Annotated in this window: 97 protein-coding genes, 3 tRNA genes and 2 pseudogenes (2 of these 102 only partly in view); 47 read left to right on the forward strand and 55 right to left on the reverse strand. The window is 65.0% G+C overall.

Going from position 1 to position 114,658, the window contains the following annotated elements; genetic code table 11:
- The 3 genes in view from PXJ20_RS06610 to PXJ20_RS06620 are tightly spaced (at most 25 nt apart) and all read right to left on the reverse strand, a layout consistent with a single transcriptional unit that may run on beyond the window.
- A protein-coding gene (locus PXJ20_RS06610; protein WP_421029602.1) for a hypothetical protein crosses the window boundary here: on the reverse strand, positions 1-438 show its 5' portion. 117 nt of this gene lie to the left of the window's left edge; only the first 438 of its 555 coding nucleotides appear in the window; it begins with the start codon at positions 436-438; its stop codon lies beyond the left edge, outside the window.
- An 11-nt stretch (positions 439-449) separates the two neighbouring features.
- Positions 450-1,343, reverse strand: coding sequence for a 4-hydroxy-tetrahydrodipicolinate synthase (gene dapA / locus PXJ20_RS06615; RefSeq protein WP_421029603.1), 894 nt, complete (start codon positions 1,341-1,343; stop codon positions 450-452).
- 25 nt (positions 1,344-1,368) lie between these two features.
- Positions 1,369-2,493 carry a cupin domain-containing protein gene (locus PXJ20_RS06620; RefSeq protein WP_421029604.1) on the reverse strand — a complete coding sequence of 375 codons (1,125 nt, stop codon included), beginning with the start codon at positions 2,491-2,493 and terminating at the stop codon, positions 1,369-1,371.
- A gap of 268 nt (positions 2,494-2,761) precedes the next feature.
- Here PXJ20_RS06620 and PXJ20_RS06625 point away from each other — a divergent pair, with 268 nt between their 5' ends.
- From PXJ20_RS06625 to PXJ20_RS06635, 3 genes and pseudogenes are all read left to right on the forward strand, one after another.
- Entirely contained in the window at positions 2,762-3,997 is a 1,236-nt protein-coding gene (locus PXJ20_RS06625; RefSeq protein ID WP_421029605.1) for a citrate/2-methylcitrate synthase, read from the forward strand.
- A gap of 42 nt (positions 3,998-4,039) precedes the next feature.
- Entirely contained in the window at positions 4,040-4,552 is a 513-nt protein-coding gene (locus PXJ20_RS06630; RefSeq protein ID WP_421030935.1) for a ketopantoate reductase family protein, read from the forward strand.
- Positions 4,482-4,793 (forward strand): annotated as a pseudogene (locus PXJ20_RS06635) (immunity 52 family protein); the annotation flags it as partial. The gene PXJ20_RS06630 and the pseudogene PXJ20_RS06635, both read left to right, overlap by 71 nt.
- A 193-nt stretch (positions 4,794-4,986) precedes the next feature.
- Here the strand turns inward: PXJ20_RS06635 and PXJ20_RS06640 are convergent.
- The 4 genes from PXJ20_RS06640 to acs all read right to left on the reverse strand — a co-directional run bounded on the left by PXJ20_RS06640 (position 4,987) and on the right by acs (position 9,617).
- Positions 4,987-5,077 (reverse strand) — tRNA-Ser (locus tag PXJ20_RS06640).
- 59 nt (positions 5,078-5,136) lie between these two features.
- Positions 5,137-7,155 carry a sodium:solute symporter family protein gene (locus PXJ20_RS06645; RefSeq protein ID WP_017776239.1) on the reverse strand — a complete coding sequence of 673 codons (2,019 nt, stop codon included), beginning with the start codon at positions 7,153-7,155 and terminating at the stop codon, positions 5,137-5,139.
- Positions 7,152-7,517: a DUF4212 domain-containing protein gene (locus PXJ20_RS06650; RefSeq protein WP_033351366.1), complete on the reverse strand. Its 366-nt coding sequence runs from the start codon at positions 7,515-7,517 to the stop codon at positions 7,152-7,154. The genes PXJ20_RS06645 and PXJ20_RS06650 overlap by 4 nt, the downstream gene beginning before the upstream one ends.
- A 117-nt stretch (positions 7,518-7,634) precedes the next feature.
- A complete protein-coding gene (gene acs, locus PXJ20_RS06655; protein WP_199540421.1) occupies positions 7,635-9,617 on the reverse strand; it encodes an acetate--CoA ligase in 1,983 nt (660 codons plus the stop codon).
- Between the two features lie 384 nt (positions 9,618-10,001).
- Here acs and PXJ20_RS06660 point away from each other — a divergent pair, with 384 nt between their 5' ends.
- The 9 genes from PXJ20_RS06660 (at position 10,002) to PXJ20_RS06700 (ending at position 17,877) form a co-directional block, all read left to right on the forward strand.
- Positions 10,002-10,901, forward strand: coding sequence for a DMT family transporter (locus PXJ20_RS06660; protein ID WP_421029606.1), 900 nt, complete (start codon positions 10,002-10,004; stop codon positions 10,899-10,901).
- 290 nt (positions 10,902-11,191) lie between these two features.
- On the forward strand, positions 11,192-11,800 hold the full coding sequence (locus PXJ20_RS06665; protein ID WP_081601877.1) for a TIGR00645 family protein: 609 nt from the start codon (positions 11,192-11,194) through the stop codon (positions 11,798-11,800).
- Positions 11,801-11,876: 76 nt separating this feature from the next.
- On the forward strand, positions 11,877-13,400 hold the full coding sequence (locus PXJ20_RS06670) for a fumarate hydratase (protein WP_042299783.1): 1,524 nt from the start codon (positions 11,877-11,879) through the stop codon (positions 13,398-13,400).
- Between the two features lie 223 nt (positions 13,401-13,623).
- Positions 13,624-14,103: a bacterioferritin gene (gene bfr, locus PXJ20_RS06675; RefSeq protein ID WP_017776233.1), complete on the forward strand. Its 480-nt coding sequence runs from the start codon at positions 13,624-13,626 to the stop codon at positions 14,101-14,103.
- Between the two features lie 15 nt (positions 14,104-14,118).
- Positions 14,119-15,003, forward strand: coding sequence for a glutamate racemase (murI, locus tag PXJ20_RS06680; protein WP_277596621.1), 885 nt, complete (start codon positions 14,119-14,121; stop codon positions 15,001-15,003).
- Positions 15,004-15,310: 307 nt separating this feature from the next.
- Positions 15,311-15,562 (forward strand): (2Fe-2S)-binding protein, encoded by a 252-nt coding sequence (locus PXJ20_RS06685; protein WP_017776231.1) that lies wholly within the window; start codon positions 15,311-15,313, stop codon positions 15,560-15,562.
- A 358-nt stretch (positions 15,563-15,920) separates the two neighbouring features.
- On the forward strand, positions 15,921-16,676 hold the full coding sequence (locus PXJ20_RS06690; RefSeq protein WP_421029607.1) for a TonB family protein: 756 nt from the start codon (positions 15,921-15,923) through the stop codon (positions 16,674-16,676).
- Between the two features lie 43 nt (positions 16,677-16,719).
- Entirely contained in the window at positions 16,720-17,439 is a 720-nt protein-coding gene (locus PXJ20_RS06695; RefSeq protein ID WP_277596624.1) for a MotA/TolQ/ExbB proton channel family protein, read from the forward strand.
- 18 nt (positions 17,440-17,457) lie between these two features.
- Positions 17,458-17,877 (forward strand): ExbD/TolR family protein, encoded by a 420-nt coding sequence (locus tag PXJ20_RS06700; RefSeq protein ID WP_017776227.1) that lies wholly within the window; start codon positions 17,458-17,460, stop codon positions 17,875-17,877.
- A gap of 419 nt (positions 17,878-18,296) precedes the next feature.
- Here the strand turns inward: PXJ20_RS06700 and PXJ20_RS06705 are convergent, their stop codons facing one another.
- Entirely contained in the window at positions 18,297-19,337 is a 1,041-nt protein-coding gene (locus PXJ20_RS06705) for a LysR family transcriptional regulator (protein WP_421029608.1), read from the reverse strand.
- A gap of 125 nt (positions 19,338-19,462) precedes the next feature.
- On the opposite strand from PXJ20_RS06705, the gene PXJ20_RS06710 reads away from it, so the two are divergent.
- The 4 genes from PXJ20_RS06710 to hemP all read left to right on the forward strand — a co-directional run bounded on the left by PXJ20_RS06710 (position 19,463) and on the right by hemP (position 21,819).
- Complete coding sequence (locus tag PXJ20_RS06710) at positions 19,463-20,335, forward strand: pirin family protein (RefSeq protein ID WP_421029609.1); 873 nt, start codon at positions 19,463-19,465, stop codon at positions 20,333-20,335.
- A 98-nt stretch (positions 20,336-20,433) separates the two neighbouring features.
- Positions 20,434-20,832 carry an OsmC family protein gene (locus PXJ20_RS06715; RefSeq protein ID WP_017776224.1) on the forward strand — a complete coding sequence of 133 codons (399 nt, stop codon included), beginning with the start codon at positions 20,434-20,436 and terminating at the stop codon, positions 20,830-20,832.
- Between the two features lie 94 nt (positions 20,833-20,926).
- Positions 20,927-21,409 carry an SRPBCC family protein gene (locus PXJ20_RS06720; protein WP_017776223.1) on the forward strand — a complete coding sequence of 161 codons (483 nt, stop codon included), beginning with the start codon at positions 20,927-20,929 and terminating at the stop codon, positions 21,407-21,409.
- A 146-nt stretch (positions 21,410-21,555) separates the two neighbouring features.
- Positions 21,556-21,819, forward strand: coding sequence for a hemin uptake protein HemP (gene hemP, locus PXJ20_RS06725; protein ID WP_421029610.1), 264 nt, complete (start codon positions 21,556-21,558; stop codon positions 21,817-21,819).
- Positions 21,820-22,222: 403 nt separating this feature from the next.
- Here the strand turns inward: hemP and PXJ20_RS06730 are convergent, their stop codons facing one another.
- The 5 genes from PXJ20_RS06730 to uvrB all read right to left on the reverse strand — a co-directional run bounded on the left by PXJ20_RS06730 (position 22,223) and on the right by uvrB (position 27,971).
- Entirely contained in the window at positions 22,223-23,644 is a 1,422-nt protein-coding gene (locus PXJ20_RS06730) for a 4Fe-4S binding protein (RefSeq protein WP_421029611.1), read from the reverse strand.
- Complete coding sequence (locus tag PXJ20_RS06735; protein WP_017776220.1) at positions 23,641-24,483, reverse strand: FTR1 family iron permease; 843 nt, start codon at positions 24,481-24,483, stop codon at positions 23,641-23,643. The genes PXJ20_RS06730 and PXJ20_RS06735 overlap by 4 nt, the downstream gene beginning before the upstream one ends.
- Before the next feature lie 41 nt (positions 24,484-24,524).
- On the reverse strand, positions 24,525-24,857 hold the full coding sequence (locus tag PXJ20_RS06740) for a cupredoxin domain-containing protein (protein WP_042299795.1): 333 nt from the start codon (positions 24,855-24,857) through the stop codon (positions 24,525-24,527).
- Between the two features lie 89 nt (positions 24,858-24,946).
- On the reverse strand, positions 24,947-25,504 hold the full coding sequence (locus PXJ20_RS06745; RefSeq protein ID WP_017776218.1) for an iron transporter: 558 nt from the start codon (positions 25,502-25,504) through the stop codon (positions 24,947-24,949).
- Between the two features lie 373 nt (positions 25,505-25,877).
- Complete coding sequence (gene uvrB, locus PXJ20_RS06750; RefSeq protein WP_126878332.1) at positions 25,878-27,971, reverse strand: excinuclease ABC subunit UvrB; 2,094 nt, start codon at positions 27,969-27,971, stop codon at positions 25,878-25,880.
- A 492-nt stretch (positions 27,972-28,463) separates the two neighbouring features.
- Between uvrB and PXJ20_RS06755 the strand changes: the two genes are divergently transcribed.
- Positions 28,464-29,663 (forward strand): amino acid aminotransferase, encoded by a 1,200-nt coding sequence (locus PXJ20_RS06755; protein WP_421029612.1) that lies wholly within the window; start codon positions 28,464-28,466, stop codon positions 29,661-29,663.
- 113 nt (positions 29,664-29,776) lie between these two features.
- Here the strand turns inward: PXJ20_RS06755 and PXJ20_RS06760 are convergent, their stop codons facing one another.
- Positions 29,777-31,015: a DUF3734 domain-containing protein gene (locus tag PXJ20_RS06760; protein ID WP_421029613.1), complete on the reverse strand. Its 1,239-nt coding sequence runs from the start codon at positions 31,013-31,015 to the stop codon at positions 29,777-29,779.
- A gap of 17 nt (positions 31,016-31,032) precedes the next feature.
- Positions 31,033-31,830 carry a 3-hydroxybutyrate dehydrogenase gene (locus PXJ20_RS06765; RefSeq protein ID WP_017776214.1) on the reverse strand — a complete coding sequence of 266 codons (798 nt, stop codon included), beginning with the start codon at positions 31,828-31,830 and terminating at the stop codon, positions 31,033-31,035.
- Between the two features lie 195 nt (positions 31,831-32,025).
- Between PXJ20_RS06765 and PXJ20_RS06770 the strand changes: the two genes are divergently transcribed.
- Together PXJ20_RS06770 and PXJ20_RS06775 are read left to right on the forward strand one after the other, a co-directional pair.
- Positions 32,026-32,997 carry a potassium channel beta subunit family protein gene (locus PXJ20_RS06770; protein WP_421029614.1) on the forward strand — a complete coding sequence of 324 codons (972 nt, stop codon included), beginning with the start codon at positions 32,026-32,028 and terminating at the stop codon, positions 32,995-32,997.
- Between the two features lie 212 nt (positions 32,998-33,209).
- Positions 33,210-34,055: a 23S rRNA (adenine(2030)-N(6))-methyltransferase RlmJ gene (locus PXJ20_RS06775; RefSeq protein ID WP_421029615.1), complete on the forward strand. Its 846-nt coding sequence runs from the start codon at positions 33,210-33,212 to the stop codon at positions 34,053-34,055.
- Positions 34,056-34,068: 13 nt separating this feature from the next.
- On the opposite strand, the gene PXJ20_RS06780 is transcribed toward PXJ20_RS06775, so the two are convergent.
- From PXJ20_RS06780 to cueR, 3 genes are all read right to left on the reverse strand, one after another.
- Positions 34,069-34,467: a hypothetical protein gene (locus PXJ20_RS06780; RefSeq protein ID WP_017776211.1), complete on the reverse strand. Its 399-nt coding sequence runs from the start codon at positions 34,465-34,467 to the stop codon at positions 34,069-34,071.
- 284 nt (positions 34,468-34,751) lie between these two features.
- A complete protein-coding gene (locus PXJ20_RS06785) occupies positions 34,752-34,898 on the reverse strand; it encodes a DUF3563 family protein (protein ID WP_017776210.1) in 147 nt (48 codons plus the stop codon).
- Between the two features lie 290 nt (positions 34,899-35,188).
- Positions 35,189-35,617 carry a Cu(I)-responsive transcriptional regulator gene (gene cueR, locus PXJ20_RS06790; RefSeq protein WP_126878425.1) on the reverse strand — a complete coding sequence of 143 codons (429 nt, stop codon included), beginning with the start codon at positions 35,615-35,617 and terminating at the stop codon, positions 35,189-35,191.
- A 285-nt stretch (positions 35,618-35,902) separates the two neighbouring features.
- Here cueR and PXJ20_RS06795 point away from each other — a divergent pair, with 285 nt between their 5' ends.
- Positions 35,903-36,115, forward strand: coding sequence for a heavy-metal-associated domain-containing protein (locus PXJ20_RS06795; protein WP_017776208.1), 213 nt, complete (start codon positions 35,903-35,905; stop codon positions 36,113-36,115).
- 27 nt (positions 36,116-36,142) lie between these two features.
- Positions 36,143-37,144: a dTDP-4-dehydrorhamnose reductase family protein gene (locus PXJ20_RS06800; protein WP_421029616.1), complete on the forward strand. Its 1,002-nt coding sequence runs from the start codon at positions 36,143-36,145 to the stop codon at positions 37,142-37,144.
- Positions 37,145-37,165: 21 nt separating this feature from the next.
- Here the strand turns inward: PXJ20_RS06800 and PXJ20_RS06805 are convergent, their stop codons facing one another.
- From PXJ20_RS06805 to PXJ20_RS06830, 6 genes are all read right to left on the reverse strand, one after another.
- A complete protein-coding gene (locus PXJ20_RS06805) occupies positions 37,166-40,543 on the reverse strand; it encodes an error-prone DNA polymerase (protein WP_421030936.1) in 3,378 nt (1,125 codons plus the stop codon).
- Positions 40,544-40,599: 56 nt separating this feature from the next.
- The gene (locus PXJ20_RS06810; protein ID WP_421029617.1) at positions 40,600-42,243 is read right to left on the reverse strand and encodes a Y-family DNA polymerase; all 1,644 of its coding nucleotides are present in this window, start codon (positions 42,241-42,243) and stop codon (positions 40,600-40,602) included.
- On the reverse strand, positions 42,134-42,988 hold the full coding sequence (imuA, locus tag PXJ20_RS06815) for a translesion DNA synthesis-associated protein ImuA (protein WP_017776204.1): 855 nt from the start codon (positions 42,986-42,988) through the stop codon (positions 42,134-42,136). The genes PXJ20_RS06810 and imuA overlap by 110 nt, the downstream gene beginning before the upstream one ends.
- Positions 42,989-43,229: 241 nt before the next feature.
- On the reverse strand, positions 43,230-44,960 hold the full coding sequence (locus PXJ20_RS06820; protein ID WP_421029618.1) for an ATP-dependent DNA ligase: 1,731 nt from the start codon (positions 44,958-44,960) through the stop codon (positions 43,230-43,232).
- Positions 44,957-46,165, reverse strand: a complete 1,209-nt coding sequence (locus PXJ20_RS06825; protein ID WP_421029619.1) for a ligase-associated DNA damage response exonuclease — start codon at positions 46,163-46,165, stop codon at positions 44,957-44,959. Before PXJ20_RS06825 ends, PXJ20_RS06820 begins: the two co-directional genes overlap by 4 nt.
- 103 nt (positions 46,166-46,268) lie before the next feature.
- On the reverse strand, positions 46,269-48,917 hold the full coding sequence (locus PXJ20_RS06830) for a PAS domain-containing sensor histidine kinase (RefSeq protein WP_017776201.1): 2,649 nt from the start codon (positions 48,915-48,917) through the stop codon (positions 46,269-46,271).
- A 336-nt stretch (positions 48,918-49,253) separates the two neighbouring features.
- Between PXJ20_RS06830 and PXJ20_RS06835 the strand changes: the two genes are divergently transcribed.
- Positions 49,254-49,841 carry a Spy/CpxP family protein refolding chaperone gene (locus PXJ20_RS06835; RefSeq protein ID WP_411828934.1) on the forward strand — a complete coding sequence of 196 codons (588 nt, stop codon included), beginning with the start codon at positions 49,254-49,256 and terminating at the stop codon, positions 49,839-49,841.
- Between the two features lie 154 nt (positions 49,842-49,995).
- On the opposite strand, the gene PXJ20_RS06840 is transcribed toward PXJ20_RS06835, so the two are convergent.
- A complete protein-coding gene (locus PXJ20_RS06840) occupies positions 49,996-50,355 on the reverse strand; it encodes a helix-turn-helix domain-containing protein (protein WP_017776199.1) in 360 nt (119 codons plus the stop codon).
- A 510-nt stretch (positions 50,356-50,865) separates the two neighbouring features.
- Between PXJ20_RS06840 and PXJ20_RS06845 the strand changes: the two genes are divergently transcribed.
- The 5 genes and pseudogenes from PXJ20_RS06845 (at position 50,866) to PXJ20_RS06865 (ending at position 58,184) form a co-directional block, all read left to right on the forward strand.
- The gene (locus PXJ20_RS06845) at positions 50,866-51,888 is read left to right on the forward strand and encodes an efflux RND transporter periplasmic adaptor subunit (protein ID WP_233425756.1); all 1,023 of its coding nucleotides are present in this window, start codon (positions 50,866-50,868) and stop codon (positions 51,886-51,888) included.
- 22 nt (positions 51,889-51,910) lie between these two features.
- Positions 51,911-55,162 carry an efflux RND transporter permease subunit gene (locus tag PXJ20_RS06850; RefSeq protein ID WP_421030937.1) on the forward strand — a complete coding sequence of 1,084 codons (3,252 nt, stop codon included), beginning with the start codon at positions 51,911-51,913 and terminating at the stop codon, positions 55,160-55,162.
- A gap of 10 nt (positions 55,163-55,172) precedes the next feature.
- Positions 55,173-55,382: a YgaP family membrane protein gene (locus tag PXJ20_RS06855; RefSeq protein ID WP_017776196.1), complete on the forward strand. Its 210-nt coding sequence runs from the start codon at positions 55,173-55,175 to the stop codon at positions 55,380-55,382.
- Positions 55,383-55,424: 42 nt separating this feature from the next.
- Entirely contained in the window at positions 55,425-56,807 is a 1,383-nt protein-coding gene (locus PXJ20_RS06860) for a TolC family protein (RefSeq protein WP_421029620.1), read from the forward strand.
- 107 nt (positions 56,808-56,914) lie between these two features.
- Positions 56,915-58,184: pseudogene (locus tag PXJ20_RS06865) on the forward strand (NAD(P)/FAD-dependent oxidoreductase).
- Positions 58,185-58,267: 83 nt separating this feature from the next.
- Here the strand turns inward: PXJ20_RS06865 and PXJ20_RS06870 are convergent.
- Positions 58,268-58,344: transfer RNA gene (locus tag PXJ20_RS06870), tRNA-Pro, on the reverse strand.
- Between the two features lie 135 nt (positions 58,345-58,479).
- On the opposite strand from PXJ20_RS06870, the gene PXJ20_RS06875 reads away from it, so the two are divergent.
- Positions 58,480-58,941: a SixA phosphatase family protein gene (locus PXJ20_RS06875; protein WP_421029621.1), complete on the forward strand. Its 462-nt coding sequence runs from the start codon at positions 58,480-58,482 to the stop codon at positions 58,939-58,941.
- Positions 58,942-59,121: 180 nt separating this feature from the next.
- Complete coding sequence (locus PXJ20_RS06880; protein WP_421029622.1) at positions 59,122-59,940, forward strand: GNAT family N-acetyltransferase; 819 nt, start codon at positions 59,122-59,124, stop codon at positions 59,938-59,940.
- Between the two features lie 123 nt (positions 59,941-60,063).
- On the opposite strand, the gene ppx is transcribed toward PXJ20_RS06880, so the two are convergent.
- Positions 60,064-61,644: an exopolyphosphatase gene (gene ppx, locus PXJ20_RS06885; protein WP_277596631.1), complete on the reverse strand. Its 1,581-nt coding sequence runs from the start codon at positions 61,642-61,644 to the stop codon at positions 60,064-60,066.
- 188 nt (positions 61,645-61,832) lie between these two features.
- Here ppx and ppk1 point away from each other — a divergent pair, with 188 nt between their 5' ends.
- Complete coding sequence (gene ppk1, locus PXJ20_RS06890; protein WP_421029623.1) at positions 61,833-63,896, forward strand: polyphosphate kinase 1; 2,064 nt, start codon at positions 61,833-61,835, stop codon at positions 63,894-63,896.
- An 88-nt stretch (positions 63,897-63,984) separates the two neighbouring features.
- Here the strand turns inward: ppk1 and phoR are convergent, their stop codons facing one another.
- The 11 genes from phoR to PXJ20_RS06945 form a co-directional block, all read right to left on the reverse strand.
- Positions 63,985-65,298 carry a phosphate regulon sensor histidine kinase PhoR gene (phoR, locus tag PXJ20_RS06895; RefSeq protein ID WP_017776189.1) on the reverse strand — a complete coding sequence of 438 codons (1,314 nt, stop codon included), beginning with the start codon at positions 65,296-65,298 and terminating at the stop codon, positions 63,985-63,987.
- Between the two features lie 154 nt (positions 65,299-65,452).
- Positions 65,453-66,154: a phosphate regulon transcriptional regulator PhoB gene (gene phoB, locus PXJ20_RS06900; protein ID WP_017776188.1), complete on the reverse strand. Its 702-nt coding sequence runs from the start codon at positions 66,152-66,154 to the stop codon at positions 65,453-65,455.
- 28 nt (positions 66,155-66,182) lie between these two features.
- Complete coding sequence (phoU, locus tag PXJ20_RS06905) at positions 66,183-66,887, reverse strand: phosphate signaling complex protein PhoU (RefSeq protein ID WP_017776187.1); 705 nt, start codon at positions 66,885-66,887, stop codon at positions 66,183-66,185.
- 25 nt (positions 66,888-66,912) lie between these two features.
- Positions 66,913-67,761: a phosphate ABC transporter ATP-binding protein PstB gene (pstB, locus tag PXJ20_RS06910; RefSeq protein ID WP_042299817.1), complete on the reverse strand. Its 849-nt coding sequence runs from the start codon at positions 67,759-67,761 to the stop codon at positions 66,913-66,915.
- 15 nt (positions 67,762-67,776) lie between these two features.
- Positions 67,777-68,673, reverse strand: coding sequence for a phosphate ABC transporter permease PstA (gene pstA / locus PXJ20_RS06915; protein ID WP_017776185.1), 897 nt, complete (start codon positions 68,671-68,673; stop codon positions 67,777-67,779).
- On the reverse strand, positions 68,670-69,674 hold the full coding sequence (gene pstC, locus PXJ20_RS06920; protein WP_017776184.1) for a phosphate ABC transporter permease PstC: 1,005 nt from the start codon (positions 69,672-69,674) through the stop codon (positions 68,670-68,672). The genes pstA and pstC overlap by 4 nt, the downstream gene beginning before the upstream one ends.
- 172 nt (positions 69,675-69,846) lie before the next feature.
- Positions 69,847-70,878, reverse strand: a complete 1,032-nt coding sequence (pstS, locus tag PXJ20_RS06925; protein WP_017776183.1) for a phosphate ABC transporter substrate-binding protein PstS — start codon at positions 70,876-70,878, stop codon at positions 69,847-69,849.
- Between the two features lie 339 nt (positions 70,879-71,217).
- Complete coding sequence (gene glmM, locus PXJ20_RS06930) at positions 71,218-72,576, reverse strand: phosphoglucosamine mutase (RefSeq protein WP_421029624.1); 1,359 nt, start codon at positions 72,574-72,576, stop codon at positions 71,218-71,220.
- A 42-nt stretch (positions 72,577-72,618) separates the two neighbouring features.
- Entirely contained in the window at positions 72,619-73,506 is an 888-nt protein-coding gene (gene folP, locus PXJ20_RS06935) for a dihydropteroate synthase (protein WP_421029625.1), read from the reverse strand.
- A 79-nt stretch (positions 73,507-73,585) separates the two neighbouring features.
- Complete coding sequence (gene ftsH, locus PXJ20_RS06940; RefSeq protein WP_017776180.1) at positions 73,586-75,481, reverse strand: ATP-dependent zinc metalloprotease FtsH; 1,896 nt, start codon at positions 75,479-75,481, stop codon at positions 73,586-73,588.
- Positions 75,482-75,648: 167 nt separating this feature from the next.
- A complete protein-coding gene (locus PXJ20_RS06945) occupies positions 75,649-76,323 on the reverse strand; it encodes an RlmE family RNA methyltransferase (RefSeq protein WP_017776179.1) in 675 nt (224 codons plus the stop codon).
- Positions 76,324-76,536: 213 nt separating this feature from the next.
- Here PXJ20_RS06945 and PXJ20_RS06950 point away from each other — a divergent pair, with 213 nt between their 5' ends.
- Positions 76,537-77,076 carry a YhbY family RNA-binding protein gene (locus PXJ20_RS06950; RefSeq protein ID WP_413212216.1) on the forward strand — a complete coding sequence of 180 codons (540 nt, stop codon included), beginning with the start codon at positions 76,537-76,539 and terminating at the stop codon, positions 77,074-77,076.
- 78 nt (positions 77,077-77,154) lie between these two features.
- Here PXJ20_RS06950 and PXJ20_RS06955 read toward each other — a convergent pair whose 3' ends face one another.
- From PXJ20_RS06955 to gloB, 7 genes are all read right to left on the reverse strand, one after another.
- On the reverse strand, positions 77,155-77,655 hold the full coding sequence (locus PXJ20_RS06955; protein WP_026121736.1) for a DUF4149 domain-containing protein: 501 nt from the start codon (positions 77,653-77,655) through the stop codon (positions 77,155-77,157).
- 23 nt (positions 77,656-77,678) lie between these two features.
- On the reverse strand, positions 77,679-78,155 hold the full coding sequence (gene greA, locus PXJ20_RS06960) for a transcription elongation factor GreA (protein ID WP_017776176.1): 477 nt from the start codon (positions 78,153-78,155) through the stop codon (positions 77,679-77,681).
- A 154-nt stretch (positions 78,156-78,309) separates the two neighbouring features.
- Complete coding sequence (gene carB / locus PXJ20_RS06965; protein ID WP_421029626.1) at positions 78,310-81,564, reverse strand: carbamoyl-phosphate synthase large subunit; 3,255 nt, start codon at positions 81,562-81,564, stop codon at positions 78,310-78,312.
- Between the two features lie 94 nt (positions 81,565-81,658).
- On the reverse strand, positions 81,659-82,825 hold the full coding sequence (gene carA, locus PXJ20_RS06970) for a glutamine-hydrolyzing carbamoyl-phosphate synthase small subunit (protein ID WP_421029627.1): 1,167 nt from the start codon (positions 82,823-82,825) through the stop codon (positions 81,659-81,661).
- A gap of 501 nt (positions 82,826-83,326) precedes the next feature.
- Positions 83,327-84,571 carry an MFS transporter gene (locus PXJ20_RS06975; protein ID WP_421029628.1) on the reverse strand — a complete coding sequence of 415 codons (1,245 nt, stop codon included), beginning with the start codon at positions 84,569-84,571 and terminating at the stop codon, positions 83,327-83,329.
- 265 nt (positions 84,572-84,836) lie between these two features.
- Positions 84,837-86,501, reverse strand: a complete 1,665-nt coding sequence (locus PXJ20_RS06980; protein ID WP_199540393.1) for a transglycosylase SLT domain-containing protein — start codon at positions 86,499-86,501, stop codon at positions 84,837-84,839.
- Positions 86,502-86,676: 175 nt separating this feature from the next.
- Positions 86,677-87,474, reverse strand: a complete 798-nt coding sequence (gene gloB, locus PXJ20_RS06985) for a hydroxyacylglutathione hydrolase (protein ID WP_421029629.1) — start codon at positions 87,472-87,474, stop codon at positions 86,677-86,679.
- Between the two features lie 19 nt (positions 87,475-87,493).
- Here gloB and PXJ20_RS06990 point away from each other — a divergent pair, with 19 nt between their 5' ends.
- The 4 genes from PXJ20_RS06990 to PXJ20_RS07005 all read left to right on the forward strand — a co-directional run bounded on the left by PXJ20_RS06990 (position 87,494) and on the right by PXJ20_RS07005 (position 89,746).
- Positions 87,494-88,336, forward strand: coding sequence for a class I SAM-dependent methyltransferase (locus PXJ20_RS06990; protein ID WP_026121733.1), 843 nt, complete (start codon positions 87,494-87,496; stop codon positions 88,334-88,336).
- On the forward strand, positions 88,333-88,782 hold the full coding sequence (gene rnhA, locus PXJ20_RS06995) for a ribonuclease HI (protein WP_017776169.1): 450 nt from the start codon (positions 88,333-88,335) through the stop codon (positions 88,780-88,782). The genes PXJ20_RS06990 and rnhA overlap by 4 nt, the downstream gene beginning before the upstream one ends.
- A gap of 76 nt (positions 88,783-88,858) precedes the next feature.
- Positions 88,859-89,623: a DNA polymerase III subunit epsilon gene (gene dnaQ / locus PXJ20_RS07000; RefSeq protein ID WP_199540391.1), complete on the forward strand. Its 765-nt coding sequence runs from the start codon at positions 88,859-88,861 to the stop codon at positions 89,621-89,623.
- A gap of 48 nt (positions 89,624-89,671) precedes the next feature.
- Positions 89,672-89,746, forward strand: a tRNA-Val gene (locus PXJ20_RS07005).
- A 180-nt stretch (positions 89,747-89,926) separates the two neighbouring features.
- Here the strand turns inward: PXJ20_RS07005 and PXJ20_RS07010 are convergent.
- Positions 89,927-91,078 (reverse strand): hypothetical protein, encoded by a 1,152-nt coding sequence (locus PXJ20_RS07010; protein WP_421029630.1) that lies wholly within the window; start codon positions 91,076-91,078, stop codon positions 89,927-89,929.
- A 243-nt stretch (positions 91,079-91,321) separates the two neighbouring features.
- Between PXJ20_RS07010 and PXJ20_RS07015 the strand changes: the two genes are divergently transcribed.
- The 4 genes from PXJ20_RS07015 (at position 91,322) to PXJ20_RS07030 (ending at position 95,474) form a co-directional block, all read left to right on the forward strand.
- Positions 91,322-92,674, forward strand: a complete 1,353-nt coding sequence (locus PXJ20_RS07015; RefSeq protein WP_421029631.1) for an FAD-binding oxidoreductase — start codon at positions 91,322-91,324, stop codon at positions 92,672-92,674.
- Positions 92,671-93,417, forward strand: coding sequence for an SDR family oxidoreductase (locus tag PXJ20_RS07020; RefSeq protein WP_017776165.1), 747 nt, complete (start codon positions 92,671-92,673; stop codon positions 93,415-93,417). The genes PXJ20_RS07015 and PXJ20_RS07020 overlap by 4 nt, the downstream gene beginning before the upstream one ends.
- A complete protein-coding gene (locus tag PXJ20_RS07025; RefSeq protein WP_126876603.1) occupies positions 93,414-93,893 on the forward strand; it encodes a GtrA family protein in 480 nt (159 codons plus the stop codon). The genes PXJ20_RS07020 and PXJ20_RS07025 overlap by 4 nt, the downstream gene beginning before the upstream one ends.
- Positions 93,894-94,040: 147 nt before the next feature.
- Complete coding sequence (locus tag PXJ20_RS07030) at positions 94,041-95,474, forward strand: UbiA family prenyltransferase (RefSeq protein WP_421029632.1); 1,434 nt, start codon at positions 94,041-94,043, stop codon at positions 95,472-95,474.
- 42 nt (positions 95,475-95,516) lie between these two features.
- On the opposite strand, the gene PXJ20_RS07035 is transcribed toward PXJ20_RS07030, so the two are convergent.
- Positions 95,517-96,464 (reverse strand): SMP-30/gluconolactonase/LRE family protein, encoded by a 948-nt coding sequence (locus PXJ20_RS07035; protein ID WP_421029633.1) that lies wholly within the window; start codon positions 96,462-96,464, stop codon positions 95,517-95,519.
- Complete coding sequence (locus PXJ20_RS07040; protein ID WP_421029634.1) at positions 96,461-97,294, reverse strand: NAD-dependent epimerase/dehydratase family protein; 834 nt, start codon at positions 97,292-97,294, stop codon at positions 96,461-96,463. Before PXJ20_RS07040 ends, PXJ20_RS07035 begins: the two co-directional genes overlap by 4 nt.
- Positions 97,295-97,578: 284 nt before the next feature.
- Here PXJ20_RS07040 and PXJ20_RS07045 point away from each other — a divergent pair, with 284 nt between their 5' ends.
- Together PXJ20_RS07045 and kdgD are read left to right on the forward strand one after the other, a co-directional pair.
- A complete protein-coding gene (locus PXJ20_RS07045; protein WP_026121414.1) occupies positions 97,579-98,571 on the forward strand; it encodes a LacI family DNA-binding transcriptional regulator in 993 nt (330 codons plus the stop codon).
- A 124-nt stretch (positions 98,572-98,695) separates the two neighbouring features.
- Complete coding sequence (gene kdgD / locus PXJ20_RS07050; protein WP_233425701.1) at positions 98,696-99,643, forward strand: 5-dehydro-4-deoxyglucarate dehydratase; 948 nt, start codon at positions 98,696-98,698, stop codon at positions 99,641-99,643.
- Between the two features lie 70 nt (positions 99,644-99,713).
- Here kdgD and PXJ20_RS07055 read toward each other — a convergent pair whose 3' ends face one another.
- Positions 99,714-100,490: a FadR/GntR family transcriptional regulator gene (locus PXJ20_RS07055; RefSeq protein WP_421029635.1), complete on the reverse strand. Its 777-nt coding sequence runs from the start codon at positions 100,488-100,490 to the stop codon at positions 99,714-99,716.
- A 252-nt stretch (positions 100,491-100,742) separates the two neighbouring features.
- Here PXJ20_RS07055 and PXJ20_RS07060 point away from each other — a divergent pair, with 252 nt between their 5' ends.
- The gene (locus PXJ20_RS07060; RefSeq protein WP_421029636.1) at positions 100,743-102,185 is read left to right on the forward strand and encodes an MFS transporter; all 1,443 of its coding nucleotides are present in this window, start codon (positions 100,743-100,745) and stop codon (positions 102,183-102,185) included.
- A gap of 127 nt (positions 102,186-102,312) precedes the next feature.
- Positions 102,313-103,671, forward strand: coding sequence for a glucarate dehydratase (gudD, locus tag PXJ20_RS07065; RefSeq protein ID WP_421029637.1), 1,359 nt, complete (start codon positions 102,313-102,315; stop codon positions 103,669-103,671).
- A 16-nt stretch (positions 103,672-103,687) separates the two neighbouring features.
- On the opposite strand, the gene PXJ20_RS07070 is transcribed toward gudD, so the two are convergent.
- Both PXJ20_RS07070 and PXJ20_RS07075 read right to left on the reverse strand, forming a co-directional pair.
- Positions 103,688-104,578 carry a hypothetical protein gene (locus PXJ20_RS07070; protein WP_421029638.1) on the reverse strand — a complete coding sequence of 297 codons (891 nt, stop codon included), beginning with the start codon at positions 104,576-104,578 and terminating at the stop codon, positions 103,688-103,690.
- Between the two features lie 232 nt (positions 104,579-104,810).
- The gene (locus PXJ20_RS07075) at positions 104,811-105,875 is read right to left on the reverse strand and encodes a glycosyltransferase family 4 protein (protein WP_421029639.1); all 1,065 of its coding nucleotides are present in this window, start codon (positions 105,873-105,875) and stop codon (positions 104,811-104,813) included.
- Positions 105,876-106,567: 692 nt separating this feature from the next.
- On the opposite strand from PXJ20_RS07075, the gene PXJ20_RS07080 reads away from it, so the two are divergent.
- The gene (locus PXJ20_RS07080) at positions 106,568-108,403 is read left to right on the forward strand and encodes an ABC transporter ATP-binding protein (RefSeq protein ID WP_413212232.1); all 1,836 of its coding nucleotides are present in this window, start codon (positions 106,568-106,570) and stop codon (positions 108,401-108,403) included.
- Positions 108,404-108,461: 58 nt separating this feature from the next.
- Here the strand turns inward: PXJ20_RS07080 and otsA are convergent, their stop codons facing one another.
- Positions 108,462-109,919: an alpha,alpha-trehalose-phosphate synthase (UDP-forming) gene (gene otsA, locus PXJ20_RS07085; RefSeq protein WP_421029640.1), complete on the reverse strand. Its 1,458-nt coding sequence runs from the start codon at positions 109,917-109,919 to the stop codon at positions 108,462-108,464.
- Between the two features lie 79 nt (positions 109,920-109,998).
- On the reverse strand, positions 109,999-110,751 hold the full coding sequence (gene otsB / locus PXJ20_RS07090) for a trehalose-phosphatase (RefSeq protein WP_421029641.1): 753 nt from the start codon (positions 110,749-110,751) through the stop codon (positions 109,999-110,001).
- A gap of 502 nt (positions 110,752-111,253) precedes the next feature.
- Between otsB and PXJ20_RS07095 the strand changes: the two genes are divergently transcribed.
- The 3 genes from PXJ20_RS07095 (at position 111,254) to PXJ20_RS07105 (ending at position 113,449) form a co-directional block, all read left to right on the forward strand.
- The gene (locus PXJ20_RS07095) at positions 111,254-111,937 is read left to right on the forward strand and encodes an SCO family protein (protein ID WP_421029642.1); all 684 of its coding nucleotides are present in this window, start codon (positions 111,254-111,256) and stop codon (positions 111,935-111,937) included.
- A 165-nt stretch (positions 111,938-112,102) separates the two neighbouring features.
- A complete protein-coding gene (locus tag PXJ20_RS07100) occupies positions 112,103-112,495 on the forward strand; it encodes a copper chaperone PCu(A)C (protein WP_233425735.1) in 393 nt (130 codons plus the stop codon).
- A 24-nt stretch (positions 112,496-112,519) separates the two neighbouring features.
- Positions 112,520-113,449 (forward strand): cytochrome c oxidase assembly protein, encoded by a 930-nt coding sequence (locus PXJ20_RS07105; RefSeq protein ID WP_421029643.1) that lies wholly within the window; start codon positions 112,520-112,522, stop codon positions 113,447-113,449.
- 34 nt (positions 113,450-113,483) lie between these two features.
- Here the strand turns inward: PXJ20_RS07105 and PXJ20_RS07110 are convergent, their stop codons facing one another.
- Both PXJ20_RS07110 and PXJ20_RS07115 read right to left on the reverse strand, forming a co-directional pair.
- A complete protein-coding gene (locus PXJ20_RS07110; RefSeq protein ID WP_421029644.1) occupies positions 113,484-114,005 on the reverse strand; it encodes a GNAT family N-acetyltransferase in 522 nt (173 codons plus the stop codon).
- Positions 114,006-114,117: 112 nt separating this feature from the next.
- A protein-coding gene (locus PXJ20_RS07115; protein ID WP_421029645.1) for an alpha/beta hydrolase family protein crosses the window boundary here: on the reverse strand, positions 114,118-114,658 show its 3' portion. 479 nt of this gene lie beyond the right edge of the window; 541 of the gene's 1,020 nt are visible here — the last part of the coding sequence; its start codon lies off the right edge, out of view; the stop codon is at positions 114,118-114,120.

Here is a 114,658-nt window from a genome sequence, read left to right on the forward strand (position 1 = left end):
CGTGACGAGCGCGGCAAATGCGTCGAATTCAGCCTGCGCGTCGAGCCCACGCGTGCGCAGCGCCTTGAGCGCATACGCTTGCGCGGCTCGATCAATGTCATTCAACGCCGTCGATATCGATGGCTCGAGCCGCTTGATCTCCGCAATCCACTCGCGCGCGAAACCGAGTTTCTCGCTTAACCGCTCGTGTTGATGCCGCTCATAGCGGTTCTCCATGAAACTCGCAACCGTCAGCGCACCGAGTTCGGTCAAGCGATCCGGCAGCGCCTCCTTCAGCGCATCCGTGAAATGCATGAAGGTCAGCGTGACGTCGGGCGCGTTGCCCGCGCACTTGAACAGTTCGCCGAGATAACGCAAACGCTCGACGCGCGGCGTCAGATACGCGGCGAGGTCGGCGCGCATGTCGGACATTTCCAGGCGGGGAATTCGCTCGCTCATCGTCGTCTCCATCAGATCAGACCGGCGCGATCGAGCACGCCGTCGAGACGCGCTTCGAGTTCGCGGGTCGCGGGCATCATCGGCAGACGATGATCATTCTCGCGCAGCAGACCCATGCGCTTCATCATGTATTTGATCGGGATCGGGTTCGTGTCGTAGAACACCGACTGGTTCAGCTCGAACAGCGCGAAATGCAGCTTGCGCGCGGTCGCGCAATCGTTGCGCTCGACCGCTTCGACGAGATCGGCGACCTTGCGCGGCGCGAGGTTGCCGACCGCATTCATCAGCCCGCACGCGCCCACCGCTAGCATCGGAAAGCTCAACTCTTCGAGCCCGACGAACACGCGCCAATCGTCACCGAACGCGTCGAGCATGTGCGTAACGAAGCCCATGTCGTTGACCGCGTGCTTCATGCCGACGAGATTCGGCACACGCTCGCGGATCGCCTTTACGGTGGCGAGTTCCATATTGACGGCCGCGCGGCCCGGAATGTGATAGATCAGCAGCGGCTTGTCGGTGCGCCTGCCGATATCGACGTAATACTCGACGAGTCCGCGCTGTGGCGGACGGATGTAGTACGGCGTCACCACCAGCATGCCGTCGACACCCGCTTTATCCGCGTGTTCGGTGAGCGCGATGGTTTCCGCATGCGATTGCGAGCCCGTCGCAGCGAGCACGGGCACGCGGCCCTGCACTGCTTCGATCGCGACGTCGACGAGGCGATTGCGTTCTTCGACGCTCAACACGCTCGGTTCGGCCGTCGTGCCGTTGACGAGCACGCCGTGCCCGCCATTGACGATCTGCCAGTCGATCAGTTTCGCGTACGTGTCGTAATCGACCTGATCCTTCTGGAACGGCGTGACGATCGGCGTAATCGATCCCTTCAGCCATGAGAGCTCACGCATGATTTTGCTTTCCTCGACAATGAAATCAGGCCGCTTTCGCGCTGGAGCGGTTGGTCGAAAACCCCGTTTGCGTGCCGAGCAGCGCGGGCGGTTCCTTCAGGCTTTCCTGCCACAACAGCGACTGCATATAGATGTTGAGCGGCTGATCCTGAATCGTCAGTTCGTACACGTAGTCGTCGTAGGACGCGTGGTTGTGCACGGCCCAGCCGGGCGCGGAGAGCATCAGATCGCCCGCTTTCCACTCGTAGCGATTGCCCGCAACCATGCTGTAGCCGCTGCCGGAGAAGTAATAGTTGATCGCCGCAGACACATGCCGATGCGGACGATCTACGATCTTCGGCGGGCGGATGGTCATTGTTGCGAAGAAGTTCGGCGTGATGCCGTTGGTGCGGCCGGTGACGGGGTTGTACATCATGTACAGACGCCGTCCGACGTAGTCCGCGCCGAGTGCTTCGAGCTTGTCGAGTTCGGCTTTCACTTGCTGCCACGGAAAATGCAGCGGTGTGGATTCAACGACTTGCGGATTGATCAACGTTTCATACGGCATCAACAGACCGCCGTCCTCGCCGATTGGAAAAGTGCCGAACGGATTACGGTGCTTGGGATCGTCGCTCGCATGCATCGTCATGGTTTCGGGCGGCGCTTCGAGTTCGACGCCGAACTCGCACACGTAGACTTCCATGTGCTGCAGCAGCGGAATGTTCGAATAGACGAGGCGCACCTGCACGTCACTCGTGTCGTTGGTATGCGAATACGCAACGAAAGCCGGGTGGTTCCAAACGTCGTACTGTTTGAAGCCGATCGTGCGGCCAGCGACGCGCGTCGAGCCGCCGCCGCGGATGCAGAAGTTCACTTCCGTCGCGTTGTGGCGCATAGGCTCGGTCGACTCGCCCGGCAACAGCACCTGAAGCGACACCCGAATGCCCGGCGCAAGACCCAACGATCCCTCACGTGCCGACGGGTGCACGATCAGTGACTGGCGGTGGCCGTCGGCGGGCTTCGGCAGCGACGCGAGGCGTTCAACTTCCGCGTCGATCTGTTCGCGGCTCATGATCACGGGCGCCCAGTAGTGGTTTTCGCGTGCGCGCTGTCCCGTCTGATCGACAAAACTTGCTTGCGCGGGCGCGAATTCGCGTCTCAGGTCATGCATCGTGCAGTCTCCTCAAAGCGCCGCGCGCATCGTCGTGTTGCGCGCAACAGTTGATTTCGAGTCGAAAATTACCCTCACCGATTTCGGCGATCAAGATTGATATTTCAAATCAATATAAAATCGACGCGATGCTGCAACTGGTAGCCCGGCCGGCTGGCTTAGGCCACCAGGCCGGTCACGATTCCGCTTCAAAAGCCCGCCGCGTCGGCTAAGATTCGGGAATCCCTATTTATGTTGATTAGATTGATCGATGGCGCCCAGAGATTTGATGACCCGGGAAGAAGTGCTCGACCGCTTGCGGATCAAGCCGGGCACGCTGTATTCGTACGTAAGCCGTGGGCTGATAGGCACGGCGCCGCACGACGACGGGCGGCGGAGCCTGTACGTGCGCGCGGACGTCGAGCGGGTCGGGAGCCGCAAGCGCGGGCGCACGCCGCGCGCGGTGTCGGCCGAATCGACGATGCGCTGGGGTGAGCCGGTGCTCGCGTCGGCCGTCACGCATATCACGCCGGAAGGCCCGGCGTATCGCAACCGTTCGGCTGTTGACCTGGCGAAGGCGGGGGCGTCGTTCGAATCCGTGTCGCAATTGCTGATGACGGGCATCTGGCAGGACGGCGTCACCGCATGGAGCACGCTCGACACGCCGTCAGACGTGCTGCCGCTCTTTCATGCGTATGCCGGAAAACTGCGTGCCGGAGACATCGCGAATCTGCTCGGCATGGTGCCGCTCGCGCTCGCGATGCAAGGACGCGGCGCGGCCGAAATCTCCGACGGCAGCGCGGTTCAGTGCGCGCGTCTGTCGATGCAGACCATGGCCGGATGCCTTGGTTTTCTGAGCCGTAAGCGGGCCTTCATCGCGCGCGATCCGGGCGAAAGTCTCGCCGCGCATCTGCTGCGCGCGGCGGGCGGAAAGCGCACACCGGACGCACTGTTCGCGATCAACGGCGCGCTCACCGTGCTCGCTGACAACGAACTGGCGCCCGCCACGTTCGCCGCGCGCGTGGCGGCTTCGACGCATGCGGACCTGTTCAACTGCCTCACTGCGGCGATCGGCTCGCACGTCGGCTTTTCGACGGGCACCGCCACCGAAAAAGTCGAAACGCTGCTGCTGCGCGACATCGCTGCAGGCGAGGTTGCCGCGCGTCTGCAACTCGTGCGCGAGTACGGCGCGAGCCTGTTCGGCTTCAACCACCCACTCTATCCCGACGGCGACGCGCGCGCCAATCTGATTCTCGAACAGGTGCGCGCGCTGCGCCACGCGACGCCAGCGACCCGGCCGACGCTCGATTTTCTCGATCTCGTGAAGCAGAAGCTCGGCATGCATCCCGGCGTCGCGATCGCGCTCGTGACGCTGGCGCGTGCGCTCGGTTTGCCGGACGGCACCGCGACCGCCCTGTGGATCGTCAGCCGCACGGCCGGATGGGTGGCGCATGTGCTCGAACAACGCTCGCAGGCGTTTCTACTGCGCCCGCGCGCGAAGTACATTTCGGGCGCTCGCCTGTGACGCGCGATTTGCTTGTGGAAATCAACACTCGTGAAAATCATCGTGATTGGCGCGGGGCGGATCGGAAGCACCGTGGCCTTCTGCCTTGCCCAAGCCGGCCATGACCTCACTGTCTTGGCATGCGGTGCGCGCTTTGACGCCCTGGCTCGCGACGGCGCAATCATAACCATCGACGGGCGACGCGCTCCGATCGAGGTCGTGTCCTTGCTCGACCCGACTACACCCTACGATCTAGCAATCGTCACCGGTCCCGAACGCCAACTCGCGCCGCTACGGCCGGCACTATCCGCAAGCCGTGCGAACACCATCCTGCTGATGTTCAATATGTTCCAAGGCATCGAACCCTATCGATCCATCGTAGGCGCACAACGTTTCGCTTTCGGATTTCCAAATATGACAGCTTTTCTGGTGGATCAACGGCTACGCTTTCGCGTGGATGGCCTGGGCATGGTCACGACGATGTCGAACCCTCAACTGGCAAGCTGTAGTGGTCAGCTATGCACCCGCGTACGTAACAGCTGCACCGCGCAAGTATTCACCGAGACAGGTGTTTGATGACAAGCGCGGTGTCGGCTGGATGATCTACCTGCCTCGGAAAATCACCATTCAGCAGGTTCCGGAGGCGCGAGCGCTAATTCCTGTGAAGGGCGAGGACGGGAAGCAAATTGGGACGATCATCGTCAGCGTGACGGACGCTCTGTTTTCCGTGGACAAACCTGAGCATGTCGAGGTGGCGAACCGCATTGAAATCCGGTTGGGCGCTCAGGACTTGCTACCGGCCTACGCGGATATCTAATGGGCGATGGCACGGGGGCCGTGGTTCATTGCCGAGACGATCTTGAGTGACCACCAGCCCCAACTGCAATCTGTCCCTACCAATGACCGCAGGTGCGACATTCAGCCGGGAGGCGAATCCGGGCTCGATGACGGGTCGCAAAACAAAAAACCCCGCAAGTCATTTTGACTTTACGGGGTTTTCCGCCAAATTCTGGCGGAGAGAGGGGGATTCGAACCCCCGATAGGCTATTAACCTATACACGCTTTCCAGGCGTGCGACTTAAACCGCTCATCCATCTCTCCGGCGGGAGGCGAATTATAGCAGAGTCCTGGCGCCCGGCACAAAGGGCGTCGCGCGCCCTTCACGGATGCCGGATGTAGTCCACCAGCGCCACCGTGTAAGCGTCCGGTTTGCGGTCCAGCAGGCTCACCGCGATGGCAACGAGGAAGCCGGCCGGCACGCCGAATACGCCAGAGCTGATCGGCTCGATGCCGAACCATCGTGCCCCCACGAACCCCGTCAGTTGAGTGAAGAACGGATAGGTCGCAACGATGTAGTAGACGCAGACGGCGAGCCCCGCCACCATGCCCGCCACGGCGCCGAGCCGTGTCGTGCGCTTCCAGAACACGCCCAGCACGAGCACGGGAAAGAGGCTCGACGCCGCGAGAGAAAACGCCGCCCCCACGAGAAACAGAATGTTGCCCGTGTTGAGCGAGGCCACCCACGACGCGAACAGCGCCACGCCGAGCAGCAGGATCTTCGATATCGTCACGCGCCGCTGGCTCGACGCACGCGGCGCCACCATGTGATAGTAGACATCGTGCGAAAGCGCGTTCGCGATCGTGAGCAGCAGGCCGTCCGCGGTCGAAAGCGCGGCGGCCAGCGCGCCCGCCGCAATGAGCCCCGACATCACGTACGGCAACCCCGCGATCTCAGGCGCCGCGAGCACCACCATGTCGGGCTGCATATGGATCTCGCTCCATCGCACGAAGCCGTCGCCGTTCACGTCGATCACGCTGATCAGATATGGCTCCACGCGATGCCATTCGATCACCCAGCGCGGCAGATCCGCAAATCGATGACCGACAAGACTGGTCAGGATCTCGTACTTGATCAGCACGGCCAGCACCGGCACCGTCAGATAGAAAAGCGCGACGAACACGAGCGTCCAGCCCACCGAGCGGCGCGCCGACGCCACCGACGTGGTCGTGTTGTAGCGCGTGAGAATGTGCGGCAGGCTCGCCGTGCCGAGCGACAGGCACAGCAGCAGCGCGAGGAAATTGCGCTCGTGCGTGCGGCGCTCTTCGTCGGTGGCGGCGGGAAACGGCTCGCGCATCGGCACAGGGGCCGCGGCCCGCGCGAGCAGGTCGTCGCGATTGCGGGTCCACACGACGCGCGCGGCATCGGCGTCGCGTGGGAACGCCGCGAGCGCGCGCTCGCGGGCATCGATCTGCCGCAGCGGTCCGTTGTGGCGGCGCAGGTCGTTGAGTTCATCGACGATCCGGCCACGCTCTTTCACGTACGACTGCGGCAGCGTGTCGAGCTTCGTCTGCCATTGCTGCGCGTCGAGCCGGTACTGTTCGCGCACGCTCTCTTCGCCGCGCGCATCGCGCACGTTCTGCTCGAGGCCTTCCACACGTGCCATGAGCCGCCCGTAGTTGAACTGCGGGACCCAGCCGAGCCCGTCCTTGTGGGCAATCAGCGAGACAGGAATGAGGATCGCAGCGATCAAAATGATGTACTGCGCGACCTGCGTCCACGTCACCGCGCGCATGCCGCCCAGAAACGAACACACCAGAATGCCCGCGAGCCCGCAGAAGATGCCGATCGCGAAGTCCACGCCGATGAAGCGCGTCGCGATGAGCCCTACGCCCTGGATCTGTGCGACGAGATAGACGAACGAGCACAGAATCGCGGCTGCCGCGGCGAGCCCGCGCACGAGGTTGCTGGAAAAGCGCGTGCCGAGAAAGTCGGGAATCGTGTAGCGCGCCAGCTTGCGCACGTAGGGCGCCAGCAGAAAGGCCACGAGGCAGTAGCCGCCGGTCCAGCCCATCATGTAGGCAAGGCCGTCGTAGCCGGTGGCATAGATCGATCCCGCAAGGCCGATAAACGACGCCGCCGACAGCCAGTCGGCCGCCGTGGCCATGCCGTTGAACACGGACGGCACGCGCCGCCCTGCGACGTAGTACTCGACGAGGTCCGACGTGCGCGACAGCAGACCGATCACGGCATAGACGGCAATCGGCACGAACAGGAACACGTAGCCGATCCACATGCCGGGCCCGGTCGTCAACTCGACGCGCCACAGCGCATAGATGAAGGCGAGAAAGCCGACCGTATAGAGCGCGTAGGAGCGAATGAGTCGATGGACGAGCTTCATGCGCTGGGCTGGCGTTGACCGGCCAGCGCAGCGGCCTCTTCGTTGAGGGTGGTCAGCAGCACGCGGTCCGCGCGCTGCATCAACACGATGTAGATGGCGATGAGCGCCAGGTACACGAGAATGGCGCCCTGCGCCCCTAGATAAAACGGCAGGCTGAAGCCCGCAAAACGCACATCGGCAACACGGGGCGCCACGAGCGGCACGACGAAAGAGACGAGAAAACCGATCGTCATCAGCACCGCGATCAGTGCGACGTTGAAGCGCCAGTAACGGCGATGCGCACGCGCCATGGCCTGCGTGACCACAGGCGGCTCGGGCAAGGGATTGATCGGGGTTCGGGAAGAGAGGTGCGGCGCGGTCATGCGCCTATGTAGCAAAAACGCGCTGCGCAGGCAATCGGGATTGTCCGCGCAGCGCGTTTTTTTGGCCTGCTCTTTGCGTCAGGCCGGTGGATCAGGCTGGTGCCTCAGATCGTTACTTCACGCCGACTCGCCGAGCTGTTCGAGAATCGCCGGGTTCTCGAGCGTCGACACGTCCTGCGTAATCGCTTCGCCCTTTGCGAGGGAGCGCAGCAGGCGTCGCATGATCTTGCCCGAGCGCGTCTTGGGCAGGTTCTCGCCGAAGCGGATGTCCTTAGGCTTGGCGATCGGCCCGATCTCCTTGCCGACCCAGGCGCGCAGTTCGTTGGCGAGCTTCACGGCTTCCTCGCCCTCAGGACGTGCGCGCTTCAACACCACGAACGCGACCACGGCCTCGCCGGTCGTGTCGTCGGGACGGCCCACCACAGCTGCTTCCGCCACGAGCGGGTTCGCGACGAGCGCGGACTCGATCTCCATGGTGCCGAGGCGGTGGCCGGAAACGTTCAGCACGTCGTCGATGCGGCCCATGATCGTGAAGTAGCCGGTCTCCTTGTCGCGCACGCTGCCGTCGCCTGCGAGATAGAGCTTGCCGCCCAGTTCCTCGGGGTAATAGCTCTTCTTGAAGCGCTCCGGGTCGCCCCAGATGGTGCGGATCATGGAAGGCCACGGCCGCTTGACCACGAGGATGCCGCCCTGCCCGTTCGGTACGTCCTGGCCCGTTTCGTCGACGATCGCGGCCGTGATGCCCGGCAGCGGCAGCGTGCACGAGCCCGGCACGAGCGGCGTTGCGCCCGGCAGCGGCGTGATCATGTGGCCGCCCGTCTCGGTTTGCCACCACGTGTCCACGATCGGGCAGCGCGCGCCGCCCACGTTCTCGTGGTACCAGACCCAGGCTTCCGGATTGATCGGCTCGCCCACGGTGCCGAGAATGCGCAGGCTCGACAGGTCGTAGCTCTTCGGATGCACCTTCGCATCCGCTTCAGCGGCCTTGATGAGCGAGCGGATCGCCGTAGGCGCCGTGTAGAACACGTTCACCTTGTGCTTCGCGATCATGTCCCAGAAGCGGCCGGCGTTCGGGTACGTCGGCACGCCTTCGAACACGACCTGCGTGCCGCCCATCGCGAGCGGGCCGTAGGTGATGTAGCTGTGGCCCGTGATCCAGCCGATGTCGGCCGTGCACCAGAAGATGTCGTTGGGCTTCCAGTCGAAGGTCCACTTCATGGTCTGGGCCGCCCACAGCAGGAAGCCGCCCGTGCTGTGCTGCACGCCCTTCGGCTTGCCCGTGGAGCCCGACGTATAGAGGATGAAGAGCGGATGCTCGGCGCCTACCCATTCGGGCGCGCAGGTGTCGGACTCGTTCGCAACGACCTCGTGCATCCAGAGGTCGCGGCCTTCGTCCCAGGCCACCTTGCCGCCCGTGCGGCGATAGACGATCACGCTCTTCACGGCCTCGCAGCCGCCCATGGCGAGCGCTTCGTCGGCAATGTTCTTGAGCGGCAGCGCCTTGCCGCCGCGCATCTGCTCGTCGGAAGTCACGAGCGCGGTGGCGCCCACGTCGACGAGCCGCTCGTTGAGCGACTTCGACGAGAACCCGCCGAACACGACCGAGTGCGTGGCGCCGATGCGCGCGCAGGCCTGCATGGCGACGATGCCTTCGATCGACATCGGCATGTAGATCACCACGCGGTCGCCCTTCTTGATGCCGCGCTTCTTGAGCGCATTGGCGAAGCGGCACACGCGCCCAAGCAGATCGCTATAGGTGACCGGGGTGACCGTGCCGTCGTCAGCCTCGAAGATCACGGCGACGCGCTCGCCGTTGCCCGCTTCGACGTGGCGGTCGAGGCTGTTGTACGACGCGTTGAGTTCGCCGTCCTCGAACCACGTGTAGAACGGCGCATTCGACTCGTCGAGTACCTTCGTGAAAGGCTTCTTCCACGTGAGCGTCTCGCGTGCAAGACGCGCCCAGAAACCTTCGTAATCGCGCTCCGCTTCCGCTACGAGTGCGAGGTAGGCATCCATGCCGGGCACGGATGCGCTCGCCGTCATGGCGGCGGGCGGCGGAAACACACGGCGTTCCTGAAGAACCGATTCAATCGCAGACATCGACTACCCCTTGGTGAAGATGAAACGTGAAACCGTTGTGGTACGCATGCTGCGCACCGTATCTTTGGCGGCGCCGCTCATGGCGGACCGTCCGTATCTGTCTCCAACCCTCGCGCATGGCATCCGTGAACGCTCGATGAGCGAACCACCCGATGCGCCGCGAAACGGTACGACATGCGGCGCCGCATGCGGCACTGCACCATGGCAGAACCGCGGCGGCCACCGCCCCGTCCGCCTGCAACGATAAGCGCGGTAACTTACCGAGCACTTACGCGTGAGCCGCGGCGCTCCGAACGCCCTCGCTTCGGTACGCGCGAGATCGCGCTATGCGCCCTCGTAAGCAGGCTCTTACAATGCTAACTGACCTGCCCACCGGATTGAAGCTTGAACCGATACGCGCTGTTTCTCATCGCCGCCATGCTGCTCGTGGGCAGCAATGTCGGCATCGGCAAATCGATCGTCGCCTTTGTTCCCGTCCCCTTCTTTGCGCTCCTGCGTTTCGTGATCGCCATGGCCGTGCTGTGGCCGCTCTTGCGCCTGTCGAAGATGAAACAGGTGAAACGGGGCGAATGGTTCAATCTGTTCCTTCAGGCGCTGTTCGGTACATTCGGGTTTACGCTGCTCATGCTCAACGGCGTGCATCGCACGAGCGCGGTCGCGGCCGGCGTGATCACGAGCACCATTCCCGCCGTCGTCGCACTGTTTTCGTGGCTCTTCCTGCGCGAGCGGCCCGACGGCCGCGCACTCGCTTCCATCGCGCTCGCCGTGGTGGGCGTCGTGGTCATCAATCTTGCCCATGCCAGTGACGCAGCCGGCGGCGAGGCGGCATCTTCCGTGGCCGGCAACCTGATGGTGCTCGGCGCCGTGTGCTGCGAGTCGCTTTACGTGATCCTGTCGCGGCGCCTTACCCAGACCCTCGCGCCCATCGACATCTGCGCCTACACGCATTTCTTCGGTCTGTTGCTCATGCTGCCCTTCGGCATCGCGCCGCTCGCACAGTTCCATTTCGCCGCCGTGCCGGCCGGCATCTGGGCGCTCGCGCTCTGGTACGCGCTGTCGGCCAGCATCTTTTCGTTCTGGCTGTGGATGAAGGGAATCCGGCATGTGCCTGGCAGTCTGGCCGGCGTGTTCAGCGCGGTATTGCCGGTGGCCGCGGCGGCCTACGGCATCGTGTTTCTCGGCGAGCGCCCCACGCTCGCGCACGGTGTAGCGCTTGCCTGCGTGGTGGCGGGCATCGCGCTCGCGAGCCTCAAGAGCAGGCGGGTGCCGCCTGTGACCTCTTGAATGGTCGTGAATGACCGCGGCACCTGAGCGGCCGCATCGACGACAGCAAGACATGACGCGCAAACACGGCGCGCGTCGCCCGCGCCGCGGCGGTCGATGTCCGCCACGCTGTACAATAACGCGCCCGCCGCGCAGCGCCCTTCACGTGCGCCGCCGGCCCGTACCGCGAATTGCGGCGCAACGGTCCGCTGACCGGCCCATTGACTGGCCCATTAACCGGCCCGCTGACTGGCCCATTAACCGGCCCGTTGCCGACCCGCCAGCGCCACCTGCCTATACCGTCACTGTCTATGTCCGCTGCACGTCCCGACCCGCTAACCGGCGCCCGCCGGCCCATGCGTCCGCTCCCCCGGCTGATTTTCATGAGCCGCTGGCTGCAGGTGCCGCTCTATCTCGGCCTCATCGTCGCGCAAGGCGTGTACGTGGTCCTCTTCCTCAAAGAGGTCTGGCATCTGGTGACGGCCTCCATGTCGCTCGACGAGACCAGCATCATGCTGATCGTGCTCGGCCTGATCGACGTGGTGATGATCTCGAACCTGCTCGTCATGGTGATCATCGGCGGCTACGAGACCTTCGTGTCGCGGCTCGGCGTGGAAGGCCATCCCGACGAGCCCGAATGGCTCGACCACGTGAACGCCGGCGTGCTCAAGGTGAAGCTCGCCATGGCGCTCATCAGCATCTCGTCGATCCATCTGCTCAAGACGTTCATCGATCCCGACAAGCACTCCACGCACACGGTGATGTGGCAGGTCATCATCCACGGCGCGTTCCTCGTGTCGGCGCTCGTGATGGCGTGGATCGACCGGTTGACCACGAGCACGCATCCCGAGCACTTTCACGAACTCGCGGCGCGTCAGCCCGCTGCTGCGGCCCCCGCCGCCATCGATACACAACACTGAATTCGCCGGCAGGGCACGGCGAACAACGCCGTGCCCTGCCGGCACAACGTTGTCCCCGTCCCCACTGAGCCTAGTCATGACCGTCATCAAACAGGAAGACCTGATCCAGAGCATTGCGGATTCTCTGCAGTACATCAGCTACTACCATCCGCTCGACTACATCCAGGCGCTCGGCCGCGCCTATGAGCTCGAACAGAGCCCCGCGGCGAAGGACGCCATCGCGCAGATCCTCACCAACAGCCGCATGTGCGCCGAAGGCCACCGCCCGATCTGCCAGGACACGGGCATCGTGACGGTGTTCGTGAAGGTCGGCATGGACGTGCGGTGGGACGGCGCCACCATGAGCGTCACCGACATGATCAACGAAGGCGTGCGCCGCGGTTACACGCATCCCGACAACGTGCTGCGCGCCTCGATCGTGAATCCGCCCGAGGGCGCCCGCAAGAACACGAAGGACAACACGCCCGCCGTGATCCACTACGAGATCGTGCCGGGCGACAAGGTCGACGTGCAGGTGGCGGCCAAGGGCGGCGGCTCGGAAAACAAGTCGAAGTTCGCCATGCTCAACCCGTCGGATTCGATCGTCGACTGGGTGCTCAAGACCGTGCCGACGATGGGCGCGGGCTGGTGCCCGCCGGGCATGCTCGGCATCGGCATCGGCGGCACCGCAGAGAAGGCGATGCTGATGGCAAAGGAATCGCTGATGGACCCGATCGACATTCAGGAGATCATCGCGCGCGGCCCGCAGGACTGGATCGAGGAACTGCGCGTGGAACTGCACGAGAAGGTCAACGCGCTCGGCATCGGCGCTCAGGGCCTGGGCGGCCTCGCTACCGTGCTCGATGTGAAGATCATGGCTGCGCCGACGCACGCCGCGTCCAAGCCGATCGCCATCATCCCGAACTGCGCGGCTACGCGTCACGCGCACTTCACGCTCGACGGCTCCGGCGTCGCGAAACTCGAACCGCCCTCGCTCGACGCCTGGCCGAAGGTCCAGTGGCAGCCGAACACGGAAACGAGCAAGCGCGTGGACCTCAACACGCTCACGCCCGAGGAAGTCGCGGGCTGGAAGCCGGGCCAGACGCTGCTGCTCTCGGGCAAGATGCTCACGGGCCGCGACGCCGCGCACAAGCGCATCGCCGACATGCTCGCGAAGGGCGAGAAGCTGCCCGTGGACTTCACGAACCGCGTGATCTATTACGTCGGTCCGGTCGATCCGGTACGCGACGAAGTGGTGGGCCCGGCCGGCCCCACCACGGCGACGCGCATGGACAAGTTCACGGAAATGATGCTCGCGCAAACGGGCCTCATCTCGATGATCGGCAAGGCCGAGCGCGGCCCGGTGGCCATCGAGGCAATTCGTAAGCACAAGGCCGCTTACCTGATGGCCGTGGGCGGCGCGGCGTACCTCGTGTCGAAGGCGATTCGCGGTGCGAAGGTACTCGCGTTCGAAGACCTCGGCATGGAAGCGATCTACGAGTTCGACGTGCAGGACATGCCCGTGACCGTGGCCGTCGATTCGACCGGCACGTCGGTACACCAGACCGGTCCGAAGGAATGGCAGGCGAAGATCGGCAAGATTCCGGTCGCCACGGCCTGAATCCTGGTTTGAACCCGGTCTGAACGTGTCTGAACGCGGCGCCCGCAAGAGCGCCTGCAACGCACCAGGGCCAGCCGTAGCGGCTGGCCCTGGTGCGTTCGGGAATGGCCAGTAAGGCCGCCGGCCTTGGCTTTTGCGGTTCCAGCGTTTATCGTTGAGAACCTCGGTCGAAACCCCGGCTGAAATCTTGCCGAAGCCCCTAAAAGACACAAGGAACATCACCATGCAAGGCGACAAGAAAGTCCTCGAATATCTGAATGCGCAGTTGAAGAACGAGCTCACCGCGATCAATCAGTATTTCCTGCATGCACGGATGTACAAGCATTGGGGCCTCGAGAAACTCGGCAAGCACGAGTACGACGAGTCGATCGGCGAGATGAAGCACGCCGACTGGCTGATCGAACGTATCTTCATGCTCGACGGGCTGCCGAACCTGCAAGACCTGCACAAGCTGCTCGTGGGCGAGGAAACGAAGGAAATCCTCGAGTGCGACCTGAAGCTCGAACAGGGCTCGCAGGCCACCTGCAAGGAAGCCATCGCGTATTGCGAGTCGGTGCGCGATTTCGTCTCGCGCGAAATCTTCGTGAAGATTCTCGACGACACCGAAGAACACATCGACTGGCTCGAAACCCAGCTCGATCTCATCGACAAGGTCGGCATTCAGAACTACCAGCAGTCCGCCATGGGTTCCGCCGAGTCCTGATCCGTCTAATCCGATATGAGCCCGAACCTGGGCGCGCTCGCGCCCGCCGTCACGTCCGGCCCGTCCCTGCTTCGCCAGGCACCGGTCGGCATCTTCGATTCGGGGCTGGGCGGCCTCTCCGTCTTGCGCGCGGTGCGCGCGATGCTGCCCGGCGAATCGATCATCTACGCCGCTGACTCCCGCTACGCCCCTTACGGCGCACGCGACGCCGACTTCATCGCCGACCGCACGCTCGCCATCTGCTCGTGGCTCGTGGCGCAAGGCGCGAAGGCACTCGTGGTGGCCTGCAACACGGCGACGGCGGAGTCAATCGCACTGGTGCGCGAGAAGCTTTCCGTGCCGCTCGTCGGCGTGGAACCCGGTATCAAGCCTGCCGTGCAGCAGTCGAAGTCGCGCGTGGTGGGCGTGCTCGCGACCCAGGTCACGCTGGCAAGCGCACGCTTTCAGGCACTGCTCCAGCGCCACGGCGCCGACTGCCGCTTTCTGTGCCAGCCCGGGCACGGGCTCGTGGAAGCCATCGAACGCTGCGACGTCGGCTCGCCCGAGATGCGGGCGCGGCTCGAGGGCTACCTCGCGCCGATGCTCGAGGCCGGCGCGGACACGCTCGTGCTGGGCTGTACGCACTATCCGTTTCTCGATGCCACCATCCGCGACATCGTGGGCGAACGCATGACGCTCATCGACACGAGCGTGGCCATTGCGCGCCAGCTTGAACGCGTGCTCGCCCAGCACGATTTGCTGGCCGAATCCGCCGCCGCACCATTGCCGCCGCGGTTCTGCTCGACGGGCGATGGGGCCCATCTGCGTCAGTTGGCACTCACACTGCTACAAATCGACGCACCGGTGGAAAGCGTCGATATTCCGTCGCGACGAACCGCGACGGCGCCGCAAGCGGCCTGAGGGCTGCCGCTCTTCCCACGAGACACAACCGACCCGCTCAGCGCCTGCGGCCCGCAAGGCCCGCCGCCGCTGGGCCACCGAGGGGCCAGAAGGCCCCGCCGCCCCGTCGACCGACACGCCCACAGGCGCCTCAGCAGCCTCACTCAGCAGGCCACTCAGCAGGCCGCTGTCGCCCCACTCTCGCCCCATCCACTCGCATGTGACTGGTTTTGTTACAAAAATCCCTTCTGGGGAGAGGGCCGGGGCTTGCCAAATGCACCCAACATAATGATAATAATTCGCATTAACGTTAGCTATCACTCAAGCCATGATCGTCTGTGTCTGCAAGTCTGTTTCCGACCGGAAGATTCGCGCATCCATTGCGGAAGGCGTCGACACGTTCGAGGAGCTCCAGTTCGAGCTTGGCGTGGCGACGTGCTGCGGCAAGTGCGAGGAAACCGTCCGCCAGATCATGGCCGAGAGCGGTGTCTGCGCGAGCCAGTGCGGCGTAGCACACGGTCGTCCGGCCGCGCAGCCCGTCACGGCCGCAGTTACGTTCTACGGACGCAAAGCGGCATGACACGGCTTCGGCGCCCCACCCGGCAATGCAGCGCGCGCCGGGACAGCCGGCCCCGCGGATTCAACGTGAGCATCGCGTTGCGCCACGAGCGCTGAGGTACACGTTTCACTGAAGCGCCGCTCCCAGGCGCGTGACGTACCCACCGTACGCACCGCTTCGCGCTTCTCTTCACCACCGACAGCAAGCCAGTTCCGAAACCAGCCAGCTGACGCTCATTCTCGACGAGGAGTCCGGGATGGAATTGCTGATGGGTTTCGTCATGACGCTGTGCATTTCTCTGCTGATCTTCCACAAATGACGCCGCACTTTGCGAAAAGCCGCCTTTTCGTCGAGCGCCCGGCCACGCGACCACGCTAACATGCAGGTTTTCAGTCTCCATGCCGGCATGAACCCGGCTCCCTCCTTTCGCATGAAGCCCCGCGTTGTCGTTGCGGTCGCGGCTGTGGCCGCCATCCATGCCGCGCTGCTGGCCGTCGCGCTGCGCGTGCGCAACGAGAACGCCCAGCCGCTCGCGCTCGAGTCGCACACCATTACTGCCGAGTTGCTGCGGCCCGAAGCGGCGGCGGCCCCGGCCGCGATCCAGTCGACGCCGGAGCCGAGGCCTGCGCCGCCCGTCGTACGCGAAAAAACCAAAACGCCGCCCAAGCCTCAGCAGAAGGTGGTGCCCAAGCCTGCACCGACGCCGTTGCCGCAAACAGCGGCGCCTTCGGCTCAGGACGCAACGCCGGCGCCGGGCCCCGCGGCCACGCCGGCTCCTGCGACCACGCCTGCGGCGCCCTCAAGCCCCGCGGCCGCACCGTCGGCGCCTGCCAGGCAGGCCATGGCCCTGAACGCGCCTCGCAACGTCTCGCATCTGGATTGCCGCATTGCCCAGCCCGACTACCCCGCCCTCTCGAAGCGCCGCGGCGAGACAGGCATCGCCTACGTGCGCTTCGTAGTGGGCCTCACGGGTTCGATCGAGAACGTCGAGCTGAAGAAAAGCAGCGGCTACAGCCGGCTCGACGACGCCGCGCTCGACGCCATGCGCGACAGCACCTGCAAGCCGTACCTGGAAAACGGCGAACCGGTGCGTGCCGCCTACACCCAGCCTTTCGACTTCAGCCTGCACGACTGAAGCCGCTTTTGCCGACACCGGCACGCAAAACAAGAGGATCGAAATGCAGAACTACGGTATCGCCCACGTCTGGGCGCAAGGGGATTTCGTGACGCGTGGTATTGCCATCGCGCTCACGGTGATGTCGGTGCTGTCGTGGAGCGTGATCGCGCTGAAGAGCTGGAACGTGATGCGTCTGAAGCGACTCACGAAGCACGCCGAACAGGCGTTCTGGCATTCCGGCGATTTCGCCGACGGCGTGCGCAAGCTCGGCAGCGGCACACGCGCCGACAATCCGTTCCTCGCGCTGGCGCTCTCGGGCCAGGAAGCCTCGGAGCATCATCATCAGACGCAGCCGCATCTGCACGATCGCATGGACGTATCGGACTGGATCACCCGGTGCCTCAACGACACGATGGACGAATCCATCTCGCGCATGCAAAGCGGGCTTGCGGTGCTCGCCTCCGTGGGCAGCACGGCGCCGTTCGTGGGTCTGTTCGGCACGGTGTGGGGCATCTATCACGCGCTGCTCACCATCGGCGCGACGGGACAGACGTCCATCGACCAGGTGGCCGGCCCCGTGGGCGAAGCGCTCATCATGACCGCGTTCGGCCTCTTCGTCGCGATTCCGGCGGTGCTCGGCTACAACGCGCTCACGCGCGCCAACAAGGCGGTCGTGAGCAAGCTGAAGCGTTTCGCACACGGTCTGCATGCGTTCTTCGTGACGGGCACGCAGCTGTCGTCGTCGAAGAACAATCTGCGGCTCGCCGCGCGCGGTCAGTAACGAGAGGCGAGGCATCCCATGGCAATGAGCCCCTTCGCCGCCGACGATGACGACGGCCTGATGAACGAGATCAACATGACGCCGCTCGTCGACGTCATGTTGGTTCTCCTGATCGTCTTCATGGTCACCATTCCCGTGATCCGTCACGCCGTGAAGATCGACCTGCCGCATGCGAGCAGCCAGAAAGAAGAGACGAAGCCTGCGCAAGTGAGTGTGTCGGTGCAGGCCGACGGCACGATCGTGTGGGACAAGACGCCGGTGGATCTCGACACGTTGCGCGCGAAGATCGCGGCCGCGGCCCAACAGCAGCCGCAGCCCGAACTGCACCTGAACGCCGACCGCAAGGTGCCCTACGAGAAAGTGGCGCAGGTGATGTCCGCCGCGCAGGCGGGCGGGTTGACGAAGATCGGTTTCGTGACCGATCCGAACGCGCGCTAAACGCCCGCTGGCTCGAAGCGATACATCTGCGCAACACGCAACGAGCCCACACAAAGTAAAAGGCCCTCATCGTCAGATGAAGGCCTTTTTTCGTGCGCACGCGGCGCATTCGGGCGGCGGACTCGTCAGCCATTGACGTGGCTGGCGCGAACGCATGCAACGTGCCGTGATTGCCACGGTTGTGCTCTGCCCTAGAAGGCTCGCTATGATAGCTGCCATCAACTCCCGCTCAAGCAACAGGCTTGGCGAAAGGCACCCTCAATATAGGCCTCGTGCCGCGCGCATTCAAGCATTGAGCAATTGAAAGAAGTGATTGCCGGCGACGCTTAAATGACAAAAGAAATGAGCGCCGGCGAAAAGGCCTGCTGCGCGTGGCCTCGCGACATTGACGGCTGCGCATGCAGCGTGCAGCTGTGGCGTTATGCCACCTCGGTCTTAGGCTTCGCGCTTGCATGTTCACCCGCCGCCGCACGCGCACTGTCCCGACTGGCCGCCGCGTTCGCCGCGGCCGCAGCCATCACGTCCTCGTGCAGAGGACACTCGCCGTGGGCATCGCTCGTGCCCAGCACTTCGACGAGGTAATCCACGAACGCGCGTACCGCAGGCACCATCCCCTGGCGCGAGAGGAAGACAGCGTAGAGCTGCGGCGTCGGCAGGGTCCAGCCCGACATCACCGGCGAAAGCTTGCCTGTTCGCAGCGCCGCGCCGTACATCATCTCCGGCAACGCGGCGATGCCAAGACCCGAGAGCGCCGCTTCGCGGATGGTCGACAGATCCGCCGTGATGAGGCGCGGTTCGTGCTCGTGAGTGTGGCGCGTGCCATCCGGTGCGATGAGCTGGAACATGTGACGGCCGTCGGTGGTCGGCGTGTCGAGCGTGTCGAAACGCGAGAGATCCGCCGGCGTGAGCGGCGGCGCGTTCTGGCTCAAGAGACTCGGCGCGCCCACCAGCATCTGCTCGGTTCGCCACAGCGGCCGCACGACGATGTTGGCGTTCTCAGGAGGGTCCGAGCGCACGCGCAACGCGACGTCGACCGAGTCTTCGAAGAGATCGACCACGCGATTGGTCACACGCATCACCACGCGCACTTCCGGATAACGAATCATGAAGTCCGGAATGGCGCGCGACAGAATGGTCTGCGAAAGCGTGACCGGCACGCTCACCCGCACCGTCCCGCGCGGCGAGGCACGCAGCGACTGCACCACGTTCACGGCCGCCTGCGCCTCGCTCAGCATGGCCTGGCAGTGTCCGTAGAACAATTGCCCGGCCTCGGTCAACGCGAGCTTGCGCGTAGAGCGCTGCAAGAGGCGCACGCCGAGCGACGCCTCCAGTTCGGAAAGCCGGCGCGAGAGCCGCGACTTCGAAATGCCGAGCACGCGTTCCGCCGCGGAAAAGCCGCCGTGCTCCACGACCTGCGAGAAGTACATCAGGTCGTTCAGGTTGTGGGAATCGATCTTCATCTCATTGTTCCATGAGCAGGACAATCCATTGCGCGCAGGGCGGCTGAAGGCCGTAAAGACCGTTCCTATAATAGCCGGGTGTTTCAGAAATAACGCTATTCCCCCTTTTTTGAGGTGACATATCGATGACCACGATACGCACGATCGAACGCACGCATCCCGCTGTTCGCACGACCGAGGGCGGCGGCTTCATCGTCCACCGCCCGTTTCCCACACGCATGTTGATGGACTTCGACCCGTTCCTGCTGCTCGACGAAATGGGACCGGTCGACTACGCGCCGGGCGAAGCCCGTGGCGCGCCGGACCATCCGCATCGTGGTTTCGAAACCGTGACCTACATGCTCGAAGGCGAATTCGGCCACAAGGATTCGGCCGGGCATTCGGGCACGCTACGGCCCGGCGACGTGCAATGGATGACCGCAGGCGCGGGCGTCGTGCACAGCGAGATGCCAGGTGAGGAATTCACGCGCCGCGGCGGGCGCGTGCACGGGCTGCAGCTTTGGGTGAACCTGCCGCGCACAGACAAGATGATCGCGCCGCGCTATCAGGAGATTCCGTCGGCGCGCATTCCCGTGGCGACCTCCGCGGACGGCAAAGTGCGCGCGCGAGTGATTGCGGGCGAGGCGCTCGGCGTGAAGGCGGCCATCGAAACGCGCACGCCGATCCTGTATCAGCACTACACGCTGCAGCCCGGCGCGCGCATCGAGCAGCCGGTGCCGCGCGAGTATCGCGTGTTCGCCTACGCGCTGTCGGGAATGGGGCGCTACGGCGCCGACGGTCAGGAAATCGGTGCGCAGCAGATGGTGATCTTCGGCAACGACGGCGACGCGGTGACGCTCGCCGCAGGCGACGAACCGCTCGATGTGCTGCTGATCGGCGGCGTGCCGCTCAACGAGCCGGTGGTGCGCTACGGCCCCTTCGTCATGAACACCGAAGATGAAATCCGCCAGGCAGTGTTCGACTACCAGGCCGGCCGCATGGGGCAGATCGCACACTGAGCGCCGTGCGCGAGCGCCGCAAGCCGCAGCACTTTCCGTCACAATAGGGGCTCGCCGCGCCCGCGGCGCGCCCCGTTACCGTTTTCAGGAACACGCGCATGGCAGACACTGTAGTCACCGCCCACACCGGCCCGGAGCCCTTTCAGGTTTTCTTCGACGACGGCACGCACACGTGGCTCGCCGACGAACCCGCATCGGCAGGCGGCGGCGACCGCGGCCCCGCGCCTTTCGCGCTGCTGCTCTCGAGCCTCGGTGCCTGCACGTCGATCACGTTGAAGATGTATGCCGAGCGCAAGGGTTGGCCGCTCGAAAACGTGCGTGTAAAGCTTTCACTCGAAACCGGCGACAGTGGCTCGACTATCGACCGGCAGATCGTCCTTGAAGGCAATCTGTCCGACGAGCAGCGCGAACGGCTGTTGCAGATCGCCAATGCGTGTCCGGTGCACAAGGTGCTCAGCCGACCGATCGCGATCCGCACGGGACTCGCCGCGGCCTGAGGCCTTTTTTAGCGCCGCGCGTGAGGCCGCGTAAGGCTGCACGAGGTCGCATGAATCCGCTTTACGCCGGGTGTCTTTAGAGGAAACTGCAGTTTTGAACTTCGAACATCTGATCCAGGTAAACGACCCGCTGAACCCGTTCGTCGATACGATGACGCGCGAACAGCTCTGGGACGGTCTGGTGCTGCGTGCCGAACAACCGCAACTGTTCGTGCTCGGACTGGACAGCTGCACGATCCTGTCGCGCACCGAAAGCACGCTGGAACGCGAACTGCACTACGGGCACGCCACGGTGCGCGACCGTGTCACGCTCGTGCCCAACGAGAGCGTCCGTTACGACATCCTCGCAACGGAAGCGCACGTGGGCGGCTCGCTCACCATGACCATCGAGCAGCCCGACGAGCTGCAACTGTTCCTGCGCTTCGAGTACCGCACCACCCTCCCCGCCGCGCTCGACGCGGATTCGCGGCAGACGGAGGAGATCGTGAAGTCGGCGTATCGGGAATCGGACATCGATACGGTACGGCTGATCCGCCAGTACATGCTGGGCGGCGGCGAACCGGATTCGGTGCACTAAACGAGCGGACTGGGCGGGGCGTCATACGGGCGCCCGCCACGATGAACCATGCCTATCGACATTCGGTTTCAATCAATTCATTAGACTAGGAAATGCGAACCATTATCATTTAGAATCAACTCAACAAATCAACACGCGGTGACGCAATGAATGACATGACGCGCTCTTCCACCAGCGGCCCGCGCCGTCCCACCATCACGGCGAGCACGCTCGCCGGGGACCGTCAGAAGGCCATCACGACGGCGGCAAATGGCCCCGCCGAAACGAAAGGCCGGGCGGCGGCCGCAAGCGACCGCGTCGTGAACAGCGAAACGCTATTGCAGGGACGCAGCCACGTCAGCATCACGCACAACGGCGAGACGTACCAGCTGCGCGCCACGCGTCTCGGCAAGCTGATTCTCACCAAATAGTCACGAAATAGTTACGGAATAGCACAGGGTATTGTGGGGACCACCTCCTCGAGAGGTGTTAGGCATTAGCCAGTCACGACGGTTTTGCACGGATACCAGACCCCTTCGCGCAAACACACATCAACCGTCGCAGCCAGCCAGGCCGCTTTTTTGGTTCCCTCTGCGTCGCCGTCGAGCCATCAAGGCGCTCGACGGTTGGACATGGCAACAACCATTCAATCGGCAAAAAGCCGCAGGAGGTACGTACCTTCCTGCGGCTTTTTCTGGACGTCTTCAGCGCCACGTTGTTCGTGCGCCCACGGTCCGGCGAAAGGGTTCGACGCCGAGCGATGCAATCCTGGCAATGCCAGCGAATTGCCCTGAGCGCGGACAGCGTCTCTAGCGCCCTACGCGTTCCGCTCCATCACCGCGCCCAGCCCCAGAACATCAGCCACCACGCGCTGTCGACGACGGCGAGCGCCGCGATGAACCACAGTATGGCAGCGCCACGCTGCAAGAGGTTTGCGCTGTAGCGGCGCGTCACGAGCCAGGCCAGCCACGCGCTCCAGGCGTTGGAGACAGCAAGAATCGCGATGCGCAGATCCGACGCCCACCAGAGCGGTACGTGCTCGGCGCGCAGCAGCGAAAGCGTCGTTGCCGAGAGGCCGAGGAACACGCCCGCGCCCGCGAGCGGAATCAACGCCTGCACCAGGTGATGAAGACGTGTGGCCTGGAAACGACCGAGCATGCGCGTCCCCGCCGACAGCAACGCGAGCAGCGCCGTGCCGTAGACCAACCCCGTCGCGAGGATATAGCCGATCACCATCGTGCCGTCGAGCCACGAGAACACATCGTTCTGCTCGGGGTAATGCGTGAACAGGAACCACGGCGCGTTGGTTTCCAGCGGCCACGTGATGTCGCGATCGACCAGCCACGTCGCAAAGAACTGCTTGAGATCGACGAACCACGTCGATGCCGTCCAGTGAAACGCGCCAATCGCAATGCCAAGCAGACCGTACAGTACGAGCGCCGTGTCCCATCCACTCGCTTGCCGGTCGCCGAGTTGCACGATTTCGTTCGACGGCGAGCGCCACGTCAGTTCGATCGCATCGCGGTGCCCGCTGCAGCGACCGCACATGTGACACGCGGCGGAACCCTTCATGTTGCGCAGCGGCACAAGCGGCGCGCAATTCACGGGAATCACGCGGTGGCCATGCTCGCCGGCCTTGTACGAGCGTCGCCACGCGTCTTCGTCGACCTTGTAGTGAAACGGTGCCAGCCGCGCGAGCAGCGAGAACACACCGTTGACCGGACACAGGTACTTGCACCACACCCGCTTCTCGCGTCCGTAGAGCACGCCGATCACCATGGCGCCCACCGTCGATCCGCCCAGCACGAGCAGCACGGCCTTCGGATACTGATAGACGCTCACCATCTGCCCGTAGATGGTAGTGAGCCCGAAGGCGACGAACGGCCAGCCGCCCCAGCGCATCCAGTGCGGAATGGCGCGGCCGCGGCCGAAGCGGCTCGCGAATTCGGAGAGCGCGCCTTCGGGACACAGCACGCCGCACCACACGCGGCCGAGCAGCACCATCGAGAGCAGCACGAACGGCCACCAGATGCCCCAGAACACGAATTGCGCCGCGAGCGTGAGGTTGTTCCACAGATGCGCGGTCTCGTCGGGCAGCGGCGTGAAGGCCGGCACGAGAATCAGGAACGCGTAGACCGCCACCACGACCCACTGGATGCCCCGAATCAACGCGCCGTGGCGCTGCATCCAATGACCGACGGCAGCAAGCCGACCGCCGCGAGCGCTGCGCGTCGTGCCGGCAGGAACGCAGCTCATGCCGGCCGTCCCGCTGTCTGGAGCGGTTGACGGCTCGCGCGGCGCACGAGCAGCCACACCACGCCCCAGTAGACGGCATAAGCGATCAGGTTCATCAATGCGGGATGCGCGCGATAACCGGTCAGCGTGGCGACGAGCGAACCGAAGGTGCTCGAATCATCGAGCAGCGCGGACGTATTCCAGACCTGGTCCACGAGCGTGGGCAGCAGTTCCTTGTCGATCAACTTGTCGACGCCGGTCTGGAACAGGCCCGCACCGAGGAACAGCAGCATGATTTCGGTGACACGGAAGAAGTGGCGCCACGAGAACACCTTGCCGCCCAGTTGCAGCAGATAGAACGTGAGGAACGCCAGCCCAAGTCCAATCACGACCGCGAGAATCTGGCTCGCGTCCACGTGACCCGACTGCCCGAAGCCAATGCCATACAGGAAGATCACGGTCTCGCTACCCTCGCGTGCAATGGCGAGCGCCACGAGCGCCGCGACGCCCCACCAGTTCGAGTCGCGCGCGCTCAGTGCCAGCGACTGCTCCATGTCGCGCTTGAGCGTGCGGCCGTGCTTTTTCATCCAGAGCACCATCTGCACGATCAGCACGCACGCAATGAGCACCATCGCGGTCTGGAAATAGTCCTGCGCGTCGCCGGAGAGCACCTCCGTGAAGCCCACGAGTGCCGCGCCGAGCGCCACGGCCGCGAGCACGCCCAGACCGACGCCCGTCCACAGATACGGGATGCCGCGCTGCGCGTCTTCGTCGCCGTTTTTCAGCCACGCATAGAGAATGCCCACGACGAGCAGCGCCTCGACGCTCTCCCGCCATACGACGAACAGAATCTGACCCATCGAAAATTCTCCTGCTGCTTTGCTTCGCTGCAACCGCGCGATTACTTCGCGACGATCACGCCCTGCGCCTGCTGATGAAAGTCGTCGAAAAACTTGTATTCGCCGGGCGACAGCGGCGCGATCACGACGAACGAATCGGCGCCGGGAGCCAGCACCTTTTCCTTGCGCAGTTGCACGCTCTCGAACTCGGCGGCGCCCTTGCCCGTGTTACGCACCTCGATCTTGATGCGCTTGCCCGCCGGCACCTCGATGCGCGCGGGGTTCAGCTTGCCGTCCGCCATTTCCAGCTTGAAGGTGGGCAGATCTTCCGCGTAGGCAGTGCCCGCCATCATCGCCGCCAGCGCGACCCAAACGATCTTTCTGTTGATTCCCATCGACTTTTCCTGAGCAAAGCGTGACGCGCGAACGACTCTTGCCGGGCGAGGCCGCGGTTAAGCGAACTCGCCCGGATGCTGCCATCCAATCAGTAACCGCCCTTCTTCCCGATGCCCGCGTACGTGAAGTCGTACTGGAGCGTGAAAGGCTTGAACCACGGACCGACACCCGTTTCCTTGTCGACGTGGCGGCCGAACGCCATGTGGCCGGACTGCATCGGCGGTTCGACGTAGATCGTCAGGTGGTACTTGCCCGGGCCCGCCAGCTTGACGTTGTCGCCATAGTGCGGACCGTCGCTCGCCACCATCGGCATCAGGTCGCCCTTCTGCGCGTAGGCCGAGCCGGGCTTCGTGAGCTCGTAGCGCACCTGCAGGTAAGGCATCCAGTCGCCTTCCGCAAAACCCGTCGGGTTGTTCTTCACGGCATGGATATCGGCTTCCAGATGGACGTCCGAATCCGACGCCTTGCGCATCATGCCTTCGGGTTCCATCGTGATTGGCTGCAGATAGACCGCGCCGATTTCCATACCGCCCTGGATCTGCTGCTTGCCGATCGGGTATTCGGCCGCCTGGGCCGTGACGGCCGTTGCAAGCGCAGCCGCTGCCGCAACGGCGACACCGCCGCGCACGAAAAATGAGACCTGCATCGAAACTCCTTGTTTTTATGAAGCTGCCTTCATGAGGCTGCATCTACGAGGCTGAGACAAAACACATTAATGCAAGAACGCTAATGCGAACAATTCTCAATACATGCGCGAGTGTATCACCGTTCCCCGCCATCAACAAATCGAAATGTCATGAAAGCCTTACGGCAGGAGGGTTTCCCGCTAGCCGCCGCGCGTTTTTCGGCGTGGCAGTAGCGAGCATTCTGGAAAGGGAGACGGGCGAGACAGCCCGGGCGGCAGCAATGCCCGAGCGCGCGGGACACATCAGGCGGTGGCAAGACAGCCCGGGCTCAACAGTGAAAGGCAGGTGATGGCAGCCGGCGCCATGGCATAAGCGTCGGCTCAGCTCCGTCGCTCAACCCGCCCCGGCAACATGATCGCCAACGTTCGCGCCGAACACGCGCTGGCGCAGCAGCGCAAGCTGGTCGCGCGCCTGGGCGGCCTTCTCGAACTCGAGATTCTTCGCGTACTCCATCATCTGCTTCTCGATACGCTTGATCTCCTTCGCAATCTGCTTCTCGGACATGTCCTCGAACCGCGCGCGCTCCTGCTCCTCGCGCAGTTCCGCACGCGCCTCGTCGGCGTTGTAGACCCCGTCGATGATGTCCTTGATGCGCTTCACCACGCCGCGCGGCGTAATGCCCATGCGTTCGTTGTAGGCGATCTGCTTCGCGCGCCGCCGCTCCGTTTCGTCGATGGCGCGGCGCATGGAGTCGGTGATGCGGTCCGCGTACAGGATCGCCTTGCCGTTCACGTTGCGCGCCGCGCGGCCGATGGTCTGGATCAGCGAACGCTCGGCGCGCAGGAAGCCTTCCTTGTCGGCGTCGAGAATGGCCACCAGCGAGACTTCCGGTATGTCCAACCCTTCGCGCAGCAGGTTGATGCCGACCAGTACGTCGAACGTGCCGAGCCGCAGGTCGCGGATGATCTCGACGCGCTCCACCGTGTCGATGTCGCTATGCAGGTAGCGCACCTTGACGCCATGGTCGGTGAGGAACTCGGTGAGCTGCTCGGCCATGCGCTTCGTGAGCGTCGTGACGAGCACACGGTCGCCGGCTTTCACGCGTTCGTTGATCTCGGAGAGCACGTCGTCCACCTGGGTCGACGCCGGCCGCACTTCGATCTGCGGATCCACGAGCCCCGTGGGCCGTACCACCTGCTCGGCCACCTGCCCGGCCTTCTTCTGCTCGTAGTCGGCGGGCGTCGCGGAGACGAAAACCACCTGGCGCATCTTGCGTTCGAACTCGGCGAACTTGAGCGGCCGGTTGTCCAGTGCGGACGGCAGCCGGAACCCGTAATCGACGAGGTTCTCCTTGCGCGCACGGTCACCGTTGTACATGCCGTTCAGCTGGCCAATCAGCACGTGCGACTCGTCGAGCAGCATCAGCGCGTCCGACGGCAAGTAATCGACGAGCGTGGGAGGCGGCTCGCCCGGCGCCGCGCCGGAAAAGTGCCGCGAGTAGTTCTCGATGCCCTTGCAGAAACCCAGTTCCTGGAGCATCTCCAGGTCGAAGCGGGTGCGCTGCTCGAGCCGCTGTGCCTCCACGAGCTTGCCGTCGCGGTTGAAGAATTCGAGCCGCTCGCGCAGTTCCGCCTTGATCGTCTCCACGGCGCGCAGCACCGTTTCGCGCGGCGTCACGTAGTGCGACGACGGATACACGGTGAAGCGCACGATCTTCTGCCGCACGCGGCCCGTGAGCGGATCGAAGAGCTGCAGCGTTTCGACCTCATCGTCGAAGAGTTCGACGCGCAGCGCCATCTCGGCATGCTCGGCCGGGAAGATGTCGATGGTGTCGCCGCGCACGCGGAACGTGCCGCGCTGGAAATCGGCTTCGTTGCGGTTGTACTGCATCGCGATCAGCCGCGCGATGATGTCGCGCTGGCCGAGCTTGTCGCCCGTGCGCAGCGTGAGAATCATCTGGTGGTACTCGGTCGGATTGCCGATACCGTAAATGGCCGACACTGTCGCGACGATCACCACGTCGCGGCGCTCCATCAGGCTCTTGGTGGCCGACAGGCGCATCTGCTCGATGTGCTCGTTGATCGACGAGTCTTTTTCGATGAACAGGTCGCGCTGCGGCACATAGGCTTCCGGCTGGTAGTAGTCGTAGTACGAGACGAAGTACTCGACGGCGTTGCGCGGAAAGAACTCGCGGAATTCCGAATAAAGCTGCGCCGCGAGCGTCTTGTTGGGCGCGAATACGATCGCCGGACGGCCCAGCCGCGCAATCGTGTTGGCCATCGTGAACGTCTTGCCGGAACCGGTCACGCCGAGCAGCGTCTGGAACGCGAGCCCGTCCTCGACGCCTTCGACGAGCGTGTTGATCGCGTCCGGCTGATCGCCGGCGGGCGGATAAGGCTGGTACAGCTGGAAAGGAGAACCTTCGAAAGAGACGAACTTCGATTCGTCAAGCGTGCCGTCGACTTCGGCCAGGTGGTGTTCGGACATGGGAGCAGGATCCTCAGCCGCAAGCAAACGACTATTCTAGCGTTTTGCAAAAGGGCGGGCGGGGGCCTGATCCAGCGGCATTTTGCGTGAGCGGCGTGAGCGGCGTGAGCGGCGTGAGCGGCATGAGCGGCGAGGTGGCCGGCGGCGGGCGCTGCCCGGGGTGGCGGGACGGCGGCTCGTCGCGTTGCATCGCGTCGCAGAGCCAACGGCGCGGCAAGCGCCCACACCGGGCCGCACACAAGCCGCCTGGCCGGCGCTTGCAAAGGCGGCGAACCATCCCGCGTGCCGCCTTTATGGGCAAAAACGCCGCTGGCGGGTCAAAAACGACGCCCGGATTCGTTACAATGTCGCGTTGCGCGTGCCGATGAGCCTCGCTGTTATGCGTGGCTGCGGCCGTGTCGCCCGCCCCGAGCGAGGCGCCGGGCCGGCAAGCCTTCCGCTCGCCGCCGCCCACGACACCAGCATTCCTTCCTTGACTACTGTCGAACCATCATGTCCCTCTTTTCCGCTGTCGAACTTGCCCCGCGCGACCCCATCCTCGGCCTGAACGAGGCCTACAACGCCGACACCCGTACCACCAAGGTGAACCTCGGCGTCGGCGTCTACACGAACGAAGAAGGCAAGATTCCGCTGCTTCGTGCAGTGCGCGAGGCGGAGAAGGCGCGTGTCGAAGCGGCGCTGCCGCGCGGCTATCTGCCCATCGAGGGCATTGCGGCCTACGACGCTTCCGTACAAAAGCTGCTGCTCGGCAACGATTCGCCGCTGATCGCCGCTGGCCGCGTCGTGACGGCCCAGGCGCTGGGCGGCACGGGCGCACTGAAGATTGGGGCGGACTTCCTCAAGCGCCTGAACCCCACGGCGAAGGTCGCGATCAGCGACCCCAGCTGGGAAAACCACCGCGCGCTGTTCGAGGGCGCGGGCTTCGAGGTGGTCGCCTATCCGTACTACGACGCGGCCACCCACGGCGTGAACTTCGAAGGCATGCTGGCAGCACTCAACGGCTACCCGGCCGGTACGATCGTCGTGCTGCACGCGTGCTGCCACAACCCGACCGGCGTCGACCTGAACCCGGCGCAATGGCAGCAGATCGTCGAAGTCGTGAAGGCGCGCGAACTGGTGCCGTTCCTCGACATCGCGTACCAGGGTTTCGGCGACGGCATCGATGCGGACGCAGCGGCTGTGCGCCTCTTCGCAGCGGCTGAGCTGAACGTGTTCGTCTCGTCGTCGTTCTCGAAGTCCTTCTCGCTGTATGGCGAACGCGTCGGCGCACTGTCGATCGTGACGGGCAGCAAGGAAGAAGCCGCGCGCGTGCTCTCGCAGTTGAAGCGCGTGATTCGCACGAACTATTCGAATCCGCCGACGCACGGCGGCTCGATCGTGGCGGCCGTGCTCGGCTCGCCGGAACTGCGTGCGACGTGGGAAGCGGAACTCGGCGAAATGCGCGATCGCATCCGCGCCATGCGCAACGGGCTCGTGGAACGCCTGAAGGCAGCCGGCGTGCAGCGCGACTTCAGCTTCGTCAACGCACAGCGTGGCATGTTCTCGTACTCGGGCCTGACGGCCGCTCAGGTTGACCGTCTGCGCGAAGAGTTCGGCATCTACGCGGTAAGCACCGGCCGCATCTGCGTGGCTGCACTCAACACGCGCAACCTCGACGTGGTGGCCAATGCGATCGCGCAAGTACTGAAGTAATTGCAGGGGCGGCGATACGACTGCGGACGTCGCCGGTCTTACCGCAGCGTATTGCTTCCACCGGACATCTGACGGCGCTCCCTCATGGAGCGCCGTTTTTGTTTCTGCGCGGGTTAGCGCAGATCGCGATGGATGTCATGCGTGACGAAGCCCGCGTCGTTGTCCGGCATGTCGAGCCACCCGGGCTGGGCAAGCGACGCCCGAATGTCCTGCAGACCGCTTTCCCAATGCGCGCGCATCGTTGAGAGCCCGAACTGGTAGTCCTTGTAGTGCCCTTCGTATTCCTTCTGGCGGTAGATCAGATGGAACACGTTGTACTTCTTCGAGCACGAGAGTTCGTCCGCGAGTTGACACCAGGGATCGTCGCGCTCCTGCGGCGTGACACGTTCGAGCACCTCGCGCAGCACGTGCCTGAAACGTTGCGAGCGCTGCATCATGTCGGTGACAAGGCGCGTGCGACTTGAATACTGGATGTCCTTCACGCGTCCTTGCACGTCGGTGATGTTGTCGGGCACAGGGCCGCGTGCACTCCAAAGATCCACCTGGAACGCGAGCGTGTCGTGACGCGGCGTTGTCTGAATGACCTCGTAGAGCGGCGTGTTGGACATGAGACCGCCGTCCCAGTAATACTCGCCGTCGATTTCCACAGCCGCAAAGCCCGGCGGGAGCGCGCCGGACGCCATGAAGTGCTCGGCCTTGAGATGCTGGTGCCGGTTGTCGAAATACGCGAAGTTGCCTGTGGCGACATTCACCGCGCCGACCGACACGCGAATCTCGCCCGAATTGATGCGATCGAAATCGCACAGGCGCTCGAGTGTCGCCTTCAGTGGCGCGGTGTCGTAGTAGCTTGCGGCCTGTGGCGCACCGGCGCCGGCCGGCATGGGCGGCGGGAACCGCGGCACGAAGAAGCCCTTCTGCCCCTCCACCACTGCCCCGACCGCCTGCATCGCCGTGAACGTCTTGCGCAACACGTCGCCGGAATTGAAGAGCGCGTGCTCGAGGAAAGGCGGCAGCGGCGGCCCGAATGCGGGCTGGCAAATGGTTTCCCAGAACTGCCGTAAACGCTCGACGCGATGCCCAGGCTCATTGCCGGCGATGATGGCGGTATTGAGTGCGCCGATCGAAATACCGCACAGCCAGTTCGGCACAATGCCCGCCTCGTCGAGGCCCTGAAAGACGCCCGCCTGATAGGCGCCTAGTGCGCCGCCGCCTTGCAGCATCAGTGCGATGCACTCATACGGCGGCAGCTTGACAGGGCCTTCCGCCCGAACCCGGGACGCGGCGCCGGCGCGCTCGCCGGCAGCGTCGCCGGCTGTGCCGGCCCGGGCCCGTTTCACCTTCGGTTGCGCCATGGCCGCGCTCCCTGCCGTTATTGCATGTACCAGCCGTGGCTGACGATGAACGACTGCCCCGTCAGCGCGGCCGTGGGGTAGGCGGCGAGGAAGAGCGTCATTTGAGCGACGTCGTCGACGGTCGTGAACACGCCGTCCACCGTACCGCCCAGCATGACGCGCTTGATCACGTCCTCTTCGCTGATGCCGAGTTCTTTCGCCTGCTCGGGAATCTGCTTGTCCACCAGCGGCGTACGCACGAAGCCCGGACACACCACATGCGAGCGCACGTTATGCTTTGCGCCCTCCTTCGCGAGCACGCGTGCAAGACCCAGCAGCGCATGCTTGGCAGCTACGTAAGCGGACTTCAGCGGCGAGGCCTCATGCGAGTGCACGGACCCCATGTAGATGACCACACCGCCACGGTCGTCCTTGTACATGTGCTTGAGTGCAGCCTTCGTCGTGAGGAATGCGCCGTCCACGTGAATGGCCTGCATTTTCTTCCAGTCGGCGTACGCGTAGTTTTCAATCGGATTGACGATCTGGATGCCGGCGTTCGAAACGAGAATGTCCACCGAACCGAACTCGGCGGCGACCTTGTCGATACCCTGGTTCACCGCGTCTTCGTTCGTGACATCCATCGCAACGCCAAGCGCCTTGCCACCCGCTGCCCGAATCTCGTCCGCCACGGCGTTCGCGCCTTCCGGATTCAAGTCGGCAATGGCCACGGCCGCACCCGCCTCGGCAAACGAAAGCGCGATCTGCTTGCCGATTCCGCTCGCTGCGCCGGTGACAACGGCGACCTTGCCATCGAGCCTCGTATTCACTGTAGACATCCAGCACCTCCATGCAGTAGATGAAATGAAACCACGGCGCGCGGGTGGCGCAAACTCGTCCGGATGGCCTATGCCAGACGGAAGATACTGCGCCGCGGCCAACCACGCTATTGTGCATGAAGCAGAGCACGCGGCGAATAAAACCGGACAGGACTAAGCTGCCGGTTGCGCCAACTTTTTTCCACGGAGGAATTCATGAACTATCGAAGGCTCGGCCGCTCCGGCTTGCAGGTCAGCGAGTTGTCCATTGGCTCCTGGGTCACCTATGGCAATCAGGTGGACCGCCGCGCTGCACGCGAATCGCTCGCCGCCGCGCGCGACGCCGGCGTCAACTTCTTCGACAACGCGGAAGTCTACGCGGGCGGTAAATCCGAAGAGATCATGGGGCACGCGCTGAAGGAACTCGGCTGGCCGCGTGTGAGCTACGTGGTGTCCACGAAATTTTTCTGGGGACTACAGGACGCACCGAACCAGTACCACACGCTCAATCGCAAATATCTGCTCAACGCAATCGACGGTTCGCTTGCACGGTTGCAGCTCGATTACGTCGACCTCGTGTTCTGCCATCGCCCCGACCCGAACACGCCGATCGAAGAAACGGTCTGGGCGATGAGCGACACGATTACGCAGGGTAAGGCCCTGTACTGGGGAACGTCCGAGTGGAGTGCGGACGAAATTCGCTGCGCCTGGGAGATCGCCGAACGCCATCACCTTCACAAGCCTGTCATGGAACAGCCGCAGTACAACCTCTTTCATCGCCGGCGCGTGGAAGACGAATACCGACGGCTTTACGAGGACATCGGACTGGGATTGACCACGTGGAGTCCGCTCGCGTCAGGCCTTCTAACGGGCAAGTACCGCGAAGGCGTGCCGCAAGGCAGCCGTGCGCAATTGCAAGGTTACGACTGGCTGCGCGAACGGCTCATCGACACAGACAGGAACGCGATCGTCGGAAAATTCGGCACCGTTGCAAATGAACTGGGATGCACGATCGGGCAACTGGCCATCGCGTGGATATTGAAGAATCCCAACGTGAGCACAGTGATTACGGGCGCCTCCCGCATCGAGCAGATCGCGGAGAACATGAAAGCGCAGGAAATCGCGGCAAAGATCACACCTGAGATCAAGCGGGACATCGAGGCAATGGTAGGCGACGCATACGACTGACGACGCAACCGCCGCGGGATGCAGCGCAAAGAGCGGCGGGCCATGCGCGAGGCTCGCGTACAATACGCGACCGCAGCGCACGGCTACCACTGCGCGTAGCGCTCACATCCATGCAAAGCGCCGCTGCTGCACGTCCCGCGTCTTCGCCCTCGCCGAATTCATCGTTTCGTTTCAGCGCTTCGTTTCGTCGCCTCACATCGTCGCCCGCTATCATGCTCAGCTACCGCCACGCTTTCCACGCCGGCAATCACGCCGACGTCCTCAAGCACACCGTTGTCGTGCAATTGCTGCGCTACCTCGGCAAGAAGGACAAGGCCTACTGGTACATCGATACGCACGCCGGTGCCGGTGCATATTCACTGCAGGAGGGCTACGCGACGAAGACCGCCGAGTACGAAACCGGCATCGCAAAGCTGTGGAACCGGCGCGATCTGCCGGAAGCGCTGGCGGATTACGTGAGCGAAGTCGCCGCGCTCAATGCGGACGGCGAACTGCGCTATTACCCTGGGTCGCCGTATCTCGCGTGGCGTCTGATGCGCGAGCAGGACCGCATGCGTCTGTTCGAACTGCACAGCACGGAAATCGAAGTGCTGCGCCACAACTTTCGCGAAGCCGGCCGTCGCGTGATGATGTTTGCGGGGGATGGCTTCGAAGGCATCAAGGCGCTTCTGCCTCCGCCCTCGCGCCGGGCACTCGTGCTGGTGGACCCGTCGTTCGAAGACAAACGCGACTACGCGCGCACGCTGAACTGCGTCGAAGAATGCCTGAAGCGCTTCGCCACCGGTACCTATGCAATCTGGTATCCGCAGGTCACACGGCCCGAATCGCAACGCTTTCCCGAGCAGCTCAAGCGGCTACAGAGCACCAACTGGCTGCACGCCACGCTCACCGTGAGCCGGCCGCCGGAAGACGGTTTCGGCCTGTACGGCAGCGGCATGTTCGTCCTGAACCCGCCGTATACGCTCGCGGCCACGATGAAAGAGACGCTGCCGTGGCTCGTCAAAGCCCTCGGTCAAGACGACAACGCGCAGTTCAAACTCGAACACCGCATGAACTAGGCGTGCGATGCGCCTACTGCTGGGGCACGATGCGAGGCGGTCCCGGCTTGATATGCACCGGGTGAGACGGGCGCGTGGGAGTCGCGGGAGTCGTGGATCCCGGCGTGACCGTTTGCTGCTGTGGCCCGCCCACGGAGATGTACGGCGCAACGTACAACGGAATGGATTGATTGGATGGCGCAAGCTGCGCAGGTTCCGCAATGGGCTGCGCCTCCACGATGGGTGCCTTCACGAGTGGCGCCGTCTGCAGCACCGTGCCGCTCTGGCCGTCGCTGATGCCCCGCTGCGTATCCAGAATTAGCGGCTGTCCGCCCGAAGCAGCCTGCGCCGCAGATGCGGCGAGCATCGAGAGCGCTCCCACCACCGGCAGGATCGACAACGCGGCGACGCGTAGATAACGAAGTGCGACCATGAACAGCCCCCGTTCGGCGAGATCGTTGTTGTAAAGGATCGGTGCGCGAGCCGGTAAGCAGCCGGGCAGCAGCCCGATGCCGGAGCCCGCGCAAGAAACGCTTTACCTTACCGCGATGGCAGGCTTCAGACTAGCCCGTACGACTTGCTGTGCCATTGCCCGCGTCCCGTGCAGGGCCCGCCGACGCAAGAACTCCCGCTCCAGGTGCGCCAAAGCCCCGCGAGGCGGGGCTTTGGCCGAAACCGCAAGGCAATGCGACCGCGGTGAACGCGGCCTGTCGCGATTTACAGCGAGTAGCCGTTGGATTCGAGCGAGCGCAGGCGCTGTTCGAGCTGGACGATGTCCGTGGACTGCGCGAGGTAGGCCTCGCGGCGATTACGTTCAGCGGTTTCGAACCAGGTGCTCAACTTGTCGAGGATGTACGCAAACATGATGTTCTCCAAGGATCAGGAATGAATCCCCGGTGGATCAGATGTCAGGGATTTCCCTTAAAAGGGTTAACCCGAATTATAGCGAGACAACGTGAGCGCGGTAGTGAAATGCCCGAATGGCGTGCATTCCGTTTTGGAATGGTGCATGCACGAAGTTGGTTCAAGCCTCTGAATTTTCAAAGTTTTTGTTTTGATGCATCCCTTTTTGCACGCTCTCCGGGCGCAAAAAGCACCGACTCAGTGCTATTTTGCCGCGCCCTCCCTGCAGCAAGCTCGCCGAGCCCTTGCACTCATACGTCGTGGCACCCGGCGCAAGACTCGGTCGTTCCCTCGGCGTCGGCCAGCCGCTCGATGATCGGGCAATCCGGCCGTGCGTCGCCATGGCAGTGAGCAGCCAGATGAACCAGCGTATCGCGCATCTGGGTCAATTCGGCGATGCGGCGGTCCAGTTCGCCGACGTGTTCGAGAGCAATCGCCTTGACGTCCGCGCTGGCGCGCGAGCGGTCGTGCCAGAGGGCCAGCAGACGGCGGATGTCCTCCACGAGAAAACCGAGCCGTCGAGCCTGGCGAATGAATCGCAGAGAATGCACCTCCTCGGGCCCATAAACGCGATAGCCCGCTGCGGTGCGCGACCGGGCCGCAAGCAGTCCGACGCTCTCGTAGTAGCGGATCATCTTCGCCGTAACGCCCGACGCGCGCGCCGCTTCGCCGATGTTCATCGCGCTGCTCAGCGTGACGTTCGCGGCGATGTCCGTCGCAACGCTCATTCTTTTCCCGCCCTTCCCGGCCGGCATGTCGAGGGTCGAACCCACCGTTTTCATGCGCTTCTCCTCTTGTCGCTGCCTGCGCCGTCGCAGCAAGGCGGCAGGCAGCGTGCGGCAGCAAGTTTCACAATGTCCGTCGATCGTACAGCTTCCCATGATGGGAAGGTCAGCACGGTAGATGTATTTCCACGGGCATAATTCAACCGTTGTTTCACTCCAGTTCGAAAGGAAGTCCACACCATGATCCAGTTCCAGGTAGAAGGCATGAGCTGCCAGCATTGCGTCGCCGCCGTGACGCGGGCCATTCACGAACACGATGCCACCGCCAGCGTGCAGGTCGATCTCCCCGCGGGCCGCGTTCTGGTGGAGTCGAACCAGCCTCAGGACGTGCTCAAGGCTGCGATCGACGAAGCCGGTTACACGGTGGTCGGCGCATCGTCTCCGGCGCAGTAATCACGCGTCGAGGCAAAGGAGCGACGCATGTTCAAGGTTGGCCTGCTCGGGGCATCCGGGCTGCTGGGGCGCGCCATTGCGGCCGAGCTGCGGCAACACACGCAACATGAGCCCCCCGGGGAACCCACGGCAGCCGAGCCGTGGCAGGTGATTGAGACGGCGTTTAGTCGCCCTGGGCTGGGCCAGCTTTCGCTCGACATCCGCGACCCGCACGCGGTCGAGCAGTTCATGGAACGCGAAGCGCCCCAGGCCATCGTGATCGCAGCCGCCGAGCGGCGGCCCGACATTTGCGAACGTGACCCGGCGCTGGCCCGCGCGCTCAACGTCGAAGCAGTGGCAGCGATTGCGCGTGCAGCGAAGCGGCGCGGCGCGTGGGTGCTGTCGATTTCAACCGACTACGTGTTCGACGGCACGCACCCGCCGTATCACGCCGACGACCCGCCCTCGCCCATCAACGCCTACGGGCGCAGCAAGCTCGAAGGGGAGCACGCGTTGCTCGACGCCACGGATCTCGGTCTCGTGTTGCGTCTGCCGCTGCTCTACGGGCCGATCGTGGACTGGCAGGAATCCGCCGTGACGAGCCTCGTGCCGGCCATTGCGGCATCGGCGCGAAACGCTTTCACGCAAGAAGACCGTCAAGCGCAAACCGCCAAACCCGCCGTCATGGACGCCTGGGCGATTCGCTACCCCACCTTCACGCCGGACGTCGCTTACGTCGTGCGGCAACTGCTCGAACGGCATGCCGACGGAGCGCCGCTTTGCGGCATCGCCCAGTGGTCGGGCGACGAACCGATGACGAAATACGAGATCGCGCAGCGCCTCGCCACAGCGCTGGAGGTAGATGCCGCGCTCGTGCCGCAGACCACGCCCACTGACGCCACGCCGCGCCCCTACAACTGCCATCTCGATTCGAGCCGTCTCGAAGCCTTGGGCATAGGACGGCGCACGCCGTTCGACACCGGCATTCGCGACGTGCTGCGCGCCTTTCCGTGGCGGCCCGGCGGCGTGCAGTCAGCCACAAGGCGATGAACGACGAAACCGCGCCCGCCTTCAGTGAAAATCGCGGCTCGCCGTAGCCAGTCGCCCCAGCAAACGGCTGTGATCCTCCAGCCGGTGTGCGACCAGATGCACCACCTCGCCTTCGCGCTGCACGACGCCCGACACCGCCAGCAGCGATGAACTCAACAGCGCCTGGCGCTGCGTCTCCACCACCGACGGCCACACGATCACGTTGATCGCGCCGGTCTCGTCCTCGATCGACACGAAAATGGTGCCGCTCGCCGTGCCCGGCCGCTGCCGCACCGTCACGATGCCGCATGCGCGCACCAGCGTGCCGTGCCGGCACAGGGCGAGCTGCGCGGCGGTGCGAAAGCGCTGCTTCGCGAGCCCCGGTCGCAGCAGCGCGAGCGGATGCCGGTTCAGCGTCAGCCCGAGGCTCGAATAATCGGCGACGATCTCGCGGCCTTCCGTTGCGCGCGGCAACGCGAGCGGCGCCTCGGCGATCGGCGCGTCGCGCAGCAGCTTCGGCACGGCATGCTGCGCGGTGACCGCCCACCATGCCTCGCGCCGGTGTCCCGCAATGCTTGCAAGCGCATTCGCCGCGGCCAGTGCCTGGAGTTCTCGCCGCGTCAGCGCCGCACGGCGCGCGAGATCATCGACGTCGGTAAAAGGCGCCTCGCGGCGCGCCTCCATCACGCGATGCGCCGCCTCCTCGGGCAGCCCCTTCACGAGCCGCAGCCCGAGCCGCACCGCCGGCCCGCGCCGCCCATAGGCGCGCGCCGGCAGCTTGACCCAAGCTCTCACAGCACGCCGGACAGTGCGAGCAAAACAGTTCTTCGGCACCGCAACGGCACGCAGTAACCGCTCATAGCGAGGCGCATCGGCACGCCGCGCCGCCGCCTCGTCGGCCGCCAACCGCGCGCCGGGCCGGCCGCGCACCTCCAGCACCGATTCCCAGTCGCTCACCGAAACGTCGGGCGCGAGCACCGTCACGCCGTGCCGCTTCGCGTCCTGCACGAGCTGCGACGGCGAATAGAAGCCGAGCGGCTGGCTGTTCAGCAAGCCCGCGAGAAACGCCGCGGGCTCGTAGCGCTTCAGCCACGCGCTCACGTAGACGAGCAGCGCGAAGCTCGCCGCGTGGCTCTCCGGAAAACCGTAATCGCCGAAGCCCTCGATCTGCTTGCAGATGCGGTCCGCGAATTCCCGCGTGTATTTCCTCGCCAGCATCCGGTTCGTGAGGTCGTCCTGATAGGGCCGCAGGTCGCCGTCGCGCCGCCACGCCGCCATGGCGCGGCGCAGGCGGTCGGCCTCTTCCGCGCTGTAGCCGGCTGCGACCATCGCAAGGTGCATCACCTGCTCCTGGAAGATCGGCACGCCAAGCGTGCGTTCGAGCACCGGCTTCAAATCGTCTTTCTCGTATTCGACGGCTTCGAGCTTCTGCCTGCGCCGCAGATACGGATGCACCATGCCGCCCTGGATCGGCCCCGGGCGCACGATCGCCACCTGAATCACGAGGTCGTAGTACTTCCGCGGCCTCAACCGCGGCAGCATGCTCTGCTGCGCACGCGACTCGATCTGGAACACGCCCACCGTGTCCGCGTGGCAGCACATTTCGTAGACGGCCGGGTCGCCGCGCTTGATGTCCTGCATGCGATACGCCGGCAACCCGCGCCGCAGCGCGACGAACTCCAGCGCGCGCCGGATCGCCGAGAGCATGCCGAGCGCCAGCACGTCCACCTTCAAGAGCTTCAGCGCATCGATGTCGTCTTTGTCCCATTCGATCACGCAGCGGTCTTTCATCGCCGCGTTCTCGATGGGCACGAGCCGCGAGAGTTTGTCTTTCGCGATCACGAAGCCGCCCACGTGCTGCGACAGGTGGCGCGGAAAATTGCGCAGCTCGCGCGTGAGCCGGATCAGATGCTGCGTGACGTGCGACTCGGGATCGAAGCCGGCTTCGGCCAGATACCGCGCCACGGCCTCGGGACCATCCCACCATTGCTGCGCCTGGCTGATGCGTTCGATCAGCGCAGGCTCGAGGCCGAGCGCCTTGCCGACGTCCTTCAGCGCGCTGCGCGTGCGATACGAGATCACCGTGGCCGCGAGCGCCGCGCGGCGCCTGCCGTACTTGCCGTAGACGTACTGGATCACCTCTTCGCGGCGCTGATGCTCGAAGTCGACGTCGATGTCAGGCGGCTCGTTGCGCGCGCGCGAAATGAACCGCTCGACCAGCATGTTCATGTCCACGGGGTCGATCTCGGTCACATAGAGGCAATAGCAGACCACCGAGTTGGCCGCCGACCCGCGCCCCTGGCACAAGATGCCCTGCTCGCGCGCGAAACGCACGATGTCGTGCACGGTGAGGAAGTACTTCTCGTAGCGCAGGTCCGCGATCAGATCGAGTTCCTTGTCGATCTGCTCACGCTGGCGCTCGCTCAAGCTGCCCGCCCAGCGCGCGCGTGCGCCCTCCATCACGAGCTTGCGCAGCCAGCTGGCCGGCGTTTCGCCGGGCGGCACGAGTTCTTCGGGATATTCGTAGGCCAGTTCGTCGAGCGAGAACGTGCAGCGGCCCGCCACGCGCAGCGTTTCGGCGAGCATATCCGCGGGATACAGCGCACCGAGCCGCACCCGCGTGCGCAGATGCCGCTCCGCGTTGGGTTCGAGCGCATGGCCGCATCGAGCAAGCGGCTGGCCGAGACCGATGGCCGTCAACGTGTCCTGCAGCGGCTTGCGCGAACGCGCATGCATCAACGCGCCGCCCGCGGCCACGAGCGGCAGCCCGCTTTGCTGCGCGATGGTCCGCATTGCGTTGATGCGCACTTCGTCGTTGCCGATTTGCCATAGTTCGAGCGCGAGCCAGGCGCGGTCCGGCGCGATGCCCGCAAGCCAGTGCGCGCAGCGCAGCGTCTGCGCGAGCGTTGCCGCCTGCTGCGGCACGAGCAGCAGGACGCAGTCGGGCAAATGGCGCAGATGCGCGAGATCGGCCGGCGGTTGGGTAAAGTCGGCAGGATGCAGCCGATAGCTGCCCTTCGCCGCGCGCGAGCGTCCCAGCGTGATCAGTTCGGAGAGATTGCCGTAGCCATCGCGATTCATCGCGATGGCTACGAGCGTGCAGAACGGTGCACCGGCTTCATCGGTGAGATTGAGTTCGCTGCCAATCAGCAGATGCAGCGGCGGGTCGGGTTGCGCTTCCTTTCCGTCTTCCTGCGCTTCGCCACGTGCCTTGCGTTCCTTCTCGCGCTCCGCTTCGATGATCTTGAGCGCGCTGTGGGCACGAACTACGCCGGCGAGCGAGCACTCGTCAGTAATCGCGAGCGCGCTGTAGCCGCACTGGATGGCCCGCTCGACGAGTTCACCGGGACGCGACGCGCCGCGCAGGAACGTGAAGTTGGTGAGGCAATGCAGCTCGGCATACGCCGGCAATTGCGGCATCGGGGGCACGGCGCCCTTCCCGTCACGGGACGCTGTATCGACTCTCGACATGGCGCTCAGCCAAAGAGGCCCTGCAGGAACCACTGCCCGCTCAGACGCTCGCGATACACCCAGAACATGCGACCCTGATCGTCGCCGGCCACGTAGTAATCGCGCTCCACGCCTTCGCCATCCCACCACCCTGCCTCGATGCGTTCGGTGCGCGTAAGCGTTTTCAACGGACGCCGGTAGACCGGACGCTCGTCGCGCACCACGAGCCGCAGCGGCCGTTCGAGCATCCACACCGGACGCGGCTGCGAGGGCAACGGGCTCTCGGGCAGATCGAGCACGGCCTGATGCGGCGGCGGGTACGCATCGCCTGTCGGCTGGGCAGCGGGCTTCTTCGCACGCGCCGGCTTGCGGCGCCCCGCTGCGGGCTCGCGATAAGCGGTGGTCTGCATCGCGCGCTCGGGGCGGTGGTCTTCGTGAGCCGAAAGCTGCAGCACGTTCTGCGCGCCCAGGCGCGCGCCGAGCCGCTCCATCAGCCGCGCCATGGATTCGTCCGACGCCTCGGGCATGGGAAAGAGCGTGCCGGTGGGCGCCGCGTACTCGCTCACTTCGTCGGCGACGAGTTTCAGCCCGATCACCGGCGCGGCCAGCTCCGTCTGATTGAGCTTTTCGCGCAGCAGCCAGATCAGGTGATCGGCATCGCGCGACGGCACCGCCCAGCCGAGCTTCAACGACGACGTGCGCGGCGCGTGGCGCGAGGCGAGTTCGTGCTCGAGCCGCAGTTCGAACTTGCGCAAAGCCGCGTGATGGGCGCCCAGCCAGCCGGCCAGTTGCACGACGAGCCGGCGCGCCGCGAACAGCAAGGCTTCGGCGCTATCGACCCGCGCCTGCAGTTCCAGCTGCGCGTGAAACGAGGCCGGCGCCTGAAAGTATTCGCGCGGATCGGGATGCTCGCCGAAGGCTTGCGCGAGCAGCGTGAGCACGCCGTCGCCGAAGCGGCGCACGATGCCCTCGCGCGGCAGCCGGCGCAAATCGGCGACGGTCGTGCAGCCGATCTGCTCGAACACGTCGCCATGTTCGGCCGCGAAGGGCAAGAGCGAGACGGGCAGCGTATCGAGCGTGCGCGCTAGCGTAGCCTGCTTGACCACGCGCCAGCGCCGCCCTGCTCGCTCGGCACACGCCGCGGCCAGCAGCCATGCGCCCCACGCCGTGGGGGCACAGGCGAAGCGCGCGGTGTGCCCCAGCATCGCCACGGTCGAGGCGACCCGCGAGAGCAGCGCGCGCAGGCCGCCGAAAAGACGCAGCCCCGCACCCACCTCCAGCAGCAGCGTATTGCCTTCGGCAAACGCCACGTTCGGCGTAAAGGCGAGCAACGCCAGCGCCAGTGCTTCGAGCGCCGCTTTCTCACGCGCCGGGTCGGGCGTGAGCATCACGATCTGCGGCGCGAGCGCGAGCGCATGCGAGCGCGTGTTGCCCGCGCGCACGCCGAGACGGAGCGCATCCAGATCGGGAATCAGGATGCGCACATGATCGGCGAGCACATGGCAGCGCACGTTCGCGGCGCCGTCCACCGCACCGCTTGCGACGTGCGCGGCGCCGGCCTCATGCCGGCTGTGCGGAGCGTCCGGGTTTTCGGGCTGCCGCGGGAGAGCCAGAGGCGGCTTCACCGCCTCCAGCGGCAACAGGGGCAAGGTAACTGCGATCCACAACATGATTGCTCTCGTGCCATTGACGTTGATGGCCGGACTGGGACTGCGGCGGTGGCAGCAATCCGGCCTGCAACGGCAACGTGACGAAAAGCGGCCGGGCGGGAGGCGGCCCGCGCCGCTTGAAAACGTCCACCGACAACGACGCTTCCTGAAGCCAGCGATGCCGGTCGATGGTCTCGGCATCGGGCGGCAGCATCGGCTCGCATGCGATGCGCAGCGGCGCCGCCGAAGACTGGCTGCGCGCGTGCGCCGGCCGCACGAGAAAAGCGAGCGAGCGCGAATCCTGCGCCACGACCTGCAGCCGACGCACCGCATCCGGACGCGCTTTCGCGAGCCACACCAGTACCGCGCCCATGCCTTCCTGCTTCAATGCCTGCTCAGCGGCCCAGGGGGCTTCCTCTTCGCGTGCACGCACCCAGACCACCCGTTCGAGCGCGATGCCCCACGCCTTCAGCGCACACGCATAGGGCTGCCAGGGCGGCGCCACGAACACGACGTGCTTACCGTCGCGCGCCGTGAGGGACTTCAACGCCGGTGCCACGAGCCGCATTTCGCCGATGCCGCCGTGCTCCACCAGCAGTTCGGTCAGGCTGCCGGCTGGCCAGCCCTCGCCGGGCAACAGTGCGTCGAGAGCGGCATACCCGCTCGGCACGACGCCCGCCGTCGCGCCGGCAAGCTGATCCCCTTGCCATACCTGGCTGCGCAGCCGGGACGGCAAAGCGCTCGTGGCATGGAGTGCTGCAGCCATGATTCGTGCTGATGCTCTTTCAAAAGGGGATACGCCGCCCTCCCGACACAAGCCGGGCAAGGCGGAACCGTCGCCGAACGCGCGAACCGGATACCGAAACGCGCGCCGATACCTGTATATTTATACAGTATCGAAGAAGGAACGGAAAGAGGTTTCGATAAGGAATGGCGAACGCGCCGCCAGCACAAAAAGGGCACGTAACAAGGCCCGACGCCCGCAAGGGGACACACCAGGCGATGTTCTAGCCCTTGATAAAGCCCTTCAGCGTGGCGAGCGTATCGGCGTCTTCAATGCTCTTGTCCGTACGCCAGCGCAGCATGCGCGGAAAGCGCACGGCCACGCCCGACTTGTGCCGCCCGCTCGCCTGAATGCCCTCGAAGCCGATTTCGAACACGAGCGTGGGCCGCAGGCTGCGCACCGGGCCGAACTTCTCGACCGTCGTCTTGCGCACGATCGCATCCACCTCGCGCATCTCGGCATCCGTGAGCCCCGAATAGGCCTTGGCGAAGGGCACCAGCGTGCGCACGCCGCCGGCCTCGTCCCACACGGCGAAGGTGAAGTCCGTGTACAAGCTGGCGCGCCGGCCGTGTCCGGGCTGCGCGTAGAGCAGCACTGCATCCACCGCGTAGGGATCGATCTTCCATTTCCACCACGCGCCCGCCGTCTTCGTGCGACCCACGCCGTACAGCGACTCGCGCCCCTTCAGCATCAGGCCTTCCACGCCGCGCGCGCGGCTTTCTTCGCGCAGCGCGGCGAGCGCGGCCCAGTCCGGTGCCTCGGCCGCCGTGACGAGCGGCGACAGACGCAGCGGCGGCGCGGCAACCTCGACTGCGGGCTGGCCCGGCATGCCAGGCGAGCCAAGTTTTTCAAGCCGCGCGCGACGCACTTCGAGCGGCGTGGTCCGCAGATCTTCGCCTTGCGCTTCGAGCAGGTCGTAGGCCACGAAGGTGGCCGGATAGTCGGCCAGCACCTTCTTCGTGAGCGTCTTGCGCGTAATGCGCGGCTGCAGTTGCGCGAACGGCAGCGGCACGGCGGCGCCGGGCGCCCACGCGAGGATTTCGCCGTCGATCACGTAACCGTCCGGCAGCGCGCGGCCAAGCGCTTCGATCTCGGGAAAGCGGTCGGTGATCAGGTCCTCACCGCGCGACCACAGCCACACGCATCCCGCGCGCTTGACGAGTTGCGCACGAATGCCGTCCCACTTCCATTCCACGAGCCAGTCGCTTCGCGCGCCGAGCGACGCCGGCTCGTCCTGCAACGGATGCGCGAGAAAGAACGGATACGGCAGCCCGGCGTCGCCCGCATGCACCTGCGTCGCGAGGTCCGCGCGCAACGGCTGCTGTCCGGTCTGCGCGTCGCCGTCGCGGGCGCTCTCCTGCCACGCGGGCGCGACGAGGCGCAGATAGCGCGCGGCGTCCGGCGTCTGACGCGAATCCGTCCAGCCGACCATGCGCTGAGCGACGAGCTTGTGATCGACGCCCGCTACATCGGCCAGCGCACGCACGACGAGCTGCCGCGCCACGCCCACCCGGAAGCCGCCGCCAATCAGCTTGATGAGCAGAAAACGGCCGCTCCAGTCCAGTTCGTCCCACCACGCAGTGAGCCGCTCGCGCAGCGTCTCGGGAGCCGCTCCGCGCAGGAGCAGCAGCCGATCCTCGATCCATTGCGCGAGACCGAGTTCCGTCGTGCGTGCCGCGGGCGGCAGGATGTGCGCGATGGTTTCCGCGAGATCGCCCACGGCCTCGTACGACTCGTCGAAGAGCCACTCGGGCAAGCCTGCGCGCTCGCGCGCGATCTCGACAAGCAAACGCGTGGGCACCGACTGCCGCGGCTTGCCGCCCGCGAGAAAGTACGAGGCCCACGCGGCGTCTTCGGGCGGCACCGCGCGGAAGTACGCGATGAGCGCGTCGAGCTTGTCGCGCGTGGACGTGGTGGCGTCCAGCGCCGCGTAGAGCGCAGCGAAACGCCTCATGACGGCGTGTCTCCGGAAGCATCTGCGGCGGTGTCCGGGTTCTCGCCTGCGTCCGCGCGTTCGCTGTCCTCCGCGTGGTCGCCGGCGTTGGCATCGTGCCGCGATGCCGACTGCTTTTGCGCGAGCGATGCGAGCGATGCGGGCGATTCAGGCGATCCACCCGCCGCCGCGGCATCAAGCGACTGCGCCACCGCGTCCGCTTCCACCGCGTCGCCGCCGTACTCGGTGGCGAACGCTTCGGCTTCGAGCCCTGTCTCGCGCAGCCAGCGCACGAGCGGCTCGACATGCCCGTGCGTGACGATGACGCGTTCAGCCTTCGTCGCAGCAATCGCGCTCAGAAGCCCGGGCCAGTCCGCGTGATCGGAAAGCACGAAGCCGCGGTCCACGCCGCGCCGGCGACGCGTGCCGCGCAGCCGCATCCAGCCCGACGCGAAGGCGTCGCTGTAATTGCCGAAGCGGCGCAGCCACACGCTGCCCTGCGCGGAAGGCGGCGCAACAATGAGCGCGCCCTTGAACACGTCGCGCGCCTTCGGCGGCATGTCGGCCGTGAGCCGCGTCTCGGGCAAGGCCACGCTCGCCGCGCGATACGCGCGGTTGAGCGGCTCGACCGCGCCGTGGCAGAAGATCGGGCCGATGGCGGCATCGACGCCCGCCAGAATGCGCTGCGCCTTGCCGAACGAATAGCAGAACAGCACCGACGCGCGCGCCTGCGCCGCGTTGTGGCGCCACCACGAGTCGATGCCTTCGAACACGCTGTGCGCGGGTTCCCATCGGTACACGGGCAGGCCGAAAGTGGATTCGGTGATGAAGGTGTCGCACCGCACCGGCTCGAAAGCATCGCAGGTGGGATCCGCTTCGAGCTTGTAGTCGCCGGAGACCACCCACACGCGACCGCGATGTTCGAGGCGCACCTGGGCCGAGCCGAGCACGTGGCCTGCGGGATGCAGCGATACCGTCACGCCGTTGAGGGTGAGCCGCTCGCCATACGCCACGGCTTGCAGGCTGATGCCGGGCAGTCGCGCGAGCAGCACGCCGGCACCGGCGGCCGACGCAAGGTAACGGCCGTGCCCCGCCCGCGCGTGATCGGCGTGCGCGTGAGTGATCACGGCCCGCTCCACGGGACGCCACGGATCGATATAAAAATCGCCCGCCGGACAATACAAACCTTCGGGGCGCGCAACGATCAGGTCGGCAGAAGGATTCAAGACGAAAGCTTGCGGCAGGACGTAAGCGATTTCGTCAGTTTAACGGCGCCAGCCGACGCACGCCGGCCATGCCCACCCCAGCAACCTCACCCGCGCGACGCGTTCAGTCCGTGCGCCGTATGCGCTGTGCGCCGTTCATCGGAATGCGTACGGCAACGGAAGTGCCGCAGCCCCGCGCGCTCGCAATCGAGATCTCGCCGCCCAGCATCAGCGCGCGCTCGCGCATGCCGACAAGGCCGAACGACTTCTCGCGCACGGTCGTGGAATCGAAGCCGCGCCCGTCGTCGCGCACTTCGAGCACCCAGTCGTCGTTCGCCTGGGCAAGCGAGATCGTGACCTGCTCCGCCGACGCGTGCCGCACGACGTTCGTCAGCGCCTCCTGCACGATGCGAAAGAGCGCGACGGCCAGCGCCTCGTCGAGAACGAGGCTGTCGTCGGGCACGCGCAGACGGCACCGGATGCGGCCATCGCGCGCAAGCTCGGCCGCGAGCCATTCGAGCGCCGCGACAATGCCCGCGTCGAGCGCCGCGGGCCGCAGTGAAGCCACGACGTTGCGCACCACGCCGATGGTGTCGTCGGCGAGTCCGAGCAGGTATTGGCAACGCTCCGCCAGCACGGGATGGTGCGGCGCAAATTCGAGCCGCAGCGCCGACACGCCCATGCGCAACGCGGTCAAGTGTTGTCCCAGTTCGTCGTGCAGTTCGCGGGCAATGCGCTTGCGCTCTTCCTCGCGGGCCGTTTCGCGCCGCGACGTGAGCTCCTGCAGCAAGGCATACGAATCGCGCAGCTGATGCTCGGCATACAAGCGCTCCGTGATATCGGTCCAGATGGTGAGCGCCCCGCGTATGTCGCCGCCCGCATCGCGCTCGGGCACGGCGCTCACGTGCCAGCCGACCGGCTTGCCGTCGCGTTCCCACGTGAGATCGAACCGCGTGCCGACGCCGCTTGCCATGACCTCTTCGAGCGTCGTCGTGATGGCCGGCAGTTCGGGCATCGCCGTGCCCGGCAATTCGGCTGGCGTCTTGCCGAGCGCGTCCTCGGCGGCCACCCCGCACACCGCTTCGAACCGCGGGTTCACGTAGGCATGCCGGCCGCTGCGGTCGTAACGCACGATCATCTCCGGCGCGTTTTCGGCCAGCGTGCGAAACGCGGCCTCGCTCGCGCGCGCGGCGAGTTCGGCCGTTCTCAGCGGCGTGATGTCGCGCGCCACGGTGAGCACGCTCACCACCTTGCCCTCGGCGTCCTTTTCGGGAATGTGGCGCGCTTCGTAGATTCGCCCGACCCCGTTCGTGGCCCAGTGCGTTTCGAGCCCGCGGGCCTCGCCGGTGGCGAACACTTCGCGAATGCCGTCTTCCAGCATGCGCGTCTGGACGCCGTTGACGCCCGCGCTCATCTCGCCGATCCGCCTGCCGACGAACGCGTCCTGCGAAACGCCGCTCGTCGCGGACACGCGCGGGTTCACGTAGAGATAACGGCATTCGCTATCGAAACGGACGAGCGGATCGGGGAAGTTTTCGGCCAGCGTGCGAAAGCGCTCCTCGCTGCGCTTGAGTCCATCGATGTCGCGGCAGATGGCGAGCACGGTAGCCACGCGTCCGTCCGGCGCGAACTCCGGAACCATCCGCATATGGCCCCAGCGCAGCTCGCCCTGGCGGTTGCGAAACCGCACTTCGTCCACCCATTCCGCGCCGGTTTCGACGACGTGCCGCAGCCGGTCCACGTAGCCGGGAATGTCCGTGATGGGCGACGTCTCGATGGCCGCCACGCCCCTCGTACGAACCTCGGCGGGCGCGAGCAGCGCAAGCAGCGCCGGGTTGGCGTAGACGCGCCGGAACGCGAGGTCGTAGCGCGCGATGTAATCGGGCGAATGCTCGACGAGCGCGCGAAACGCCTGCTCGCTCGCATAGAGCCGCTCTTCTGCGTTGCGGCGTTCGGTGATGTCGCGGCCGATCGCGAGCACGCCCGTGATCTCCTCGTGCGGCCCGCGCTCCGCAGTGATGCGAACGTGGTGATAGCGCAGATCGCACCCGTGTGCGCCGAACACGAGTTCGAGCGTGCGCGACTCGCCGGTTGCAAGCGTGGCCGCAATGGCGGCCTCGTATGCGGCAAATTGCGGATCCTCGGTGTGCCCGGTGGGCGTCGCGCCCAGCATGTCCTGCACGGGCCGGCCGATGATCGCGGCGAGGCCCGGGTTCGCGTAGACGAGCCGGCATTGCCGGTCGTAGCGGCAGATGATGTCGGGCGTGCTTTCGGCAAGCCGCCGGAACTGCGCCTCGAGTTCGAACTGCGCCAGTGCCAGCCCTTCGGCTCGCCTGCGTTCCGTGATGTCGCGCACGAGCGCGAGGTTGTAGGCACGCCCGCCGTGCTCGAAATAACTCGCCGTGATCTCGACGGGCACGGTCAGACCGTCTTTGCGCCGATGGGTCGATTCGACAAGGAGCGAGCCCTTCGCGCGCAACTCGTCCCAGGCCTCGCGCCAGCGCGTGTCGGTCCACTCGGGATCGATGTCCATGACGCGCAAGGTCAGCGCCTCGTCGCGGTCGTATCCGAGCGAGCGGCAGGCTTCGTCGTTGACGTAGAGAAAACGCGCGTCCTCGTCGATCAGATAGGCCGCCTCGCGAACGAGGTTGAGCACAACGCTCAACAGATGCAGCAGGGCCTGCGGACTGGCGGCCGTCTGCGCGAGGCGCGCCGCGTCCACGGGCAACACGGCACCCTGCCCTTCGGGCGTCTCATGTCCGATGTTTTCCATGGAGCCCCGCGCGTGTCAGGTGAGATCTGCTCCAGCTTCCCGGGGCCGTGCGGCGGGCGAATGGGCGCTGGAACTCATTCGCCAAGCATAGCGCAAGGATAAGCCGGCAGCGATGCGGGGTCTCCTGCGCGGCACGGGGAAACGGCATGTTTGCTCACCGGGCGCGGCGGCGCGGCTCACCGTTCTTTGGTCAATCCTTTGGTCAATCCGGCATGCCTCGACGCCCCCTGCGCGGACACCGGTTGACGTGAGTCAATGGGCGCCTCGCCTGTCTTTCTAGACTCGGTGCAGATGTTCTCTTTGCCCTTGCAGCCGACCGATCAAATGGAGATGGCCATGTCCACTGCTTCGTACCCGAAACGCGTTGCGCTCTGCCTTGCCGGTGTCGTCGTCGCGGCAACCTTGGGAGCGAGCGCGCTTGCACAATCCCCCTCGCGACAGGATGGCACGCCGCAGACGCCATGCGGCAGAGGCGGCTACGGATGGGGGCCCGGCATGATGGGCGGGGCCGGGCCGGGCTATGGCGGCGGCATGATGGGCTACGGCGCGGGCCGCGGCATGATGCGCGGCTACGGTTACGGCATGGGCCCGGGAATGATGATGTCCGACGCGTGGACGGGCGGCCTGAACCTGACCGACGAACAGCGCGGAAAGATCCACCAGATACAAGACGAAACGCGCAAAACCCACTGGGCGCTGATGGGCAGCATGATGGATCAGCAGGCGAAGCTGCGGGATCTTTACGACGCGCCCAAACGCGACGCCGCTGCGATCGACGACGCGTACAAGGCGATCGACGGCATTCGTCAGAAGATGATCGACTCGTCGGCAGACGCTCACAAGCGCATGCAGGCGGTGCTGACCAAAGCGCAGCTCGACAAGCTTCGGACGTTCGAAAACCAGCAGGAAGAGCTCGGCTGGTGAGCATGGCCGCGGAGCCGGCATGGCGGCATAACGGCATGGCGCCGCAGGCGAGTAAGCCGGCAAGTAAGCAGGCCAGTAAGCCGGCTGGGTGGGCCCGCCCGAATGAGCCTGTCGAGCGCCGTGAATGCGCGCGAAACGCCCGGCTGCGGCGCGGCTAGCTACGTGAGCCCGCGCCCGTTTTGCGTGCTGCGCGGCCGCAGTACAACTCCGCAAGCGTTTCCATGATGGAGACGACTGCCGGGTTGGCGAGGCTGTAGTACATGTACTTCCCGTCGCGTCGCGCCGCGATCAGCCCTTCCTCGCGCAGCACGCCCAGTTGCTGCGAGAGACTGGGCTGATGCAGACCCACCCGCTCTTCGAGTTCTCCGACGTTGAACTCGCCCTCCGTCAACTGGCAAAGAAGCAGCAGACGGTCTTCGTGCGCCATGGCCTTGAGAAGCGCACTGCATTGCGCCGCGGACTTGCGCAGTCCGGTGAGCGCCTGTGTCGGTATAGAGGCTGGCATCTTTTTCATGACGTCCTGTCCGGTCATCATTGACTAACAATATACAAAAATATATATTAGTTTTGTGTATATCGAAAGGCGCCCGGAATGGAGTCCAAGGTGGCGCCCTTCTTCGATTTCATCGCTGCAACAACCCGCTCCGTCGCCCCCCCTGACAAGGGTTCGGCCCGATGCGCCTTTGCAGGCGGCAGTGCGCCGGCATTGTACCGTCCGCGGGAAAGCTTGCTGCGCGGGCGTACGGCAAGCGTATCGGGAAAGCACTGACACGAACCCGACGTTGACGTGAGTCAAAAGCAGCAGGAAACGCAGGCCGAAGATTGAACGTGCAGCAGATGGCGCCCGTGTGCGCATCGGCTGCAAACCAGCATCTGCATCATCGATGGTTGCCACACCATGAACAATGAACATCAAGAACAGGCGTCGAGACCAATGGGAAGGCCTGCGCAGGCAACGTGCACCCTGCCCGCGCGGCGCAGCGTTCTGACGCAAGGAGACCGTCCCCGCCACGGAGCGGCTCCGTTGTTGCGGAGGTGGGCGCTTGCCGCGGCACTGGGCATCGCCGTGCCGGCTGCTCACGCCGAAAAACTGGCCACGCTCGTGGTCGAACCCACGCCGGTTGCAGACGAGATCGTCACAGACGCGGTCGTGGAATCGGCGCGCCAGACCAACATCGCCGCCCAGGTCTCCGGCCGTATCACGGGGCTCTTCGTCAAGGCCGGCGACCACGTGAGCGCAGGCCAAAAGCTGCTCGCCGTCGACCAGCGCGCGGCCGACCAGCAACTGGCCGCAGTCCGGGCCCAGGCTGCCGCCGCGCAAGCGGAACTCGATGTCGCACGACGCGAGCTGGAACGCACGCAATTCCTGTTCGACCGCAAATACGTGAGCCAGGCTGCACTGGACCGTGCGAAAGCCCGTTACCAGTCGGCGTCTTCCATGACGGCGGCAAGACAGGCCGACGCCGGCGCCGCCGCTGTGGGCCCCAGCCTGCACAACATCGCGGCGCCCTACGCCGCCACCATTGCGAGCGTAGACGTGGAGCTGGGTTCGATGGCCATGCCAGGCATGCCGCTCGTCGCCCTCTTCGATCCCGCTGCGCTGCGCGCCGTCGCGACCGTGCCGCAGTCGCGCGCCACGGCACTGCGCACGGATCTGCCGGTGCGCATCGAATTGCCCGACGTGCCGGGCGCACAGCACTGGCAAACCGCGGCGTCGGTCACGGTTCTGCCGGTCACCGACCCGCTGAGCGACTCGGTCAAGGTGCGGCTCGCCTTACCCGCGTCGGCGGGCGATGCGGCCCGCCCCGGCATGTTCGCGCGCGCCCATTTCCTCGTCGGCTCACCGCGCCCGCGCCTGATGGTCCCGCTTGCCGCCGTGGTGCGTCGCACCGAAGTCACGGCGGTCTACGTCGTCGCGAACGACGGCAGCGCGTCGCTGCGCCAGGTGCGCCCCGGCGAAACGCGTGCCGACCAGGTCGAAATTCTCGCGGGACTGTCGGCCGGCGAGCGCATCGCGCTCGATCCGCTCGCGGCCGCAAAGCATTGAAGGGCGAGGCCACGTCATGACGATGGACACGCCGAAGCTGGGCATTTCCGGCCGCATCGCCGCGTTCTTTCTCGAGAACCGCATCACGCCGCTCATTGCGCTCGTCGCCCTGCTGCTCGGTCTCTTCGCGATGATGATGACGCCGCGTGAAGAAGAGCCGCAGATCAACGTCACGATGGCGAACGTGCTCGTGCCCTTCCCCGGTGCCAGCGCGCGCGACGTGGAGCGCATGGTCGCGGGGCCGGCCGAACAGGTGCTGGCGCAAATCAGCGGCATCGAGCACGTCATGTCCGTGTCGCGCCCGGGGCTTGCCGTGCTGACGGTGCAGTTCAAGGTGGGCGTGCCGCGCACGGAAGCGCTCGTGCGGCTCTACGACACGGTGTTCTCCAACCAGGACTGGCTGCCGAAAAACCTCGGCGTGCTGCCGCCGCTCATCAAACCCAAAGGCATCGACGACGTGCCCATCGTCGTGCTCACGCTGTACTCCACGCGCCCGGGCGGCAACGCATACGACCTGGAGCGCGTGGGCCATTCCATCGAGGCCGAACTGAAGCGTGTGCCCGGCACGCGCGAAGTGACGACCATTGGCGGCCCGCAACGTGCCGTCAACGTACTGCTCGATCCCGGCCGCATGCGCGCGGCGGGCGTCACGGTAGACGACCTGCGGCGCGTGCTCGTTACCGCCAACGCGAGCGCCACGGTGGGCGACCTCGTGCGCGAAAACAGCAGCATCCACATCGAGAGCGGCCCGGTACTGGACAACGCGCGCGACGTGGGCGACGTCATCGTCGCGGTCCACAACGGTCATCCCGTCTTCGTCTCCGACGTGGCGGCCGTGGTGGAAGGTCCGCCCGCCCCGACACACTATGTGTGGGAAGGCATTGCCGGCGCGCATCCCCCGCAGTATCCGGCCGTCTCCGTCACGGTCACCAAGAAGGCCGGCGAAAACGCCGTCACGGTCGCGAAGAACGTGCTACAGCGCGTCGACACGCTGCGCAACACCGTGATTCCCGCCGACGTGAAAGTCGAAGTGGCACGCGACTACGGCGTCACGGCCAACGCGAAGGCAATGAAGCTGATCGAGAAGCTCGCGTTCGCCACCACCTCGGTCGTGGTGCTCGTGCTCTTCGCGCTCGGCTGGCGCGAGGCGTCGGTGGTCGGCGTGGCCGTGGTCCTCACGCTCACCGCGACGCTCTTCGCATCGTGGGCCTGGGGCTTCACGCTGAACCGCGTGTCGCTGTTCGCGTTGATTCTCTCCATCGGCATTCTCGTGGACGACGCGATCGTGGTCGTCGAGAACATTCATCGCCATCGGCAACTGGAGCCTCATGCGCCGCTTGCGTCCGTGATTCCGCGCGCCGTGGACGAGGTGGGCGGCCCCACCATTCTCGCCACGCTCACGGTGATTGCAGCGCTGCTTCCCATGGCGTTCGTCACGGGCCTGATGGGGCCATACATGAGCCCCATTCCGATCAACGCGAGCATGGGCATGGCCATCTCGCTGTCCGTCGCGTTCATCGTCACGCCGTGGCTCTCGCGCATGTGGCTTGCTCACAGTCATCACGGCACAGACAGTACTAGCGGCGAAGGTGCCCAGGGCAAGTTGCGCGCGAAGCTCCAGCCGTTCTTTGCCCGCGTGTTCGCGCCGTTTCTCGACGAAACGCGCGGCTCGCGCAACCGCAAGCTGCTGTGGCTCGGCGTGGCGGGCGCCATTGCGCTGTCGCTCGTGCTGCCCGTGCTTCAGCTCGTCGTGCTGAAGATGCTGCCCTTCGACAACAAATCGGAGTTCCAGGTAGTAGTCGACATGCCCGAGGGCACGCCGCTTGAACGAACAGCCGGCGTGTTGAACGAGATGGGCGCCTACCTCGCCACGGTGCCGGAGACGGCGACCTGGCAGGCTTACGCCGGGCTCAGTGCGCCCATCAACTTCAACGGACTCGTGCGTCAGTACTACCTGCGCGCGGGCGGCAACGTGGGCGACATTCAGGTCAATCTCGTCGAGCAGTCGAAGCGCCACCGGCAAAGCCATGCCATCGCGACGTCGGTGCGGCCCGCGCTGGAGCGCATCGCGCAGCGCAATGGTGCGCGCGTGAAGGTGGTGGAAGTGCCGCCCGGGCCGCCGGTGCTCGCGCCCATCGTGGCCGAGGTGTACGGCGCGGGCGCGCCGCAGCGCAATGCCGTCGCGCATGCGGTGCGCGGCGTGTTCGCCTCGACGCCGGGTGTGGTCGATATCGACGACAGCACGGTGGTGGCCGCGGCCCAGCGCGACTTCGAACTCGACCGGCGCAAGGCGGGCCTCGTCGGCGTATCGCAGCAGGACGTCGCGCAGACGCTGCGCACAGGTCTCACCGGGGACGACGTCACCTATGTTCGCGACGGCAGCAAGTACCCCGCGCCGGTCCGTCTCGTGTTGCCGGCCACACTGGGCGGCGACGCATCGGCCCTGCTCGCGTTGACCGTGCGGGGCAGCGAGGGCCAACTCGTCCCGCTCTCTGAACTGGTGCGGCAGCGCGACACCCACGTCGAGCAGCCCATCTATCACAAGGATCTGCTGCCCGTTACCTATGTGGTGGGCGACATGGCCGGCAAGGTGGACAGTCCGCTCTACGGCATGTTCGAGATGCGCGGCCGTCTTGCGAAGCTGCCCGTGCCGGGCGGCGGCACGCTTGGGGAATGGTTCGTGAGCCAGCCCGACGACCCGTATCGCGGCTTCTCCATCAAGTGGGACGGCGAATGGCAGGTCACCTACGAAACGTTCCGCGACATGGGCATTGCCTACGCGGTGGGCCTCGTGCTCATCTATCTGCTCGTGGTCGCGGAGTTCGGCTCATACCTCACGCCGCTCATCATCATGGCGCCCATCCCGCTCACGATCATCGGCGTGATGCCGGGGCACGCGCTGCTCGGCGCGCAGTTCACGGCGACGTCGATGATCGGCATGATCGCGCTCGCCGGCATCATCGTGCGCAATTCGATCCTGCTGGTGGACTTCATCAATCTGCAGGTGGCGGCCGGCGTGCCGTTCCGCGACGCGGTCGTGCAGTCGGCCGCCACGCGGGCGCAGCCCATTCTGCTTACGGCGGTGGCGGCGATGATCGGCGCGCTCTTCATCCTCGACGACCCGATCTTCAACGGCCTCGCCGTCTCGCTCATCTTCGGGGTGCTGGTCTCGACGCTGCTCACGCTCGTCGTAATCCCGCTGCTCTACTACACGGCGTACCGGCGGCGTTTCGCGGCCGTGTCGTCCTCTCCGTCCTCTCCTTCCCACTCCTAAGGAGCCCATCATGACCTCCTGGCAAATCACGCGCGTCTTCGCGGGCATCGTCATCCTCGTCACGCTGGCGCTCGGTGCGCCGGCCAGTCCGCTTTTCATGAGCAGCTGGTGGCTCTGGGTCACGGTGTTCGTGGGCGCCAACCTGCTGCAAAGCGGCCTGACGCAGTGGTGTCCAATGGAAATCTTCCTGCGCAAGCTCGGCGTGCGCGGCGGTGCATGAAGCGCGGGGGCCGATGATGTCGCGTACCGAACGGTGGCTGCCATGAGATCCAGCCTGTCTGCATGGGCGATCGCGCTCGCGGCGGTCAGTTCAGTGGCACATGCCGAGACCGACCTGCTCGCCGCTGCCCACGATGCCCTCGCGCACGATCCGGTCTATGCCGCCGCCGTGGCCCAGAACCAGGCCGATGCAACGCGGCGCAAGCAGGGCCGCGCGGGCTTCCTGCCCCAGGTCTTCGCGACCGGCAACGTGCGCTACGGAACCGTCGATCAGGAAACGACCGGCGCGCACTTCGCCGGCGGCGGCTTCGGGTCGAGCAACGGCATCGCGTTCGATACGCGTGCAGCAGGCGCCACGGGTGCGGGCTGGGCCGTGACCATCAAAGAGAACCTCTACAGCGCAGCAAAGAACGCCGACGCCCGGCAGATGAACAATGCGGCGGACGCGGGCGACGCCTCGCTGCGGCTCGCGCGGCAAACGCTGCTGCTCCAGGTTGCCCAGGCGTACTTCGCCGTGCTCGCCGCCGAAGACGATGTCGCCGCGCTGAAGTCCACGCGCGAAGCGGCGCTCGAGGCGAGCCGCATCGCCCAGGGCCGCTTCGAAGCGGGCGACGCCGCGATCACCGACGTCAACGACGCCAAGGCGCGCGCCGATCTCGCCGAGGCACAGATGCTGGCCGCGCAAACGGCGCTCGACCTCAAGCGCGCCGAACTGCGCGACCTCACCGGCAACCCCGACACGGCGCTGCGCCGCCCCGGCAACACGGCGGCCGTGAAGTCTGCGTTGGAGTCCCTCCAAGCGGGCGACTTCGCCGACTGGCAGTCGCGCGCCATGACCGGCAATCCGTTGATCGAACTGCGCCGGCTTGGCGTGGACAACGCGCAGGCGGAGACGTCGCGCTACCGGCCCGGCGCCGGCACGACGGTGGATGCGTTCGCCTCGTACATCGGCGACCGCATGAACGGTGCAGGCTACGGCGGCAACAGCTCGATGCGCAGCAACAGCGCCGTGGTCGGCATCATGGTCACCATCCCGCTCTACACGGGCGGCCTGCGCAGCGCGAAGGCCGAAGAAAGCGCGGCGCTCCTCAACCGCGCGGGGCTGGATGAAGACGCCGCGCGCGTCGCCGTTGCGCGCGAGGTGCGGCAGGCGTTCCTCGGCTTGCAGAGTTCGAAGGTCCAGGTCACGGCGCTCACGCAGGCGCTGCACTCGGCCGAATTGCAACTGGACGCCAACCGCACGGGCTTCGAGGCAGGCGATCGGCCGTCGATCGACGTCCTCAACGCGGGGCAGGCGTTGTTCGCGACACGGCGCGACCTCGCGGCGGCGCGCTATCAGATTGCGCTGAACCGGCTGCGGCTGGCTGCGGCCGCCGGTGAACTCGACGAGGAGCAGCTCGCACAAATCAACGCGATGCTGCACTGATCGCAGCCATCGCGCGGATCGCGCTGACCGTACCGCTCCATGGAGAAGAAGGCGGGCGACAGAAAGAGATTCCCTGCGCCACGTGGCGCACCCAAGGAGGAGACACCATGGCTCATATCGTGATTCTGGGGGCAGGCCTCGGCGGCCTGTCGATGGCCTACGCAATGCGCAAGGCGGCACGTCACGACGATCGCGTGACCGTCGTCTCGGACGACACGCATTTCCATTTCGTGCCGTCGAATCCGTGGGTGGCCGTGCGATGGCGCAAGCGCGAGGATGTCGACGTCGAACTGCGCCCCGTGCTCGATCGCAAAGGCATCGGCTTCGACGCTTCGGGCGCGAAGCGTGCACCCTGAACGCAACGAAATCGAGCTGACGGACGGCAGGCTGCTCGCTTACGACTACCTCGTCATTGCGACGGGTCCGAAACTGGCGTTCGAAGAGGTGGACGGCCTGGGGCCGCAAGGGCATACGGCGTCCATCTGCCATGTCGATCACGCCGAACAGGCCGCGAGCCAATGGGACGCGTTCGTCGCCAACCCGGGGCCGATCGTGGTGGGCGCGGTCCAGGGCGCGTCGTGTTACGGCCCGGCGTACGAGTACGCGATGATCATGGACGCCGACCTGCGCCGACGCAAAATCCGCGACCGCGTGCCCATGACGTTCGTCACGGCCGAGCCGTATGTCGGGCACCTCGGCCTGGGCGGCGTCGGGGACTCCAAGGGCATGCTGGAGTCGGCCATGCGCGAGCACGACATCAAGTGGATCTGCAACGCAAAGACCACGCGCGTGGAAGCGGACAAAATGTTCGTCACTGAGTACGACGACCTGGGCCACGAACGGCGCAGCCATGAACTGCCGTTCCGCTACGCCATGATGCTGCCCGCGTTCAAGGGTGTGGACGCCGTAGCCGGCATCGAGAAGCTCACCAATCCGCGCGGCTTCGTCGTGATCGACGAATTTCAGCGCAATCCCACGTATGCCAACGTCTACGCGGTGGGCGTGTGCGTGGCCATTGCGCCGATCGAGACCACGCCCGTGCCTACCGGCGTGCCGAAAACGGGATTCATGATCGAGTCGATGGTGAGCGCGACGGCGGAAAACATCCGCGCGGTGCTCGACGGACGCGAACCGTCGACGCGCGCCACGTGGAATGCCGTGTGCCTCGCCGACTTCGGCGACCGCGGCGTCGCCTTCGTCGCCCTCCCGCAGATTCCGCCGCGCAACCTCAACTGGTCGAGCGAAGGAAAGTGGGTGCACGTGGCCAAGATCGGCTTCGAGAAGTACTTCATGCACCGCATGCGCACGGGCGGAACGGAACCGGCCTATGAACGCATGGTGCTGGATTGGCTGGGAGTGAAGAAGCTGAAGGCGTGAGGCTTCTTCGTGAGGAGTGAAACTCAGGTGGACAAAACAGAAAGGGGTTACCGGCCGGAAGGCGGGTAACCCCTTGGTGTTGCTGGTCGGAGCGATAGGATTCGAACCTACGACCCTCTGATCCCAAATCAGATGCGCTACCAGGCTGCGCTACGCTCCGAGTAATCCAACATTTTACCCAGAACGCGCTCGATCCGTCAAACCAGGGAGCCTCTGACCACCGTCACGTCGCGTCTTGCCCCTCCAGGCATCCCGCATGCACCATGCGAGATACGCCCACTCAAGGAGACGCCGCATGAACCTCATCCTATGGCGCCACGCCGAGGCCGAAGATGTCGCCGCGACCGATCTCGCGCGCCAGCTCACCACGCGTGGCCGCAAGCAGGCTCAAAACGTTGCGCGGTGGCTGCGCTCCCGACTGGACAACGATGCCATGGTCATCGCGAGTCCTGCTACACGAACGGTGCAGACCGCGGAAGCGCTCTCGGACCAATACCGTGTCGTGCGCGACATTGCACCCGGCGCAAGCGCAAGCGACATCCTTTCCGCAGCCGGCTGGCCCCAAGGCATCGCATCGACCGTCGTCGTAGTCGGTCATCAGCCCACGCTCGGCGAAGTGGCGGCCCTGCTGCTGACAGGCAGCGACGAAAGCAGTTGGGCCGTGAAGAAAGGCGGCCTCTGGTGGTTCGAAAGCCGCGAGCGTAACGGCCATGACCAGGCTGTGTTGCGCGCGGTCATGAGCCCGGACCTGGTCTGAATGCAGGGGGCATGGAAGGCGTGGAACGGCCGTTCCGCGCGTGATGGGTGCCGCATGTCAGCCTGCATGTCAGCCTTACGATACGTCATCGAATCGTCACTGGTTTGCCATGGAAGCGTCACCGGTCATTACTATATTTGGCGCTCAAGTGAAGCCCCTTTTTACGACCAGGAACGCCCCATGCGAGAACTGCCGACGCCCACCCTGCCCCTCGCTTCGATCCCGTTCGAGCCGCGTCGTCGCCTGCCGCACGCGGAGGAAACGATCACGGCCCAGCATCGGTTGCAGGTGGCCTGGGCGCGCAGCGACGAAGAGCTTCGCGAAGCGCAGCGTCTGCGTTACCGCGTCTTCGCCGAGGAAATGGGCGCGCATCTGACAGGCCCGGCCGGTCTCGACGTCGACGCCTTCGACGCGTACTGCGATCACCTGCTCGTTCGCGACCTCGACATGCTGAAGGTCGTGGGCACCTACCGCGTGCTGCCGCCGTATCAGGCAGCGCGCATCGGCCGCCTTTATGCCGAAGGTGAGTTCGACATTTCACGCCTCACGCATCTGCGCTCGAAGATGGTCGAGGTGGGCCGCTCGTGCGTGCACCCCGACTATCGCAGTGGTTCCGTCATCATGTCGCTGTGGGCGGGCCTCGGCTCATACATGATGCAGAACGGCTACGAAACGATGCTGGGCTGCGCGAGCGTACCGATGGTGGACGGTGGCCACTACGCCGCGAACCTTTACGCGTCGCTCGACGAAAGCGCGCTCACGGCACCCGAATATCGCGCGTTCCCGCACACGCCGCTGCCGGTCGACGAGTTGCGCACGGGTGCCGTTGCTGTGGCGCCGCCGCTCGTGAAGGGCTATCTGCGTCTGGGCGCAAAGATCTGCGGCGCACCGGCCTGGGACCCCGACTTCAACACGGCCGACTTCCTCACGCTGTTCCGCCTCTCGGAAATCAACGCGCGCTACGCCCGTCACTTCCTCGGTGACGCACTGCCGCGCTGAAAGCCGACACAAGCGCAGTCGTCGCGCGAACGAAGACAAAAGAGCCCGGCATGCCGGGCTCTTTTTCATCGGGATATCGAACGAAACGGCACAGCATGGTTGCGTGCCGCCGCAGCGGAAAGGCTACCTGTCCGTGTAGACCACACGATACGGAATGCCAACTTTCTCCCACTCCGCAGCCTCCTGAATAAGGCTGTAGTCCGTCAGCGGGTTGTTCACCACCCATTCCTTGGGCAAACGCACCTCGTAACCATTGCCCTCGCGCGCCACGGTGATCTCGGGCAAGCCGACGTCCGCACGGCGGCGCGACAGTAACGCGGCGAGGCGCAGACAAAACAACAATTGCCACTCCACTTCGCGCGTCTGCGAGAGCTTGCCGAGCTTGCCTGCGTGGCCGAGCACGAGCGCGGCAAGGCGCGCCTGATCGGTACGCGAAAAACCGGGCATGTCCGCGTTGCTCGCGATGTACGCCGAATGCTTGTGATAGGCGCTGTGCGAGATGGAAAGCCCGATTTCGTGCAGCGAAGCCGCCCACGAAATAAACATGCGGTTCTCGGCGCACACTTCCTCGTCGGCCTCTTCGAACTGGTCGTAGAACTGCACGGCAAGCTCGCCGATGCGCACCGCCTGTGCGCGGTCCACACCATAACGGCGCATGAATCCTTCCACCGTCACAGTGCGCATGTCCTCGTGCTGGGACCGCCCGAGCAGGTCGTAGAGCACGCCAAGACGCAGCGCACCGTCGGTCGTATCGACGTAGTCGATGCCGAGTTCGTCGAATACCGCAATCATGATCGAGAGACCGCCCGCGAGCACCGGCACGCGGTCGGCTTTTAGCGCAACGAGCTTGAGGCGGTTGACGTTCTCGGCCTTGATCAGCGCGCGCTTGAGTCGCTCGAGACCGCCGCGCGAAATGCCGTGCGTAATGCCGGCGTCGTTGAAGCCATTCGCCTCCACGAGTTCGGCCAGTGCGCGCGCCGTGCCCGACGAGCCGATTGCCTGCTCCCAGCCCGCGTCCTTGTACTCGGTCGAGATGATCTGGATTTCGCGGCGCGCAGCGAGTTCGGCCTGGCGCATCGTGTACTCGTCGACGTTGCCCGCCGGAAAGAAGCCGCGGCTGTGGCTCACGCAGCCGATATACAGGCTCTCCATCTTGATGGGCGTGTAATGCTGGCCAATGATGAATTCCGTTGAGCCGCCGCCGATATCCACCACGAGCCGTTTGCCCGCGCTCGCGGGCACCGAATGTGCCGCGCCCGCATAGATGAGCCGCGCTTCTTCGCGACCCGCGATAACTTCGATAGGAAACCCGAGCGCCGCTTCCGCCTCGACGAGAAATTCGCGCGCGTTCTTCGCGATACGCAGCGTATTGGTGGCCACCGCACGCACGTGATCGGGATGAAAATCGCGCAGCCGTTCGCCGAAACGCTTCAGCGCGTCCCAGCCGCGCACCTGCGAGGCGCGGTCGAGCATCTTGTCTTTTGAAAGGCCGGCGGCAAGACGCACGGGTTCGCGCAGGGCATCGACCTGGTAGATCTGGCTGCCGGCTTCGGTTTCTTCAACGCGCCCGACGATCAGCCGGAAACTGTTGGAGCCGAGATCCACTGCGGCGAGAAGATGCGGAGTATTGACCATCGATTGAGCGGGTTCCATACGCGCCAGCAAGGCCGCACGGGCCAGCGCAGCGCTGTTCAAAGTCGCCATTTTAAGCGTTGCGGACCTCACGATGTCGCTCCTCGCGCCGGAATGCTGCTCAATACCGCATCCTATTTACGGTGGCCCGAAAATACAGCGTAGAATTTGTGACAGCCCGAATGTCATAAGAATGCCACGTTATTGTGAGAATTTCCGACGGTCCACTCAAGTCTACCGACACCCCATTCTCCCAACCGATGTCCGCCCGCTACCCCCTTCTCAATCGCGAACTGGGCATCCTGGGCTTCAATGAGCGCGTGCTCGCGCAAGCCGCCGACCCCGCCGTGCCGCTTCTCGAACGGCTGCGTTTCATCTGCATCACGAGCAGCAATCTCGACGAGTTTTTCGAGGTCCGCATGGCGGGGCTGCATGAGCAGATGCGTGACAATCCGGGCGCGCTCTCGCCCGACGGCATGTCGCTGCAGCATGTGTACGACCTCGTGGTCGAACGCGCCCAGAAGCTCGTGCATCGCCAGTACGCCATGCTGCACGAGACCGTGCTGCCCGCGCTCGAACAGGAAGGCATCTATTTCCACGGCACCGAAGCGTGGAACGAAGCGCAGACGGAATGGGCACGCGGCTATTTCCTCGATGAACTGTTGCCGGTGCTCACGCCCATCGGGCTCGACCCCGCGCATCCTTTTCCGCGCGTGCTTAACAAGAGCCTGAATTTCGTGGTCGAGCTGGAAGGCAAAGACGCTTTCGGCCGCCAGGCGATGATGGGCATCGTTCAGGCGCCGCGCGCGCTGCCGCGGCTCGTGCGCATGCCGCAAGAACTCTCCGGCTTCGCCCACGGTTTCGTGCTGCTGAGTTCGCTGCTGCAGCGCTTCGTGAACGAACTCTTTCCGAATCTCGTCGTACGCAGTTGCAACCAGTTCCGCATTACGCGCAACAGCGAACTCTTCGTCGACGAAGACGAAATCACGAACCTGCGTGTTGCGCTGCAAGGCGAACTGCCCGCACGGCACCTCGGCAACGCAGTGCGGCTCGAGGTCTCCGCGGAAACGCCGCCGCATCTCGTCAAACGCCTGCTCGACGAAAGCGCGCTCTCGGAAAAGGATTGCTACTACGTCGATGGCCCCGTGAATCTGGTGCGGCTCATGCAGTTGCCCGAGATGGTGGACCGGCCCGACCTCAAGTTCGTCCCGCATATTCCGGCGATCCCCGCGCAGGTCGCGGCCAGCACGAGTCTCTTCGACGTGATCGATCAGGGCGACGTGCTGCTGCATCATCCGTACGAGAGTTTCCAGCCCGTGCTGGAATTGTTGCTTCAAGCCGCAAAAGACCCGAACGTCGTTGCCATCAAGCAGACCATCTACCGTACCGGCACCGACTCGCCGCTGATGGATGCGCTGATGCAGGCCGCGCGCAACGGCAAGGAAGTGACCGTCGTGGTGGAACTGCTCGCGCGCTTCGACGAGGAAACCAACATCAACTGGGCGTCGCAGCTCGAAGCGGTGGGCGCGCATGTGGTGTACGGCGTGGTGGGCCACAAGTGCCACGCAAAGATGATGCTGATCGTGCGGCGCACGCCCATGAACGGCAAGATGGTCCTCAAGCGCTACGTGCACCTGGGCACGGGCAACTACCATCCGCGCACGGCGCGCCTCTATACCGACTTCGGTTTGATGACCGCCGACCCGAAGATCTGCGAAGACGTGCACCACGTGTTCCAGGAACTGACGGGTATTGGTGGCGAGCTCGCTCTTCACGATCTGTGGCAATCGCCGTTCACGCTGCACCCGCAACTGATTCGCTCGATTCGCGCCGAAGCGGAACGTGCCCGCGCAGGCAAGAAGGCGCGCATCGTGGCGAAGATGAATGCGCTGCTCGAGCCGAGCGTCATTGACGAGCTCTACGAAGCATCGCAGGCCGGCGTAAAGATCGACTTGATCGTGCGTGGCGTGTGCGCGCTACAGCCCGGCGTGGAGGGACTCTCCGAGAACATCACGGTGCGCTCCATCGTAGGACGCTTTCTCGAGCACCATCGCATCTACTACTTCTATGCGGGCGGTGAAGAGAACGTCTACCTTTCGAGCGCCGACTGGATGGACCGCAATCTGTTCCGTCGCGTGGAAGTAGCGTTCCCGATCAAGAACCGGCGCCTGAAGCGACGCGTGATTGCGGAAGGGCTCTCGGTGTACCTCGGAGACAATCAGTCGGCGTGGCTCATGCAGAGCGACGGGCATTATCGCCGGCGCCGCCCCGGCAAGTCGTCGCGCAATGCTCAACTGAGCCTGCTCGCGAAGTTCTGTTCGTGAGTTGCTGAAGCGATACGGCCGGCGTCGCGCCGGCCGTATCGTGACTTACGCGACTTACCGCCTCAGTTGCGGCCGCGGAGGCGCAACCTCAAGCCGCAGTGGTCTGGCAGCGCGCCGTGCGTACAGCGGGGAACCGCACCGTGAACTTGCTGCCCCGCCCTTCCTCGCTCTTCACTTCGAGCTGCGCATCGTGCCGTTGCAGCACGTGCTTGACGATGGCCAGCCCAAGACCCGTGCCGCCCGTGTCGCGCGAACGGCTGCGGTCCACACGATAGAACCGCTCGGTCAGACGCGGAATATCGGCCGCGGGAATGCCCAGGCCGCTGTCTGTCACCGAAAACACCGCGGTGTTGCCTTCCATGTGCCAGTCGACGTGCACCTTGCCACCGTCCGGCGTGTAGCGGATCGCGTTCATGACGAGATTGCCGAGCGCACTCAGAATCTCGGTTTCCGCACCTTTGACCGTGAGCCCTTCGTCGATGTCATACGTGATGCGATGCCGGTCTTCGGAGAGCGTGCTGGCATCGTCGCGCACGTGCCGCAGCACGGCAGACATGTCGACGAGCCGCTCGCCAGGCGGCTTGGCTTCGCCTTCGAGCTTCGCGAGCACGAGCAGATCCGTCACGATGTGGCGCATGCGCGAGGCCTGCTGCTCCATCATGTCGAGGTAGCGTGTGCGTTCGGATTCGCTGAGCGGCAGTTCGCGCATGGTTTCGAGAAAGCCTGACAGCACCGTGAGCGGTGTCTTCAGTTCGTGCGACACGTTGGCCACGAAGTCGCGTCGCATCGAATCGGTTCGTTCGAGTTCCGTGATGTCCTGCGAGAGCACGAGCTTGCGGTTCTCGCCGTACGGAAACACCTGCACCGACAGCACGTTCTGCCGCTTCTCGCCCATGCCGCGCATGATCAGCATCTCGTCGTACTGCTGCGAATTCAGATAGCGCACGAACTCGGGCTGCCGCACGAGATGTGTGATGTGCTGGCGCAGGTCGCGCTTCGCGTCCAGTCCGAAATGCACTTCGGCAATCGCGTTGCACCATTCGATCTGGTCGTGGTCGTCGAGCATCGCCACGCCGTTCGGCGACGCCTGGATCGCCTGGATGAAGCGCGAGTGCTGCTGTTCCACCTGCCGCACCTGCGCATGCCAGCGCTTCGCGAGCTTGTGCAGCCGGTAATAGATTTCACCCCACACGCCGGGCGCGCTCGGCACCTCGCCGTACACGGGGGCATCGAGCAGCCGCCAGAGCTGCTGCTTGTGAAACGTGCTGAAGAAGCCCTGCGCGAGCAGCACGACGACCGCGAGAATCAAGGCCGCCTCGATGCCGAAGAACGCGCCGACGCCTGCACACAGCACAGCCAGCAGCACGACCGACACGATGGAGCGCACCCAGATGATGTTCATGGATGTAGCGATGGAAAGCGTTACGCGCAACACGTCCGCGCGAAGAAACGGCGGGACGCTGTTACGCGCTCCGCCGGGTTGTCGTTCTGATTATAGGGGTACGCTCCGGCGGTACATCGCTGGTCGCTGGCTGCCGGCGCCGCGAACGCTTCTTTCAGGCGCTCTTCGCGAGACGGTAGCCGCTGCCGCGCACCGTTTCGATCATCGCATCGCAGCCCGCGGGTTTGAGGGCCGCCCGCAGCCGCTTGATATGGACGTCCACCGTGCGTTCTTCGACGAACACGTGGTCGCCCCATACCTGGTCAAGCAACTGCGTACGGCTATGCACGCGCTCCGGATGCGTCATGAAGAAATGCAGCAGACGGAATTCGGTCGGACCCAGGTCGAGCTTGATTTCGCTGCCGTCCGAATGGGCCGCCACACGATGCGTGGCGGGATCGAGCTTGAGGCCGTTGATCGCCACGACGTCCTCGGTCAACTGCGGTGCGCGACGGCGCAGCACCGCCTTGATGCGCGCCATCAGTTCCTTCGGCGAGAACGGCTTGGTCACGTAGTCGTCCGCACCGATCTCGAGGCCCAACACCTTGTCCTGCTCGTCGCCGCGCGCGGTCAGCATGATGATGGGGATGTGCCTCGTGCGCTCGTTGTTGCGCAGATCGCGGGCGAAGGCGATGCCCGACTTGCCCGGCAACATCCAGTCGAGCAGGATGAGGTCGGGCAGCACGTCGCTGATCAGGTTCTGCGCCTGCTCCGCGTTGTACGCGCGAATGGGGCAATGGCCCGCATGCTGGAGGTTCACCGAAATGAGCTCGGAAATCGCGGGTTCGTCTTCGATGACAAGAATGCTGCTGGGCATCGGCACCTCTTGACCTTTGCGAAAAGAATTAGCTGAGCGCTTCACGTTCGAGCGCGTCGCGCGACTTGTGTCGCACGTCCGTGCCCTTCACGATGTAGATGATGAATTCCGCGATGTTCTTCGCGTGGTCGCCGATGCGCTCGATCGCCTTTGCGATGAACAGGAATTCGAGGCCCGCGCTGATGGTGCGCGGATCTTCCATCATGTACGTCACGAGCTTGCGCACGAAAGCGCGGAATTCCTCGTCGATCGCCTTGTCGTCGCGCACGATCTGCGCGGCGGCCACCGTGTCGAGGCGCGCGAACGCGTCGAGTGCGCGGCGCAGAATCGAAACCGCCATCTCGCCCGAGACCTTGATCTCGGCGATGTTGACCGTGCGCGCCGCGCCGTCTTCGGTCAGGCGCTTGAGGCGCTTGGCGATCTTTTCCGCCTCGTCGCCGGCGCGCTCGAGGTTTGTAATCGTCTTCGAGATGGCGAGCAGCAGGCGCAGATCGCGTGCAGCCGGCTGGCGGCGCGCGATGATGTTGCTGCATTCCTCGTCGATCTCGATTTCCATCGTGTTCACGCGCTCTTCGTTCGTGATCACCTGGTCGGCGATCTCGGTATCGAACGCGTTGAGCGCCTGCATGGCGTGGACGATCTGCGATTCCACGAGGCCGCCCATTTCGAGCACCTTCGATGAAACGAGGTTCAGGTCGGCGTCGAACTGGCTGGAGAGGTGTTTGTCGGACATGTCGTGCTCCTCACGGCGGCGGGAATCAGCCGAAACGGCCGGTGATGTAGTCTTCCGTTTCCTTGCGGACCGGCTTGATGAAGATCTTCTCGGTGTCGCCGAATTCGATCAGTTCTCCGAGATACATATACGCCGTGTAGTCCGAACAACGCGCGGCCTGCTGCATGTTGTGCGTCACGATCACGACGGTGTAGTCGCTCTTCAGCTCGGCGATCAGCTCTTCGATGCGGCCCGTGGAGATGGGGTCGAGCGCCGAGCACGGTTCGTCGAGCAGCAGCACTTCGGGACGAATGGCGATGCCGCGCGCAATGCACAGGCGCTGCTGCTGGCCGCCCGAGAGGCCGTAGCCGCTCTGCCCCAGCTTGTCTTTCACTTCGCTCCACAGCGCGGCCTTCGTGAGCGCCCATTCGACGCGGTCGTCCATCTCCGAGCGCGACAGCGTTTCGAACATCTTCACGCCGAACGCGATGTTGTCGTAGATCGACATCGGAAACGGCGTCGGCTTCTGGAACACCATGCCAATGCGTGCACGCAAGAGCGAGATGTCGCGCTTCGTGGTGAGCAGGTTCTCGCCGTCCATCAGGATTTCACCTTCGGCACGCTGCTCCGGATAAAGCGCGAACATCTTGTTGAACGTGCGCAGCAACGTGGATTTGCCGCAACCCGACGGACCGATGAACGCGGTCACCTTACCTTCGGGAATGCTCAGGTTGATGTTCTTCAGGGCGTGGTATTTGCCGTAGAAGAAGTTCAGGTCTTTGACCTCGATCTTCGCGGCACCCATTGGCTTTGCTTGTGTGCCCTGGGCGGGGTCCATGCCAGCAGGCGTCGTGGCACGGCCATCGGTGTTCAGGTGAGTCTCTGCCATGTTCATCGGATTGCTCCGCCCTTACTTTTTCGAAAAGACCGTGCGTGCGAGGACATTGAGTCCCAGCACCCCGAGCGTAATCAGGAAAACGCCTGCCCACGCGAGCGACTGCCATTGCGCGAACGGGCTCATCGCGAACTTGAAGATGGTGACCGGAAGGTTCGCCATCGGCTGGTTCATGTCCCACGAGAAGAACTGGTTGGACAGCGCCGTGAAGAGCAGCGGCGCCGTTTCGCCGGCAATACGGGCAACGGCCAGCAACACGCCGGTGATGATGCCCGCCACCGACGCCTTCAGCGTGATCGACATCACCATCTTCCACTTCGGCGTACCTAGTGCGAAGGCAGCCTCGCGCAGCGCGTTCGGCACGAGCTTGAGCATGTTCTCGGTCGTGCGGATGACGATGGGAATTTGCAGTAGCGCGAGCGAGATCACGCCGGCCCAGCCGCTGAAGTGCCCCATCTTCGCCACGACGAGCGCGTAGACGAAGAGGCCCACGACGATCGACGGCGCCGACAGCAGAATGTCGTTGATGAAGCGCGTGACGCTCGCAAGCCAGCTCTTCTGGCCGTATTCGGCCAGATACACGCCGGCGAGAATGCCGATCGGCGTGCCCACGAACGTCGCGATCACCACGAGCAACAGGCTGCCCACGATCGCGTTGGCAAGACCACCGCCATCGGTATTCGGTGGCGGCGTGGATTGCGTGAAGAGCTGCACCGAGAGGCCGCCCACACCGAGCTGAAGCGTCGTGAACAGAATCCACACGAGCCACAGCAGCCCGAACGCCATGGCCGCGAGCGAGAGCGAAAGCGCGATGGCGTTGACCGTGCGGCGGCGGCGTTGCAGCCGCGCGCGCATCGTTTCGAGCTTTTCGCCGTAGATCGCGCCCGGAATTTTCATCTGCGATTCGCTCATGACCGGCCACCCTCCGCTTTTTCGAGGCGCAGCAGCAGGAGCTTCGAGATTGCGAGCACGATGAAGGTGATCACGAACAGGATGAGGCCGAGTTCCATAAGCGCGGACGTATGCAGGCCAGGGCTTGCTTCGGCGAACTCGTTAGCGAGTGCCGAGGTGATGCTGTTGCCGGGCGAGAACAGCGAGACGTTGTCGAGCAGATTGGTGTTGCCGATCACGAACGTCACCGCCATCGTTTCACCGAGCGCGCGGCCGAGGCCCAGCATGACGCCGCCGATCACGCCGGACTTGGTGAACGGCAGCACGATCTTCCACATGACTTCCCACGTCGTGCAGCCGATGCCGTATGCCGACTCCTTGAGCAGCACGGGCGTCACTTCGAACACGTCGCGCATCACCGAGGCGATGTACGGAATGATCATGATGGCGAGGATCACGCCCGCGCACAGAATGCCGATGCCGATAGGCGCGCCCTGGAACAGCGCGCCGACGATCGGAATGCCGCCAAGCAACGTGCCGAGCGGCTTTTCGAACCACGCGGCGAAGATCGGGGCGAACACGAGCAAACCCCACATGCCGTAGACGATCGACGGAATGGCGGCCAGCAGTTCGATGGCGATGCCAAGCGGCCGGCGCAGCCAGGCGGGCGACAGCTCGGTCAGGAAGAGCGCGATGCCGAAGCTCACGGGCACCGCGATGATGAGCGCGATCAGCGAGGTCGCGATGGTGCCGTAGATGGGCACGAGCGCGCCGAACTGTTCAGAAGGAGGATCCCACTCGGCCGTCCAGAGAAAGCGCAGGCCGAACTTCTCGATGGTCGGCATCGACGAAACGATCAGCGACACAATAATGCCGCCGAGCAACAGTAACGTGACGATGGCCGCGAGGCGGGTCAGGCTGCCGAAGATGACGTCGCCGAGAGGGCTGGGCGCCTTCTGCTGCGCCGAGCCTCCTGGCGGAGCCGGGCGGGTGACGCCGGGCGCGAGTTGGATGTCGGACATGTTGGCCTGTTTCAGAAGCCGCCCGGCGACGCATTGCGTCGGCGTGCAGCCAGGTAAAGACGGGCATACGGAAACCGCAAGCCGCCTCGCCCAGAAACCCGGGGCGAAGCGGCGCACAACCGGATCACAAAGGCTGCGCCACACGGCACAGCCCCGAACCGGCGCTGACGACTTACTCGGCGATGGCCTTGCCGGAAGTGTCCTTCACCTTCGCCTTCCACTGCGTGCGGATTTCGCTCACGACCGACGCCGGCAGCGAGATGTAGTCGAGCTGATCCGCTGCTTCCGTGCCGTTCTTGAACGCCCAGTCGAAGAACTTCAGCGTTTCCTTGCCGCTATCCGGCTTGTCCTGCGCCGTATGCAGCAGCACGAACGTCGCGCCGACGACCGGCCATGCGTTCTTGCCCGGCTCGTTGGTCAGGATCTGGTAGAACGACTTCTTCCAGTCTGCGCCCGCGGCTGCGGCCTTGAACGTTTCGGTGGTCGGCTCGACAACCGCACCCGACGCGTTCTTCAGCGAAGTGTAGACCATGTGATTTTGCTTGGCGTACGCCCACTCGACGTAGCCGATCGAGCCCGGCAGACGCTGCACGAAGGCCGCAACGCCGTCGTTGCCCTTGCCACCCGTACCGACCGGCCAGTTCACCGTCGTACCTTCGCCCACCTTCGACTTCCACTCGGCGTTCACCTTCGAGAGGTAGTCGGTCCAGATGAAGCTCGTGCCCGAACCGTCGGCACGGCGCACCACGGCGATGTCGAGATCCGGCAGCTTGACCTTCGGATTCAGCGCGGCGATGGCCGGATCGTTCCACTTCTTGATCTTGCCGAGGTAGATGTCGCCCAGCACTTCACCCGACAGAACGAGTTCGCCGGCCTTCACGCCCGGCACGTTGATCGCCGGCACGACGCCGCCCACCACCGTCGGGAACTGGAAGAGGCCTTGCTTCTCGAGTTCGTCGTCCTTCAGAGGAGCGTCCGAACCGGCGAAGTCGACCGTCTTGGCGATGATCTGCTTGAGACCGCCCGACGAACCGATGCCTTGATAGTTGACCTTGCCGCCACCCGATTTCTGGTAGGCGTCGGCCCACTTCGTATAGATGGGTGCTGCGAAGGTGCTGCCCGCGCCGGTGATGTCGGTAGCATGTGCGGCGATCGCGAAGAGCGCGCCAGCCATGCCAGCAAGCGCGGTTTGCATCAATTTCATTGAGACCTCCAGTGGTGTGAGCGGATGACACAACACCGCGAAGCTTAGGGTCTCTTTATGACAGTCATGTGACGTTCCGTGAAAGTCACATGACATTCTTATTACTGGATGAAAGCAAAATCGCGCGGTTAAGCGCGTGCTTCGTTTGGCGATTAGTGGCGTTGAGCCAGGCGTGGCGGGACTTTCGCGGGAGGGGCATGGGCGACGCGAACGTTTGCGCAGAACGCCTCGCGAACCCCGCGTCGACGCGAATCGTACACAAAGTTGGTGCAGCGGGCGCGACGCCGCGGCGGCATTGCGTCGCGTGTCGCTCGTGAATCGGCCTGGCTGGCCTGATGATTACGCTGTTGCGCGCTTCACCACGTCGGCGATGGCTTCGGCATGGCGCACGGCGTCCTGCTCCGCCTGCGCCTCAACCATGACGCGCAGCACGGGCTCGGTGCCCGAGGCGCGGATCAGCACGCGGCCGCGATCGGCCAGCGCGCTCTCGGCCTCGCGAATCGCGTGGCGAATCGCATCGCTGCCCTTCCAGTCCGAGCCGGGCTGCATCCGCACGTTAATGAGCTTCTGCGGAAACAGCTTCACGCCTTCGAGCAGTTGGGCGAGCGTGCGGCCACTGCGCTTCATCGCGGCGAGCACGAGCAGCGCAGAGACGATGCCGTCGCCGGTGGAATGACGATCCAGCGACAGAATGTGGCCGGACCCTTCGGCGCCCAGTTGCCAGCCGTGCTCGCGCAGTTGTTCGAGCACGTACCGGTCGCCCACGGCTGCGCGGACGAACTTCACGCCGGCACGTTGCAGCGCGACTTCGACCGCCATGTTGGTCATCAAGGTGCCGACGGCGCCTTCGACCTTGCCCTCTGTCGCGATGCGGTCCTGGACCAGCACGTAAAGCAGTTCGTCACCGTTATAGAGGCGGCCGGCTGCGTCCACGACCTGCAGGCGGTCCGCATCGCCGTCCAGCGCGATACCGAGGTCCGCGTGGTTCGCGCGCACCGCGCGCACCAATGCGTCCGGCGCAGTGGCGCCCACACCGTCGTTGATGTTGAAACCGTTCGGCGCGACGCCGATCGGGATCACGTCCGCACCCAGCTCATGGAACACGTGCGGCGCGATGTGATAGGCCGCGCCGTGGGCGCAATCGACGACGAGCTTCATGCCGCGCAGGTCGAACGTCTGAGGAAAGGTGCCCTTGCAGAACTCGATGTAGCGGCCCGCCGCGTCGTCGAGGCGCCGCGCCTTGCCGAGCTGTTCGGACGGCGCGCAATCGAGCGGCTTCTCGAGTTGCTCTTCGATCTGGAGTTCGACCTCGTCGGGCAGCTTGTTGCCATCCGCCGAGAAGAACTTGATGCCGTTGTCGTAGTACGGATTGTGCGAAGCGCTAATGACGACGCCCGCCGCGAGGCGCAACGCGCGCGTGAGATACGCGATGCCAGGCGTTGGCATCGGGCCGGCAAGCATCACGTCGACGCCGGCTGCAGAGAAACCCGATTCGAGCGCCGCTTCGAGCATATAGCCCGAAACGCGCGTGTCCTTGCCGATCAGTACCGTGGGGCGCGTACCCGACCGGGCCCAGCGGTCCGCGCCGGCAAGCACCTTGCCCGCGGCAAAGCCGAGGCGCAACACGAAATCCGGCGTGATCGGCGCCGCACCGACTTTGCCTCGAATGCCATCTGTACCGAAATAGCGACGTGCCATTGCTTGTGGTCCTCCCTTCCTTATATTGAGGGCCCGTGCGGATCAAACGCGGCGTGCCGCGTCGCGCACTGTTGCCCAAACTTTCAATGCGTCCACCGTCGGTGCCACGTCGTGCACGCGGACGATCGCCGCCCCCCGTTCCGCTGCGCACACGGCGGCGGCCACGCTCGCCGCCATGCGGTCAGGGGTCGAACGACCCGTGACCGCGCCCAGCATCGACTTGCGCGACATGCCGACCAGAATCGGGAACGGCGGATCCGCCTGCGGCGCTGTGTCGCGCAAATGCGCGAGCAGCGCGTAGTTGTGCTCGACCACGGACTTCCCAAAACCAAAGCCAGGATCGACGCTGATGCGCTCGCGCGCGATGCCCGCGTCAGTCAGCGCGCGCACGCGCTCTTCGAGAAACTGACGCACGTCGTCCACCACGTTCGTATACGCCGGCTCGCCGCGCTGCATGGTTTGCGGCTCGCCAAGCATGTGCATTGCACAGAGGCCGCAGCGGCTGTCGCGAACCGCGTCGATTGCGCCCGGCAGCCGGAAACCCCAGACGTCGTTGATCAGGTCGGCGCCCGCGGCCAATGCCTGCCGCATCACTTCGGGCTTGTAGGTATCGATGGACAACGGCACGTTCGCGTCGCGCAATTGCTCGATCATGGGAATCACGCGTTCGAGTTCTTCGTCGAGCGGCACGGGTGGCGCACCCGGCCGCGTCGATTCGCCGCCGATGTCGATCAGGTCGACGCCGTCGAGCATCATCCGCTCGGCCTGACGCAAAGCGTCGCCGCGGGCAATGAACTTGCCGCCATCGGAGAAGGAATCGGGCGTGACGTTGAGAATGCCCATCACGAGCGGACGCTCGAACGACAGGGTAAAGCGGCCGCACTGTAGCGGCGCGGGAAGCGGATAAGACCGCGATTCGATGCTGGACACGAAAACGCTTTCGACGTGACTAGGAATGCAAAACGGGCCGGTGTGGTGTCACACCGGCCCGTACGTTATGCGGCCTCTATTACGCCGGTGCGGCAGCGCTGCCCGGCTTGACCTCGGTGCCCGTATTGCTGCCACCGGACGATGAGGCGTCACTGGCCGGCGGCGGCGCGCTCTTCGGCGAGCGCGGCGGACGGCCCGCCATGATGTCGTTGATCTGATCGGCGTCGATCGTCTCCCACTCCATCAGCGCGGCGGTCATCGCCTCAACCTTGTCGCGGTTCTCTTCGAGCAGACGCCTTGCGAGGCTGTACTGCTCGTCCAGCACGCGACGGATTTCGGCATCGACCTTCTGCTGCGTCGCCTCGGAAATCGTACGCGTGAACCCGCGGCCGAACGGCGAAGCGTCGTTCTCGTCGTCGACATACACCATCGGCCCCAGCGCGTCCGTCATGCCGAAACGAGCCACCATGGCGCGTGCCGTCTGCGTCGCCTTGTTGAAGTCGTCCGACGCGCCTGTGCTGATCAGGTTCAGGAACAGTTCTTCGGCTGCACGCCCACCAAACAGGATCGCAAGACGATCGAGCAGGTAGTCCTTCGAGTACGTTTCGTTGTCGTGCTCAGGCAATTGCCACGTAACGCCGAGCGCCCGGCCACGCGGAATGATCGTGACCTTGTGCACCGGGTCCGCCTTCGGCAGCAGTTTTGCGATCACGGCGTGGCCCGACTCGTGGTACGCCGTGGCACGCTTCGCGTCCTCACGGATCACGGCGGACTTGCGCTCCGGACCCATGAAAATCTTGTCCTTCGCGTCTTCGAAGTCCTGCATTTCGACGATGCGCTTGCCGCGGCGGGCCGCGAAGAGCGCAGCCTCGTTCACGAGATTCGCGAGATCGGCGCCCGAGAAGCCCGGCGTGCCGCGCGCGATCACCGCCGCATCAACGTCGTTCGCAATGGGCACCTTGCGCAAATGCACCTTCATGATGTGTTCGCGACCGCGAATGTCGGGCAGGCCGACGTACACCTGGCGGTCGAAACGGCCCGGACGCAGCAACGCCTTGTCGAGCACGTCGGAGCGGTTCGTCGCAGCAATCACGATCACGCCGGAATTCGCTTCGAAGCCGTCCATTTCCACGAGCATCTGGTTCAGCGTCTGTTCGCGCTCGTCGTTGCCGCCGCCCATGCCGGCGCCACGATGACGACCCACCGCATCGATTTCATCGATGAACACGATACACGGCGCGTGCTTCTTCGCCTGCTCGAACATGTCGCGCACGCGCGCCGCGCCCACGCCGACGAACATCTCAACGAAGTCGGAACCCGAGATGCTGAAGAACGGCACCTTTGCTTCGCCTGCGATAGCGCGCGCAAGCAACGTCTTGCCGGTACCCGGAGGGCCGACGAGCAACACGCCGCGCGGAATGCGACCGCCCAGCTTCTGGAACTTCTGCGGATCGCGCAGGAAGTCCACGAGTTCGGACACTTCTTCCTTGGCTTCGTCGCAGCCGGCGACGTCGGAGAAATTGACAGCGTTGTTGTTCTCGTCGATGAGGCGTGCGCGGGACTTGCCGAACGAAAAGGCCCCGCCTTTCCCGCCCCCCTGCATCTGTCGCATCATGTAAAACCAGAAGCCGATGATGAGGATGGTTGGTCCAAGGTAATACAGCGCCGAGACAAGCGCATTGGGTTCTTCATCGGCCTTGCCGCTCACCTGGACGCCATACTTCATCAAATCGCCGACCATCCAGATGTCGCCGGGCGACACGATCTGATACTTCTGGCCGTCTGACGGAGTGACCGTGAGGTTCCGCCCCTGCACGATAACGCTCTTGACCTTACCGTTCTTGGCGTCGTCCATGAACTGCGAATACGAGACGCCTTCCTGGACGCGGGGCTTATCGAACTGCTTGAACACAGTAAACAGCACCAGTGCGATGACCAGCCACACTGCTGCCTTCGAAAACATGTTGTTGTTCAAAGCACCACTCCTTCACTCATAGACGGGCGCCTACATTTGCCTTGCGGCACCACGAAAGCATTCTAATCCAGTCCGCAGACCCCTGCCATAACGAATCGCTACTGCAGGGATAGCCGGAAACCGCGCCAGAAGCGGCCCTGGCGGCATCCGGCGATGCCCCGCAACCGTCACTTGTCGCGGGCTTCCGGACGTTTCAGCTGTCTGCCCAAAATAAACGTTTCAGCCGATTTATCGCGTGACGCCTTCGGCTTGCGGGCCGCCACGATTTTGAACTGGTGCTTGAACTTCTCGACGATCTGGCTATACCCGCTGCCGTGAAAGCACTTGACTAAAAGGGCGCCATCCGGCTTGAGGTGCTGCTGGGCGAATTCCAGCGCCAGGTCGCAAACGTGCTCGATGCGCGCGGCGTCGGCAACGGCCACGCCGGACAGGTTGGGTGCCATGTCGGAAATTACAAGGTCCACCGGCCGGTCTCCCACGACTTCTTCAAGCTGGGCGAGTACGCTCTCCTCGCGGAAATCGCCCTCGATGAAATGGACATCGGCAATGGGCTCCATGGGCAGCAGGTCGAGCGCAATGATTGTGCCGTCGATACCGCCCTGGCGCGCCGCGTCGCGTCGGCCGCCCTGCGCGAGCTTGTTGCGCACGTACTGGCTCCAACTCCCCGGCGCAGCGCCAAGATCGACGATGACCTGACCGGGCCGGATCAGCTTGTCCTGCTCGTCGATCTCTTTGAGCTTGTAGGCGGCGCGGGCGCGATACCCCTCCCGCTGCGCCATCTTCACGTACGGGTCGTTGATGTGGTCGTGCAGCCACGACTGGTTGAATCGATTTTTTGCCATTACCGTTGAACTGTTGCTGCGTGATGCCGCACTTTTAGCGGATAATACGCGTTTTATTTACGTGGCTGCCGCCCCCGCCCGTACCGGGCCGCAGGGCTGCTTGCGGGTTGTTTCTTCCCCCACGTTTTCCCTTGTTCCGGCGAGCCGCTCCTCGCGCCCATGCGGCGAGCGGGCGCCGCCATTCTAGTCGAGTCCTGAACTCCCACAGCCGCCATGCCCGCCCTCCAAATCTCCTCCGACCAACGCGCCGCACTGCGCTCCGAAGCGCACGCGCTCAAACCGGTCGTACTCGTCGGCGCCGAAGGCTTGACCGACGCCGTTCTCAAAGAGATCAAGGTGCACCTCACGGCCCATGAACTCATCAAGATCCGCGTGTTCGGCGACGAGCGCGAAACGCGCCTCGCCATCTACGAGGAAATTTGCGACCGGCTCAACGCCGCGCCGATCCAGCACATCGGCAAGCTGCTCGTGATCTGGAAGCCCCGGCCCGCCGAACCCGCCGCGAGGCGCGGTGCGGCTCGCAAAGCGGCCGTTCCGGGCGCCCGCGAGGCGCGGGCCGCAGAGCCTGCCGCGCCGAAAGGCCGCGCGCCGCGCGTCGTCAAAGTGGTCAAGCCGAGCGACAACCCGATGCGCCGGAACAGGCCCGAACTCGTCGTGGTACGCGGCAATGAACGCGTGACGGCGGGCGGCAACGTGAAACGGGCGAAAAAGCGCCAGACGGGCGCAAAACGACAGCACCAGGGCACCAAGTAAGGCCGCAACAGGAATCGGCAAGGCGCTTACGCGCCTTTCGCCGGAGGTGCGTCAAACGGCCCCAGCACGTCCAGGCGGTTATGCAGCATCGCGCTGTGCGCCCGACCGGAGCGGCGCCGCGAGCGTCGCGCTGCCGGGAAGCATCCAGACCAGCGCGAGGCCGAAGAGACTCTCCACCAGATAGAACAGACTCGATACGCCGTGCAGCAGCCCGAAGCGGCTTGCATATGCGGAATGGCCCACATCCGTACCGGCATTCAGGGCCGCTACGCGCAGCGCATTCATGAACGGCTGCAATCCGAAGTAACCGACGAGCACGCACACCAGCATGCCCGTCATCACCCAGCGCAGCCGGCGATACACATCGTTACCGCGCCGAACGAGCAGATTGCCGAGCGCGAGCAGCAACACGCCGCACACCACACCGATCACCGCTTCGATGCGAAAGAGTTGCGCCGCGACGCTGCCCGCCGTCATGCGATCGAGCGAAGTGAACAGCACGGGCGCGACCGCGTAGCCGATTGTCAGCAAGCTGCCGACCCAGACTACGACGATAAGCCGGAATACCCGGTGAGGCATCGAGGACACCTGCACGGCGCCGCTCAGACGTAACGGACTTCGATGATTTCGTACTCGCGCACGCCGCTTGGCGCCTGCACGGCGGCGACGTCGCCTTCCGACTTGCCGATGAGCGCACGCGCGATGGGCGAGCTGATGGAGATGAGGCCGTGCTCGAGGTCGGCTTCGTCGTCGCCGACGATTTGATACGTCACGGTCTTGCCCGATTCAAGGTCTTCGAGTTCCACCGTTGCCGCGAACACGACGCGGCCGTCCGCTTCCAGTGCGGCGGGATCGATGACCTGCGCCGCTGCCAGCTTCGATTCGATCTCCGCAATGCGGCCTTCGATGAAGCCCTGTTTTTCTTTGGCTGCATCGTATTCGGCGTTTTCCGACAGGTCACCTTGTGCGCGGGCTTCCGCGATCGAATTGATGACTGCGGGACGCTCGACTGTTTTAAGACGCTGCAGTTCGTCGCGCAGTTGATCCGCGCCACGTCTGGTCAAGGGAATAGTGCTCATAGACGACTCATGTGGCCAAAAACGGCCATAAAAAAAATCACCGCGGTTAAGTGCATCCCGGTGCGGAACCGGCCACGATACGCTGGTATCAGGCCGTAGCCTTCGGGACGCCGCCTAACCGCGGCAGTTACGAATTGGACTGGTGATCGAAGCCTTAGTTTAGGCGAGCATGGAGTCCTTGTAAATCATAGACTTCCAGGTTCTTCAGGTACCGCAGACCCTCCACCGCGGCACGCGCGCCCGACATGGTCGTGTAGTACGTGACCTTGTTTGCCTGGGCGCTCATGCGGATGGAACGCGAGTCCGCAATCGCCGATCGCGTCTCGTCGACCGTCGTGAAGACGAGTGCGATCTCGCCGTTCTTGATCATGTCGACGATGTGCGGACGGCCGTCCTTCACCTTGTTCACCACCTTCACCGGCACGCCGGCGGCCTGAATGGCCGCGGCCGTGCCGCGCGTCGCGACGATCGGATAGCCGAGTTCGTGCAGCATGCGGGCGACTTCCACTGCCTTCGGTTTGTCGGCGTCCATCACCGTAAGCAACACCGTGCCCGACTCGGGCAGGCGCGAGCCCGCGGCGAGCTGCGACTTGAAAAGCGCCTCGCCAAAGGTCTTGCCCACGCCCATCACTTCACCGGTCGAACGCATTTCCGGTCCAAGCACCGGATCGACGGTGGGGAACTTGACGAACGGGAACACGGCTTCCTTAACGCTGAAGTAAGGCGGCACCACTTCGCGCGTCACGCCCTGCTCCGCGAGCTTCTGGCCCACCATCGCGCGCGCCGCGATCTTCGCGAGCGGCAGGCTGGTCGCCTTCGAGACGTACGGCACGGTACGCGAGGCGCGCGGGTTCACTTCGAGCACGTAGATCACGTCACGCTTCGAGCCGTCGTCCTGCGGAACCTGCTGGATGGCGAACTGCACGTTCATCAGGCCCACCACGTTGAGCGCCTTCGCCATCGCGGCCGTCTGGCGCTTCAGCTCGGCAACCGTTTCCTGCGAGAGCGAATACGGCGGTAGCGAGCACGCCGAGTCACCCGAGTGCACGCCGGCCTGCTCGATGTGTTCCATCACGCCGCCAATGAACACCGCTTCGCCGTCGGAGATGCAGTCGACGTCGCATTCGATCGCGTCGTTGAGGAAGCGGTCGAGCAGCACCGGCGAGTCGTTCGAGACCTTCACGGCCTCGCGCATGTAGCGTTCGAGGTCGCGCGGCTCGTGGACGATTTCCATCGCGCGCCCGCCCAGCACATACGACGGACGCACGACGAGCGGATAGCCGATCTCGTCCGCCAGCTTGAGCGCCTCCTCTTCGGTACGCGCGGTGCGGTTGGGCGGCTGACGCAGGTTCAGGTCCTGCAGCAGCTTCTGGAAACGCTCGCGGTCTTCCGCGGCGTCGATCATGTCAGGCGACGTGCCGACGATGGGCACCCCGTTCGCCTCCAGATCGAGTGCGAGCTTGAGCGGCGTCTGGCCGCCGTACTGCACGATCACGCCGAGCGGCTTTTCCTTGTCGACGATTTCGAGCACGTCTTCGAGCGTGAGCGGCTCGAAGTACAGACGGTCGGATGTGTCGTAGTCGGTGGAAACGGTCTCGGGGTTGCAGTTGACCATGATCGTTTCGTAGCCGTCTTCGCGCATCGCGAGCGCGGCATGCACGCAGCAATAGTCGAACTCGATGCCCTGGCCGATCCGATTCGGGCCACCGCCCAGCACCATGATCTTCTTCTTGTCGGTGGGCTGCGCTTCGCACTCTTCCTCGTAGGTCGAGTACATGTACGCGGTTTTCGTGGCGAACTCGGCCGCGCACGTGTCCACGCGCTTGTACACGGGGCGCACGTTGAGTTCGATACGGCGGCGGCGCACGTCGGTCTGCGTCGCGCCCAGCAGTTTCGCGAGACGCCGGTCCGAGAAGCCGCTCTGCTTGAGGAAGTACAGCTCTTCCTTCGAAAGGCTTGCGAGCGTGCGGCCGGCGAGCGCCTTCTCCTTGAGCACGATCTGTTCGATCTGCGCGAGGAACCACGGGTCGATCGACGTTTCCTCGAAGACTTCCTCGCGCGTCATGCCGAGGCGGAACGCGTCGCCCACGTACCAGATGCGATCCGGACCGGCCTCGCCGATCTGGCGGATCACTTCGTCGCGGTTCGTGGTCTTTTCGTCGAGACCGTCCACGCCCACTTCGAGGCCGCGCAGCGCCTTCTGGAACGACTCCTGGAACGTGCGACCGATCGCCATCACTTCGCCCACGGACTTCATCTGCGTCGTCAGGCGCGGGTCGGCTTCGCGGAATTTCTCGAACGCGAAGCGCGGAATCTTGGTGACCACGTAGTCGATGGTCGGTTCGAACGACGCCGGCGTCTGACCGCCCGTGATCTCGTTCTTGAGTTCGTCGAGCGTATAGCCCACGGCGAGCTTCGCCGCGACCTTCGCGATGGGAAAGCCCGTTGCCTTCGAGGCAAGCGCCGACGAACGCGACACGCGCGGGTTCATCTCGATCACGATCATGCGGCCGTTCTGCGGGTTGATCGAGAACTGCACGTTCGAGCCGCCCGTATCCACGCCAATCTCTCGCAATACGGCGAGCGAGGCATCGCGCAGGATCTGGTACTCCTTGTCCGTGAGCGTCTGTGCCGGCGCGACCGTAATCGAGTCGCCGGTGTGGATGCCCATCGGGTCCAGGTTCTCGATCGAGCACACGATGATGCAGTTGTCCTTCCTGTCGCGGACCACTTCCATCTCGTACTCTTTCCAGCCCAGCAGCGATTCTTCGATCAAGAGCTCACGCGTAGGCGAGAGGTCGAGCCCGCGCTTGCAGATTTCCTCGAACTCTTCGCGGTTGTACGCAATGCCGCCGCCCGAGCCGCCCAGCGTGAACGAAGGACGAATCACGATCGGATAACCGCCCGTGCCGGTGGCCTGGGCAATTTCCGCGTGCACCTTGAGCGCCTCTTCCATCGAGTGCGCCGTGCCGGACTTCGCCGAGCCAAGGCCGATCTTGGTCATCGCGTCCTTGAACTTCTGGCGGTCTTCGGCCTTGTCGATGGCTTCCGGCGAGGCGCCGATCAGCTCGACGTCGTACTTCGCCAGCACGCCTTCGCGGAACAGGTCGAGCGCGCAGTTGAGCGCGGTCTGGCCGCCCATTGTCGGCAGGATCGCGTCAGGGCGCTCCTTCGCGATGATGCGCTCCACCACTTCCCACGTGATCGGCTCGATGTAGGTGACGTCGGCCGTGTTCGGGTCGGTCATGATCGTCGCCGGATTGCTGTTGACGAGAATGACCTTGTAGCCCTCCTCCCGCAACGCCTTGCACGCCTGCGCGCCCGAATAATCGAACTCGCACGCCTGGCCGATGATGATCGGACCGGCGCCGATGATGAGGATGCTCTTGATGTCTGTCCGCTTGGGCATAACGCTCTCGTAGATGTATTCCTGTGTTCCTTGCTTGCTCGCGCGCTCGGGCGGCAGGGTACGCCGCCGGCGCTGCGTCCTTCGTGCCGGCTCTTCAGGCAGCAGCCGTGCGATCCGTCGCGCCGGTGTTGCGGGCGGCGTCCATCAACGCCGTGAACCGGTCGAACAGATAGCCGATGTCGTGCGGCCCCGGCGACGCCTCCGGGTGGCCCTGGAAGCAGAACGCCGGCTTGTCGGTCAGCGCGAAGCCCTGCAGCGTGCCGTCGAACAGCGACACGTGCGTCACGCGCGCGTTGGCGGGCAGCGTGTCGGCATCCACCGCGAAGCCATGGTTCTGCGACGTGATCACGACGCGGCCGTCCGCAAGATCCTTCACCGGGTGGTTCGCGCCGTGGTGGCCGGTCTTCATCTTCATCGTCTTTGCGCCGACGGCGAGCCCCATGATCTGGTGGCCAAGGCAGATGCCAAACGTCGGGATGCCGCGCGCGATGAATTCCTTCGTGGCCGCGATGGCGTAGTCGCACGGTTCCGGGTCGCCGGGACCGTTGGAGAGGAAGATGCCGTCCGGATTGAGCGCGAGCGCGTCGGCCGCGCTCGCCTGGGCGGGCAGCACCGTGACGTGGCAGCCGCGCTGCGCGAGCATGCGCAGGATGTTGTGCTTCACGCCGTAGTCGAAGGCGACCACGCGGTACTTCGGCTCGTTCTGCACGCCGTAGCCTTCGCCCAGTTGCCATTCGGTCGTCGTCCAGACGTACTCGCGCTGCGTCGAGACCACCTTCGCGAGGTCCATGCCGGCAAGGCCGGGAAACGAGCGCGCCAGTTCGATGGCCTGAGCTTCGTCTGCCGAGCCCGCTACGATCGCGCCGTTTTGCGCGCCCTTGTCACGCAGAATGCGCGTGAGCTTGCGCGTGTCGATGCCCGCAATCGCCACCACGTTTTCGTCGCGCAGGTAGTCGGAGAGCGAACGCTCCATGCGGAAGTTCGACGCGAGCCCCGGCAGGTCGCGAATGATGAGACCGGCGGCATGGACTTTCGTGGCTTCGACGTCTTCAGCGTTGACGCCGACGTTGCCGATATGCGGATACGTGAGGGTGACGATCTGGCGGGCGTAGCTCGGGTCGGTCAGGATTTCCTGATAGCCCGTCATGGCCGTGTTGAACACGACTTCGCCGATGGTATGGCCCGGCGCGCCGATCGAGTAACCACGAAAGACCGTGCCGTCGGCAAGCGCGAGCAGAGCAGGAGAAAAAGACGGCAACACGGGAGACTCCTTGGGGGAACACCCTGTTGCCGACCTGTTGATCCGACCGTACGGGCTGAGGCAGCGGCATCGTTCGATGCGCGCGAGAGCCCGTCGCGGCTGGCGGCAGGCGTCGCGCTCGCGGCGGACGGTCGCGGCTCTCAACGAGCGGACCGGACGGGAGCTGCGGCGCGCCTTCCGCTGCCTGTTGCGTACATATTGCGTGCGAATGCACGCCGACGCGCGGCGGATGAACGGTTTGGAGGAGGTAGGCGCTAGGGTGCGGGTTGATAAGCTGAAACTTTCGAATTATAGCCTGAAAGCGACGTTATCTTCAAATCCCGGGACGTTAGGGCCAGAACCGCGACGGTTCGCTGACCGTATTCACTATAGTCCACCCGGCCCCACGGGCAGCCGATGAGTCCCCAGTCGTTCGTGCACGGCAAGGCTCGACATCGTGATTGCGGGACACCGGACGAGCGCGCCAATCCGGTTCTCCAGCCCATTTCAGGTTCGAGTCGCTCAGAGCTGCCGCTCGGCCGAAAGCGCGGCCGATTCCGCCATCGCCGGACCTGGCAGTACGTACCACACCGCACTTGCGAGTTGCAGCGCAATCAGGATGCCCCAGGCGGTGAGATGCGCCGCGCGCGGATAATGTCCGTCCATTTCGGGCCAGTGCGACAACACAGCGCCCACGCCGATCTGGAAACCGAAGATCAGCAGAAAGATAACGAGGGTGAGCGTCGTATTAACGCGTCCGATCAAATGCGCCGGGAAATGTCGCGCCATCGCCGCGTAACTCAGGATGCCGGTGCCGCCGAAGAAGCCGTAAGCCGCCCACAGGAAGCCAGCGGGCAGCGGCGCGCCGCACACGATCAGGACCTGGGTGACGACGAACAGCGCCATGCCGATGCCGCAGAACGCGTACAAAGAAATGCCCTGACGCTCGAGGCCGCGGGCCGCCGCGCCAAAGCCCACGCAACCTGCCATCATCGCGAAGCCCAACACCGATACGAGCGCGGCCGCGGCCGGCCCGGCGAAGCCCGCGACATCGCGTAGCCAGGCACCGACCCACAGCGACTGCATGGCGTAAAACACCCCCTGCGTGACGACGGAGAACGACGCCATCCTCCAGAACGCCGCGCTGCGCATGATGTGCCACGTGCCCTTGAACTGACTCACGAGCCCGCCCTGGCGATGCTGCGAGTCGCGCGACTCCGGTGCGCCGAGCCAGAGCGCGGCAGACACGGCCATCGTAAGCACGCCCAAACCAACGCACACCGTACGCCAGCCCGCAAACGTCAATAGCCAGGTCAGAGGCGATCCGACTGCAACGCCGCCCAGCCCGCCGACCGCCATCACGAGCCCGTTCATGAGCGGCAACCGCGCCTGCGGGTAATGCTGCGCAAGCGCCTTGAACGCCGCGCCGAGACATACGGAAACGCCCACACCGATCAGCAGCCGCCCTGCCATCATCCCGGCCACGCCATGAGCCGCGCCGAAGACCCATACGCCGGCCGCAGCAAAGAGGAGCATCCCCGCCGTTACGCGGCGCGCGCCGTAGTGATCGAGCAGCACGCCTGCCGGAATCTGGGCACCCGCGAAGCCGAGGAAGTAGAGACTGGTGAGAAGGCCAAGATCGGCTGCGGAAAGTCCGAGTTCATGAGTGATCAACGGCGCGAAGCCGAGATTGACGCCGCGGAACACGTACGAGACGAAATACCCCGCGGAAAACAGCACGAACACACGCAACTGGGTAGAGGACATGGGAACGTCGGACGAGCACTGTGTAAGCGCCGGCGCATCGGCCGGCGAGAAACCGGAACGATACTGGAAAGCGGCCACGCCTGCCGGACGCGGATTCGACGCCACACCCCACCGAATCAGCATCGCGCGGCGACGGGAACGGCTACAGCAAAATGAAAACGCCGTCACGCAAGGTGACGGCGCATGAAAATACCAGGTGTGATCGGAGCGCGTTTCATGCGCTGCCCCCGCAACGCATGTGGTCACCCCAGGCGGGCCGCTTGTTTTACTTGCGCTTGCGCGCTTCGCCTGCGGTCTTCGGGCGGCTTGCCGCAGACTTCGATGCCTTGCTGGACACGCTTGCAGGCGCCTTCGTCGATGCAGCCGGCGTCTTCTTCGCAGCCGCCGAAACCTTGACGACGCCGGTGCGAGCGTGACCGTGCTTCTTATCGTAGCGCGAACCGGCAGGCTTGTCCGGAACGCTTGCGCTGACCTTCTCCACGCCGCCGCCCTGCACAGTGGTCGCGAGCTTTTCGGGGCCCGGCTCGCTCGGCATCGACTTGCCGACCGGCACGTGCAACACGAGCACCTGCCCCGGGCTGACGAGCGTCCGATGCGTGCGGTTCCACGCCTGCAACTGACCGACGGAAACACCGTAGCGGCTCGCCACGGCGGCCATCGACTGCTTGCGGCGCACGCGGATCAGCATCTTGCGGGTGTCGGGTACGTCGGGCTCCATTGCCAGCACGGCGCTTTCGGCGACGTCGGCGCTGATGTCTTCGTCGTCGTCACCGCCGCTGCGCGGCACCACGAGCGTAGAGCCCGGTTTCAGACGCATGCCCGCCGGAATCTTGTTGACCGACATGAGCGTGTCCGCGTCCACGCCGATCTTCTCGGCGAGTGCCACAGGGCGCGCGCGCTCGGTCACCGTGTACGTGGTCCACGACGAGAGCTGGCCCTTGTAGGCCTTCAGGTTGTGCTCAAACGCGCTCGCGTTGTCGAACGGCAGCAGGATCTGCGGCTGCGTCGCCCCGAGGATGACCGGCTTCTTGAACGACGGGTTAAGCGAGCGGAATTCGTCCGTGGACATGTTCGCCAGCTTCGCGGCCACGTCGACGTCCATGTCGTGGGAAGTCGTGACCGTCACGAAGTACGGGTGATTCGGGATGGAGGGCAGCGCGAGCCCGTACTGCTGCGGGTTCGTCACGATGTTTTTGACGGCCTGCAGCTTCGGCACGTAGTTGCGCGTCTCGTTCGGCATGCGCAGGCTCTGGTAGTCCGTGGGCAGCCCCGCCGCCTGGTTGCGCGCAATAGCGCGCTGCACATTGCCTTCGCCCCAGTTGTACGCCGCGAGCGCGAGATACCAGTCGCCGAACATGTCATGCAGGCGCGACAGATAGTCGAGCGCGGCGCTGGTCGACGCAAGCACGTCGCGACGCTCGTCCTGCCACATGTTCTGCTTGAGGTTGTAGGTGCGGCCCGTGCCCGGGACGAACTGCCACATGCCCGCCGCCTTCGCGACCGAAAGGGCCTGCGGGTTGTACGCGGATTCGATGAACGGCAGCAGCGCGAGCTCGGTGGGCATGTGCCGCGCCTCGAGCTCTTCGACGATGTGATAGAGGTACTTCTGCGACCGCTCGGTCATGCGGGCCACGTAGGCGGGGCGCTGCGCATACCAGTTGACCTGCATGTCGACCAGGTCGCTCTGCAGGTCGGGCATCTGGAAACCGCGGCGGATGCGCGCCCACAGATCGGTATCGGCGCTGGTGAGCTGATCGACGGAACCGTTGTCGACGTCGATGGTTTCTTTGGCGGAGGCAGTCTTGCGGAGGGTGTCGGCTACAACTTGCTGTGTATTGGGATCGGGTGAGGCGGATTGACTCGCAGTCGGCCCCTGGCTCGCGCACGCGGCGAGCATGAGGACCACTAGCGCACTAAAGATAAATCGCATGAATCGGCTTCCACAAGGCTGGAATTTGGAGCCGATGGTACGGGAAGCCAAGCGTTTCCGTCAATTGGAAATAACGGGAAAAACCAAGCTAAATCCGATGCTTGGCCAATTTTCCATAGTGATGGGATGAAGATCGCCGCGATTTACAACGGCTGGAAAGCGCGTTGACAACGCTTCAGCGGAAGCGATTTTTCCACTCCCGCATGAGCGTGAACGCCGCGAGGCGGTCCGACACCGTTTCGTGGAGCGACTGCGCAAGCGTGGCTTGGACTGTCGGGTCGCCGGCACGCAGGAACGGATTCACGGCGCGCTCGTGCGCGATCGTGGTGGGCAGCGTGGGCTCGTTTCGCTCGCGCCGGGCGATGGCCTCATCGCGCCACGCGGCAAGGTCTCTATTGGCCGGCTCGCACGCCAGCGCGAAACGGATGTTCGAAAGCGTGTATTCGTGTGCGCAATGCACCTGGGTCGCGCCGGGGAGCGCCGCGAGCGCGTCGAGCGAGGTCAGCATCTGCGCCGGCGTGCCCTCGAAAAGCCGGCCGCAGCCGCAGGCGAACAGCGTGTCGCCGCAAAACACGTGCGGCGTGCCGAGCGGGTCGGCCGCCTGGAAGTACGCGATATGGCCACGCGTGTGGCCGGGCACGTCAATCACGGAAAATTCGAGCGCCGGCTGGGCGATGTGGATGTGGTCGCCGCCCGCAAGCGGATGCGTGACGCTGGGAATCTGCTCGGCTGCCGGACCGTAGACGGGCAGCGCCTCGCCTTTCAGCAGATCGGCCACTCCGCCGACGTGGTCGTTGTGATGGTGCGTGAGTAAAATAGCGGCGAGCCGCCAGCCCCGCTTCGCCAGATACGCGCGCACCGGGCCGGCTTCGCCCGGATCGACGGCGATCGCATCGCGACCGTCTGACACGACCCAGACGTAGTTGTCTTCAAACGCCGAGACGGGTACGTATTCGTACGCAAGCGCATTCATGGGCGACGCATTCTTCAATATGTCTGACCGACCGATTATAGACTGGCCCGCCTGGATCGCCTCGCCGCCCGGCCGCTACGTGCTGGACTGGGAACAGGAGCAGCTGGACCGCGTGGTGTCGGACGTCTTCGGCTATCACGCACTGCAACTCGGCCTGCCGCAACTCGACGGACTGCGCGAGAACCGCATGCCATGCCGGGGCCTGCTGCTCGACGCCCAAAGCGTCGCGAGCGCCCCCTACACCCTGCCGCGCGAGGCCGGCATCGCCGGGCCGGTTGCGCCCGTCTGGCCGGCACCCGCGCCGCGTCATGCCCCAGAGGGCCGCAGCGTGGTGTGGTGCGACCTGCTGGACCTACCGCTCGAAACGCAAAGCGTCGACCTCATCGTGATGCCGCACACGCTCGAGTTCACGAGCGACCCCCACCGTCTGCTGCGCGAGGCCGAGCGCGTGCTCATGCCAGAAGGGCAACTGGTGATTCTCGGCTTCAATTCGCTCAGCCTGTGGGGCGCCCGCCAGTCGGTGGGCAAGGTGGCGGGGCGCCCGTTCCTGCCCGGCGAGCACGACCTCATCGCGTTCACGCGTCTCAAGGACTGGATCAAGCTGCTCGGCTTCGAACTTGAACGCGGGCGCTTCGGCTGCTATCGTCCGCCGCTTGCCACCGACCAGTGGCTCGCGCGCTACGCCTTCATGGAAAGCGCAGGCGACCGCTGGTGGCCCATCTTCGGCGCCGTCTACATGGTCACGGCGATCAAGCGCGTGCGCGGCATGCGCCTCGTCGGGCCCGTGAAGGTGAAAAAGCCGGTGCTGGCCGCCGGCCTCGCGCCGGCCGCCACCCCTCATCCACGCAACAGGAACCCATGACTTCTCCCGACTTCGTCGAAATATTCACGGACGGCGCCTGCAAGGGCAATCCCGGTCCGGGCGGCTGGGGCGCGCTGCTGCGCTTCGGCACGCAGGAAAAAGAACTGTTCGGCGGCGAGGCGCAGACCACCAACAACCGCATGGAACTGATGGCTGTGATCGCCGCGCTGGACGCGCTCAAGCGCCCCTGCCGCGTAGTCGTGCACACCGATTCGCAATACGTGCAGAAAGGCATCAGCGAGTGGATTCACGGCTGGAAGAAAAAGAACTGGATGACCGCGGCGAAAACGCCCGTGAAGAACGACGATTTGTGGAAGCGGCTGGATGCGGCCGTCGGGCGCCACGAGATCGAATGGCGCTGGGTCAAGGGCCACGCCGGCCATCCGGAGAACGAGCGCGCCGACGCGCTCGCGAACCGCGGCGTCGCCGCGCTCGCGCCCACGTGAAGCCGGCCTCACAGCCACAGCTCAGGCAAGCGGCTAAAGCCGTTTCCCGCAACACCTCAACGTAGAACCGCTCAACATGCGCCAGATCATTCTCGATACCGAAACCACCGGCCTCAACGCGCGTTCCGGCGACCGCATCATCGAAATTGGCTGCGTGGAACTGGTGAACCGCCGGCTGACCGGCAATAACCTGCACTTCTATGTGAATCCGGAACGCGATAGCGACCCGGGCGCGCTCGCTGTACACGGCCTCACCACCGAATTTCTGAGCGACAAGCCCAAATTCGCCGAAATCGCCGACGCGCTGCTCGACTTCGTGCGTGGCGCGGAAATCATCATCCATAACGCGCCGTTCGACATCGGCTTTCTCGAAGCGGAATTTGCGTTGCTCGGACTGCCGTCGTTTCGCGAGCAGTGCGGCGAAATCATCGATACGCTCGTGCAGGCCAAGCAGATGTTCCCGGGCAAGCGCAATTCGCTCGACGCGCTCTGCGACCGCTTCGGCATCAGCAACGCGCACCGCACGCTGCACGGCGCACTGCTCGACTCCGAGTTGCTCGCGGAGGTCTACCTGTCGATGACACGCGGCCAGGAAAGCCTCGTGATCGACATGATCGGGGAAACCGCCGCGGCGGCGGGTGAAGCCGGCGCACCGCTGCTGCAGGCGAGTTCGCTGGCCCTGCCCGTGATCGTTGCGACCGACGAGGAACTCGCCGCACACCAGGCGCTGCTCGATGGCCTCGACAAGGCAGTCAAGGGAACGAGCGTCTGGCGGCTCGAACCGGCGCCCGTTGCGACGGCCGAAGCTGCTGGCAAAACCGTCGATACGCAGACTGCTTAAAAAGTGCTTTACGAAGCGAGAGGAGTCTGACATAATGCGCAGCTCTTCGGGCGGTTAGCTCAGCGGTAGAGCACTGCCTTCACACGGCAGGGGTCACTGGTTCGATCCCAGTACCGCCCACCAGAATTCGTGGGTGTGTCGGAAGCCCGAAGAACAAAGGCCCTCAGGCGAAAGTCTGAGGGCCTTTTTCATTTCCGGCTCCTTACTGGCAACCGGATCCGCCTCGCATACAACATCAACGGGGCATTACCAGCTCACCCGACCTGCATTCGACCTCATCGGGTACAGCCACGCGCGCAACATTCATCCCGATGTGGCAACTACCTGCGCCGCACGCGCGCCTGCACTGGCCTCCACCGGCGCAGCTGCCACGCGGGCCGTCGCGCCGGCCCGGGCCAGATACGCCGCGATACTCGCGCACATCACGAGCGTAGCCGGCACGAACAGCATGCTGAGCGCCCTCACCTCGTCCTGATAACCCAGCGCGACGAACAGCGGCACGTTGATCGCCGCGGCAATGAGCGTGTGTTGACGCAGTGCTCGCGGCAGCGCACGCCAGCCCGCGCGTACCGTGAAGGCGAGCGCGGCCAGGATCAGCACGTTGACGCCTTTCGGCAGCAGCACGCCATACGTCCACTCGCCCAGCAGATAGTTGCGCGGATTCAGCAGGAAATGCAGGTTCAGCCACAGGTTGAAGATCGCGGGCTGGCCCGGGTTGTGCGCGTAATGCAGCTTGACTGCGACGTTGACGAGCGCGCCCACCGCAACGCACGCTGCCACGCCGAGAAGCGCAGTGCGCCTCGACGCAGTCTGCCGGACCAGCGGATACAGCGCGATCACGAAAACCGCGAACGATTCCTTGTTGAAGGTGGCCACCAAAGTGAGCGGAATCAGCCACTGCCAGCGGCCGCGCAACGCCAGCCAGACGGCGAGCGCCATGAACAGCAGCTCGACGAAGTCGTAATAGAACGACGCGGGCATGGCGATCGCGAACGCAAGTGGCGCGAGGGTGGACGCAGCTTCGTTGCCGGTCACCTCCATGCACACGCGCCGCAGCATCAGCATGGCGGCAACGAGCGCGCCGAACGTCAGCCCGTATGCCATGTAGTAGCGCAGCGCGTAAGGCGGAGCGTCCGAGCCGGCAGCATGGGCAAACGACGCGCGCAACGGGCTGTGCTTCGGCGCCTCGGTGGCGAGATGCGCGAGGAAGCGCTGCTCGACGGCCTGAGGCACCGCTTTCGCAGCAACATTGACGACCGCAGGAAGCAGTTGCCGGTACACGTACGGACGCTCGGCCGTGCCGTCGACGATCGCGACGAACGACGTGCCGGCGTCGCCATCGCGAAAGCCGTATTTCGCCAGGAAGCCGCAATACGATGCCGCGGCAACGAGGACGTAGACGCACAGCAGCATCGTCGTGCGCGTGGCGGCGCGTGACAGTGCAGACACGTTCATGGCTCGCTCCCCTCTATCGCTATGCGCGTACTCGTCGTGACAGATGCGCGCGCGGCCGGCCGCCGACGCAACCGCACGCACATGGATCCGTCCGACGATGGTAGGCAGGCAGCGCGCCGGCAACCGTGTGCTGCCGTACGAAGCCGCCCATGCCCGCGTGTGCCTTGGCGCACGGTTCGCGGCCGGCGGCCGGCATACGATCGGCGGACCGCCGCAGCCTTGGGCTGGCTCCAGGATCTGTCGATGCATGCAATGAGGCTATTGTCATGGGGCCGCTATCCCGCGATCCCGCAGACAGGTCACGCGTTGGCGTGGCCCGATGCAGCCGCGCGCGCGTTGCGCCAGTTGGCTGCGCAGGCAGGCACCACGCTGCCGTTCGGCAATGGCCGCAGCTACGGCGACAGCTGTCTTGCCGCAAGCGGCCACGTGCTCACGCTGGATTCGCTCGACCATTTCATCGCTGCCGACTGGCAAGCCGGCATCCTGCGCGCGCAAGCCGGCGTGACGCTCGGCGAGGTGCAGGCGCTCGCCGTCGCGCACGGCTGGATATTGCCGGTGACACCCGGCACGCAGTTCGTCACGCTCGGCGGCGCGCTCGCCAACGACGTGCACGGCAAGAACCATCACGTCAGGGGCACGTTCGGGCGACACGTTCGGCGTTTTCGTCTGTTGCGTTCCGATTCGCCGCCGCTCGAATGCAGCGCCGACGAGCACGGACTGCTCTTTCGCGCAACGATTGGCGGCCTAGGGCTGACCGGCGTCGTCGAATGGATCGAACTGCAACTGATGCCCGTGCGCTCCAGCTTGCTCCATGTCGAGACTGTTCCGTTCGCGCACGTCGACGAATTCCTCGCGCTATCCGATGCGCTCGACGCGCAACACGAATACGGCGTGGCCTGGGTGGATTGCATGAGTCGCGGCGCCGCGCTCGGGCGCGGCATCTATATGTCCGCCGATCACGCGGATGCCGACGCGTCTGTCGCTGGCCACGACACGCGCCCGCAAAGCAGCGGCCTGTGGCGCATTCCGTTCGCACTGCCCTGCTCGCCTGTGAACCGCCTGACGCTCAAGCCCTTCAACGCGCTCTACTACCATCGGCAGCGCGCCCGGGCCGCTCGAACTCGAGGCGGCAGCTGGGTCGATTACGCGCGCTATTTCTATCCGCTCGATCGCATTCGCGACTGGAACCGGCTATACGGCCGCAACGGTTTCCAGCAATACCAGTTCGTCGTGCCGACAGCAGCGGCGCACGACGCACTGCGCGCCGCCCTCGAGGCCATCGCGGCACATGGCAGCGGTTCGTTTCTCGCGGTGCTCAAGCGCTGCGGCACGTTGCCCTCGCCCGGGCTGCTGTCGTTTCCGATGCCGGGCATTTCACTCGCGCTCGACTTTCCGCAACGCACGGTGCGCGACGCGCGTCTGTTCGACCGGCTCGATGCCATCGTGCGCGAGGCAGGCGGCCGCCTGTATCCGGCGAAAGACGCGCACATGAGCGGCGCGGATTTCCGCGCCGCCTATCCGGCATGGCAAACCCTGGAAAGCCTGCGCGATCCGGCTTTGATGTCCCGCTTCTGGCAACGGACGACACAATCATGAAGAACATTCTGATCATCGGCGGCGCTTCGGCCATTGCGGCCGCGTGCGCGCGCGAATGGCTGCGTGCGGCGCAGCCGGTCGGCTTTTTCCTGGTGGGCCGCGATGAAGCCCGGCTCGCCTCGGTCGCGAACGATCTGCGTGTGCGCGGCGCGGCGCGCGTCGAGACCTACGTGCTCGACGTGAACGATCTTGCGCTGCACCCGCCCATGCTCGAGGCCTGCGTTGCCGCGCTCGGGCGCATCGATATCGCCCTCGTGGCGCACGGCACGCTCGCCGACCAGGCAGCCTGCGAACGCGATCCTTCCGCGGCAGTCGATGCCTTCATGACCAATGCGGTGTCCACCATCGCGCTGCTCACGCTGCTGGCGCAGCGTTTCGAGGCGCAGCGCGGCGGTACGCTGGCCGTGATTTCCTCCGTGGCGGCCGATCGTGGCCGTCCTTCGAATTACGTGTACGGCGCCGCGAAGGCCGCCGTCACGACCTTCTGCGAAGGGCTGCGCGCGCGCCTGTTCAAGTCCGGCGTGCGCGTGCTCACCATCAAGCCCGGCTTCGTCGCAACGCCCATGACAGCCGGCCTGCCCTTGCCCGCGCCGCTCGTCGCATCGCCGCAGCGCGTGGCAACGGACATCGTCCGTGCGATCGGTCGCAGCCGCGACTCGCTCTACACGCCGTGGTTCTGGGCCGAGGTCATGCTGGCAATCCGCTTGCTGCCGTCATTCGTGTTCAAGAGGCTGTCGCTGTGAGCGCCCCCGCGCCTCAGCTCTCGCGTGCGCAGATCGTCTACTGGTATGCGTTCTTCGCCGCACTTTCGATTGCCGCCAACCTCGGCGTGCAAACCATTGCATATCGCGTTTATCTGGGCGCGGCCGGCTGGCTCGCCGACGCCGATCTGTTCTGCACGGCAGCCAGCTCGCCCTGCGCCGCATGGGCGGTGCCGTTTTCCGTCTGCGCAGGCACGGGCATGGGGCTCGTCGTGAAGTACCTGCTCGACAAGACATGGATATTTCGCTACGAGCACCGCAACGCCGCGCACGGCGCGCGCACGTTCGTCTTGTACGTGGTGATGGGAATCGGCACGACGCTCGTCTTCTGGCTCTTCGAATTCGGCGCGCAGGCGCTCTTCCACACGGAGCCGGCGCGGCTGGCGGGTGGCGCGCTCGGTCTCGTGGCGGGTTACGTCGCAAAGTACAGGCTCGACAAGCGCTTCGTGTTTGCCTGATTGCGCGTGCGTTCGCGTACGGAAACGCTTTGCGCGAACCGACAGAATGACCTCGAAAAGTCCGGACATGCGATGCGCGGCGCGCAGCGCGGCCCGATCCCGTTTTGCTTGCTGCCGGGTCGCACGCCACCGGCGCGGAGACCACCCATGGCCACGCTGCCTGCTGCGTCGCCAGTGCCGCTGTGTGTCGATCTCGACGGCACGCTTGCGCGCACCGATCTGCTCTTCGAAGCGTTCTTCGCGCTCGCAAGGCAGAATCCGCTCGCGTTGCTGCTGTGCATCGTCTGGATGCTGCGCGGACGCGCCTATCTCAAGGAGCAGATTGCGAAACGCGTAACGCTGGACGCAAGCATGCTGCCGTACAACACGCAACTGCTCGCCTACCTGCGCAGCGAACGCTCGATCGGCCGCGAACTGTATCTGTGCACTGCCACGCACGGCACGCTCGCGGAACAGGTGGCCACGCACATCGGCCTCTTTACCGGCGTATTCGCGACGCGAGGACAGCTCAATCTGCGCGGCTCGAACAAGGCGCGCGTGCTGGTCGAGCAATTCGGCGACGGCGGCTTCGACTACTGCGGCGACGCGCGCGCCGACATCCCCGTATGGCGGCGCGCACGCCGCGCGATCGTGGTGGGGAGCCGCCACATCGAAGCGGCGGCGCGCAAGGTCAACGCAACGACTATCTTCTTCGACGACAATCGGCACCGGTTGCCGCTTGCGCTCAAGGCGATGCGCCCCTACCAGTGGATCAAGAACGTACTCGTGTTCGTTCCGCTGCTTGCCGCGCATCGGCTCGCCGACCCGCTCGCGCTGCGCGACGCCTGCATTGCGTTCGCCGCGTTCTGCCTGTGCGCGTCGTCGGTCTACCTGCTCAACGACATGCTCGATCTCGACGCCGACCGCCGTCACGTGCGCAAGTGCAGCCGGCCGTTCGCCTCGGGCAATCTGCCTCTTTCGTGGGGTGTGGTGCTGACTGTCGTGCTGGCCACTGCGGCGGGCGGGCTGACCGTGTTGCTGCCTGCGCCGTTTGCGGCGGTGCTGGCCGGCTACTTCGCGGCCACGCTCGCTTATTCGATCGCGTTGAAGCGCATGGCGCTGGTCGACGTATTCGCGCTCGCCTGCCTGTACACCGTGCGCGTGATTGCTGGCGGCGCGGCCACCGGGATCATGCTGTCGCACTGGCTGATCCTCTTCTGCGTGCCGATTTTCCTGAGCCTTGCCATGGTCAAGCGCTATGTCGAACTGGATGCGATTCTGCGCGAGGGCAAAGCCGAGGCGGCGGGGCGCGGCTACATCACGCAGGACATGTCGATCCTGCGTTCGTTCGGTACGGCCTCCGCGTATCTCGCGGTGCTGGTGCTCGCGCTGTATCTGAATTCGCCCGAACAGCGGCTGCTGTACAGCCATCCTCCCGCGCTGTGGATGCTCTTTGCGCTCACGCTGTTCTGGGTGAGCCGCATCTGGATGTTCGCGTTTCGCGGCAGGATGCACGACGACCCGATCGTGTTCGCGTTTCGCGACCGCGTAAGCGTGGCGGTCATCGCGCTGTGCGGCGCCAGCATGCTGCTCGCCATCTGAGGGATCTGGGGAGGAAGACGCCGCGCCGTGGCCCCCGCGGACTTACAGCACGCCCGCGTACTCCGTTTCCGGCAAGCCGACCACGCCGGGTCTCACCGCGAACACGGCGCCGTCGTCGTCGGATGCGCTATTCGCAGGCTGGATCGACATCACGAACAACGTTTCGAGCCCACTCCCGCCGAACGCGCACATCGAAGGCTTCACTACGGGCACTACGATCTCGCGGTCCAGCGCGCCCTCTGGCGTGAAGCGCAAAACACGGCCCGCGTCGTTGGCGCAGATCCAGTAGCAACCGTCGGCATCGACCGCCGCACCGTCGGGCCGGCCCGCGTAGCGATGCAGGTCGGCGAACACGCGGCGGTTGTGCGGAATGCCAGCGTCCGTATCGAAGTCGAATACCCAGACGAGCCGCCGGGAAGGATGCGAATCCGACAAATACAGGGTCCTGCCATCCGGCGACCAGGCAAGACCGTTCTGCGTTATAAGCCCGTCGACAACCGGTGCCGACAGCATGCCTTCGGCGTCGAATCGATAAAGCGCGCCAGCCGGGTTGGCAAGCGACATGTCCTGCACCATCGTCCCGGCCCAGAAGCGCCCCTGGCGATCGCAGCGGCCGTCGTTGAAGCGCATGTCGGGCGCCGCGTGAACGGGCGTGGCGAGCCTTCGCACCTGGGCTCGCCACGCTGCGCCGGGCGCTGCGGTGAAATCGGCCGCGTTTGCCGAATCCGCCGTCTCCGGCAGCGTCACAGCAAAGATGCCGGTCTCCAGCCCCGCGATGAGACCCCCACCCCGCGCAAACGCGATGCACGCCACACGCTCCGGCAAGAGCCACTCGGTCCGCGCGCCGTCATCGATGCGCAACCGCACGATTTTTTGCGCCGGAATATCGACCCAGTACAGCGCGTTCTCCTGCGCGCGCCATACCGGGCTTTCGCCCACCTGCATGCGCCCCGCAGCGGCAATGCGTTCGACGTGGCCCGCGCCGCTCACCGGCCACGCTCCAGCGGCTCGCCCACCACGAACGCGCCGCCCTGGAAGCGTTGCGCGGGGTCGTCGTAGGCGGCGGTCGGCGCGCTCACGGGAAAGCGGCCTGCAAACTGCGCCGAGCTGTCCTGCGGACAGAAGCCGAGAAAGCCGACCTTGGTGTTGTCCCACCACTTCGCCGGGTTGTCCGATACGCCGTAGACGATCGCGTGTCCAACACGGTTCGTGAACAGCGAGCAGCGTACGAGTTCGACGAAATCGCGATAGCTGAGGAAGGTCACGAGCATGCGCGGATTCTTCGGCTCTTCGAACGACGAACCAATGCGCAGACACACCGTTTCAATGCCGAAGCGGTCGTAGTAGTACCGCGAAAGCGCCTCGCCGAAGCACTTGGTCACGCCGTAAAGGCTGTCGGGACGCTGCGGCGAATCGGCGTCGAGTACTTCGGTCACCGGATGAAAACCGATGGCGTGATTGGAACTCGCGAACACGACGCGCTTCACGCCATGGTGCTGCGCCGCGGCGTAGAGGTTGTAGGTGCCGCGGATATTGGCTTCGATCAGGTCGTCGAACGGCGCGTCCACCGAAATGCCGCCGAGGTGGATCACCGCGTCCACGCCTTCGAGCAGCGCATCCACCGCGGCGCGATCGGCCAGGTCGACCACCGATGCCTCTTCGTGTGCCGCGACCGCCTCGAGCGGGGCGACGTCCGTGATGCGGACCGCGTCCGCCCATTGTGCGAGCGGGCCGCGCAACTGTTTGCCGAGGTTGCCGGCCGCGCCGGTCAGAAGCAGCCGCCGGAAAGGTTTGCGCGACGCCGCTGATTCGTTGCTCATGAATGCCACCCAGATGGATTGAGGATTGAGTAATGGATTGGCCTCGCCCTGTCTCCGGGGCGCAGGCGGCGCGAGAGAAAACGTTTTCCCGATAATAAGGTGGTGCGGTAAGCGAGTCAATCCGGCCCTACCGCGAACTAGGGATCGCCGCTTCGTCAAGTCCGGTGAGCAAAAGAAGCGCACGCGCGACGGCAAAACGACATCGGTACGAGCAGGTGAGTGACAGCAGAAGCCGTCTTCCGCGAAAATGCAGTTAACAATTCGAGAAAACGTTACCTCCACCGATGAAGAAATCGTCCCCTACCATCCGTGATGTCGCCGCCGCAGCGGGTGTCTCCGTTGCCACCGTCTCGAAGTACATGAACGGCGCGCAGCGCTTTTCCGCGCCGGTAGAAGCCCGGCTGAAGGCTGCCATCGAGGCGCTCGGCTACCGCTCGAATCCGCTCGCGCGCTCCATGATCACCGGCAAGACACGCACCATCGGTCTCACGGTTCTCGATATCTCCAACCCGCACTTCACGAACATCGTGAAAGGCGCGAACCGGGTCGCGCTGCAGCACGACTACACGCTGCTGCTGGTGGATACCGAAGAAAACCAGGCGCGCGAGCGGCCGCTCATCGAAGCCCTGGCGCTGCGCGTCGACGGCCTGATCGTGAGTTCGCGTATGCCCGACGAAGCGTCGGACTGGATGCTCGAACTCAACAAACCCGTGGTGCTGCTGCGACGCAGTCCGCATCTGCAGATTCCGAGCGTGGGCATCGACAATCATCTGGCCACCTACATGCTGGCGCGCCATCTCGTGAATCAGGGACACCGGCACGTGGCGTACCTCGGCTTCGGCCAGGCGCGCGTCAACGACGAGCGGATTCGCGGCGCGCGCGAATGCCTCGCCGAGGCGGGTCTCACGCTCGAGGTGTACGACGCGCATGCGCCCACGGCGCAGGCGGGCGAGCGGGCCTGTTCGTCGGTGATGCTGGGTCCGTCCCGGCCCGACGCGGTGATCTGCTACAACGACCTGATCGCGCTCGGCTTCATGAAGGAAGCGGCCTCGCTCGGGTTCCGGCTGCCGCAGGACGTATCCGTCACGGGCATCGACAACGTGCCGTATGGCGAATACGCGTCGCCCGCCCTCACCACGGTCGATATCCAGAGCGAAAAGATGGGTGAGCTGGCCATGCAGAAGCTGCTCGAGGCGCTCGCCGGCAAGCGCGAAAGCGGCTACGCAACATTCGAGCCGCGCCTGATCGTGCGCGAATCGACCATCCGGCGCAATTGAGGACGCGCCTGAAGACGCGACCCGAGGCGTGGCGGGCTGAACGTCACGCAAGTCATACGTTCGCCCGGTAGCGCCTTTAATGAAAAGCGTTGCCGCTCGCCCGATTGATGTTGTACGATGACCGATGTCTACAACGAACCGCGCGCAGCGCACGTCCACCATGACCCCTCAAGAGCTGAAGACAGTCCTTTCTTCGGGCCTGCTGTCGTTCCCCGTCACCGACTTCGACGCCAATGGCGATTTCCGCCCGGACACCTACGCGGCGCGCCTCGAATGGCTTGCGCCCTACGGCGCGAGCGCGCTCTTCGCCGCAGGCGGCACCGGCGAGTTCTTCTCGCTCCAGCCGGGCGAGTTCACGGACATCATCCGTACCGCGGTCGAAACCTGCCGCAACAAGGTGCCGATTCTCGCCGGCGCCGGCGGCCCGACGCGCACCGCCATCGCGTTCGCGCGCGAAGCCGAACGCGTGGGCGCGCAAGGCGTGCTGCTGCTGCCGCACTACCTCACGGAAGCGTCGCAGGAAGGCCTCGCGGCTCACGTGGAGGCGGTGTGCAAGTCGGTGAACTTCGGCGTGGTGGTGTACAACCGCGGCGCGTGCCGTCTGCAGGCCGACACGCTGGCGCGCCTTGCTGACCGCTGCCCGAACCTGGTCGGCTTCAAGGACGGCATCGGCGACATCGAATTGATGGTCACGATCCGCCGCAAGCTGGGCGACCGCTTCACGTATCTGGGCGGCCTGCCTACGGCGGAAGTCTACGCAGCCGCATACAAGGCGCTTGGCGTGCCCGTGTATTCGTCGGCGGTGTTCAACTTCATCCCGAAAACGGCCGTCGAGTTCTACCAGGCAATCGCCAACGACGATCACGCGACCGCTGGCCGTCTGCTGGACCAGTTCTTCCTGCCGTATCTGGAAATCCGCAACCGCCGTGCGGGCTACGCCGTGAGCATCGTCAAGGCTGGCGCGCGACTGGTGGGCCACGACGCGGGTCCGGTGCGCGCACCGCTCACCGACCTCACCGAAGAAGAGTGCGCGAAGCTCGACGCGCTCATCAAATCGGTTGGCGCGCAGTAACGAGTAACGGCACGCGCCACGCGCCGCCGGTTGTGCCCCGGCGGCGCGCAGGCAAGCATTTAATCGGGAATTAAAGCGAATCGCCGCCTGCCTGCTCGGCCGCCTCGTGGGCACGGCGCAGCCGCTCCCGGCTCTTGGCGAGATGAGTTCGCATCGCGGCGCGCGCCGCCTCCTGGTCGCGCCGCGCAATCGCTTCGTAGATGTCCTCGTGCTCCTGCCCGAGGCGCGCGGCATAACGGTCGGCATCGTCCTCCGCGAAGCTCGCCGAATTCAGGCGCGTGCGCGGAATCAGCGTCGTGCCCAACTGCGACATGATGTCGACGAAATAGCGGTTGCCCGTGGCTTTTGCAATCTGCAGGTGAAACGCGTAGTCGAGCGTCGCGGTCTCGCCGCCTGATTTCGCCGCGGCTGAAATGGCGTCGAGCGCACGCCTCAGCGCGGCCAGGTCCTCGGCCGTCGCGCGCTGCGCCGCGAGGCTCGCACATTCGCTTTCGAGGCTGATGCGCAGTTCGAGAATGGCCAGCACGTCACGAATCGTCGTGATGGTGGCCGGATCGATACCCACCGGCCGGCTCGCGCGCTCCAGCACGAAGCTGCCAATGCCATGCCGTGTCTCGACCAGACCGCTTGCCTGCAACCGCGAGATTGCCTCGCGCACCACCGTCCGGCTCACGCCTTGAGCCAGCATGACTTCGGTTTCCGTCGGCAGTTTGTCGCCGGGGCGCAGCGTGCCGGCCTCGATCTGCGCCGTGAGCGCGTCGACGACTTCCTGGGCAAGGCTGCGCACGCGACGGCGGGGCGAAACTCCCGCTGGGCTGGAGGGCGGCGGCACGGTAGGCGCAGACATGATGGGCAAAATCCTCGCGACAGACCGGCAGGCGAATGCTGCCCGGTCCAAGGCTCGTTTAAGGGTTAACGCGGGGTAGGTCTCTCAAAGCTGAGTTCATTATACTGCGTCACATGTCATCTGATGACTGATGATATGGATTCCGATCCAGCTCTCGAGCGCCGGCCGTCGTCGTATTCCCAAGATCGGCTCGCGTCCGCCCAACCGCGGCAATCCACCGCCAGCAGTCCCTTCCGGTTCCGGTCCTTCGTCATGACTGAATTCAACAAACGTATCGGCGCTTCGGCAGAAACGGCATCCGCCATCGTTCAGCAGCCGTCCGGCGCGAATGCAAGCGCGGTAAACGCGCGAAGCGACGCACGGCGCACGCGCGCCCGTCACCTGATCGTGCTCATGCTGTTCGTCGTGACGACGCTCAACTATGCCGACCGCGCCACGCTTTCCATCACCGGCACGGCGATGGAACACGCGCTGGGCCTCACGCCCGTCTCGATGGGCTACATCTTTTCGGCATTCGCGTGGGCTTATGTGGTCGCGCAACTGCCAGGTGGCTGGCTGCTCGACCGGTTCGGCTCGAAGCGCACCTACGCGCTCAGCATATTCTTCTGGTCGGTGCTCACCATGATGCAAGGCTGGGTGGCCGGGCTCGCCGTGGGCACCGCGGTCGCCGCGCTCTTTGCCCTGCGCTTTCTCGTCGGCGCAGCCGAAGCGCCCTCTTTCCCAGGCAACAGCCGTCTGGTGGCCACGTGGTTCCCGACCGCCGAGCGGGGCACCGCGGCCGCCATCTTCAATTCGGCCCAATACTTCGCCACGGTGCTGTTCGCGCCCATCATGGGCTGGATCACGCACGCCTTCGGCTGGCCGCACGTGTTCACGGTGATGGGTCTGCTCGGCATTCTGATCGCCGCCCTCTGGATGAAGACGGTCTACACGCCGCGCGAGCATCCGTTGATCAATGAAGCAGAGCTGCGCTACATCGAAGAAGGCGGTGCGCTCGTGGATCTCGACCGGCAGCGCGGCACTGCGGCCACAGCGCGGCCCGCGCCGCGCGTGAAAGTGGGCGCGTGCCTCAAGGAGATGCTCGCGAGCCGCATGCTGCTTGGCGTCTTCATCGGCCAGTACTGCATCACCACGATCACGTACTTCTTCCTCACGTGGTTTCCCATCTACCTCGTCCAGGAGCGGCACATGTCGATCCTGAAGGCGGGATTCGTCGCGGCGATTCCGGCGATCTGCGGGTTCCTCGGCGGCGTGCTGGGCGGCGTGATCTCCGACGCGCTGCTGCGTCGCGGCCATTCGACGACCTTCGCGCGCAAGGTGCCGATCGTGGCCGGCATGCTGCTGTCGACCGCGATGATCGCGTGCAACTACGTCGACACGCAGTGGCTCATCGTCGCGATCATGGCGCTCGCGTTCTTCGGCAAGGGCGTGGGCGCGCTCGGCTGGGCCGTGGTTGCCGATACGGCGCCCAAGGAAGCGAGCGGCCTGTGCGGCGCCCTCTTCAATACGTTCGGCAACACGGCGGGCATCACGACGCCCATCGTCATCGGTTACCTCGTGCAGGGCACCGGCTCGTTTGCGGCCGCGCTCGTGTTCGTGGGCGCCAACGCGCTCGTGGCCGTCGGCTGTTATCTGTTCGTGGTGGGCGAAATTCGCCGCGTCGAACTCAAACACTCGCTGATCGCTTCGGCATGATGTTGCGCCTCACGTCACGTCGCGCACCCCACTGCTGTCTTTGCCGCGTGGCGGCCCTGCCGTACGCCGCCACGCTTCTGTGCCTCACTCGCTGCTCCGGCGTTTTTTCACCCCACTGCATCTGACCATGAACGCTTCCGATTCCCTGCGCCCCACCGACGCGCCGCGCGTCACCGACCTCCAGGTCATTCCCGTCGCCGGCCGCGACAGCATGCTCTTGAACCTGAGCGGTGCGCACGGGCCGTTCTTCACGCGAAACCTGGTAATCCTCAAGGACAGCGCCGGACATACGGGCGTGGGCGAAGTGCCGGGTGGCGAAAAAATCCGCCAGACCATCGACGATGCGCGCCCGCTCGTGGTGGGTCAGCCCATCGGCGCCTTCAACAATGTGCTGAACGAAATGCGCCGGCGCTTTGCCGACCGCGACGCAGGCGGCCGTGGCTTGCAAACCTTCGACCTGCGCACCACGATTCACGCCGTCACCGCGCTCGAAGCGGCGCTGCTCGACCTGCTGGGCCAGCACCTCGGCGTGCCGGTCGCGGCACTGCTCGGCGAAGGCCAGCAGCGCGACGAGGTGGAGATGCTGGGCTACCTGTTCTATATCGGCGATCGCCGCAAGACCGACCTGCCCTATTCCGAAGGCGCCGATGCCACCGATGACTGGACGCGCCTGCGTCACGAGGCTGCGCTCACGCCGGAAACGGTGGTGCGCCTCGCGGAAGCGGCGCACGCGCGCTACGGTTTCAACGACTTCAAGCTGAAAGGCGGCGTGCTGCGCGGCGACGAAGAGATCGCGGCCGTCACCGCGCTCGCCGAACGCTTTCCGCACGCGCGCATCACGCTCGATCCGAACGGCGCCTGGTCCCTCGCCGAGGCAATCCGCCTGTGCCGCGACCAGCACGACGTGCTCGCCTACGCCGAAGATCCGTGCGGCGCCGAAAACGGCTACTCGGGCCGGGAGGTCATGGCCGAATTCCGCCGCGCGACGAGCCTGCGCACGGCCACCAACATGATCGCCACGGACTGGCGCCAGATGGGTCACGCCATCCAGCTTCAGTCGGTGGACATTCCGCTCGCCGACCCGCATTTCTGGACCATGCAGGGTTCGGTGCGCGTGGCGCAGATGTGCAATGACTGGGGGCTCACGTGGGGCTCGCACTCGAACAACCACTTCGACGTTTCGCTCGCCATGTTCACGCACGTCGCGGCCGCGGCGCCCGGCAAGATCACCGCGATCGATACGCACTGGATCTGGCAGGACGGGCAGCGCCTTACCCATGATCCGCTGAAGATCGTGGGTGGCAAGGTGACGGTGCCGCAGCGCGCGGGGCTCGGCATCGAGCTCGACATGGATGAAGTGGCGAAGGCGCACGAGTTGTACAAACAGCACGGCCTGGGCGCGCGCGACGACAGCGTCGCGATGCAGTACCTGATCCCGAACTGGACCTTCGACAACAAACGCCCTTGCCTCGTACGCGGCGCGTAACGCCCGCCGCGCGCGATTACGCCTGCTTCAATGTGGCGTCGAGCGCGCGGGCGGCGATGCGGTCCCGCTCGGTAACGAGCGGGACGCGGAAAACCGTCTGCCGGTTATGGCCCGCCGCAGCCGGCGAATCCCACAGCAATTCGACTCTCGGCCAGCGCCCCCAGCCCGCAAGGCTTGCCCGATTCGGCGCAGTGCGCGCCGCGCCGGGAAGCGCAGAACCCGAACCGGCTGGAACGGCATCCGAATCGGGAACATCCGCGCCTGCGGCGAAGGGTGAAATCGATGCACCGGGCGCAGAAGCGGTTATTGCCGGCTGGGCCGTCTGGGGCCAGCGCACCGAGAGTTCGCGCGCATCGTATTGCCCGATCTTGCGGCTTTCGGCCCAGACCACCGCGGTACGTGTCGTTCCATCGAGCGACACCGCGTAGCGGCCAATCGCAAATCGACGCGCGGCGACATTGGTTCTCCACAGTGCACGCGGCCGGCAAATCCACAGTACGACGGCATACAGCGTAGGCGCCGCCACGAGCCAGCCGTTCGTCTCGGCCACGGCGAGAAGGGCGCGGCGCCATCCGGCGGTCCACACGAACGCGCCCACGGTCCAGACGGCAAAGACGAAGCCGAGAAAGGCGAAGAGCCGCAGCGCTTGACGCAGCCATTGGGGCAGCGGGTGAAACGGACGCTCCGCGCGAGCCCGCGCGCCGGGCAAAAAGATCAGCAGGAACAGGAAGACGAGATTGATGCAGGCCCACGGCGACGACGCCATGGCGGCAAGTGCGGAGAGCAGATGCATCTCCGACATCGAGAACAGCCAGCGGACCAGGATCACGAGACCGATGGCGCGCAGTGCGAAGAGCGTGCCCGCGCCGGGCGCCGCGTTCGCGCGCGTCTGTTTCGTTCTCGTCAAGGCCATTCTCCTGTCGTGTGCGGCGCCGCATTTTTGCGGCACGGCCATTATAGGGACATTGGGATGGCGCCTCATTCCTCGTGTGCCGAAAAACACCTTTCGCGATGCTTTCCGCACGCGCGGTGCGGCGCAGATGCAACAACGCCCCGTTGCCGGAGGCAAACGGGGCGTTGTTCGCGGCAGCTTGATGACTGCATCAAGCCACTCAGAACGCGCCTGCGCGCGCTGACAATCAGCCGGCGGCGACTTCGCGCAGCACCGTGCGACGCTTCTGGCGCAGCAGTTCTTCGTACACGGCCACGTAGTTCTTCGCCATGACCTTCGACGAGAAGCGCGCTTCGAACGCCTTGCGCACGTTCTCGCGCGGCAGGCTCGACAGGCGCTTAACGGCTGCGACGGCGCTGATCTCGTCTTCCACGACGAAGCCCGACACGCCGTTCTCGATCACTTCCGGCACCGAGCCGCGCTTGAACGCGATCACCGGTGTGCCGCAGGCCATTGCCTCGATCATCACGAGACCGAAGGGCTCCGGCCAGTCGATCGGGAACAGCAGCGCGTGCGCGCCGCCCAGGAACTCGGCCTTCTCGGCTTCGCTGATCTCGCCGATGTACTCGACGTGCGGCAGCGCCATCAGCGGCTTGATCACTTCGTCGTAGTAGGCGCGGTCGGCCTTGTCGAGCTTGGCGGCGACCTTCAGCGGCATGCCGGCCTGCTCGGCGATGCGGATCGCCGTATCGAGACGCTTTTCCGGCGAAATGCGGCCGAGGAACGCGAGGTAGCTCGGCAGGGTGTCGGTACGCGGCGTGAGCAGGTTGTCGGGCAGGCCGTGATAGACGGTCTGCATCCACTTCGCCTGCGGCAGCGGAATGCGCTGGTTATCGGAAATCGACACCACCGGCACGTCATTGAACGTGCTGAACACGGGTTGCAGTTCGGGCAGGTCGAGGCGGCCGTGCATCGTGGTGACGAACGGCACCGGCTGGCGCGAGAACAGCGAGAACGGGTAATAGTCGATGTGGAAGTGCAGCACGTCGAACTCATCGGCACGGCGGCGCACCTCTTCGAGCAGCAGCATGTGCGGCGCGACCGTGTCACGAATGGTGGGGTCGAGGCGCAACGCCTGCGGCCAGAAGGCTTCGAGCTTTGCGGAAGTTTGCGAGTCGCCGCTTGCGAACAGCGTCACGTCGTGGCCTTGTTCGACGAGCGCTTCGGTCAGGTAGGACACCACCCGTTCCGTGCCGCCATACAGCTTGGGAGGAACCGCCTCGTGCAACGGAGCGATTTGAGCGATTCGCATAGTGGTGAACTCCTTCCTCGTAATAAATCGGGCAAAAATACTGCAGGTTGACTGATTGGCCACCGCTATGGACCGCGCGGGCCATCCCCGGCAGCAAGCCCCATTCCCGGCAGCACCCGCCTGCCTTCATGGCAGGACGGTACACCGGCGGTAAACGTTCAGAAAGAACTGGCGTTGACAGTTCTTCAAAATTCTGTAATTTGCCGGCCAGGCGGTTCGTATTATCCGCGCTGCAACAATTCGGCCGAGGTCAACATTTCAAATACTTTACGTTGTTACAAAGCCGAAACACTTTGCAACCCATTGTTTTCTAAGACACTTCTAGATTGGAACGCTTTCGCGGCAGCCGTTGCCACCATCCTTCGAAGGGCTTTTCGCAGAGCATCGAACCAGCCGGCGCGCACCTTGCTCCACTCCCGGCGCCGAGACCGAATGCAAACTGTAATTGTAACGTTAATTGCCGCTGTGATCCGCGTTGAACCACCGCAGCAACAACGGGTCGACGAGGCATGCACCCCGCCGTTCTGTCGCGCTATGATGCGCGGCCCATGCGGCAAACCGTACAGCGGAGCGTGGCATGCACGTTTAAAATGCCGGAACGCCTATCCGCTCTCGCCGTCACTCGCCGTTGCGGCATCTCCGCAACCCGGCCGCGTAGCCAACCACCCGTTGCTGACCGACGACACGCTCAATTGGAACATTTGACCACTGCCCAGCGTAACGCCCACAACGCAAAGCTCGCGAGCTATGCGCACCGGCCGCTCGCGTTCCTCTTCCGCTTCATCCGCCGCCATCCGCTCGCGCATGCCATCGTGCTCGCCAGCGTGTTTGCGGCCGTGGCCTGCGCGCTCGCCTCCCAGTACGCCATCAAGCATCTGATCGACGTGCTGGGCGCGGGGCGCAACCATCCGGGGCCGCTGTGGGGCGCGTTCGCGATCCTCGTCGGGCTGATCGCCGCCGACAACCTGCTGTGGCGCGTAGGCGGCTGGGTTGCTGCCCACACTTTCGTCGCGGTGACGGGCGACCTGCGCCGCGACCTGTTTCAGTACCTGAGCGGCCACTCGCCCACCTACTACGCCGAAAAGCAGCCCGGTACGCTCGCGAGCCGCATCACGGCAACCTCGAACGCCGTCTACACGGCCGAGAACACGATGGCCTGGAACGTCCTGCCGCCCTGCATTGCGGTGATGGGCGCGATCGTCATGATCATCACGGTCAATCCGCTGATGGCGGGCGGCCTGCTGCTGTGCTCGGCGATTCTTTCGGTCATCCTCTACAAGCTGGCGGGCCGCGGCTCGGCGCGACACCACCAGTTCGCCACGCGGGCGGCGTCCGTGGACGGCGAACTCGTCGACGTCATCGCCAACATGGCGCTCGTGCGCGCCTTCGGCATGACGCTGCGCGAGCAGAAGCGCTTTGGCGCCACTGTGAAGGCCGAGATGGACGCGCGCCAGAACAGCCTGCTGTATCTCGAAAAACTGCGGCTGCTGCACGCCGTGATCACCGCGCTGCTCTCGGCAGGACTGCTCGGCTGGGCGCTGTGGCTGTGGAACCAGGGGCGCGCTACTTCGGGCGACATCGTGCTCGTGAGCTCGCTTGGCTTCACGATCCTGCACGGCACGCGCGACCTCGCCGTGGCGCTCGTCGATGTCACCCAGCACATCGCGCGGCTTGCCGAAGCCGTGCAGACGCTGCTTGAGCCACACGGCATGCCGGACCGCAACGACGCCACCACGCTCGTGGCCAGCGGCGGGCGCGTGGAGTTCGACAGCGTGACGTTCGCGTATCCGCGGCGCAAGCCGATTCTCGACCACTTCGACCTGCGCATCGAGGCCGGCCAGCGGGTGGGCCTGATCGGCAAGTCCGGAGCGGGCAAATCGACGGTGCTGGCGCTGCTGCAGCGGTTCTACGACCCACAGGGCGGCCGCATTCTGATCGACGGCCAGGACATCGGCGCGGTCACGCAGGACAGCCTGCGTCACGCCATTGCACTCGTGCCGCAAGACATCTCGCTCTTTCACCGCACGATCTACGAGAACATCGCCTACGGCCGCCCCGACGCCACGCGCGAAGAAGTGATCGCGGCGGCGCGCGAGGCGCGTTGCACCGACTTCATCGAAGCCATGCCCGAAGGGTTCGACACGATCGTGGGCGACCGCGGCGTGAAGCTCTCCGGCGGTCAGCGGCAGCGCATCGCGATCGCACGCGCCATCCTGAAGGACGCGCCGATCCTGCTGCTCGACGAAGCGACGTCCGCGCTCGACAGCGCGTCGGAGGAAGCCATCCAGCAGGCGCTGGACCGGCTGATGGTGGGCCGCACGGTGATCGCCATCGCGCACCGCCTGTCGACGCTGCACAACTTCGATCGCATCATCGTGATGAGCACGGGCAAGGTGATCGACGACGGCAGCCCTGAAGAACTGCGCGAGCGCCCCGGCCTCTATCGCGACCTGCTCGCCAAACAGTACGGCAAGACGTCCACGCTGCATCTGGGCAGCAAGAAGGTCAACGAGAAGCACGTCGCCTGAGGTGGCGGGGCCGCAGCAAGCCTCACCCGCCAGCGGCACGCTGCAACCGTCTCAGCCCCTACTCTGCCGCCAGCGGCACCTGCGGCGCGGGCCCGTCGCTCGCCGCCTGCGTCACAGTATCTCCGCCACTCGCGCCCGCGCGCGCCAGATCGCGCATGAAGTTGTCGCGCCACACCGAGACGTTGTTCTCGCGCAGTCGCGCCATCATGTCCCGATAGCGCGCCTGGCGCTCCTCGAGCGGCATCGCAAGCGCGGTGGCCAGCGCGTCGGCCATGCCGTCGATATCGAACGGATTCACGATCAGCGCGCCGCCCAGTTCCTGCGCCGCACCGGCGAACTGCGAGAGCACCAGCACGCCCGGATTCTCTGGGTCTTGCGCCGACACGTACTCCTTCGCCACGAGGTTCATGCCGTCGCGCAGCGGCGTGACGTAGCCCACGTGCGATGCGCGAAAGAGCGCCGCCAGCACCGACCGCTCGTATTGCCGGTGGATGTAGCGGATGGGCGTCCAGTCCAGTTCGGCGAAGCGCCCGTTGATGCGGCCCGATTCGGCTTCGAGGCGCAGGCGGATGTCCTGATAGGCGTGCAGATCGGCGCGCGTGGGCGGGGCGATCTGCAGGAACGACACCTGGTTGCGCTGTGCCGGCGCGAGGTCGATCAACCGCTCGAACGCGCGAAACCGTTCCACGAGCCCTTTCGAGTAATCGAGCCGGTCCACGCTCATGATGACCTTGCGCGAATGTAGCGTCGCCTTGAGCGTGCGCACCGGCTTGCCGCGCTCACCGGCTTTCGCCAGTTCCGCAATCTCGTCCGGGTAGACGCCGATCGGATAGGCCCCGGCCCGCAGCGTGCGGCCGAATGCCCGCACAGTCGTGAGACCATCGGACCGCAGCTCCACCGCACCCGCCGCTTCGTTCACGACGTAGTCGCAGAACGCGCGCAGGTCGGGCGCCGTCTGGAAACCGAGCAGATCGAACGCGCAGAGTGCCTCCACGAGCGCACGATGCGGCGGCACCGCGAGCAGCACCTGCGATGCGGGAAACGGAATGTGCAGGAAGAAGCCGATGCGGTTCTTCACCCCCGCCGCGCGCAAGGCCTGCGCGAACGGAATCAGGTGATAGTCGTGAACCCAGATCACGTCGTCGGGGCGCAGGAGCGGAGCGAGCTGCTGGGCAAGCCAGGTGTTGACGCGGCAATAGCCTTCGAAGTCGTGGCGGTCGTACTGGATCAGATCGGCGCGGTAGTGAAACGCGGGCCACAGCGTCGCATTCGAAAAGCCCCGGTAGTACTGGTCGTAATCGCGCCTCATGAGGCCGATCGTCGCGAACGTCACGGGGCCGCGCTCTTCGAGCTGAATCTCCAGTTGTCCCGACGAAAGCACGTCGCCGCTCCAGCCGAACCACATGCCGCCGGTTTCCTTGAGCGCATCGTAGACGCCGACGGCAAGACCGCCCGCCGCGGGTCCGCCCTCCGAAATAGGCGCCACGCGGTTCGACACGATAATCAATCGGCTCATGAAAGGCAGGTTCCGTACGAAGACAAATGGAGCGGCGCGGGCGCGCGGCAAAGGCCGGAACGCACCGCGGCGCGTAAGCTCACGTCGCGCCCTGGGCGTGCGCGACGATCGAGCCAAGCCAGGCGAGCAGCGAATCGACCGACTCGACTCGCGCGCGGGCGATGGTATCGCCGCCGCCGACCTTGATGGAGAGCCCGCCGTGCTCGTTGACCACGGCGAAGCCCTTCTCGTCGGTCAGATCGTCGCCGGCGAAGAGCGGCGTGCGGCCGGCAAACGGCGGCTCGTCGAGGAAAGCGCGCAGCGCGCGGCCCTTGTCGACGTCCTTGGGCTTGATCTCGTAGACCATCTTGCCGGGCTGCAGCACATAGGCGCCTGCATAGTCGGCTACGAGCCGTTCGGTGGCGGCGCGCGCGACCGCTTCCCGCTCGGGCGCGTTGCGATAGTGGAGCGCGAGCGCGGCGCCCTTGATCTCGAGCAGCATGCCGGGATTGCGGCTCACCACGTCCGCGAGCACCTGCTCCATGCGCAGCAGGCGCTCGTCGTTGAAGCCGACACGCTGGGTGTCGCCGTTCGCGTCGCGCCGCTCCGCACCGTGCATGCCCGCCACGGGCAGGTCGGGAATGCCAAGGAACGAATCGATGCTGTCGATGCCGCGCCCCGACACGATGGCCACCGCGCCATGCGAGAGACGACGCAGGTCATGGAGCAGCGACACCATTTCGGTCGGCACCAGAATGCCCTCCGGCGTAGGCGCCAGTTCGACGAGCGTGCCGTCAAAGTCGAAGAAGAATGCCGTCTGGGAGGGGGTAACCACGGCGGGAAGGAGTTGCATCTGGTTTCTGGCCTCTCGGCGGCGTGCGCCGGAAAAGTGAGCGAATCTTACCGCGCATCAGACAATTTTTCGACAACGTAAGCCTGGCGCGAACCTGAAGCGCTTCGTCCGACGACGCCCGGACGCGACCGCGCACGTGCCACAGCCGGTAGAACGCGACAGCGTTGGCTTCCATGCAGATCGCGAACAATCGGCCTGCGCGGACCTTTCCGCCTCACGCCGGTCAACATGCCCGCCTGCGGCAAATTGCCTCGCTTTCTCCTGCATTGCCCGCGTTTGCTGGCGCGGAAAGGGCACTGCAAGGCAGCGCGGAGCCGTTTTTGCTAGAGTCCCAGCCAAGGCGCGGCAAGCCGTCGCACTGGCATCCGCCGCGTTCATTGCGTCATCGCACAGCGTCGTTGCGCGCCGCCATTCACGTCAGCCAGCCCAAGCGCAGCCGCATCGCGGGCCAAGGCCGGACAACTGCCGCGGCGCACTGAAGATCGAACTTCCGGACAAGCCTTTGTTCCCCATCTTTGCACCTCGAAACAAACTGGACGCCAACCGCCGCCCAGGTTCTCTGCCCCAGCCGCCCCGCCGGCCGCCGCGCCGGTACAGAGTCGTAGCATCTCTCGTGCTCGCTGCGGCGCTCGCAGGTCTCGCTGCGTGCTCGCACGACAACGAGCCGTGGCAGCTCACGAATGTGAGCGGGCATCTGCCCGACCTCACGTTTTCGCTGACCGGCGACGACGGCCGGCCCACGTCCGCGCAGGCATTCCGCGGACAAACGGTGCTCCTGTACTTCGGCTACACGCACTGCCCCGATGTCTGCCCCGAGACGATGGCGCGGCTCATGCAGGTGATCGGCAAGCTGGGCCCCGATGCGCAGAAAGTGCGCATTCTGTTCGTGACCGTGGATCCGGCCCGCGACACGGCGCGCGCGCTGCACGACTACGTCGGCGCCTTCGATGCCGAGCACGCACGCGGCCTCACCGGCACCGACGGCCAGATCGAATCCCTCGCGCAGCGTTACCGCGTGGCCTACCAGATGGAAAAGCGCGATCCCAACGGCGACTACGAGGTCACGCACAGTTCCGCGGTCTACGTGTTCGATGCGCAAGGGCACGCCCGGCTCATCGCCACCGATCAGGACTCGCCCGATGCCATCGCCCACGACGTGCGGCGCGTGATCGAGTCCACGTCGTAGCCAGCCCCGGTTCTGCCTTCGCTCCGTTCCCGTTCAACTCAACTGAAGCCCACTCATTTGCCTGCTCACTTCGCCATGTCGATCCGCCATTCATTGCTCGCTTCCCACGCTCGCGCCGCCACGTTTGCCGCGCTGCTCGCGGCCGTCTTCATCGGCGCCCCGGCCATGGCCATGGCAGCCGACGCTCACGCCGTCACCGCGCGCGACGCCTGGGTGCGCTGGCTACCCAACAACCTGCCGGCGGCCGGCTACGTCACGCTTGCCAACGACGGCGACAAGCCGGTCGACCTCGTCGGCATCTCGAGCGACGACTACGGCAGCGCGATGCTGCACCAAACGGTGTCGAACGGCTCGACCCAAAAGATGGTGATGGTCGACAAGCTGACGGTGCCCGCGCACGGTTCGGTAGCGATCGCACCGGGCGGCTATCACCTCATGCTCGAGGACGCCTCGCACAAGATCATGCCGGGCAGCACCGTGCATCTGAAGCTGAAGTTCTCGGACGGCGAAACGCTCGACACCGCGTTTCCGGTGAAGCCACCCGCGGGCGTGCAGTGAACGGCAGGCTCGGCTGACATCGTGATGAATCTGCTCTACTGGCTCGAACCCTGGGAGCCGTCGCCGACGGTCGTGATCGCCATCGCCGTCGCGGCGGTGCTCTTCGTGCGCGGGCAGCGCAAGGCCCACGTGTCGTTCGCGCGCCGCTTGTCGTTCTGGCTCGGCCTAACCGGGCTCTACGTCGCGCTGCATACGCGGCTCGACTACTTCTTCGAGCACGAGTTTTTCATGCACCGCGCGCAGCATCTCGTGCTGCATCACCTCGGGCCGTTCTTCATTGCCCTTGCCTACCCGGGCGCGGCTTTGCGTGCCGGCATTCCGTTCGCGTGGCGGCAGCGCTTCGTGCGACCGGCGCTCGCAGCGCGCCCCGTGCGGGCCGTCGTGGACGTCTTGATGCATCCGGTCGTCGCGGTCGTGCTGTTCGTGGGGCTCATCTATTTCTGGCTGCTCTCGCCGATCCATTTCATGGCGATGCTCGACTGGCGGCTCTATCGCGTCATGAACTGGAGCATGGTGATCGACGGCCTGATGTTCTGGTGGCTCGTGCTCGACTCGCGGCCCGCGCCGCCCGCGCGGCTCTCGCCGGGGCGGCGCGTGCTGATCGTGATTGCCGCGATTCCGCCGCAGATCGTGCTCGGCGCGTTCATCTTCTTTTCGCCGCGCGAGCTTTATCCGATCTACTCGATCTGCGGACGCGCATTCACGTGGCTCAGCCCGCTGCGCGACCAGCAGATCGGCGGGCTGCTGCTGTGGATTCCGGGATCGATGATGAGCGTGCTTGGCGCCGTGCTCGCCCTGCGGCACTGGATGCGGCTATCAGCGCGTGCGCGGCTGCGCGAGGAGCGAGTCGGGATGGCGCCGGTAGCGGCGCGTCATGACGGCGACGTCGGCGGCGGCATCACCGGCAAGCAAGCCGGCGCGGCGAGCGGAAAGACGGCGAAAAGCAGCGCCTGAAAGTCGCGACGCGAGGCAACGGCAAGCGATGCGCTCAAGCCGCAGAGCGCATCCAGACGTGCGGAATGCCGTCTTCCTCGTGAATCTCGGAGATCGGCTCGAAGCCGAAGGCGCCATAGAACTTCTGCAGATGCGCCTGCGCGTGCAGGCGAATCGGCACGCCCGGCCACTGCACGCGAATATGAAAGAGCGCACGGTCCAGCATCGCGTTGCCGAGCTTGATGCCGCGAAACGGCGCCGTCGTGAGCACCCGGCCGATGCGGACGTCGGGGTCGGACGCATCGGGCAACAGCACGCGCAGATAACCGGCAAGCTTCGGACGACCGCCCTTCGCGGTGCCGTCCGCTGCGTCGTTCGCCTTGGCGCTGTAGGCAAAGAGGTGCCATGCGGTGGTATCGAGACCATCGATGTCGCCGTACAGACAGTTCTGCTCCATCACGAATACCGCCGCGCGGGCGGCCAGCATGTCGTAGACCTCGACGGTCGTGAGGTCGTCGAACGCTTTCCAGCGCCATTCGACATGCGCAAACTCGGGGATGCTTGGTTGCTCGGTCATGGGACGTTCGTCACGCTGCGGGAATACGCGATTATGCCGCGCTCACCGGGCGATGGGCAGAGCCACCTGGGCGCCGCGTTGCACACACCGGATTCGCCACGCGCGGCGCCGGCTAGAGGTGCTCGCGCAAGAAGCTGACCACCTCGTGCTCGATTTGCCGATGAATCTGCGCTCGATCGACGCCTGGCGCGTCCTGGCACACCATGGGCTGATCGAGCGCAATCGAGTCGGGACAAGGATCGATGAAGACGAAGTGATTGCCGGGCACGACCTCCATTTGCGGCCTCGGCTGCAAGCCGGTCGCAACGGCAAGTGCATTGACCGCGCTGCCAAGATAGGCGTCGTTTTGCGGACGATAGAGCAGCGTGGGCACACGCACGGCGGAAAGCGCCGACGCATCGAACATGACCGCCAGCGGATCCATTAGCACGAGCGCCTTTACGCGGCGGTCGAGAGGCGGCTTCCACGCCGCGAGTTCGGGCGTGATGCCGGCGGCCGATTCTGCGACAGGCGTGGTCCCGCCCTGCGCGACGCGACGCGGACATGAGCCGGGATCGTCGTGCGTCGAGCAGTACGCGACTGCGGCCCGGAAGTCTGGTTTCGCTCCCGCGAGGATCAACGCGGTGTAGCCGCCGGCCGAGAAGCCGATCATG

Source organism: Paraburkholderia sp. A1RI_3L (genome assembly GCF_048957895.1).
GTDB lineage: Bacteria > Pseudomonadota > Gammaproteobacteria > Burkholderiales > Burkholderiaceae > Paraburkholderia > Paraburkholderia kururiensis.

What these genes read in the sequence shown, in the direction of transcription:
- dapA (WP_421029603.1), bottom strand. Translation starts at nt 1,343, where the DNA reads ATGCGTGAGCTCTCATGGCTGAAGGGATCGATTACGCCGATCGTCACG.
- PXJ20_RS06620 (WP_421029604.1), bottom strand. Translation starts at nt 2,493, where the DNA reads ATGCATGACCTGAGACGCGAATTCGCGCCCGCGCAAGCAAGTTTTGTC.
- PXJ20_RS06625 (WP_421029605.1), top strand. Translation starts at nt 2,762, where the DNA reads ATGACCCGGGAAGAAGTGCTCGACCGCTTGCGGATCAAGCCGGGCACG.
- PXJ20_RS06645 (WP_017776239.1), bottom strand. Translation starts at nt 7,155, where the DNA reads ATGAAGCTCGTCCATCGACTCATTCGCTCCTACGCGCTCTATACGGTC.
- PXJ20_RS06650 (WP_033351366.1), bottom strand. Translation starts at nt 7,517, where the DNA reads ATGACCGCGCCGCACCTCTCTTCCCGAACCCCGATCAATCCCTTGCCC.
- acs (WP_199540421.1), bottom strand. Translation starts at nt 9,617, where the DNA reads ATGTCTGCGATTGAATCGGTTCTTCAGGAACGCCGTGTGTTTCCGCCG.
- PXJ20_RS06665 (WP_081601877.1), top strand. Translation starts at nt 11,192, where the DNA reads ATGTCCGCTGCACGTCCCGACCCGCTAACCGGCGCCCGCCGGCCCATG.
- PXJ20_RS06670 (WP_042299783.1), top strand. Translation starts at nt 11,877, where the DNA reads ATGACCGTCATCAAACAGGAAGACCTGATCCAGAGCATTGCGGATTCT.
- bfr (WP_017776233.1), top strand. Translation starts at nt 13,624, where the DNA reads ATGCAAGGCGACAAGAAAGTCCTCGAATATCTGAATGCGCAGTTGAAG.
- murI (WP_277596621.1), top strand. Translation starts at nt 14,119, where the DNA reads ATGAGCCCGAACCTGGGCGCGCTCGCGCCCGCCGTCACGTCCGGCCCG.
- PXJ20_RS06685 (WP_017776231.1), top strand. Translation starts at nt 15,311, where the DNA reads ATGATCGTCTGTGTCTGCAAGTCTGTTTCCGACCGGAAGATTCGCGCA.
- PXJ20_RS06690 (WP_421029607.1), top strand. Translation starts at nt 15,921, where the DNA reads ATGCAGGTTTTCAGTCTCCATGCCGGCATGAACCCGGCTCCCTCCTTT.
- PXJ20_RS06695 (WP_277596624.1), top strand. Translation starts at nt 16,720, where the DNA reads ATGCAGAACTACGGTATCGCCCACGTCTGGGCGCAAGGGGATTTCGTG.
- PXJ20_RS06700 (WP_017776227.1), top strand. Translation starts at nt 17,458, where the DNA reads ATGGCAATGAGCCCCTTCGCCGCCGACGATGACGACGGCCTGATGAAC.
- PXJ20_RS06705 (WP_421029608.1), bottom strand. Translation starts at nt 19,337, where the DNA reads ATGAAGATCGATTCCCACAACCTGAACGACCTGATGTACTTCTCGCAG.
- PXJ20_RS06710 (WP_421029609.1), top strand. Translation starts at nt 19,463, where the DNA reads ATGACCACGATACGCACGATCGAACGCACGCATCCCGCTGTTCGCACG.
- PXJ20_RS06715 (WP_017776224.1), top strand. Translation starts at nt 20,434, where the DNA reads ATGGCAGACACTGTAGTCACCGCCCACACCGGCCCGGAGCCCTTTCAG.
- hemP (WP_421029610.1), top strand. Translation starts at nt 21,556, where the DNA reads ATGAATGACATGACGCGCTCTTCCACCAGCGGCCCGCGCCGTCCCACC.
- PXJ20_RS06730 (WP_421029611.1), bottom strand. Translation starts at nt 23,644, where the DNA reads ATGAGCTGCGTTCCTGCCGGCACGACGCGCAGCGCTCGCGGCGGTCGG.
- PXJ20_RS06735 (WP_017776220.1), bottom strand. Translation starts at nt 24,483, where the DNA reads ATGGGTCAGATTCTGTTCGTCGTATGGCGGGAGAGCGTCGAGGCGCTG.
- PXJ20_RS06740 (WP_042299795.1), bottom strand. Translation starts at nt 24,857, where the DNA reads ATGGGAATCAACAGAAAGATCGTTTGGGTCGCGCTGGCGGCGATGATG.
- PXJ20_RS06745 (WP_017776218.1), bottom strand. Translation starts at nt 25,504, where the DNA reads ATGCAGGTCTCATTTTTCGTGCGCGGCGGTGTCGCCGTTGCGGCAGCG.
- uvrB (WP_126878332.1), bottom strand. Translation starts at nt 27,971, where the DNA reads ATGTCCGAACACCACCTGGCCGAAGTCGACGGCACGCTTGACGAATCG.
- PXJ20_RS06755 (WP_421029612.1), top strand. Translation starts at nt 28,464, where the DNA reads ATGTCCCTCTTTTCCGCTGTCGAACTTGCCCCGCGCGACCCCATCCTC.
- PXJ20_RS06760 (WP_421029613.1), bottom strand. Translation starts at nt 31,015, where the DNA reads ATGGCGCAACCGAAGGTGAAACGGGCCCGGGCCGGCACAGCCGGCGAC.
- PXJ20_RS06765 (WP_017776214.1), bottom strand. Translation starts at nt 31,830, where the DNA reads ATGTCTACAGTGAATACGAGGCTCGATGGCAAGGTCGCCGTTGTCACC.
- PXJ20_RS06770 (WP_421029614.1), top strand. Translation starts at nt 32,026, where the DNA reads ATGAACTATCGAAGGCTCGGCCGCTCCGGCTTGCAGGTCAGCGAGTTG.
- PXJ20_RS06775 (WP_421029615.1), top strand. Translation starts at nt 33,210, where the DNA reads ATGCTCAGCTACCGCCACGCTTTCCACGCCGGCAATCACGCCGACGTC.
- PXJ20_RS06780 (WP_017776211.1), bottom strand. Translation starts at nt 34,467, where the DNA reads ATGGTCGCACTTCGTTATCTACGCGTCGCCGCGTTGTCGATCCTGCCG.
- PXJ20_RS06785 (WP_017776210.1), bottom strand. Translation starts at nt 34,898, where the DNA reads ATGTTTGCGTACATCCTCGACAAGTTGAGCACCTGGTTCGAAACCGCT.
- cueR (WP_126878425.1), bottom strand. Translation starts at nt 35,617, where the DNA reads ATGAACATCGGCGAAGCGGCGCGCGCGTCGGGCGTTACGGCGAAGATG.
- PXJ20_RS06795 (WP_017776208.1), top strand. Translation starts at nt 35,903, where the DNA reads ATGATCCAGTTCCAGGTAGAAGGCATGAGCTGCCAGCATTGCGTCGCC.
- PXJ20_RS06800 (WP_421029616.1), top strand. Translation starts at nt 36,143, where the DNA reads ATGTTCAAGGTTGGCCTGCTCGGGGCATCCGGGCTGCTGGGGCGCGCC.
- PXJ20_RS06805 (WP_421030936.1), bottom strand. Translation starts at nt 40,543, where the DNA reads ATGCCGCAATTGCCGGCGTATGCCGAGCTGCATTGCCTCACCAACTTC.
- PXJ20_RS06810 (WP_421029617.1), bottom strand. Translation starts at nt 42,243, where the DNA reads ATGTTGTGGATCGCAGTTACCTTGCCCCTGTTGCCGCTGGAGGCGGTG.
- imuA (WP_017776204.1), bottom strand. Translation starts at nt 42,988, where the DNA reads ATGGCTGCAGCACTCCATGCCACGAGCGCTTTGCCGTCCCGGCTGCGC.
- PXJ20_RS06820 (WP_421029618.1), bottom strand. Translation starts at nt 44,960, where the DNA reads ATGAGGCGTTTCGCTGCGCTCTACGCGGCGCTGGACGCCACCACGTCC.
- PXJ20_RS06830 (WP_017776201.1), bottom strand. Translation starts at nt 48,917, where the DNA reads ATGGAAAACATCGGACATGAGACGCCCGAAGGGCAGGGTGCCGTGTTG.
- PXJ20_RS06835 (WP_411828934.1), top strand. Translation starts at nt 49,254, where the DNA reads ATGTCCACTGCTTCGTACCCGAAACGCGTTGCGCTCTGCCTTGCCGGT.
- PXJ20_RS06840 (WP_017776199.1), bottom strand. Translation starts at nt 50,355, where the DNA reads ATGAAAAAGATGCCAGCCTCTATACCGACACAGGCGCTCACCGGACTG.
- PXJ20_RS06850 (WP_421030937.1), top strand. Translation starts at nt 51,911, where the DNA reads ATGGACACGCCGAAGCTGGGCATTTCCGGCCGCATCGCCGCGTTCTTT.
- PXJ20_RS06855 (WP_017776196.1), top strand. Translation starts at nt 55,173, where the DNA reads ATGACCTCCTGGCAAATCACGCGCGTCTTCGCGGGCATCGTCATCCTC.
- PXJ20_RS06860 (WP_421029620.1), top strand. Translation starts at nt 55,425, where the DNA reads ATGAGATCCAGCCTGTCTGCATGGGCGATCGCGCTCGCGGCGGTCAGT.
- PXJ20_RS06875 (WP_421029621.1), top strand. Translation starts at nt 58,480, where the DNA reads ATGAACCTCATCCTATGGCGCCACGCCGAGGCCGAAGATGTCGCCGCG.
- PXJ20_RS06880 (WP_421029622.1), top strand. Translation starts at nt 59,122, where the DNA reads ATGCGAGAACTGCCGACGCCCACCCTGCCCCTCGCTTCGATCCCGTTC.
- ppx (WP_277596631.1), bottom strand. Translation starts at nt 61,644, where the DNA reads ATGGCGACTTTGAACAGCGCTGCGCTGGCCCGTGCGGCCTTGCTGGCG.
- ppk1 (WP_421029623.1), top strand. Translation starts at nt 61,833, where the DNA reads ATGTCCGCCCGCTACCCCCTTCTCAATCGCGAACTGGGCATCCTGGGC.
- phoR (WP_017776189.1), bottom strand. Translation starts at nt 65,298, where the DNA reads ATGAACATCATCTGGGTGCGCTCCATCGTGTCGGTCGTGCTGCTGGCT.
- phoB (WP_017776188.1), bottom strand. Translation starts at nt 66,154, where the DNA reads ATGCCCAGCAGCATTCTTGTCATCGAAGACGAACCCGCGATTTCCGAG.
- phoU (WP_017776187.1), bottom strand. Translation starts at nt 66,887, where the DNA reads ATGTCCGACAAACACCTCTCCAGCCAGTTCGACGCCGACCTGAACCTC.
- pstB (WP_042299817.1), bottom strand. Translation starts at nt 67,761, where the DNA reads ATGAACATGGCAGAGACTCACCTGAACACCGATGGCCGTGCCACGACG.
- pstA (WP_017776185.1), bottom strand. Translation starts at nt 68,673, where the DNA reads ATGAGCGAATCGCAGATGAAAATTCCGGGCGCGATCTACGGCGAAAAG.
- pstC (WP_017776184.1), bottom strand. Translation starts at nt 69,674, where the DNA reads ATGTCCGACATCCAACTCGCGCCCGGCGTCACCCGCCCGGCTCCGCCA.
- pstS (WP_017776183.1), bottom strand. Translation starts at nt 70,878, where the DNA reads ATGAAATTGATGCAAACCGCGCTTGCTGGCATGGCTGGCGCGCTCTTC.
- glmM (WP_421029624.1), bottom strand. Translation starts at nt 72,576, where the DNA reads ATGGCACGTCGCTATTTCGGTACAGATGGCATTCGAGGCAAAGTCGGT.
- PXJ20_RS06945 (WP_017776179.1), bottom strand. Translation starts at nt 76,323, where the DNA reads ATGGCAAAAAATCGATTCAACCAGTCGTGGCTGCACGACCACATCAAC.
- PXJ20_RS06950 (WP_413212216.1), top strand. Translation starts at nt 76,537, where the DNA reads ATGCCCGCCCTCCAAATCTCCTCCGACCAACGCGCCGCACTGCGCTCC.
- PXJ20_RS06955 (WP_026121736.1), bottom strand. Translation starts at nt 77,655, where the DNA reads ATGCCTCACCGGGTATTCCGGCTTATCGTCGTAGTCTGGGTCGGCAGC.
- greA (WP_017776176.1), bottom strand. Translation starts at nt 78,155, where the DNA reads ATGAGCACTATTCCCTTGACCAGACGTGGCGCGGATCAACTGCGCGAC.
- carB (WP_421029626.1), bottom strand. Translation starts at nt 81,564, where the DNA reads ATGCCCAAGCGGACAGACATCAAGAGCATCCTCATCATCGGCGCCGGT.
- PXJ20_RS06975 (WP_421029628.1), bottom strand. Translation starts at nt 84,571, where the DNA reads ATGTCCTCTACCCAGTTGCGTGTGTTCGTGCTGTTTTCCGCGGGGTAT.
- PXJ20_RS06980 (WP_199540393.1), bottom strand. Translation starts at nt 86,501, where the DNA reads ATGCGATTTATCTTTAGTGCGCTAGTGGTCCTCATGCTCGCCGCGTGC.
- gloB (WP_421029629.1), bottom strand. Translation starts at nt 87,474, where the DNA reads ATGAATGCGCTTGCGTACGAATACGTACCCGTCTCGGCGTTTGAAGAC.
- PXJ20_RS06990 (WP_026121733.1), top strand. Translation starts at nt 87,494, where the DNA reads ATGTCTGACCGACCGATTATAGACTGGCCCGCCTGGATCGCCTCGCCG.
- rnhA (WP_017776169.1), top strand. Translation starts at nt 88,333, where the DNA reads ATGACTTCTCCCGACTTCGTCGAAATATTCACGGACGGCGCCTGCAAG.
- dnaQ (WP_199540391.1), top strand. Translation starts at nt 88,859, where the DNA reads ATGCGCCAGATCATTCTCGATACCGAAACCACCGGCCTCAACGCGCGT.
- PXJ20_RS07010 (WP_421029630.1), bottom strand. Translation starts at nt 91,078, where the DNA reads ATGAACGTGTCTGCACTGTCACGCGCCGCCACGCGCACGACGATGCTG.
- PXJ20_RS07015 (WP_421029631.1), top strand. Translation starts at nt 91,322, where the DNA reads ATGCATGCAATGAGGCTATTGTCATGGGGCCGCTATCCCGCGATCCCG.
- PXJ20_RS07020 (WP_017776165.1), top strand. Translation starts at nt 92,671, where the DNA reads ATGAAGAACATTCTGATCATCGGCGGCGCTTCGGCCATTGCGGCCGCG.
- PXJ20_RS07030 (WP_421029632.1), top strand. Translation starts at nt 94,041, where the DNA reads ATGGCCACGCTGCCTGCTGCGTCGCCAGTGCCGCTGTGTGTCGATCTC.
- PXJ20_RS07040 (WP_421029634.1), bottom strand. Translation starts at nt 97,294, where the DNA reads ATGAGCAACGAATCAGCGGCGTCGCGCAAACCTTTCCGGCGGCTGCTT.
- PXJ20_RS07045 (WP_026121414.1), top strand. Translation starts at nt 97,579, where the DNA reads ATGAAGAAATCGTCCCCTACCATCCGTGATGTCGCCGCCGCAGCGGGT.
- kdgD (WP_233425701.1), top strand. Translation starts at nt 98,696, where the DNA reads ATGTCTACAACGAACCGCGCGCAGCGCACGTCCACCATGACCCCTCAA.
- PXJ20_RS07055 (WP_421029635.1), bottom strand. Translation starts at nt 100,490, where the DNA reads ATGTCTGCGCCTACCGTGCCGCCGCCCTCCAGCCCAGCGGGAGTTTCG.
- PXJ20_RS07060 (WP_421029636.1), top strand. Translation starts at nt 100,743, where the DNA reads ATGACTGAATTCAACAAACGTATCGGCGCTTCGGCAGAAACGGCATCC.
- gudD (WP_421029637.1), top strand. Translation starts at nt 102,313, where the DNA reads ATGAACGCTTCCGATTCCCTGCGCCCCACCGACGCGCCGCGCGTCACC.
- PXJ20_RS07075 (WP_421029639.1), bottom strand. Translation starts at nt 105,875, where the DNA reads ATGCGAATCGCTCAAATCGCTCCGTTGCACGAGGCGGTTCCTCCCAAG.
- otsA (WP_421029640.1), bottom strand. Translation starts at nt 109,919, where the DNA reads ATGAGCCGATTGATTATCGTGTCGAACCGCGTGGCGCCTATTTCGGAG.
- otsB (WP_421029641.1), bottom strand. Translation starts at nt 110,751, where the DNA reads ATGCAACTCCTTCCCGCCGTGGTTACCCCCTCCCAGACGGCATTCTTC.
- PXJ20_RS07100 (WP_233425735.1), top strand. Translation starts at nt 112,103, where the DNA reads ATGGCCATGGCAGCCGACGCTCACGCCGTCACCGCGCGCGACGCCTGG.
- PXJ20_RS07105 (WP_421029643.1), top strand. Translation starts at nt 112,520, where the DNA reads ATGAATCTGCTCTACTGGCTCGAACCCTGGGAGCCGTCGCCGACGGTC.
- PXJ20_RS07110 (WP_421029644.1), bottom strand. Translation starts at nt 114,005, where the DNA reads ATGACCGAGCAACCAAGCATCCCCGAGTTTGCGCATGTCGAATGGCGC.